The following is a 109,087-nucleotide window of genomic DNA, read 5'->3' as shown; positions in this document are numbered from 1 at the left end:
TTGCGTCCGTCGCCACCGGGGCAGGTCGCCTCTTGGACGAAGACCAGCCCATCGACATTCTCATCAACAATGCAGGCATCATGGCGCCGCCGAAGCGGCTGACGACAGAAGACGGCTTCGAGGCGCAATTTGGCACCAATCATCTGGCCCATTTTGCGCTGACCTTTCACCTGCTGCCGCTGCTGCGCAAGAGCGCCGCGCAACGCGTCGTTTCCGTCGCGAGCCTTGCTGCCCTGTTCGGTCGTATTCACTTCGGTGACCTTCAGGCGCAAAAGGGATATGACGACATGCGGACCTATGCCCAGTCCAAGCTGGCCAATTTGCTGTTCACCAACGAACTGGACCGCCGCAGCGCCGCCGGACGTTGGGGCATCACGGCGCTGGCCGCGCATCCGGGCCTCTCGCGCACCAGCCTGTTCAAGAAACAGAACGAGGACAAGGGGCTCGCCGATAGGCTGGGTGATTTGTTCTCGCCGTTCTTTTCGCAATCGGCCGCAGCGGGCGCGCTGCCGCTGGTGGCAGCAGCCATCGATCCGGACGCCGAGCCGGGCGACTATTATGGGCCGGGACGCTGGTTCGGCATGAATGGCGCGCCAAGGAAGGTGCGCCAGCCGCGTGCGGCGGGCGATCCCGGCGTCAGCTTGCGGCTTTGGGACGTGTCGGAAGCCCTGACCGGCCTGCGCTACCCCGATTAACGGAGAGCCGGGCTCGATCGGCGATCCCATATGAAAAAGGCGCACCTGGTCGAGAGGTGGGCCTTTTTGCAATGGGGGACCGCGTTTGCTAGCCGCGCCGCACCACTTCGGGGATCAAGCCCTTGGGCGCGTAGCGAAGGGCAATGGTGATGACCACGCCGAGCACGAAGACACGCATCTGCAGCGCTCGCGAGTCGATTTCCGGAATGGCGCCCCAGCCGATCGCGCTCGTGAGCTGGGACAGGTTGAGGAAGATCAACTGCGCCAGCGGATCGGAAATGACCCAGACGATATAGATCAGGAAGGCGCCCAGCACGACGCCCCAATTGTTGCCCGCACCGCCCACGATTACCATCACCCAGATCATGAAGGTGTGGTTGATCGGCTGATAGCCCGAGGGATCGAAGATCTGGGTAAAGGTGGCAAGGATGGCGCCACCGATGCCCATCAGGATCGAACCGAAGATGAACAATTCGAGCTGGCGGCCGGTCACATCCTTGCCCATCGAACCGGCCGAGATGTGGTTGTCGCGGATGGCGCGCATCATGCGGCCCCAGGGTCCGCCATAGGCGCGCTGCACCAGGATGAACGCGACCACGAGGAACAGCACGGCGATGCCCAGGAACATCAGGCGCGCATACATGAAGCTGTCCGGGATCGACATGCCGGTGGCCTGCAATTGCTGCGGCAGCGGGGTCGGCCAGGGCATGGGCGACACCGTCATGGTGCCGCGTGTCAGCCAGTCCATGTTCTTGATCAGCGCCCGCAGGATTTCCGAAATACCGATCGTGGCGATGGCAAGGTAATCGGTGCGCAGGCCCAGGCTGATCTTGCCGATATAAAACGCTATGACCGCCGAGACGAGGCCACCGAACAGCCACCCGAGAACGGGATGCAGGCCGAGCCCCCCGACAAAACCGGCAGTGGATTCGATATAGGCCGCAGCCGGATCGATCTGGGTGCGATAAATGACATAGCCCGCAAACCAGGCCAGCGCGATGATCGCGGTACGCCACTTTCCGGTGATGCCGATGCGATCAACCCGCCGGGCCAGTACCACCAGCGCAACGCCAACGAGAAAGGCTGCCAGCGCGCGGCCCAGCATCATTGGTCCTTCGCTCTGCCAGAAGGCCATGTTGACCGGATAGGAGAGGAAAACCGTCGAGGCGCCGCCCACCATGAGAAAGCCCATGATGGCAAAGTTGAAGAGGCCGCCATAGCCCCACTGGATGTTGAGGCCAAGGGCAATCAGGGCAAAGGCAGTCGCCTGGGTCAGGATCAGCAGGATGGATGCCGTGCCCTGGATGATTCCGACGGCCACGACGATGACGAACATGGCGGCAAAGAGCAGCATGCCGCGGCGGAGCGGGCTCGCCCAGCCAGTGGCCGGGGGCGTGGAAGCGGCGCTCATGACGAAGCTCCCTTGAAGATACCGGTGGGTCGCACCAAGAGGGTAATGACCAGGATCACGAAGGCCACGGTCAGTTTATATTCGGTGGGCACGAGGGCGAGATTGGCCGGCAGGGCCATGCCCTCGGGCAGGATGGCGTTGAGCGGGCGCAGCACGGCCGTCCAGTTGAACACTGCCAGGGTCTCTGCAAAGGCGATGAGGAAGCCGCCCACGATGGCGCCATAGGCATGGCCCAGCCCACCCACGATGGCTGCCGCGAAGATCGGCAGCACGATGTTGAAGGCCAGGTCCGGCATCAGCGCCACGTCCAGCGCCAGCATCGTGCCGGCCACGCAGGCCAGTGAGCCGGCGATGACCCAGGTCACACGGACCACAAGGGCCGTGTTGATGCCGGAAACCTGCGCCAGATCGGCATTGTCGGCCATGGCGCGCATGGCCTTGCCGAGGCGCGAGCGGGTGAGGAAAAAATGCAGCGCCACCACGATCAGCGCGGTGACAACGAACATGATCAGTTGCGGCTCGGTGATATTGATGGGGCGCGAGCCGCCGGCCCAGCTCATGTCGAGCCGGAAGATATCCTTGCTCTCCCCCGCCACGAAGATCGATTGCGTGCCGGAGCCGAAAATCAGACGGATCAGGCCCTGAATCATCAGCGTCACGCCGATGGAGGCGATGAGCAGGGTCACCGGCTTGGCGCCGCGGGCACGCAAGGGCGCATAAAAGCCCTTGTCGATGCCCAGCGCGATAAAGGCGGTCAGTACCATGGCGACGGGCATCACCACGAAGGCCATGGGTAGCGGCAGGATGATGCCCATCGCCGCCATGGCCGTGGCCAGCACGAAGGCGATGAAGGCGCCCATGGTCATCATGTCGCCATGGGCGAAATGGGCAAAGCGCAGGATGCCGAAGATCAGCGTGACGCCAATGGCGCCCAAGGCATAGATCGAGCCCAGCACCGTGCCGGAGATCAGCACGCGATTGATGAAGAAGATCAGTTCATCCATTGGCTCAACCTCCCAGGAAGCTCTTGGCGACCTCAGGGTCGGCGATCAGTTCGGGGCCCGTGCCGGTAAAGCGGTTCTGCCCCTGTGCGAGCACGAAACCCTTGCTGGCAAAGGCCAGGGCTTGGCGGGCGTTCTGCTCTACCATGAGGATGCCGACCCCCTCCTGGTTGACGCGCTGGATGGTCTCGAAAATCTCGATGACATAGCGCGGCGACAGGCCGGCCGAAGGCTCGTCCAGCATCAGCAGGCTTGGCCGGCTCATCAGCGCACGGCCCATGGCCACCATCTGACGCTGTCCGCCGGAGAGTTCGCCGGCCGGCTGCCGGCGCTTTTCGGCCAGGACCGGGAACATTTCGTAGACCCAGGTCATGGTCTCCGAATAATCGTCGGTGCGGGTAAAGGCGCCCATTTCGAGGTTTTCCTCGACGGTCATGGACGTGAAGACGTTCTTTTCCTGCGGCACGAAGGAAAGGCCCTTGGGCACCAGCTTGTCCGGCAGGGAATTGGCGATGTTCTCGCCTCCGAAATCAATGGTGCCGCCTGTGACCTTGAGCAGCCCGAAAATGGCCTTCAGCGTCGTCGACTTGCCGGCCCCATTTGGCCCGACGATGACGCCGATATCACTCTTTTCGATGGCGATGTTGACGCCGTTGAGAATGGGCGCGCCGCCATATCCACCGACGACGTGCTTGAGTTCGATCAGAGCCATGTCACGCGACCTCGGCTGGTGAGCCGAAATAGGCTTCGACAATTGCAGGATTGGCGCGAATCTCGGCCATTGGGCCTTCCGCGATCTTTTCGCCCTGCGCCATGACGATCACCGGATCGCAAAGCCGGCCGATCAGGTCCATGTCATGCTCGATGACGAAGAAGGTATAGCCGAGCTCGGAATTCATCCGCTCGATATTGCCAGCCAGATCATTGAGGAGGGTCTTGTTGACACCCGCCGCCACCTCGTCGAGCAGCACCACCTTGGCATCGACCATCATGGTGCGGCCCAGTTCCAGAAGCTTCTTCTGCCCGCCGGAGAGATTGCCCGCCAATTCGTCGCGGACATGGCCGAGCTTGAGGAAATCGATGACATCGAGGGCCTTCTTGCGCACCTCGGTTTCGCGGCTGCGCACGAGGCCGGGTCGGAACCAGTTGTCGATCAGGTGCTCGCCAGGCTGGTCACCGGGCACCATCATCAGGTTCTCGAGCGCGGTCATCTGGGAAAATTCATGCGCGATCTGGAAGGTACGCAGCATGCCGATGCGGAACAGCTCGTGCGGCTTCATGCCGGTCACGTCCTGCCCGTTGAACATCACCTGACCGCTATCGGGCACGATATTGCCGGCGACCATGTTGAAGAGTGTGGACTTGCCCGCGCCATTGGGCCCGATCAGCCCGGTGATCGAACCGCGGCGGACCGAGAGCGAACAGTCGTTGACGGCCAAAAGGCCGCCGAAGCGTTTTGAGACGTTGCGAACGTCAATGACCAAGTCGGACGTCAAGTGCGATGGGCCCCGGGTTCCTGAATTGCCAAGCAGCCCGGTTGAATCCGGGCAAATTTGCGGCATCTGTTCACAACGGGGCCGGGCGGTCAACGCATTGACGCTGACCGTTTGGACAAATTCTCGCCAGCGACGGCATTTTCGGGCTCAGAGATAGGCGAGAACCGCGTCGGCGGTGGATTTGTTGTTGGCGCAGGGCACGTCATAGAGCGTGGCGAGGCGGGTCAGCGCCTTGACGTCGACATCGTGCGGCTGGGCCGAGAGCGGGTCGATGAAAAAGATCAGGACGTCAAGCCGACCCTCGCAGATCATGGCGCCCAATTGCTGGTCGCCGCCCAGGGGACCACTCTTGAGCAAATGAACCGATAGACCCGTGGCGGCCATGATGCGGCTACCGGTCGTGCCCGTGCCCCAGAGTTCGTGCTGGGCCAGCTTGTCGCGGTGCGCCTCTGCCCAGCGGCAAAGGTCATCCTTTTTATCGTCATGTGCCACAAGGCCGATACGCGCCATCGCCATCCCTCTCATCTGCCCCTAAGGGCGAAAAGTCTCAGAATTCATCCCAGTCGGCCAGTGCGGCATTGCCGGCGCTGCGTGGCATGGGCACAGGCCTGGCCGGCCGCGATGCTGTTGGTGTGGGGACCGGGGCCTTGCCGTTTGCTGCCTGCCTGTCGGTGCGGAACACACGGATGATGCCGTCCAGATCGCTCGCCTGCGCCTCGGTCTGTTCGATGGCGGCATTGGTCTCTTCCACCAGCGCCGCATTGTGCTGGGTCATCTCGTCCATCTGCCGCACGGCGACGGTGACCTCCTCGAGCGCTTTGGACTGGTTGCGGTTTTCCTGGGCGATGGTGTCGATCAACCTTGCGCTCTCCTCAGCGCCAGCCAAGATTGCGAGCAGCGCCTCGGCGGCCTGGGCGACAAGCCGGCTGCCAGTGCGGACTTCCCCGGCGCTGGTGTCGATCAATGCCTTGATCTCCGATGACGCGTTGGCCGCGCTCTGGGCCAGGCGGCGCACTTCCACCGCGACCACCGCGAAGCCCTTGCCGGCTTCTCCGGCGCGCGCGGCTTCCACCGAGGCGTTGAGAGCCAGAAGATTGGTCTGGAAGGCAATGTCGTCGATCATGCCAATAATGCTGGAGATGCGAGCGGAAGAAGTTTCAATGGTCTCCATCGCGGCATTGGCCTGCTTCATCGCCTCGCCGCTCGTTGTGGCGGAGCTGGCCACTATCTGCGCCTTGGTATTGGCAGTGACGGCGCGCTGGGCGTTCTCGACGACGGCCGAAGACAATTGTTCGATGGCGGCAGCGGTCTGTTCGATCGTGGCGGCCTGGCGGGTGGTCCGGTCGGCCAGGTCATTGGCTCCGGCCAGGATTTCGCCGGTGGCGGTCTTGAGCGAGCCCGAGGTGGCTTTGAGCCGCCCAACGATGTCGGCCAGCCGCTCGGCGACAGCATTGGTATCAGCCTTGATCTGGGCGAATTCGGGATCGAGCTCTTCGGTGATGCGGCTCGTCAGGTTGCCATCGGCCACATCGCGCAATACCGCGCCGGTGACGCTGACGGCGCGCTCGATCTTGGCGCGGGAGGCGTCCTCGAGCTGGCGTGCATCGGCGCTGATCTTGTCGAAATAGGCGCTGACGCCGATATCGATGTCCAGCATAATGGCCTTAAGCAGGGCCACGAGCACGTCCGCCATCTGGTCGGCATCGGCCAGCACGGCCTCGCCCGCGCGCGGCACGGGGCGGCCGAACCGTCCTTTTTGGGGCTTCGTTGCCTCGGCCATCATGTCGTGGACGAGGCCGCGAACCAGCCCCTCCATGATCAGTCCATAGCCCCCGATATGCCAGCGCGGCTCGAGCCCGATCATGGCATGGCGAAGGCCGATCCGGGTGGACGAGGCGAAATAGTCGTCGTCGAGCTGCCCGGCGGCGATGGCCTGCCAATGCTGGACCTGTTTGCCCTGGGCGCGGGTCATATGGCCCTTGTTCTCGAAGAAGCGGGCGGCTGCGGGCACATCGGCCATCAGCGCGTAGAACCGCTCGAGCGCGGGTTCGAGATGGGCGTCGACAAGCGGTCGGGCCAATGCCAGGCGTTCGCGCGCCGACTGATCCAGCCCCAGAAAGGCCAGTCGGGTCTGCAACTGGTCTTGGTTGGATGTCGCCATGATGAGCCCTCGGATCCTGTTCGGCGGGCCCGGCTTCTGCCGTCCCTGTCCAAGGGCTATCGCGTCATGGTTAAGGCTTAGTAATCCACCAGCTTCTTGTCCGGGTCATAGGGCTGGTCCGCCACGACGCGGGTCACGGCCTGGCCGCACCGCATCTTCTTGCTCACCGCGTCATAGGCATAGGTGGGGCCGCCGTGCAATTGCCAACCCTCCGAAAGAGCCTTGGTCACCTTGTGGCAGAAGGCGCTGTCGTCCTCGCCGGTCAGAAAGCGGTAGATTTGCATGTTTTTCCCCCAGCCGGTTGATGATGCCGGCAATTGATTCTATCGCGTCTTATCGCTAATCGAGAAGCCATGCACAGCTTTCCTCAGCATTTGCTCGACGGCTATTCCAATTTCATGTCCGGGCGTTACGCCCGCGAACGGGACCGCTATCGGGAACTGGCCTCAGCGGGCCAGAAACCCACCACCCTGATGATCGCCTGCTGCGACAGCCGCGCAGCACCGGAGATGATCTTCGATTCGGGACCGGGCGAACTCTTCGTCCTGCGCAACGTGGCCAATCTGGTGCCGCCCTATCAGCCCGATGGCGGCCAGCACGGCACGTCGGCGGCGATCGAATTCGCCATCAAGGGCCTGGAGATCGCCAATATCGTGGTCATGGGTCATGGCCGCTGCGGCGGCATCCATGCCGCGCTCAATCCCGACAAGACCCCGCTCGATGACGGGGACTTCATCGGCAAGTGGTTGAGCATGCTGGGCGACCTGCCGACCCAGGTTGGCCTGAACAGCCTGATGACCGCCTCCGAGAGACAGACGGTGATGGAGCGTATCTCGATCCGCAATTCCATTCGCAACCTGCGCAGCTTCCCTTATGTCGCAGCGCTCGAAAACGAAGGCAAGCTCGCGCTGCATGGCGCCTGGTTCGACATATCGGGCGGCGAGCTCTGGGTCATGGACGACGAGGGCGATTTCATCCGCCCCTGACCGCAGCAACGCCCAAGAAACGACCATTGAAAGGGCCGCCCCCAGGGCGGCCTTTTTCTTTGATCTGCGCAAATAGCCATGGCCTTGCCCCAAACTTGCACTTGCGTGGTCACGATCGTGAGCACTTGAGCCATTCCAAATTCGGCAGCCATTGGTTCCAGCGCTCTGATCACGACTTTGCGAGTGCGTATTTTCAACGCTTTGGGCTTGCCCGGAAAATGTCCCGACATGGGTCCGCCAGCGCCAAGGTCGGGGCCTTCGAGGGCCACATTGACCGAGCAATCTTTGTATCACGGGTCGCCGGAGAGCGGTCCGTCAGTATCGCCTCCCGATACTGCCCCCTCCCAAAGTCAACATGGAGATAATTCCCATGAAGAATATCATCCTGACCTCCCTTTTTGCTCTCGGTCTTTCGAGCGCAGCCATGGCGCAGGCCGCCACCGATTTTGCTTCGGTGGATACCGATGCCAGCGGCGGCGTGTCCTATGCCGAAGCCGTGGTGGCCTGGCCCGATCTGACTGAAGAGGCCTTTGCTGCTGCCGATCTCGATGGCAATGGCGAACTCTCGGCGGAAGAGTATGACGCCCTGGCTGCTTCCGCTGCCCCGGCCATGTAAGGCCGAACCTGCCCGTTAGCGGGCAGTCCAGCCGGCCACCCCGAACGTCCCCGGGGTGGCCGCGGCTTTTAAAATAAGGGGGTGTGTTCACCCCAAACCTGGAGACCTATATGCGTAAGATCGCCTTGGGCCTGGCTGCCCTCACCTTTGCCGCTTCCGCCGCCATCGCCCAGACCCCGCTCACCTTTGCCGAGGTGGATACGGACGGCAATGGCGAACTCAGCTTCGAGGAATTGAGGGCTGTCTGGCCCGATCTCACCCAGGAAGATTTCGACCGTGCCGATGTCAATATGAGTGGGGGGCTCAGCCCCGACGAGCTCAATGCGCTGCAACCTTCGACGCTGCCTGTGCCTGACGCCGCCCCGACGGCCCCCGAAGGCACCGACATGCTGGCGCCCACGCCCAGCCAATAGCCTTTTCAAAGGGTCGCCCCATCGGCGGCCCTTTCGCTGTCAGTCGAGCCGGATGGCCGGTTCGCTCTTTTTGGCCTTGCGCAGCGTCACGATCAATCCGGCAATGACCAGCAGCGCGCCGGCTATCTCGACTGTCGTGATGAGCTCTCCCAGGACCAGATAGCCCGAGGCAAGGCCGGTAATGGGCACGAGCAGGGTGAACGGCGCGACCACCGACGCGGGATGCCGTCCCAGCAGCCAGCTCCAGATACCGCCGCCCAACAGCGTCGCCGGATAGGCGAGAAAGGCGACGAGCCCGGCATCGGACCAAGAAAAGCTTTCAAAGGCAGCCGATATTGCCGGCCAGCCTTCGGTTAGCAGCGACAGCGCAAAGAGCGGCAGAGGGGCGGCCAGCGAGCCCCAGACAGTGAAAGCAATGGCATTGACGCGGCCCGCCTTCTTGGTCAGCACATTGGCAAGGCCCCAGCTCAGCGCCGCCAGAAGCGTCAGCGACAGGGGCAACAATCCCGCGCCCTCGATGCGTTCGCTGGCGATGACGGCGATCCCGGCAAAGGCCACCAGCGCTCCCAGCACCTGGAAGCGGCTCGGGCGTTCGCCCAGGAACAGGAACGCCATCATCATGGTGAAGAAGGCCTGGGTCTGCAGCACGATGGAGGAAAGCCCCGCCGGCATGCCCCAGGCGATCGACAGATTGAGAAAGGCGTATAGGGCAAAGCCAAAGCAGAGCCCGAAGCCGACGACGATCCACCACGGGGCCTTTGGCGGGCGCACGAAGAACACCGCCGGGACAGCGGCTGCGGCGAAGCGCAGGGTCGCTGAAAGAACGGGTGGCAGAGCCTCCACGCTCAGCTTGATGACGACGAAATTGAAGCCCCAGATCGAAACGACTAGGAGGGCCAGCAGCACGTGGCGAAGCGGCATGTGCTGCGCCTTTCAATGGGTCAGACGAAACGGCGGCCCATGGGGCCGCCGCGTGGTCTCTATCAGGCTGCCTTGCGGCTGACAAAACCCTTTTCGATCAGCGTTTCGGCGATCTGGATGGTGTTGAGCGCCGCGCCCTTGCGCAGATTGTCCGAGACCACCCAGAGGGCAAGGCCATTTTCGACCGTATTGTCCTCGCGGATACGGCTGACATAGGTATCGTAGTCGCCCACGGTTTCCACCGGCGTGGCGTAGCCACCGGCCTCGCGCTTGTCGAGCACGGCAATGCCGTCTGCCTCGCGCAGTGCATCGCGTGCCTCATCGGCGCTGATGGGGTTCTCGAATTCGATATTGACCGCCTCGGAATGGCCCACAAAGACCGGGACGCGTACGGCGGTGCAGGTCACCTTGATCTTGGGATCGAGGATCTTCTTGGTTTCCGCCAGCACCTTCCACTCTTCCTTGGTGTAGCCGTCCTCCATGAACACATCGATATGGGGAATGACGTTGAAGGCGATCTGCTTGGAGAACTTCTGGGGGGTCGGGCTATCGTTGACGAAGATGCCCTTGGTCTGGTTCCACAGCTCGTCGACGCCTTCCTTGCCGGCGCCGCTGACCGATTGATATGTCGAGACGACGACGCGCTTGATCTTGGCAAGGTCGTGAAGCGGCTTGAGCGCCACGACGAGCTGGGCCGTGGAGCAATTGGGATTGGCGATGATGCCCATGCGCTTGGGGTCGGCGAGCCAGCGCTCGAGCACATGCCCGTTCACCTCCGGCACAACCAGCGGCACGTCCGCGTGATAGCGCCAGTAGCTCGAATTATCGATCACGATGGCGCCGGCTGCGGCGATCCGGGGCGCCCAGTCCCTGGAGATGGAGCCGCCGGCCGACATGATGGCAAAATCGACTGTCGAAAAATCGAAATGCTGCAGGTCCCTGGCCTTGAGCACCTTGTCGCCATAGGACAATTCCTTGCCGATCGAGCGAGACGAGGCCAGTGCAAAGACCTCGTCGGCCGGAAACTTGCGTTCGGCCAGAATGTTGAGAACTTCGCGGCCCACATTGCCTGTGGCTCCGACGACAGCGACGCGATAACCCATTTTGGAACTCCAGTCCCTAACCATGTCCGCCCCCGCGCATCCGATGGATGCGGCTTTTTGCTGGCGCCTCTCCCCAGCGGGAGACGGCCCGGGGACAAGCGTCAGGCGGTTTTGGTGGTTTTAGTCATGGCTGCAGCATCCCCGGCGGCGAGCCGGGTAATGGCGGTGGCGGCGATGTGGCCGGTGCAAACCATGGCGACAATTGCATCCTATGAAAGAGCAGGACTTCTCATACGCTGATATAGGAAAGAGTCAATGCGCTTGCTCCGCTCTGGCGAGACGGATAGGCCTGCCGGGACGAAGAGGAAAGCAGATGCCCGATTTTGACGTGATCATTCTGGGAGCCGGTGCGGCAGGCATGATGGCCGGCATCGAAGCTGCGCGCCGCGGCCGCAAGGTACTGGTGGTCGACCATGCGCGCGATCCGGGCGAGAAGATCCGTATCTCCGGCGGCGGGCGCTGCAATTTTACCAATGTGAATGCTACTCATGTCACAGGCCGTGATCGCTTCCTGAGCCAGAACCCACGCTTCGCGCTGTCGGCTCTGTCACGCTACACGCCAGACATGTTCATCGAGAAGGTAAAAAAGCACGGCATTACCTTTCATGAAAAGACGCTTGGGCAATTGTTCTGCGATGGTCCGGCCACGCAGATCGTCTCCATGCTCACCAATGAGCTGCGCCAGGCCGGCGCCGCCATCTGGACGGGCCGCAATGTCGGCTCCATCGAACGCGAAGGCGACAATTTCGACGTTATGATCGGTGATGGTCGCGTCACCGCATCGAGCCTGGTGGTCGCCACGGGCGGCAAGTCCATTCCCAAGATGGGCGCTACCGGGCTTGCATATGAGATTGCCCGCCAGTTTGGCCTGGGCGTCACCGAAACCCGCCCGGCCCTCGTGCCGCTGATGTTCGAGCCCGGAGCGCTGGAAAAGCTCAAGCCGCTGGCCGGCGTTTCCACCAATGCCGTGATCAGCCATGGCAAGACCCGGTTCGAGGAGGCGCTGCTCTTTACCCATCGCGGCCTGTCGGGGCCCTCGATCCTGCAGATTTCCTCCTATTGGCGGGAGGGCGATGCCATTGCCGTCGATCTCCTACCCAATCAGGATGCCCTCGAACTGCTGCGCAACGGGCGCAAGGCCAGCCCGAAGCTCCATATCCAGACCATTCTCGGGGACAAGCTGCCCAAGCGGCTGGCGCAATTGGTGGGCGACATCATCGACCAGCCCGGCATGATCGGGGATCTTTCCGACAAAAAGCTCCAGGCCGCGGCCGACGTGGTCAAGCACTGGACGCTCAAGCCTGTCGGCTCGGAAGGCTATCGGACGGCCGAGGTCACATTGGGCGGCATCGACACCAAGGGCCTCGATGCCAAGACCATGGCGGCAAGAACCGTTCCCGGGCTCTATTTCGTGGGCGAGGCGGTGGATGTCACCGGCTGGCTGGGGGGCTACAATTTCCAGTGGGCGTGGGCGTCGGGCTGGGCTGCCGGACAGGCGGCCTAGAATTTCCAGCCCAGGCGCAGGCCGACATTGGAAAGCCCGTCATTGGCTTGGCACCAGCCATTGTTGGATGTGTGCTCATAGGTGAGCGTGGCCGTGGCATTGTCGCCCAGATTGGCGCCGACACCCCAGCGTTCGTAGAAGTTGACCCGGCAGCCAAAATTCTTGCGGCCCGCCGCTGCCCCGGTCAGGGCCCCATCATTGATGGCAGCACCCAATCCCGCTTCAAGGTAGAACGGTGTGTCAAAGACAGGCAATTGCCAGGTCAGGTTGGCGTGGACCAGGCTGTCCCGGCCACCCAGGCTCACCGTAGCGCCCAGTTCGGGGCGTGGCGCGCCGACCCAGCGGAAAGCGTCGATATCTGGTGAGGTAAAAAGCACGTCAAAGCTCACGTCCTCGATGCGGCTGGTATCCCACTCGCTGACCAGAAAGGGCAGGGCGGCATGGTGGACGTCATGGGCATGCAGGCCGATGCGCAGCTCGTCGACCACGCCGGCCAGCGGATGGGGATCGAGCAGGTTCTGCGCCAGCGCGGGGGTTATCCCGGCCAGGCACACACACGCCACAGCAGCAAGCCTCATCATCATCGCAACTCCATACTGGCGCGCATAGGGCCATCGGTGCGCGTTTGTGTCAACGCGAACCGATAAAATTGGCTGCCAACCCTTGACCTCGGCGCCAATCATCGTGATTTACCGATAAATCACGCCGCAAGAAAGTCCACCCATGTCCGCTCCCTTTGCCCTGTCGCTCCAGGATCTCGCTCCCATTGCCGAAGGCACCTCGACGCCAGAAGCCATGGCCGAAACCGTGCTGCTGGCGCAGGAGGCGGATCGGCTGGGCTATGAGCGGCTCTGGTATGCCGAGCATCACGGCATGCCCTCCATCGCTTCCTCGGTACCTGAAATTCTGATCGGCAGTGCCGCTGCCGCCACCCGGGACCTGCGCGTCGGATCAGGCGGGGTGATGCTGCTCAACCATGCCCCGCTTCGCATCGCCGAGGCCTATCGCACACTCGAGGCGCTGCATCCGGGCCGTATCGATCTGGGGATCGGCCGGGCGCCGGGCGGCGACGGCTATGCCATGCGCGCCCTGCGCAGCGGCGGGGGTGAGGATTTTTCCGCCTATCTCGCCGAGCTGATGGCGTTCGATGAGGATGGCTTTCCGCCAGATCATCCTTTTTCGCGCGTTCCGGTGTCTCCCGGTGGCATCACGCTGCCGCCTAAATGGCTCCTCGGTTCCTCCGGCGCCAGCGCCGAGGCGGCCGGCAATCTGGGGTTCGGCTATGCCTTTGCCGCCCATTTCAGCCACACGCCGGCGGCGCCGGCCTTCGCTGCCTATCGCAAGGCGTTCCAGCCGACCGAGCATTTTCCCGAGCCGCGTACCATTCTCTGCCTTTCGGTCATCTGCGCCCCCACCGAAGAAGAGGCGCGCTATCTGGGCATTTCCCAGTCAGTCAACTGGGCCCGCTTCGTGACCGGTGAGCAAAGGCAGCTGAGTGCGCCGGAAAAGGCCAGCCAGCACGTGCTGACGCCCCAGCAACAGAAGGTCATCGATCACCAGTCGAGCCTCTGGCTGGTCGGCAGCCCCGAACAGATGGCCGAGACCATCAGCCAGCGGGCGCGCGAAGCGGAGGCGGACGAGGTAATGGTAACCACCACCATCCACTCCTACGCGCTGCGTCGCCGCTCCTATGCACTTCTGGCCGAAGCGCTGGGCGTGACGCCGCGCGGGGCGCAGGCGCATTAACTTCTCCTTGGGTCATTGGCTCTAGCATAGGGAGACCGGCAACAGGACCAAGTCGTAAATGAGCGCCGCGGCTTTCGTGCTGGCCATCAATCTTTTTGTCGCCGGCCTTTTCGCCACGGCCTTCGCGATCGTTGCCGTCTATCACCGCTCCTCCCGGGGAGCAGTGTGGCTCGCCCTGGGCTATGCAACCGGCATGATGTCGCCGCTGTTCGAGTTCTTCCTGCCGTTCCAGCAGGATCATCGGCTGGTCAGCATGGCCATCTTCACCAGCTTCCTCCTCGCTTTGGTGGCCTGCGTCATCGGGCTCGCCGACCATTACGAACGGCGCCGGCCGTTGGCCGTTCTTGGCCTCGTCGTGGTCCTCTCGATCCTGGTCAATATCGCCATTCTCGACATGCCGCGCCAAAGCCTGGTGCGCGGTTTTCTCTATCAAATGCCCTATACGCTGGTGCAGGCTATCGGCGTGGCAGTGTTGCTCGGGCACCGGCGCTGGCGCCCGCTGGACATAACGCTTCTGGCGTTGCTGGCCGTGTCAGGCCTGCATTTTCTCGGCAAGCCGGCCCTTGCCGCGCTTATCGGCTCGGGCAGCGCTCCGCAGGACTACCTCACCTCGACCTATGCGGCTTTGTCGCAATCGATCGGAGCCATTCTGCTGATCAGCAATGGTCTGGTCATGCTGCTCGTCATGGTGCGCGACATGATGGCCGATATGACTGCGCGCTCGGAGACCGACCCCCTCTCGCAGGTCCTCAACCGTCGGGGCTTCGTGGAGCATGGCGATGCGGCTCTGTTGCGTGCCGCGCGCGCCGGGGTACCGGCGGTCATGATCATGGCCGACATCGATCATTTCAAAGCGATCAACGATACCTATGGCCATGCGGTGGGTGACCGGGTAATCGCCGCCTTTGCCGCGATCCTGCGCGATATAGCCGAGCCGCGCAGCGTCATCGGCCGCATAGGGGGGGAGGAATTTGCCGTCTTCATCCCCGGGGCTAACCTCATGACCGGCAAGCTCTACGCCGAGACCGCGCGCAGCGCTTTTGCGGCGCTGTCTCCTCGCGCTTTCGATCTCGTGGAGCCCATTACTGCGGCCTTCGGACTTGCGGCTCTTCGACCCGGCGATACGCTAAGCGAGGTCATGCGCCGTGCCGACACCGCGCTCTACCAGGCCAAGGCGCTCGGCCGCAATCGGGTCGCCTTGTTTCGCGACGACAGCCCGCGCCCCTTCTTTATCGGACGACGTTCCGCCTAGTTCATGGTTTGCCGGGACACGAGATCGCAGGCGCCATCGGGTTCGATCCGCAGTGCCAGCTGCTGGCGATCGAGTTCGGCCAGCCATGCCGACCAGGAGCAGGGGCTCAAGGCCTCTTCCCCCTCGCTCGCCGCCTGGCGGGCAAAGCGAAGCTTGAGTTGAGACCGTTCCTCGCCAAATCGGTTTCGGATCCGCGCGATCGCGGGGCTGCCGTTACGGTCTGAAACCCAATTGCGAATGTCCTTATGCCGGACCAGCATGTGAGCCTGGGTCATCGTTTCCTCCTCGCGCTTTAACGCGCAACGATGGCTATTCGCTTCGGTTCCGAGGCTTAACACTCACTTTTATGGCAGCCAGTCTGTGACGAGGTTAAGCGTCTCCATCTCTCCAGCATCGAAATAATAGAGCCGGTCGGGCGGAGTTTCGAGCGCGTGCAGCCAAAGGGCCGGATCGACACCGGAAAGGCTCAGATGACGGGTAATCTCCGCCGTAATCGACTGCGCGTCGGCCATGGCGACGCCGGCAACGCTCAGCGCGTCGACGCTGTTGCCCCCAAGGGCCGCCGCATAGATCTGGTGCACGCCGATGGCGGCTTGCCGGCCAGCCATGCGCTGCACGCCGGAGGCAAAAATGATCGGGCATGACGAGGCGCAGAGCCCGCCATCCTCGACGCGCGTCGACAATTGCTTTTCCCGGATCAGCCGACCGATGGCAAGGGCGTCGTCGACAGCGCCTCCTGGAGAATCAAGCTGTACGGCTTCGACATATTCTCCGCGCGCCTCGATTTCGCTGGCAAAGCGCGCCGAGGCTCCGGGATCGATCGTACCGGTCAGCCGCAATATGCCGCCCGTGCCCAGCGTGATCTCCAGCGGGGATTCGAGCAGTTCGGGGCTGCTGGTGATGGGCGGGCGGGGCCGTCCATCACCATCGGAGGTCGTGGCCGGTGGGAGGATAGGCTGCGGCACCGCCGTCAGCGTCTGGGGCGCATTGGCGTTGAGTTCGCGATAATCGACATAGAGTACGCCGATCGTGCCGGCGAGCAGCGCAAAGAAGGCAAAACGGATAATCGCGCCGTCCTCGATCCGCTCGAGCCGCGCGCGGATCGTGCCGGCAAGGCCACTTCGCCCCGGCGCCACCGGGGCATCGGATTGGCCCGTCATGCCGGGCGCGGTCCGTCGCCGCGCTTGCGTTGCGCACTGTCGATGGGGGTGACGATGCCTTCCTCGACCGGTTCGGCATCGGGCGCCGGTGCCGGCGCTGCTGTAACCGTTCGGGTTGGCGTCTCCACGGCGCCAGGCATCGCCGTCGGATCCCCAGCGGCAGCCTCGGTCTCCATGCGCTTATAAAGCGCCACGGCGCGTAGCATTTCGGCGGCGGTGATCGTCTCGGCTTCCTCGAGCGTCTGGGCATCGCGGCGCATGGCGTCGTTCACCACCATCAGTGTGAGCACCAGCACCACGGGCAGCAGGTCAATCGAGATGGCCCCGGCCCAAGAGGGGATGAAATCGCTCCAATAGCGCAGCACCGCCTCGGCATTGGACAGCGGCACGAAACGACGCTGCTCGATCGTCGGCTGGGCAAGGATTTCGTCGGCCGCCAGGGTCAGTGCGGTCGATTGCGCGGCGACCGAAGCACGCACCGTTTCCATCACCTGGTCCTGCCGGTTGGCGAGGTCGGCGGAGCGGCCATCGGCCACCGGAGCGATGAAGCCGGCAGTCAGATCGGTGGCGGCGCGCCGGACCGAGGCGGCGACATCGGTCTGCTGCAGGGCGGCGATGATGGCGGAAAGCTGCACCGCCTCGGCCTGGAAGGCATCGGCCCGCGGCTCGATCGATCCGGGGGTGGAAACCAGTTCGCGCATCGTGGCCAGCCGCGCCGAGCCCTGTTCGAACAGCCCCGCGACCTCGGTGCGCGACCCGGTAATGGTCGCGGCCAATTGCGTCATCTGCGCACTCATCTGGCTGAGCAGCTGCACCACGCTGCCGGCCCCCTGCGTGCCGGTCAGCGCGCCGCTTTCGCGCTCATCCTGGGCAAGCGCGGAAAAGCGGGCGGCCGCCCGTTCCACGTCCGGCAAAAGGCTCTGCGTCGACAGGGCACGGGCGTGGGCATTGTCGAGATCTTCCGCATAGCCCTGCAGCGTCACGGCCATGTGCTGCTCGAGCGCCGCCGATCCGGCGAGCGCTGCCGCATTGAGCCAGGAGCTCATGGCGATGATCATGCAGCAGCCGATGGCCATGGTGAAGAAGAGGCCGATGCGCTGCACTCCGCTCACCACCAGCGGAATGAACCGCATCATGTAGGTCCAGAAGGCGTAGATCGCCACCGAGACAGCGACCGAATAGATGATGGCCGCAAAGAAAACGAAGCTGGCCGAACCGTCGAGCAGCCCGCGCACGCCCAGATAGGTATAGACACCTGAGGCCAGCGCCAGCACCGCCAGCGCGAAGCGGCTCATGGTTTCCACGGAGCGCACGGTCTCGTGCAGGCGAAGGGCATTCGGCTTGAGCTGCATCTGGGGTCCCGAAAGCGTTGCGGCCCGATCGGCCTTAAGCGGACGTTAACACGGGCAAGCCGGCAGGAAGTGGGCAGAATGGGTCAGGGTTAATCGGGCGGCGATGATTTCTGCGTGAAGGCGGCGCGCATGAGGCGCAAAGTCCACCTTTGGACGATTATCCTCTATAGGGTACATTTTTGAATGGAGGCGGACATGTCGGATCGGGTTCTGCTCACGGGGATTTCGGGCTATCTGGCTGGTCACATTGCGGTGCACTTGCTCAAGGCGGGTTACGCCGTACGCGGCAGCCTGCGCAGTCTGGACAAGGCCGACGCGGTCCGCGCGACGCTGGCGCGCGCCGGCGCCGATACCACGCCGCTCGATTTCGTTGCCCTCGATCTCACCAGCGATGCCGGCTGGGCGCAGGCCATGGAGGGCGTGCGCTACCTCCAGCACACCGCTTCCCCGTTCTTTCTCCAGATGCCCAAGGATCGCGCCGACATGGTGGGACCGGCCGTGGCGGGCACGGAGCGAGCGCTTGGGGCCGCGCTTGCCGGCGGCGTCGAACGGGTAGTCGTCACCTCCTCCATGGCTGCTATCGCCTATGGCCATGCCAAGGTGGAAAGCCCGGCCTTCACCGCCCAGGACTGGACTGACCTCCATGGCCGCCCGGTCAATGCCTATATCGAATCCAAGACCCGCGCCGAGCGCCGTGCTTGGGACATCATGGGCGCGGCCGGTCGCCAAGACGATCTCGCCTGCATCAACCCTGGCGCCATTTTCGGCCCGCTACTCGATGCCGATCCGGGCACGTCCGCCCTGCTGGTCAAGCGCCTCCTCGATGGCTCGGTGCCCGCTGCCCCGCGCATTCCCATCACTGGCATCGATGTGCGCGACGTGGCTGAGGCCCATGTGGCGGCGATGACCCATCCGGAGGCCGGAGGACACCGTTTTCCCATGGGCGCGGAAGTCACTTATTTCGGGGATGTGGCGCGGCTGCTGCGCGACCATTATCCGAACCACAAAGTGCCCCGCTTCGGGCTGCCCAACTGGGCGGTCCGTCTCTATGCCCTCTTCGACAGCGATGTGCGCGGCAATGTCGACGAGCTCGATTATGCCAAGCGCCTCGATTCCAGCCCGACCAAGGCGTTGCTCGGCCGCGATTTCATCCCGCTCGAGCGCTCGATCCTCGACACGGCCGAGAGTCTTGTCGCCCAAGGCCTGGTCTAGCCGCCGCCGCGCCCTTGAAAAGCCTTATGCCGCTTGCTATTTCGAGCATAGTGGGGCTGTAGCTCAGTTGGGAGAGCGCGTCGTTCGCAATGACGAGGCCAGCGGTTCGATCCCGCTCAGCTCCACCAAATAATTCCGCTTTTGGTTTCAGGCCTGGGCAGATCGGGCGGTCGCGGATCTGGTGCGCTGGGCGGCGGTGAAGTTGAGCACCATGGCCAGGCCCAGAAGCACCAAGAGACCAGCGGCCAGGATCAGTCCGTCGAACAGCGGGTCAGGCTGGCGCGGGGTCTTGACCACCTGGAGCAATATGCTGATCACCGTGCCCGAGGCGAAGACGGCAAGGCCCTGCCGGCCCATGGCGCGCAGCGGCGCTGCCCAGCGCGAGCCCGCCAGGCTCAGCATCAGCGGCATGTGTCCCAGCACATAGAACAGCGCGAGGGCATGAAGCAGGCGGGGCAAGGCCACGAACGTCTTATCGAACCAAGTGATGTAGAAGGGCGCGCCGGCATTGGCCATGGCCGCAAGCACCGCGCGCCCCGCCGCACCCAGTTCGGGGATTTTTACCCAGAGCAGCACGAGGACGACGAAGCCGGCCGCGAGCCCGTAAAGCCAGCCCTTGTAGGGAATGAAGGTGGTGCCGCGCTTCATCGCCATGCCCGAGAGCAGGCCGATCACGAACAGGACCTGCCAGGAAAAGGGATTGAAAAACCAGCCGCCGGCATTGGGAAAATTGGGCAGGTTGAGGCGGAATTGCCCGGCCAGCACCCAAAGCGCTACTGAGAGAGCCAGGGCAAGCCAGGGCCGGCGCAGGCCCACCAGGATGAATAGTGGGGTTGCCAGCAACAGCACCGTATAGAGCGGCAGTATGTTGAGATAGCCCAGCTGATGGGTGAGCAGCGGAATGCCGATCAGCGATTGCAGCGGATAGCGAATGACCGGCTCGACATTGTTCTTGAGCAGCACCACGGGCATGTCGAACCACAGCGCCGCGGCGGCGAAGATGGCCAGGCACAGCATGGTGATGGTGATGTGCACCAGATAAAGCTGCCGCGCCCGGGCCCAGATGCGCATGATCGCGCTCCAGAGGCTGCCGCCGCGGAAGGCGCCGGAATAGGCCAGTCCGGCGGCCATGCCCGACATGAAGACGAAGGCTTCGGCCGAGTCCGAAAAGCCGAAATTGCGGTTGGTGAGCGTTTCGTAGATCGTGCCCGGCACATGGTTGATGAAGATCATCACCAGGGCTAGGCCCCGAAACATGTCGAGCCGCGGATCGCGTCCGGCGAGACCTTCGGTGGGCCTGCTCAGGTCCGGAACCAGTGCGGCGCGCACGCCGCGCCAGCTGGCATGAGACGCCGAACGCGGCGCGGTGTCATGCAACGACATGGCTGGAGGCCCTCGACATGGCCGGAGCGGGCCGGCCTTCACGGGAAGAATTGGGGCATGACCAGGCGTTGAGGATCGCTTCCTGCTCGACGATCACGGGAGAGGGCGCGCGTTCCATTTGTGTGCGGAAGAGCAGCGGCAGGGCGCGCCGGCTCGGCCGGGACGTCCACCAGATCAGGAGCGGCGCGGCCAGGGCCGGCACGGTCGCGGGCGCCAGCCAGAGGGCGGCGCTTGGTGCCGCGGCGAGCGTGAAGCCCAGCGCCAGCCCGGCTATGGCCATGATCCACCAGCTGGCGCGCCAGGCATCGCGCAGCGGCACCAGGGTTTGTCCGCGCTGGGTCGGCGGCCAGCCACCATCGAGCCGCAGGAGCACCTGGGCGACCGAGCGGCTCTGCAGCAAGAGCATGGTGGGCGCCAGCAATGTCGACAGCACGATTTCCCCCAGCACTGAGAGCAAAGCCAGGGGCGTACCGCCGAAGCGGCGATTTTGCCCGTCGAAAAGCCCGCGAACGAGGATCATCAGCTTGGGCACGATCAGGATGGCGGCGACGCCCAGGCCCAATACCCAGACAGGGATCGGCGCGGGCCCCAAACCGGGCAGGGTCGAGGGCAAATTGGGCAGCAGGGCTCCGGCAAGGCTGGCTGCAAGCAGCAGCAGCCAGAGCGGCGAGGCCAGATAGGCCATGATGCCCTGGATGAAGGTGAAGCGGCTCCAGGCCTTGAGGCCGGGCGCAGCGAGCAGCCGTCCGTGCTGGAGATTGCCCTGGCACCAGCGGCGGTCGCGCTTGGCATATTCGATCAGGTTGTCCGGTGCTTCCTCATAGGAGCCCTTGAGGCCGGGATCGACCTCGACCTTCCAGCCCGCCCGCGACAGCAGCGCCGCCTCGACATAGTCGTGGCTGAGGATATGCCCGCCAAAGGGCGGTGTCCCGGAGAGCTCGGGCAGGCCGCAGCTGGCCGCGAAGGCGCGCATGCGCACCATGGCATTGTGCCCCCAATAGGGACCTTCGCCCCCCTGCATCAATGCGGCGCCCCGTGCAAAGGTGGGGGACAGATAGGCGGCGGCGAACTGGATCGAGCGGCCGAACAGGGTGCGCGCATGGATGATGTGCGGCACGGTCTGGAGCAGCCCCAGTTCTGGATCGGCCTCCAGCCGACGGGCCATGGCCACGATGGTCTGCCCTTCCATCAGGCTGTCGGCATCCAGGATCAGCGCGAATTCATAGGCGCCGCCCGAACGGCAGACGAAATCCTCGATATTGCCGGCCTTGCGGCCCAGATTGCGTTCGCGCCGACGATAGAACATGCGCCCCTCGCTCTGCGGCTCCTGCAAGAGGCGCTGGAACTGCACGACTTCCTCGGCAGCGATGTCCACGGCCTGGGTATCGGACAGCACGGCGAAGTGGAAATGCTCGGCCTGGCCGAGATCGACGAGGCTCCGGTTCATGGCCGCGACGCGCGAAAAAGTGGCCACGGGGTCCTCATTGTAGATCGGCACGAGGATCGCGGTGCGCGCGGTGAGGGGGCGGTCAGCGTGCGCGGGACGAGGATCGGGCGCCAGAACCCCGAGCACGGCCGCGAGGCTGCCCCAGACCAGCCAGAAGCCGGTGATGGCCACGAGGGCGCAACGCAGGAGGTCGAGAAGATTGAGCCCGGTTTCGCCGGTAAAGACAAGAAACAGCCAGGTCCCCGCCAGGCTGAGGCCGAGGGCGGTGACGAGGGCAAGGCAGCGAAGGAGGGCCGGCCGGACCATCAATGGGCGCCGGTCAGCGATCCGCAAAGGGCCAGAGCGTGGCGCGGATGGCCTGCATCAGCGAACGCCTGGGTTCCAATTGCTGCTTGGGCATGTGAAGCGGGGCATAGGGCAGCCCGGCCTCGATGGGGAAATCGGCAGCATGTTTCATGCGGCGGGCCTCCATTGATAGAGCCAGGTTTCAGTAAGCTTGCGGCCCAGGCCGACCAGATAGGCCTTGAGCTCGAGGGTGGCGCCATCCTCGGTTTCGACGTCCATGACCAGTCGCCAGGCGCCATTGGCATCGACGCGCGACAGCACGCTGTTGCGCATCACGCCGCCGCCAACGGTCGCCAGAACGTCGATCGGGGTTCCGGCCGGAAGGGTTTCGAGCTCGCCGCCCTTGAAGTCCACCACGAACTTGCGCAGGCTGGCTTCATTCTCGACGCCCGAGACACCGCCGACCCCGGCCCGGGTTTCGGCCACATGGGCCATGGGCGCACTGGCGTCGGGGTCCAGATCGCCCCAGATCACCCGATAGCGATATTCACGGTCTTCGCCGGCCTTCGCCGGTTCGGCGGGTATCCAGAACGCCACGATATTGTCGTCGGCTTCCAGCCTTGCAGGAATTTCGATCAACCGCACCATGCCCTGACCCCAGGGCTCGAGCGGCTCGATGCGCACCGAGGGGCGGCGCTCATAATGGGCGCCGGCATCCTGGTAGGTCTCGAAATCGCGGCCGCGCTGATAAAGGCCAAAGGCCTTGGGATTGGTTTCGGCCAGATAGGAATTGCCCAGCCAGGCACTGTTATTGAGCGCGCGCCAGAGCACTTCCCCACTTTCTCGCTCGACCAGAAGGCCGTTGCTGTCATGCACCTGCGGGCGATAATCGTCGAAGCCGCCGCGATTGGCCTCGGCATAGAGGAACATCGAGGTCAGCGGGGCAATCCCGATTTCCTTGATGTCGGTGCGGAAAAACAGCCGGGCGGTAACGTCCATGACGCTTTCCTGCTGCGCCTCGCCGGCCGGGGTGATCACGAAGCGATAGGCGCCCGTGACGCTGGGGCTTTCGAGCGCGGCATAGACCACGAGCGGGGCGTCTGCCGCGGTCGGCTTTTCGACGTAGAATTCGGAAAAGCGTGGAAATTCCTCGGGAATGTCGATCCAGGAATTGAGCAAGAGGCCGCGGGCGCTGGCGCCGTAGATGTTGTCACGGCCCAGGGCGCGGAAATAGCTGGCGCCCAGGAAGGACACCAGTTCGTCGAGCGCATCGGCCCTGTTGAGCGGATAGTTCACCCGCAGGCCGGCAATGCCGGGGAACGGCACGGCTGCAGCCGCTTCGCCGACGGTATTGTTGTGGTAGTCAAAATCGGCGGCGGCGAAATCGAGGCTCCGGGCTGTGCCCGCCTCGATTTCGAATACCTTGACCGGCTCGGTATAGAGCCAGCCCAGGTGGAAGGCCTGCAACCGATAGGCGCCGGGATTATCGGCCCACTTGCTGGCCTCCCCGCGATACTGGATCAGCCGGTAGGCGTCGTAATCGAGGTTCTGGAACGCTTGTGGAATCTCGACCGTTAGGGGCGCGTGCGGCTCGGCCGCCAGCAGCTTGAGACGCTCGCTGAAGCTGTCGAAATCGAAGGCAAAGCCATCGGCCTGCTGGGCCAGGATTGGCCGGCTCAGGGATGTCGTGGTCGCCAGAAAGAGGGTGAATCCAAGGCCTGCCAGGACCGTACGGCGATTGGGCAGGCTGTATTGCGGACGCGTCACATTGGTACCCGTGTACTGAAGTCGACCCGTTCTTGGCCAAACGGGCAACGTCGCCTAGATCAAAAAGTTGTTGCATGACAGGCATGCGCCCCACACATGGGGCGGTGCTATGAGTGTCATGTTTGTCGGCAATGAGGCGCTGTGCGCCTCCGCTCAGCGCGGCGCTGCTTCCATCCGGCCGGCGGCGCGGTCAAAACCCTGCGAAATCGCGTCGCGCATGGCGGCACGGGCGGCCACGGGATTGCGGCTGCTTATTGCCTCCGCGATGCGCCGGTGCACGCCCACCGTCACCGCCAGGGCGGCAGGATCGTTGACCGGGGAGGAGATGGTGAAGGCGGCGGTCAGCGCCATTTCCACCAGCGCGCTGATCGAGGCCATGAACGGATTGCCGGAGGCCTCGGCCAGCACCCGGTGGAACTGCAGGTCGAAGCGCGCAAAATCGGCCGGGGTCTCGGCCTGGGCCATATGCTCGACCCAGTCGAGCAATTGCTCCACCTGGTCGGGGCTGGCGCGTTCGGCAGCGAGGGCGGCCGCCTCGATCTCGATACCGATGCGCACTTCGGCGAGGCTGCGCAGGAAGGTGATGTCCGGCCCAAGCTCGAAATGCCAGGCCAGAACGTCCGCGTCAAAGAGGTTCCAGCGTTCGCGCGGCAGCACCCTGGTGCCGATGCGCGCCCGGGCTTCGATCAGGCCCTTGGCAGCCAGCGTCTTGAGCGCTTCGCGCAGCACCGTGCGCGACACGCCGAACCGTTCGAGCAATTCGCTGTCGGGTGGCAGGATCGAGCCTTGCGGATACTGCGAGGAAACGATGGCATAGCCCAGCTCCCACAGGACGTCCGAATGCAGGTTGCGCGCCGGACTGCGGCCCGAGAGCGTGGCAATCAGGTCGCCCGAATGGCGTGCGCGTCCACCGGACCTGTCCATCTCGCCGTCTCCTTCGTGTTTGCGGACGACCTTAAGCACAGGGGGATAAGTATGACAATAAGTGCAGCCTGCAGGAAGCTGGACAGCGGCAGGCCGGGCAAGCATGGTGCGCGCCGATTATGGCGCATGCAAGAAGGATGAAGCGAGAATGAGCAGCCCCGACACCATCGACAATGTTCTGTCCCAGGTCGATACCGGGCTCGATGCCAGCCTCGAGCGACTGTTCGCGCTGTTGCGCATCAAGTCGATCTCCACCGATCCTGCCTATGCCGCCGATTGCCGGAAGGCTGCCGACTGGATCGCCACCGAGCTCCAGGGCCTCGGCTTCGACGCCGCCGCGCGCCCCACGCCGGGCCATCCGGTGGTCGTGGCCCATGGCCCGCACCAGGCCGGCCCGCATGTCCTGTTCTATGCCCATTACGACGTGCAGCCCGTCGATCCGCTCCATCTCTGGCACACCGATCCGTTCGAGCCGCAGATCGTGGAAAAGGACGGTCGCAAGATCATCGTCGCCCGTGGCGCGTCCGACGACAAAGGCCAGATGCTGACGTTCATCGAGGCCTGCCGCGCCTGGAAGGCCGCCACCGGCGCCTTGCCCATTCGCGTCTCGCTGATGCTCGAAGGCGAGGAGGAATCGGGTGGCAAGAACCTGCCGCCCTTCATGAAGGAGAATGCCGACGAGCTGAAGGCCGACATCGCCCTGGTCTGCGACACCGACATGTGGGACCGCCAGACGCCCTCCATCACCACCATGCTCCGGGGTCTCGTCGCCGACGAGATCGAGATCATCGCCGCCGACAAGGACCTTCATTCGGGCATGTTCGGCAATGCGGCGCGCAATCCCAACCAGCTGCTCGCCGAGATCATCGCCAGTCTCCGCGCGCCCGATGGCTCGGTGACGCTGCCGGGCTTCTACGACGACGTGGCCGAGATTTCGCCTGAGCTCAAAGCCCAATGGGCCGGTCTCGGCTTTGACGAAAAGGCCTTTTTGGGCGCCGTCGATCTCTCCCAGCCCGCTGGCGAACAGTCCCGCTCGGTGCTCGAACAGCTCTGGGCGCGTCCGACCTGCGAGATCAATGGCATGATCGGGGGCTATACCGGGGATGGGTTCAAGACCGTCATTCCGGCTCGCGCCAGCGCCAAGATTTCCTTCCGCCTGGTGTCGGGTCAGGACCCGGCCAAGATCCGCGCCGCCTTCCGGGCCCATGTCGAAGCCATGTTGCCGCCCGACGTCAGCGTGAAGTTCACCCCCCATGGCGGTTCGCCCGCCATCACCGTCCCGGCCGATGGCGACTTCCTGCGCCAGGCCCTCTCGGGTCTCACCGACGAATGGGGCAAGCAGGCGGTCATCACCGGCTCGGGCGGCTCGATCCCCGTGGTCGGCGAGTTCAAGTCGATCCTGGGCCTCGACACGCTCCTCATCGGGTTTGCCCATGTGGACGACCAGATCCACTCGCCCAACGAGAAATACGACCTCGAAAGCTTCCACCGCGGCATCCGCAGCTGGGTCCGGGTCTTGGGTGCGCTGGCGCAATAGCGCCAATGCCACGAGATCGATCGGTGCCACCGTTCCTGTCCCTTTGGTCCAGGCGGTGTCACCACAAATGACGGAGAGCCAGGAGACCCTGGGCTAAACCAGCCATACGGCGATGATCGCGATCACCGCCGGCACGGTCTGGATGAACAGGATCTTCCGGCTCGAGGTCACCGCGCCCACGATGCCCGCCACGGCCACGCAGGCAAGGAAGAACATCTGGATCTGCCAGGCGAAAGCCGGGTCGGGCTGCAGCAGCCCCCAGATCAGGCCTGCCGCCAGAAACCCGTTATAGACGCCCTGGTTGATCGCCAGCACCTTGGTCTGTTGCGCAAAGTCCGGCGTCAGCCCGAAGGCCTTGTGCCCGCGCGGGCTATCCCACCACAGCACTTCGAGCAGCATGATATAGATGTGCAGGGCGGCCACGAGCCCCACCAATATCAGCGCGACACTTGCCATTTACGCCTCCACGGCCACGTCGAGCGCCAGTTCCACCATATCCACCAGCGAGGTCTGCCGGTCTTCGGCGCTGATTTCCTCATGGGTGATCAGGCAATCGGTCATGGTGCAGATCGTCAGTGCCTTGACCCCGAACCGCGCCGCCAGCGTATAGAGGGCCGCCGCCTCCATTTCGACGCCGATCACGCCATGCTGGGGCAGGGTATTATAGCCCTCGAGACCCGGCTCGCGGTGATAGAAGATGTCCGATGAGAGCATGTTGCCGGCGTGGAATTTGAGGCCCTTGGCATCGGCCTTGTCGGCAGCGGAGCGCAACAGGCCGAAATCGGCGATGGGCGCATAATTATAGGGTCCGAACCGGTCCTTGACGATGGCCGAATCCGTCGTTGCGCCCTGCGCCAGGATCACGTCGCGCACCTTTACCTTGGCATTGAGGCCGCCGCAGGTGCCGACGCGGATCAGTGTCTTGGCACCGAAGGCATTGATCAGTTCATGCACATAAATGCCCAGCGATGGCTGACCCATGCCCGAGGCCTGGACCGAAACCGGCTTGCCTTTCCAGGTGCCGGTATAGCCGAGGCAATTGCGCACCGAATTGACCAGTCTGGGCGCCTCGAAAAAGGTCTCCGCAATCCACTTGGCCCGCAGCGGGTCGCCCGGCAACAGAACGGCTTCGGCGTAATCACCTGGCTTGGCGTGGTTGTGCGGGGTGGTCATGGGCTTTTCCTCGATACTTGTTTTGGTCAAATGATTGCCACCCGGGCCGGGTAAACACAAGGATCGGTGCGACAAGCGCTTGACGCGGGGCCGCCCCGGCCTCATTTACCCCCGGCCAGCCAAGGAGAAACGCTTATGGTCGCAAAGATTTTTATCGATGGCGAAGCCGGTACCACGGGTCTGCAGATCCGCGACCGTCTGGCCGGTCGGCGCGACCTCGAAGTCATCTCCATCGACCATGACAAGCGCAAGGATCTCGATGAGCGCAAGCGCCTGCTCAATGCCGCCGATGTCGCCATCCTCTGCCTGCCGGACGAGGCGGCCAGGGAGAGCGTGCGGCTGATCGAGAACGACAGCACGCGCGTCATCGATGCCTCGACCGCTCACCGGGTCGACGAGAACTGGACCTATGGTTTTGCCGAAATGGATGCCGCCCAGACCGACGAAATCGCTCAGGCGCGCTATGTCTCCAATCCTGGCTGCTGGCCGCAGGGCCTGATTGCCGGTCTTCGCCCGCTGGTCGAGGCGCGCATCGTGCCCGGCGATTATCCGCTCTCCTATCATGGCATTTCCGGCTATTCCGGCGGTGGTCGGCAGATGATGGAAGACTACGAAGCGGCCGGCGCCGGCGCGAGCCAGTTCATGCCCTATGGGCTGACCTTCCAGCACAAGCACCTGCCCGAAATGCAGCTTTACGCCCATCTCAATCGCCCGCCGCTCTTCGAACCGGTGGTCGGCAATTTCGCCCAGGGCATGAATACGTCCCTGCCGCTCCATCTCGACATGGTCGCCGATATCCCCACCGGCCAGCAGCTTCATGCCGTGCTCGCCGATTTCTATGCCTCAATCCCCAACAGCTTCGTGCGCGTTGCTCCCTATGATCCGGCGCTGGGCAAGACCGCGTCCCTCGATCCCCAGGCGCATAACGGCACCAACACGTTGACTCTGCATGTCTTTGCCAATGACCAGACCAATCAAGCGGTGATCGCGGCGGTCTACGACAATCTGGGCAAGGGCGCCTCGGGCGCGGCCGTCCAGAACCTCAACATCATGCTCGGCGTCGATCCGCGCGAGAGCCTTGGGGGCTGAGGGGCCGCGGGACGCCGATCACAGTAGAGCTTGAGGAGCACAATGTGCGCACCATTCTCACCTCGATTGCACTGTTCTTTTTCTTGGGTTCATCTGCCCATGCTCAACGTCTCGAACTGACGGTCCAGGACGCATCCCCGGTTTACGACCCTCAGACGCGGACCACGATCCTCGAGATCGACCTCGATGAGGTCAGCCAAATTGCGTTTGCCGACTTCACCAGTCAGAATGTTGGCGCAAGGATAGCGATTTATATCGACGACGAAATCATTCTCGAGCCGAAAATCAACGAGCCGATATATGGCGGGAAAATTCAGCTGGCCTATAAATCGGATGGGGCACAGGAGGTCGCAAGTTCTCTTGTGGCAGGGAAAAGAATTATTTGGGTTTCTGAAATAGAGTAGAAATTTCCGTCTATTTTTATTCTATAAATAATGTTTTTATTTCAAGAGCCTGATGGTCAATTTCACAATTTCCTCTGAGGATTATTTGAGCGCGTTACGCCTGCATATGAGGCGGTACTGGGCGCGTAGTCGAACACCTAAATTGGCATTGTCAGGGCTGTTATTGGTGTGCGTTGTGGCTATGGTCGTCACGGCCTTTGATGCGCTGGTCACCAGCGCTGCAGCTGGCGCCATGATCGCATTGGCCTGCCTGCCGCTGTTGCAGTATTTTGTCCTGCTGCCTTATCAGGCGCGTCGGATCTATCGGCATCAGAAGTCCCTGCATTATCCAGTTCAGGCCGCTTGGAGCGATCGGGGCTATTCGGCTTCAAGCGGAGAGGTGTCAGGCACTACGAGCTGGAACGACTTTTATGGCTGGAGCGCCGACGCCAGGATAATACTCTTCATGCAGTCGCCGGTCTTCTTTCAGATGCTGCCGCGGCGCGCCCTGAGTGACGAACAGGCCGAGCGACTCTTTGCTGATCTTGAGCGATCCGGCCTGAAGCGGCTTTAGCATCGCGACGCGTACGAACACTGTACCGCGTGAACATTACAGGCAGGCCCGTTTGACAACGCTGCCGGGCAATCCAGGATTTCCTTGCCCTCACGGGCCATCGGTTCGATGGTCTCCAGATGAAAGACTCCCAAATCACGACGTCGGTGCAACCGCGGTCGATCCGCAGCGTCTCGCCAACCGTACGCTTCGGTACGGTTTGGCCTTGACCGAAAGCCCGTTTTCGCGCGATGACGCATGCAACAGCGAGGTCCCCAAACCCATGGATAAGTTCACCACTCTGACCGGTGTCGCGGCGCCCCTGCCGATCATCAATATCGACACCGACATGATCATCCCCAAGCAATACCTCAAGACCATCAAGCGCACGGGCCTGGGCACTGCCCTCTTTTCGGAAATGCGCTATAACGAGGATGGCTCGGAGAACCCTGACTTCGTGCTCAACAAGCCCGCCTACCGGCAGGCGCAGGTGATCATCGCCGGTGACAATTTCGGTTGTGGGTCCAGCCGTGAACACGCTCCCTGGGCGCTGCTCGATTTCGGCGTGCGCTGCGTGATCTCCACCAGCTTTGCCGACATTTTCTACAACAATTGCTTCAAGAACGGCATCCTGCCCATCGTGGTGTCGCCCGAGCAGCTCAAGCTTTTGCTCGACGATGCCGAGCGCGGGGCCAATGCCACGCTCTCGATCGATCTCGAGGCCCAGACCATTCGCGGTCCCGATGGCGGGGAACTGCATTTCGACATCGACCCGTCCCGCAAGCAGATCCTGCTCGAGGGCCTCGACGACATTGCCGGTACGCTCAAGTCCGACCCGTCCATCTCCGCCTTCGAGGGCAAGATGGCGGCCGAACGCCCCTGGCTCTGAGGTCATTAAAAATGGTTCAGCGCGTCTCGACCGGCTCCCCGTTTGAAGCCACCTTCGGCTATTCCCGCGCCGTGCGCCACGAGGACAGTGTCTATGTCTCGGGTACGACCGGCTATGATTATGCCTCCATGACCATGCCCGAGAGCGTGGGCGAGCAGGCGCGGAACGCGCTGGCCACCATCGACAAGGCCCTGCGCGAAGCCGGCTCCTCGCTCCAGGACACCGTCCGCGTCGTCTATTATGTCGGCGATCGCAGCCTCGTCGACGAGGTCGTCGCCGCTGTCGGTCCGGTGTTCAAGGACATCCGCCCTGCCGCCTCCATGCTGATCGTGCAGATGATCGAGGAGGGTATGAAGATCGAGATCGAAGTCACCGCCCGCATCGGCGCTGCCACCAGCCATTCCTGAACCCTTCGGGCGATGAACCGAAAGCAGATCGCGCTGGTCGCGCATGCGGCGCTCCTAATCGGGGCGCTGCTCTGGCTCGTGCCGGCGCTGACCAGCTGGGATCCGCGGGCAGGCTATCTCTTTGCGCTGACGTTCTACTGGCTGTTTTTCTGCCTGCCAGTCATCGGCTGGCATGCCCTGCCCGCCAACGAAGGCGGCCTCTTCTCCGAAAAACTGCCCTGGCGCGACTGGTGGCTGGTGCCGCTTCTCCTCGCCCAGGTCGGGATCGTGGCCGTCATCGCCTTTGCCCCCAATACCAATTTCCTTACCAGCGGCGGCATGTGGCTGGCCATCCTCCTGGCCGTCATCAACGGCCCGCTCGAGGAAATGGCCTGGCGCGGCGGCTTTATCGGCACGTTCCGCAATCGACCACGCCTCGGCTTCTGGCTGGGCTGGGTTCTCTTCACCGCCTGGCACGTGCCGCTGGCGTTGAGTGTCGGCGTCACCTTCGAGGGCGACTGGCCTGCCCTTCTCGGCGGCGCCGCCGTGCTGGGGCTGTTCTGGAACTGGATCGCCTGGCGCACCGGCTCGGTCTTTTATGTCAGCATGGCCCATGCCCTGACCAATATCTTCGCCTTCTGGCTGCTGCTCGACAGGAACGGATTCGTTTGAACCCGCCTTGCCTTGGCGGGTAAAATTCCGCTATGTGCGCGGCCAGGTGTACCCACCAGTACGGCGAGGAGTTTTCCCATCATGGCCACCCATTCCCTTTTCCTTCTGCCCGGCGACGGCATCGGCACCGAGATCATGGTCGAGGTGGAAAAGCTCATTGCCTGGACCAATGCCGAGGGGCTGACCGATTTCTCGACCGATACGGGCCTTGCCGGCGGCGCGGCTTACGATGCCCATGGCGTGGCCATCACCGACGAGGACGTCGCCAAGGCCAAGGCTGCCGATGCGGTGATCTTCGGGGCCGTGGGCGGACCCAAATGGGACAACGTGCCCTATGAGCACCGCCCGGAAGCCGCCCTGCTGCGGCTCCGCAAGGAACTGGCGGTGTTTGCCAATCTGCGGCCCGCCATCTGCTATCCGGCCCTGGCCGATGCCTCCTCGCTCAAGCGCGAACTGGTCGAGGGGCTCGACATCCTCATCGTGCGCGAGCTGACCGGCGGCGTCTATTTCGGTGAACCCAAGACCATTACCGATCTCGGCGATGGCCAGAAGCGCGCCATCGACACCCAGGTCTACGAAACCTACGAGATCGACCGCATCGCCCGCGTCGCCTTCGATCTGGCCCGCACGCGTTCGGGCAAGGTGCATTCGGCCGACAAGAAGAACGTCATGAAGTCCGGCGTGCTCTGGGACGAAGTGGTCAAGACTGTCGGCAAGGATTATTCCGATGTTGAGCTGCATCACATTCTGGCCGACAATGCCGCCATGCAGCTGGTGCGCACGCCCAAGCAGTTCGACGTCATGGTCACCGACAATCTCTTCGGCGACATCCTCTCGGACGTCGCGGCGATGCTGACCGGTTCGCTGGGCATGCTCCCCTCGGCCTCGCTGGGCGCACCCGATCCGGTCACCGGCAAGCGCAAGGCCTTCTACGAGCCCGTCCATGGCTCGGCCCCGGACATTGCCGGCCAAGGCATTGCCAATCCCATCGCCATGATCGCTTCGGTTGCCATGGCCCTGCGCTATTCGTTCAACATGATCGAGCTGGCCAACAAGCTCGAAGGCGCTATTTCCGCCGTGCTGAGCGACGGCCTGCGCACCGCCGACATTGCCCAGGACAATCGCAAGACCATCGGCACCGAAGAGATGGGCGCCGCGATCCTGGCCAAGCTCAAGCAGTAAGCCAGGCCCTGGCGCCATCCTGGCCATCGGGCATGTCCCGGTGATCCAAAACAAAAAAGCCCCGGTGTTTCCACCGGGGCTTTTCTCATTCCAGCTCTGCCGGACTTATTCAGCCGAGCCTTCGGCAACGGCTGCGGCCTTGGCAGCCTTTTCTTCAGCGCGTTCCTTGGCCTTTTCGCCGGGAACGGCCTTGTTCGGGTTGTTGCGGGCTTCGCGCTTGGCCAGGCCTGCAGCGTCGAGGAAACGCAGCACGCGATCGGTCGGCTGGGCGCCAACGCCGACCCAGTGCTGGGCGCGTTCGGTGTTCAGCACGACGCGGTTCTCGGCATCCTTGGCCAGCAGCGGGTTGAAGGTGCCGATCTTCTCGATGAAGCGGCCATCGCGCGGCGAACGGGCATCGGCGATGACGATGTGGTAGAAGGGACGCTTCTTGGTGCCGGCGCGGGCGAGGCGGATCTTGAGAGCCATTTTTCAGTCCTGTCAGTAAATCGTTGTGTTCGGTTATTTCTTCTTGCCCAGGCCGGGCAGGCCAGGGAAACGGGGCGCTCCGCCCAGACCGGGTAGCACCGGTCCGCCGGAGGATTTGAGAAGCGCGTTGACATCGCTGGGCAATGCCTTCTGCGCCGAAGGCAGGTCGGCCGAGGGCAGGCCCTTGAGCTGCTCGGGATCGATCCCGGCCTGGCGCGCCATCTGCTCGAGTTGCTTGGGGTCCATTTTGCTGAGGTCGGGCATGCCACCGAGCATGCCGCCCATCTTGCCGCCAAACATGCCGCCCAGCGCGCCCATGCCACCCTTGCCGACCTTTTTCATCATGTCGGCCATCTGGCGGTGCTGCTTGGCGAGCTTGTTGATCTCGCTGACCTCCACGCCGGCACCGGCAGCGATGCGCTTGCGGCGGCTGGCATTGAGCAGGTCGGGATTGGCGCGTTCGGCCTTGGTCATGGAATTGATGATGGCGACCTGGCGATCGAACACCTTCTCGTCGATGCTGGCGCCGGCCATGGCCTTCTTGAGCTGGCCTGCACCGGGCAGCATGCCCATGAGGCCGCCCATGCCGCCCATCTTCTTCATCTGCTGCAACTGGGCGCGCAGGTCGTCGAAGTCGAAGGAGCCCTTCTTGAGCTTCTTGGCCATCTTGGCCGCGTCTTCGGCCGTGACGTGTTCGGCCGCCTTTTCGACGAGGCTGACGATGTCGCCCATGCCCAGGATGCGGTCGGCGATGCGGCTGGGATGGAAATCTTCCAGCGCATCCATCTTTTCGCCGACACCGATCAGCTTGATCGGCTTGCCGGTCGCGGCGCGCATGGAGAGGGCCGCGCCGCCCCGGCCATCGCCGTCGACGCGGGTCATGACGATGCCGGTGACGTCCAGGCGTCCGTCGAAGGATCGCGCCACGTTGATGGCGTCCTGGCCGGTCAGCGCGTCCACCACCAGCAGGATTTCGTGCGGTCTGGCGATGTCCTTGATGCTGACGGTCTCTGCCATCAGCTCGTCGTCGATATGGGTGCGGCCGGCCGTGTCGAGGATGAGCACGTCATAGCCGCCCAGGCGGCCCTCGCGCTCGGCGCGGCGCGCGATTTCGACCGGGCTTTCCGAGGTGACGATCGGCAGGGTATCGACGCCCACCTGTTCGCCCAGGACGCGCAGCTGCTCCATGGCCGCCGGGCGGCGGGTATCGAGCGAAGCGAGCAGAACCTTTTTCTTCTGGCGGTCCTTGAGGCGCTTGGCGATCTTGGCGGTGGTGGTGGTCTTGCCCGAGCCCTGCAGGCCCACCATCAGGAGGGTGACGGGTGCGGGGGCATTGAGGTCGATGCTGACGGCGTCCGAACCCAGCACCTGGACCAGCTCGTCATTGACGATCTTGACCACCTGCTGGCCCGGCGTCACCGAGCGGGTGACTTCGGCGCCGACGGCGCGCTCGCGCACCTGCTCGACAAAGGCACGCACAACTTCGAGCGAGACGTCAGCCTCGATCAGCGCCCGGCGGATTTCGCGCATGGCCGCATCGACATCGGCAGCGTTGAGCGCGCCGCGTCCGCGAAGTCCATCGAAAATCTTGCCAAGCCGGTCTGAGAGGCTCTCGAACATCTGTTTTCCTTTTCGCTCACGGGGATCAGCCCCCGGAGAGATAAGTGTCAAAAGGCCAAATGCAAAACCCACCCGCGGGCGCAACGCGCTGGCGGATGTTGGCCTCCGGGATCGTCGAACCCCTGCGGGGTCCCGGTCGGCTGGTCAGGAGCAAAAGCCTGATGAACGGGGTGGCTTTAGGTCAAACGGGGCGGGGAGTCAAGAAAAAGAGGCAATTTCCTGTGCCTTGGCCGCCGCCCCGGTCGGAGGTCAATGACCGTGGCCGAAAAGCTTCATGACCCGGCTGCGCCAATCGCTCGGCATACGCATCGCCAAGGCCTTGAGAGCGGGCCGCAGGCGCATGTCCCAAAGATGGATGATCATCCAGCCTTTCGGCGTCACCGGCAGGGCATAGTCGCGCACGGTCACCGTCTGGGTGGCGAAAGTCAGCTTATAGGGCATGGCCGGCACACCGAGGTCACAGCCGACAATGCCCATTTCAGAGCAGGCTTCGAGGATTTCGCCCAGGTGCAGCTTGCCCGGGCTCTCCTCGGAATTGGAAAAGTCGCGGCTGGCGATGAAGGCGTAATAGCGCCCGGCATGCACAAAACCCCATTGTTCGGCGATTGGCTTGCCCTCATGGGTCAGCGAGAAAGCCGCCAGGGTCACGTCATTGCGCCCCACAAGGCTGCGGCAGAATTGGGGAAAGCCGCTGTCGCGGAAGGCCCTGGAGGTGAGGCCCTGGTCGCGCAGCCTCTCGGCGCGGCCGCTCAGCGTGCGGTCCACAAGTGCAAGACGCTCGGCCGGATCGGTGACGAGGCGGTGTTCGACATGCCCTTCCCGCTCGAGGCGGTTGCGCGCATTGCGCATGTTCTTGCGCGTCTTGGTGCGGATGGTCTGGAAATAGCTGGCGAAATCGGCAAATCCGTCCAGCGCCACGAAGGGCGCGCCCTGTTCGGCGCCGGTCGTCGCCTTGGTGGGGGGCAGTCCGCGATCGAGCGCGGAGCCGTCACGCACCTTGAGCAGGCTGACGAAGTCGCATGGTCCGCTGCCGATGGCTTTGGCGAGCATGGTGTCGATAGCTGCACGGGCGTCGACGCCGGGCGCCAGAAGTGCACCGGCATATTGCCCGAAGGCATTGCCAAGCGGCACCAGCACCGTGCGCGACAGCGTGCGGATGCGTTCGAGCGGCAGGATGCCGACAAGCCGCCGGCCCTGCTCGAGGGTCACGATGACCGGGTCAAAATCCTTGTTGCCGCGACTGGCCTCGAAATCGTAGATCGCCCGCGCCCAGCCCAGGCTCTGGAACAGGCCGGTATCGGAACTGGCAATTTCCAGAGACAGCCAGCGATCGGCCAGCGCGTCCAGGGCCTCGCGATTGGCGAGGACCCCGGCGCTCAGCGCAAATCCGGCTGCGGCCGCGGCGTCGAGACGGCGGTCGGCAAACTCGAGGGTGTCGGTCAGCATCATTTTTCGAAGCTGTGGGCTGGAATGTCGCGCACGCCTTCGGGCGCGGCCGGATCGACTTCGAAATCGACCGTATAGACCTTCTTTTTCTGCGGGTTGAGCGGGCTGAACTTGACCGCGCCGGCCAGACCCAGCTTGGCCATGTAGGAGAGGCCCGTCACCTGCTGGCTGAGCGACTTGGCGCCCAGCTTGTCGCGCAGCACGCCATTGGCATAGTTGACCGCGTAATGCTTGCGCAGGTCGTCGGTCCAGTGCTCGGTGGTAAAGCTGACATTGAGCATGCCGTGATTGACGACGCGATGCGGACCGTTGAGCGGCCAGTGCAGCATCTGCCCCGCTTCGAGGTCATAGACCTGGGCGAAGTCGTCGAACCAGGGCTCGAAGGGCATGTCGGTTTCGCGCAGCTTGCCCAGGATCAGCTTTTCCAGCGCCGGCTGGGAGATGAACGGGGCCTGGGCGGGATAGACGTAGACCTTCTTGGTGCCGCGCACCTGCCAGAGGCTCTGGCCGGGCACGTCCGAATGATACTTCACCGACACGTTGGGCGAGGAGATGAGAATGGTCAGGTTGCGCTTGTAGGACGCAAAGCCCGGCACGCGCTCCTCGAACTCGGCATAAAGGCTGTCGAGCAGTTCGCCATAGGCGGGATCGGTCTTGGCCGGGGCCGTCAGGTTCACCCAGATATTGCCCTGGCGCACGGTCTCGATGACCTCGGCGCCCGACAGGTTGCGGATCTGGCCTTCGCGGCGCTTGGGTGGGTTGCCCGGCGTCTTCTGCGAATAATTGACGTGATAGGCTTCGCGCGGGCTCTTCTCGATCAGCCGCGCCAGCGCTTCGTCGGTAAAGAGAGGTGAATTGGCCAGGCTATGGCTGAGGCGCAGGGACTGGTTGCCCCACAGCTTGGGATAATGCGGCTGCCAGTCGGTGATGATCTGGTCGGTCATCATGGGCATATTCATAGGTCGGACTCCGAAAGTGGCAAACGGACGACAATTCTTCGCCTGCCACACTAGCGAAATCGTGGTCTCCCGCATCTCAAAGCTGCTGGACTGGTTAAGATCGGACCCGGCTCAAGTGGTTAAAAATAAAAGAAAATTGTCTCTTTTTCGGGAATGCGGCCTGTGCCGGCCGGGCGGTCGAAACCGGACGCGCTGGAATTTTGCCGACACATCCGCCATATAGGGCGCAAAGGCTGCAAACCCGCAGCAATCCCGGAAGACGGCAGTGAGCGACGTCCCCTTTTTGAAGATGAACGGGCTGGGCAACCAGATCATCGTGGCCGACCTGCGCGGCACGGCGGCGCGCGTCAGCCCGCAGGCCGCCATTGCCATCAATGCCCGGCCCGAAACCCGCTTCGACCAGATCATGGCCATCCATGATCCGCGCACGCCCGGCACGGCCCATCACATCGAGATCATCAATTCGGACGGCACGCTGGCCCAGGCCTGCGGCAATGGCATGCGCTGCGTGGTCCAGGCGCTCTCGGCCGAAAAGGGTCGGCAGCGCTTCACCTTCGAGACCCTGGCCGGCATCATCTTCGGGGAGGAAGCCGAGGACGGCCAGATCAGTGTCGACATGGGTACGCCCAAATTCGCCTGGTACGACATACCCCTCAACGAGGAATTCGCCGATACCCGCCAGGTCGAACTGCAGATCGGGCCGATCGATGCGCCGGTGCTTCATTCTCCGTCGGTGGCCTCGATGGGCAATCCGCACGCCACCTTCTGGGTCAAGGACGATGTCTGGTCCTATGCGCTGGACCGCTTCGGCCCGCTGCTCGAAAACCATCCGCTCTTTCCCGAGCGGTGCAATATTTCCATCGCCAATGTCGTCAATGCCGAGCGCATCATCCTGCGCACCTGGGAACGCGGGGCCGGGCTGACCCAGGCCTGCGGCACGGCGGCCTGCGCGGCCCTGGTCAACGGCGCCCGGACGCGGCGCACCGGTCGCAAGGCCGTGGTCACGGTGCCCGGCGGGGACCTCGTCGTGGACTGGCTCGACAATGACCATGTGGTCCTGACCGGGCCGGCCGAGCGCGAATGGGCCGGGCGCCTCGATCCCGCGACGGGCGCCTGGACGCGCAGCGAGGCTGCCTGATGGCCATCGAAACGCTTACGTTCGGGTGCCGCCTCAACGCCTATGAAGGCGAGGTGATGAAGGCCGAAGCCGAAAAGGCCGGGCTCGACAACGCCATCATCATCAATACCTGCGCGGTGACCCAGGAGGCCGTGCGCCAGGCCAAGCAGGCGGTGCGCAAGGCACGGCGCGACAATCCGGAGGCGCGCATCATCGTCACCGGGTGCGCGGCACAGACCGAGGCGCGCGTCTTCGGCGACATGGACGAGGTCGATCTCGTCATCGGCAATGCCGACAAGCTCAAGGCCGAAAGCTACAAGCCCATGGTCTTCGGCACCCCGCTCAACGACAAGGTGCAGGTCAACGACATCATGAGCGTGCGGGAAACCGCCGGCCATCTCATCGAGGGCATGGATGGGCGCACCCGCGCCTTCGTGCAGGTGCAGAATGGCTGCGATCACCGCTGCACCTTCTGCATCATTCCCTTCGGTCGCGGCCCCTCGCGCTCGGTCCCGATGGGCCTCGTGGTCGAACAGGTGAAAAAGCTCGTCGCCAACGGCTATTCGGAAATCGTGCTCACCGGCGTCGACATCACCTCCTATGGTCCCGACCTGCCCGGCAGCCCCAGTCTGGGAACGCTGACCCAATCCATCCTGCGCCATGTGCCGGACCTGCCGCGGCTGAGGATCTCTTCCATCGATTCCATCGAGGCCGACCCGGCGCTCTACGAAGCGGTCACCGATGCCCGGCTGATGCCGCATCTGCATCTGTCGCTGCAATCGGGCGACGATCTCATTCTCAAGCGCATGAAGCGGCGCCATCTGCGCGAGGATGCGCTGGCGGTCGTGGACAAGCTGCGCACGCTGCGCCCCGACATGGTGTTCGGGGCCGACATCATTGCCGGCTTCCCCACCGAGACCGAGGCGATGTTCGACAATTCGGTCCGCTTCATCGCCGAGGCCGGCCTCACCTATATCCATGCCTTTCCCTATTCGCCGCGTCCGGGCACGCCGGCTGCGCGCATGCCGCAGGTGGGCAAGGCCATTGCCCGCCAGCGCGCTGCAATATTGCGAGAAGTGGGCGAGGCGCGGTTCCGGGCGCTGTGCGCCACCCGGCTTGGCCGCGTCGAAACCGTGCTGGTCGAGCGCGACGGGCTGGGCCGCACCGAACAATTCGTGCCGGTTCGCGTTGCCGGTACGACGGCTGGCGAACTGGTCACGGTGCGCGTCACCGGGCTGGGCGAAGACGGGCTGATCGGGGATGCTCTCCGCGCAGCGGCCTGACGATAGTTGACCTTGGTGGTTCGAGAGGATCACCGCGAGGTTTTCAAGAGTTCTGCGAAGGCGTTGCATCATGGCGCCACAGCGATCGAAAGATAGGGTATGACCGAAAAGAAACCCGGCTTCTTCCAGCGTCTCTTCGGCGTGCCGCCCCAGCCCCAGCCCGGCCCGGCGCCATCGCCTGCGCCGCCGGAAACCCGGCCGGAAGCGCCCGCAGAGCCGATCCCGCCCGTCCCCGAAACGGTACCGCCAACGCCCGAGCCGGCCGCTCCGCCCGAAGCACCGGGCCCGGCCGATCATCCGATCCCCCCCGGCCCGCCCGAAACGACGCCCGATTATATCGAGGAGATCGAGGACAAGGCCCATGCTGGGCTCGACAGCCAGCCGATCGTGCCGGCGCCGGCGACAGCTGCCCCGGTGGCGCCCCAGGGCTGGTTCTCCCGTCTTGCCTCCGGGCTCAAGCGCTCTTCGGACACGCTCACCACCTCGATCACGTCGGTCTTCACCAAGCGCAAGCTCGATGCGGCGACGCTCGATGAACTTGAGGACGTGCTGATCCAGGCCGATCTGGGCATCGATACGGCCATGGCCATCACCGAAACGCTGCGCCGGGATCGCTTCGACAAGGATGTGTCGGGCGAAGATGTCCGCGCCGTGCTGGCCGCCGAGGTCGAAAAGGTGCTGGGGCCGGTGGCGCGTCCGCTCGTCATCGATGCGGCCAGCAAGCCCTTCGTCATCCTGATGATCGGGGTCAACGGATCGGGCAAGACCACCACGATCGGCAAGCTGGCGCAGAAGTTTGCCCGCGAGGGGCGCTCGGTCATGCTGGCCGCCGGCGACACCTTCCGCGCGGCGGCCATCGAACAGCTGCAGGTCTGGGGCCAGCGCACGGGCGCGCCGGTCCTGGTCCGGCCCACCGGGGCCGACGCCTCGGGCTTGGCCTTCGATGCCGTCACCCAGGCCCGGGCAGAAGGGCGCGACGTGCTCATCATCGATACGGCCGGACGGTTGCAGAACCGCGACGAATTGATGAACGAGCTCGAAAAAGTCATTCGCGTGATCAAGAAGGTCGATCCGCAGGCGCCCCATGCCACGCTGCTGACGCTCGACGCCACCACGGGGCAGAATGCCATGAAGCAGGTGGAGATCTTCGGCCAGCGCGCCGGGGTCACCGGTCTGGTGATGACCAAGCTCGACGGCACCGCGCGCGGCGGCATCCTCGTCGCCATTGCCCGCAAATTCGGCCTGCCGGTGCATTTCATCGGTGTCGGCGAGGGGGTCGAGGACCTCGAGCCCTTCGAGGCGCGGGACTTCGCCCGTGCCATTGCCGGGCGCGATTAGCCGTCTTTGCCAGAGCGGGCGCTGTCTTTGCGCCGTCCAAAAAACACCATTCTTGTCCGCTATCGGCTTGCATGAAAGGGCCTGCGCGGCCACATTGGCCCGCACTGCCATGGAAAAACCGATGACCGAAAAGACTGCAGAACCAGAAGTCAACTGGGACGAACTCAAGCCGCAGATCATCAAGCTGGCGCTGGAACTGGGGCCGCTGGTCCTGTTCTTCATCATCAATGCGCGGGCCGACATCTTCGTGGCAACGGCCTGGTTCATGGGCGCCATGGCAGTGTCACTGCTGCTGAGCTGGCTGATCCTCAAGAAGGTGGCGGTGATGCCTCTGGTCACCGGCGTGGTCGTGCTGGTCTTTGGCGGACTCACCCTCTGGCTGCAGGACGATACCTTCATCAAGATGAAGCCGACCATCACCAATGTGATGTTTGCCTCGGTGCTGCTCGGGGGTCTGCTCTTTGGCCAGTCACTGCTGAAATATGTCTTCGGCGACGTCTACAAGCTCAAGCCCGAGGGCTGGTGGAAGCTGACCCTCAACTGGGGTCTGTTCTTCGTGCTCCTGGCCGTCATCAACGAAGTGGTCTGGCGCAATTTCTCGACCGATTTCTGGGTCGCGTTCAAGGTCTGGGGGATCATGCCGCTGACCGTCATCTTCTCGATGACGCAATTGCCCCTGCTCAACAAATATGCTCCCGAGCCCGAGGCTGCACGACCGCCTCCGGTTGTGGTGGAAAGCTGATCTCAGGCTTTTGGCGACCGTCGTCGGGCCTTGCGCTGCGCCGTCCTGGCAATGTTCTCGGCGATACGGGCCTTAACGATGCGGATCACCAGCGCATCCGGCAAGGGCGCATCGGGGGTGAATTGCAGCGTCCCCTTGGAGGTGCGCCATGGGGCGATCTCGTCTTCCATGCCGGTAAAGACCGAATTGCCCATGGGAAAGAGCGAGCAATGGGTCTTGAAGGCGCAATAGGAAACCAGCGGTCCCTCAAGGCCAATGCCCGGCATGGCATAGGTGATGATTTCTTCGGCCTCGGGCGCTGCCGCGCGGATCACGGCGCGCAGGTGCTGCATCGCCTCCCTGAACGCGGGCGCGAGCGCCTCGATATGGGCGTCGATCTGCGCAGTGGCGGTTTCGGCATCGGGCATGGCAGGGTCCCTCCCGGGCAGCGTCACCTTATTGTTCAGTTGCGCGGGCAAAAGGGAAGGCCTATCTCACAAGCAATACTGAACGGGGTGTGAAATGGCCGGTCCAGCGCCGCGCAGGCAATCGGTGGGTGTCAATGTCGGGGGCGTCATGGTCGGCGGCGGCGCGCCCGTCGTCGTGCAATCGATGACCAATACCGATACCGCCGACATCGACGCCACGGTCAGGCAGGTCATGCAGCTGGCCCGGGCCGGCTCGGAGATCGTGCGCATCACCGTCGATCGCGACGAGAGTGCGGCCGCAGTGCCCATCATTCGCGACCGCCTGGCCGTCATGGGCTATGACGTGCCGCTGGTGGGCGATTTCCACTATATCGGCCACAAGCTCCTCACCGATCATCCCGCCTGTGCCGAGGCACTGGCCAAATACCGGATCAATCCGGGCAATGTCGGCTTCAAGGCCAAGCGCGATACCCAGTTCGCAACGCTGATCGACATCGCCAACCGCTATGACAAGCCGGTCCGCATCGGGGTCAATTGGGGCTCGCTGGACGAAGAATTGCTCACCCGGCTGATGGACGACAATGCCGTCTCACCCAACCCGATCTCCGCTGCCGCCGTGCAGCGCGAGGCCATCATCCAGTCGGCGCTGCTGTCGGCGGCCCGCGCCGAGGAGCTGGGCATGCGGCGTGACCAGATCCTGCTCTCGACCAAGGTGTCCGACGTCCAGCACCTGATCGCGGTCTATCAGGACCTCGCCGCCCGCTGCGATTATGCGCTCCATCTCGGCCTCACCGAGGCGGGCATGGGATCGAAGGGCATTGTCGCCTCCTCGGCAGCGCTCGGCATCCTGCTGCAGCAGGGCATCGGCGATACGATCCGCATCTCGCTGACGCCCGAGCCGGGCGGCGATCGCACGACCGAGGTCAAGGTCGCGCAGGAATTGCTCCAGACCATGGGCTTCCGCCAGTTCCTGCCGGTGGTCGCGGCCTGTCCGGGATGCGGACGCACCACGTCCACGACCTTCCAGACCCTGGCCAAGGACATCCAGGACCATCTCAACATTTCGATGCCGGAATGGCGCGAGCGCTATCCGGGCGTTGAGACGTTGTCGGTCGCGGTCATGGGCTGCATCGTCAACGGGCCGGGCGAGAGCAAGCATGCCAATATCGGCATTTCCCTGCCGGGTACCGGCGAAACTCCGGCCGCGCCCGTTTTCGTCGATGGCGAAAAAGTCGCCACCCTGCGCGGTGCCGATGTCGCCGACCAGTTCAAGGTCATGGTCGCCGACTATATCGAAAAGAAGTTCGGCACCGGCAAGCAGGATGCGGCCGAATAAATGAACGAGCGCAATCAACGCCGCCTGTTCTGGCTGGCCATGCTGATCATCGTTTTGGGCGGGCTCAAGCTGATGGGCCAGATTTAGTGGCAACAGCGGGTCGTCCCGACCTTGGCGACGTCCTGGCGCTCGATCTCATCTGTCTGCGCGAGCCTGATGGTGGCCCACTCGATTGCGAACTCCATCGCGAGCGGCTGGCAGTCTCCCTGCCGAAATCGGAATGGGTGTGTCTGCGCCGGGACCACAAGCTCATTGCCTATGGCTATCTGTGGCCACAGGCAGACGGATCCTGGTTTGTCGGCGGCCTTGCCATTCATCCCCGCTATCGCACTGCGCCCGTGATTTCCGAGCTCGGGGCCGGCATGCGCGATCTGGTGCGCACGCTGGGCATCGGCACGTTGCGCAGCCATGTGCTGGTCAGCAACACGGCTTCGCTGCGGCTTCATCGCAGGCTGGGTTTTGCGGTCGAAATGCAAAACGAGCGCGCCGTCGCCTTTGTGGCGAACGGCGCCGACCTGCTGGGGCGCTTGCCTCTCAAGCCTATTCCGCCGCGTTCTGGCTGACGGTGATATCGAGTTCGCCGCCGATTTCGACGGTCTTGGCCTGCTTGTCGAAGACGCAGACAATGCTGCCCGCGCCGCCGCTCGGGAAGGCACCGGAGACAATGGCGAGGCCGAAGCTCTCGCTGCCGAAGGGATCGACCACTGCCTCTGGCTCGGTGAAGACACCTTCGGTGGCATCGAGGCAGGCCGTTTCGACCTCGGCGGCAAATTCGGCCCAGGCGTCGTCGGACGACGCCAGGGCGCTCGTGACGCCGGCGAGGCTGATGGCGAGCAGGATCAGGGGCTTAACCATGGTCTTTTCCTTTGTTTCAGCCCCCGAAGGCTAGCGAGGCAATCAGGCTTTTTCTTGCCATTCGGGCAATGGAAACACCCGGTCATAGGCCCAGTTGAAGACAAAGGCATAGACCATGTAGAAGGCCGCCAGCGCGATATCCATGACCAGGGCCTGCCAGATCGAGATCTGCAGATACCAGGCGATCGCCGGCAGCATGAGGGCCAGCAGGCCCAGCTCAAAGAAGAGCGCGTGGATGACGCGGATGGGCGTGGTCTTTTCCGTCCCGCCCCGGAGCCTGACCATCAGGTGGTCGAAACCGAGATTGTAGACATAGTTCCAGACCATCGCGACGGTGGCGCTGGCCACCACGATCACCGCGCTGTCGCCACCCGGCAAATGGAAGGCGAATGCGGCGAGCGGCGTCGCCAGGATGATGCCGATGACTTCAAAGGAAATGGCGTGACGGATACGGTCGGCTGTGTTGCGCATGGCAATCCCCAGATCACCGGGCCGTCCCGAACGCGATGCCCATGATGGGGGAGGCCGTCCTCACGCGGAGCGATATAGGCGAGGGCCGTGGCTGCGGCAAGGCCGGGAATGCATGCCCGATGGTCTATGGCTGCAGGACGAAGATTCCGGCGGTGACCTCGGGCCCGCCGCCCATGTCGGGTACGTCATAGGTGGCGATCCGGGTCATTTCCGCGCGCGGCAAATGCCGGCGGAAGGGATCGCCGACCAGGACCTTGGCACCACGTCGGGCATGCGCCTTGAGAACCGGCAGGGTCCGCGCCGCCACTGCCGCATCATAGAAAACGTCGCCGGCCAGGACGATCTCGGCCTCCGCCATCGCCTCGGCGGCAATGAGCGCAACGCCATTGGCCTTCGCATTGAGCCCCAGCGCAATCTGCCCGATCGCGTCGGGCTCGAAGGCCATTACCGCCGCTGCGCCCGCCCTGGCGGCGGCAATGCCGACCAGTCCCGAACCGGCGCCGAAATCGAGTACGGTTCTGCCGCTGACCGCTTGGGGATTGTCGCGCAGATAGAGCGCCAGCGCCGCCCCGCCCGCCCAGGCATAGGCCCAATAGGGGGGCTCGTCGCGCCCCGCTTCCGCGAGGAAAGCAATCAGCCCGCTGTGCGGATGGGGCTGGTAGAGCACGATATCGGGGCGGAAGGGCAGCGCCGTCAGCACAAGGCGGGCCCGGATGAAATCCTCTGCCGCGCTCACTCGGGCAACTGGCACGCATCCACCCATTGGCGACCGCACAGTTCGGCCAGCCGGTCGACGCTGAGCCGGACCGAGGCGTGGGTATCGCCGCCGGCGGGAATGACGATGTCATAGGCCTTGAGCGAGGTGTCGAGATAGATCGGCAACGGCGCGGGCAGGCCGAAAGGGCAGACCCCGCCCACCGCATGGCTGGTCAGCCGCAGCACGTCCTCGGCGCCCAGCATGCGCGGGCGGCCGCCAAAGGCCTGCTTGGACTTCTGGTTGTCGAGCCGGGCATCGCCGCGCGTCACCAGCAGCACGTCCTCGTCCCGCACGCGGATGCAGAGCGTCTTGGCGATCTGCCCCGGCGCGACGCCATGCACCTCGGCAGCAAGCGGCACCGTGGCGGTCGAGGCCTCGGTGACGATCACCGAAAGATCGGGCGCGCGCGCGGCGAGGTCGGCGGTGACGGAAGCAAGGCTCATGGCAAACTCACAGCAATTGGCTGGCGAGGCGGTTCTCGTAATCGGCCCGCATCTTGTGGTGGAGGGGAGCGGTCAGGGCCCGCCGCAGGAAATCGGCATCGATGCTGCGGGCTCCATCGAGCGCGATCAGCGCGCTCATGGTGATCCGCGCGCCGGAAAACGGAGTGAGATCGACGGCCATGCCCGCCTCGACCGCGCCGCCGGCCAGCACCCGGCAATAGGCACCGGGCCGCCCGGCCTTGTGGAAACGCTTGGCAAATCGGGGATCGCCCATGCGGGCCGCGAACACCGCGCAGGGCGTGCGGTGCGAGGTCACCTCGAGCAGGACCGTGCCGATGCCGAAGCGGTCGCCCACCGCCACGTCGCGCCCCACGACGCCCGAGATGGTGAGGTTCTCGCCGAAAAGGCCGGGCGTCACATCCACGCCCTCCTCGCCCCAGAAGGCATAATCGTCGGCAAAATAGAGATAGACCGCCTGGTCGACCCCGCCGTGATGCTTGCGGTTGAGCACGGCATCGTCGACGAGACCCAAAGGGGCGATCTCCACCGGGCCGGTGACGGGCCTTTTGTAGATACCCGAGCGGGTGGTGCGGCCGGGAACGGGCTGGGGCGTGCCGCGATTGACGCTGTCGAGACGGACCATGCTCATTTCTGCCGCGCCGCGAAATAGCGCGCCGTGGCGCGCAGGCCGTCGGCGCGGGGCCCGAAGGTGCGCAGGGCCAGAAGCGCCTCGTTGACGATGCCGTCGAGCATCTTGCGGGCAGCCTCGATGCCCAGCCGGCCCACCAGGGTCTGCTTGCCGGCCTCTGCATCCTTGCCGGTCGCCTTGCCCATGGATTCGGGGCTGGCCGTGACGTCGAGAATGTCGTCGGCCAGCTGGAAGGCCCGACCCGCCGCTTCGGCATAGGCGGTCAGCGCCGAGAGGGCCCGCGCATCAGCGCCGCCCAGGATCGCTCCCATGCGCACCGAGGCGCGGATCAGCGCGCCGGTCTTCATGGCCTGCATGGCGGCGATGTCGGTCTCCGAAAAGCCGCCCTTTTCGCCCTCGATATCGCGCATCTGCCCGCCGGCCATGCCACCGGCGCCGGAGCCTGCGGCCAGCTCGGCCACGAGGCGCACCCGCACCTGCGGATCGGCATGGCATTGGACATCGGCCAGGATGGAGAACGCATGGGTCAGCAGCGCATCGCCCGCCAGGATGGCGCTGGCCTCGTCGAAGGCCCTGTGCACCGTGGGCCGGCCGCGCCGCATGTCGTCATCGTCCATGGCCGGCAGGTCGTCATGGATCAGCGAATAACAATGGACCATTTCCACCGCGAGCCCGGTGCGCAGCGTGTCTTGCCGGGGCACCGAAAAGATCGCCGCCGCCTGGCGGACGAGCAGCGGCCGCAGCCTCTTGCCGCCCTCGAGGCTGCCATGGCGCATGGCGGCCACCAGCCGTTCGGCAGCCGGGCCCGGGCCCGACAGGCTCGCACCGGTCAGATAATCGGAAAGCCCGGCCTCCACGGCGCGGGCGCAATCGGCGCTGTCGGCGGAAAAGTCATACATGGCCTCGTTGCTAGCGTTTTGGGCTGGGGGCGGCAAGGGGTGGCGGTAGCGGCAGCGCCGTCGCTTGCCCTCGGCTCCCAAGTGCCGGTACACAGCCCCATGGCCCGACGTAAGACATTCTGGCGCGCCCTGCGCATCCCCCTCGGCATCCTGGCCGTGCTCGTTGCCATCCCGCTGGTGCTGACGCCGGTCTATCTGGTCGTCGCCCCGATCTCGGTCCCCATGCTGGTGCGGGGCGTCACCGGGCAACCGGTGGTGCGAGTCTGGCGCGATATCGACGATATCTCCGACCGGCTGAAAGCTGCGATCATCCTCTCCGAGGACGGACAATTCTGCCGCCATTGGGGCATCGACGTTACCGCCTTGCGTATCGAGGTCGACAATTACCTGGCTGGGCGCGAGACGCGCGGGGCCTCCACCATCACCATGCAGGTGGCGCGCAATCTGTTCCTGTGGAACGGGCAGAGCGCGCTGCGCAAGGCGCTCGAAGTGCCGCTTGCCGCCTATATCGACCTCGTCATGCCCAAAAAGCGCATCATGGAAATCTATCTCAACATCGCCGAATGGGGACCGGAGGGCGAGTTCGGCATTGCCGCCGGCAGCGCCCGGGCCTTCGGCCGCGAGCCGCAGAACCTCGACTGGCGGACGGCCAGCCTTTTGGCGGTTACCCTGCCCAATCCGATCCTGCGCAATCCGGCCCGCCCCAATGCCGGGCTCAACCGGCTGGCGGGGATCGTTGAAAACCGCGCCCGGGACTTCGGCCAGCGCGCCGCCTGTGTGGGGCAGGGCGGGCGGCTGGCGCTCTAGCCCTGCGCATCCGGCGCCGGATGCCGTATATCCCAATGTGAAGGGGTGTAAATATGGCCTTCCAGATTGCGACAATGCCACCGGCGCTGCCCTGCGCAAACTGGCACGGTTCGAGGGTAATGGCTTCATCCACACCGATATCGAGCAGGGTTGGATGCAACAAAACCCCTAGCCAAGCCCCCGCACTTGCTCTATAGAGCCCCCCAATCCCATCAGAGATACGTCTCTGGGCCGCTTCTGGCGGCGCAACGATATTGAATTCGGAGTACCGACCATGGCTGTGCCAAAACGCAAGACCTCGCCGATGAAGCGCGGTTTCCGTCGCTCGGCTGACGCGATTGCCAACCCGACCTATGTCGAAGACAAGGATTCGGGCGAGCTGCGCCGTCCGCATCACGTTGACCTCAAGACCGGCATGTATCGCGGTCGCCAGATCCTGGCAGTCAAGAAGTAAGCCAAAAGGCTGTTTGGCGCGGATGCGCTAATCTGATATTCGAGCGGCCGGCCCCCAACAGGGTCGGCCGTTTTGTTTTTCCGCCGCCATGAGAAGCGGCTTATTCAGGAGCAACAGGCAGATGAGCATGCGCGTCGAATCGGACACCATGGGCAATATCGAAGTGCCCACCGACAAGTATTACGGCGCGCAGACGGCTCGAAGCCTGATGAATTTCGACATTGGCGGCGAAAAGATGCCGGTCGAGATCGTACGCGCCTTCGGCATTCTCAAGAAGGCGGCTGCCCTGGCCAATACCAAGCTCGGCCTCATGGATGAAAAGACGCGCGACCTGATCGTGGCCGCAGCCGACGAGGTGATCGAGGGCAAGCTTGCCGATCATTTCCCGCTCGTGGTCTGGCAGACCGGCTCGGGCACGCAGTCCAACATGAATGTCAACGAGGTCATTTCCAACCGCGCCATCGAAATGGCCGGCGGCACCATGGGCTCCAAGAAGCCCGTCCATCCCAATGACCACGTCAATATGAGCCAGAGCTCGAACGACACCTATCCCACCGCCATGCATATCGCGGCGGTCGAGGCGGTCGAAAACTATCTGTATGAACGCGTCCGGCTGCTGCGCGATACGCTCGCGGCCAAGTCCGAAGAATTCATGGACGTGGTCAAGATCGGCCGCACCCACCTGCAGGACGCGACACCCCTGACGCTGGGCCAGGAGATTTCCGGCTGGGTGGCGCAGATCGATTACGCACTCGATGCCATTGAAAAGACCATGCCGCAGCTCAAGGAGCTGGCGCTGGGTGGCACCGCAGTGGGTACGGGCCTCAATGCCCATCCCGACTACGCCGTGGCCGTGGCGCGCGAGATCGCGGACCTCACCGGCCATGATTTTGTCACCGGCCCCAACAAGTTCGCGCTTCTGGCCGGGCACGATGCCTTCGTGGGCACGTCCGGCGCGCTCAAGCAGCTGGCGGTGGCGTTCATGAAGATCGCCAATGACGTGCGTTGGCTCGCTTCCGGCCCTCGCTCCGGCCTGGGCGAGATCACCATTCCTGAAAATGAGCCGGGCTCCTCGATCATGCCGGGCAAGGTCAACCCGACCCAGTCCGAGGCCATGACCATGGTCGTTGCCCAGGTGATGGGCAATGATGCGGCAATCGGCTTTGCGGCCAGCCAGGGCAATTTCGAGCTCAACGTCTTCAAGCCCGTCATCGCTTATAATTTCCTGCAGAGCGTGCGTCTGCTCGCCGACGCCGCCAAGAGCTTCAACGACAATTGCGCTATCGGCATCGAGCCGGACAAGAAGCGCATCAAGCATCTGGTCGACCAGTCGCTGATGCTGGTGACCGCGCTCAATCGCCGAATTGGCTATGACAATGCCGCCAAGATCGCCAAGACTGCGCACAAGAACGGATCGACCCTGCGCGAAACCGCGATCGAGCTGGGCCTGCTGACCGGCGAGGAATTCGACGCCGAAGTGAAGCCCGAGCAGATGGTCGGCCCGCTCAAGCTTAAAAAGTAATGTACCCCCTTGTAGCCTCCCCCTGAAAAGGGGAGGCCGGGGCAGGGTGCCTGCGACCTAGCCCCGGCGCGCTGCCTCGATGGCGGCAATGTCGATCTTTTTCATCGTCATCATCGCCTCGAAGGCCCGCTTGCCTTCCTCACCGCCGGCAGCCATGGCGTCCGACAGGGCGCGCGGGGTGATCTGCCAGGATATACCCCACTTGTCCTTGCACCAGCCGCACATGCTTTCGGCGCCGCCATTGCCGACCAGGGCGTTCCAGTAGCGATCGGTCTCTTCCTGATCTTCGGTGGCGATCTGGAAGGAAAAGGCCTCGCTGTGCTTGAAGGCAGGGCCGCCATTGAGCCCGATGCAGGGAATGCCCATGACGGTGAATTCCACCGTCAATACTGCGCCCGCCTGGGTAGAGGGATTGTCGCTGGGTGCGCGGTGCACCGAATGGACCTCGGTGTCGGGAAAGGTCTGGGCATAAAAGCGCGCCGCTTCCTCGGCCTGCGTGTCGTACCAGATGCAGATGGTGTTCTTGGCATTGGCCATGGCTGTCTCCTCTATGTCGCCGCCCCCATTGTCGCATCGCGTGCAACAGGGTGCATGCTACGACGTTCAGCCTTCGACCCGACAGACAGGCTCGGGAAAAATATCGCGCCCCGGCCAGCTTCCGCCTCCGGGCAAGCTCTGGCATGGTGCGCTCAGGCAAAGAGGCCCGTCATGAGCGAAACCGTCGTCCTGCCACCCCACCATGCCCCGCGCCGCCGCGGCACCTTCATTCCGCCGCTGCTGGTCTTCCCGTTCCTGATCTATAACCTCGTCGTCTTCCTGTTCTTTGGCGGCAATCCGGTCAATTGGGGCGCGGGTCTTTTCTCCATCCCCATGCCATCGGGCATGCCATGGGCCATCACGGCCGGCGACTTCCTGCTGGTTATCGGCATCGTGCTGTTGTTCTTCGAAGTGCTCAAGTCCACCCAGACCGCCCGAGCCTCCATCGTCGAGCACATGCTCTCCATGGTGCTCTTCGTGGTGTTCCTCATCGAGTTCCTGCTGGTGGGCGCCGCCTCCAGCTCGGTCTTCTTCCTGCTCATGGTGATGAGCCTGATCGATGTCGTGGCCGGCTTTACGGTCTCGATCACCAGTGCCAGTCGTGATGTGTCGATGAACTAGGCCAGCTTGGTCTTGCGATAGCCCATCGGCATGCGACGCTCGGCCATGCGGGCGCCGCGGCCATAGGCGAAGGCTGCGCTTCCCGGATCGGATGATCGGGTGCGTTGCGGGCTGAGCCGGTCGCGGGCGGCGATAAGCTGGCTGACGAAGGCGGCATCGGGCGCGCTGCGGGCCAGTGACGGGCGCGCAGAGGCCGGCGCGACCCTTTGCGGGAGGCCGATGCGTTCCGTCTCATTGTGATCCTGTTCGGACATCGACTGTACCATTTCCGGCCGCCCTGTCTCGGATCGGGACAGGTTTCTCGTTGCCTTGCCCATAAAGGTGCAAGCGCCATGCCAGATGATAACAGTCTGTTAACCTATTCGATCCCCGGGGAAGGGTTTCGCACAGGGTTTTGATCGTGTGTCCGCGCTCAGAAAGTGTCCTTGCCTTTGCGGATCGCGGCAAAGACCGCCGCCGGATCGGAGCCGTCAAGCCCATAGTGACGCGCCAGTTCCGGGGCATCGGCCCGCAGGAACGGATTGGCCTTTTTGTCTTCGCCGAGGCTGAACGGAATGGTCGGCTTGCCCGCCTTGCGCAGGGCTTCGACCGTAGCAGCCCGGGCCTGGAGCGCTGCATTGTCGGGGTCGATGGACAGCGCGAAACGGGCATTGCTCTGGGTATATTCGTGCCCGCAATAGACCAGCGTTTCGTCCGGCAGCGCCCGCAGGCGCTTGACGCCTTCCCACATCGGCCCGGGCGTTCCCTCGAACATCCGTCCGACGCCCAGCGAAAACAGGGCATCGGCCGAGAAAAGATGCCCGTTTGCGGCATCGTGGAAGACGATGTGACCCAGCGTATGGCCGGGGGTCTTGATGACGTCGAAGCGGCTTTCGCCCAAGCTCACCACGTCGCCGTCGCGGACCAGGACATCGAGCCCTTCAATCTTGTCGGCTTCCTCGGCCGGACCGGTCACTTTTGCGCCGAATGCCTCTTTGAGTTCGGCAATGGCCTCGACATGGTCGATATGGTGATGAGTGATCAAGATATCCGAGAGCGACCAGCCGCGCCGTGACAGGGCGGCGCGGATTGCGGCCGCCTCGGGGGCATCGATGGCGGCGGTTCGGCCGCTGGCCTCGTCGTGCACCAGATAGCCGAAATTGTCCTCGCGCGCGGAAAAGACGTCGACGATGAGAGCCATGGAGCAGATTCCTCTAATGATTTGAGGTGCAAGCTAGGGAGCGCGCTGGTGAAGCGCAACCCGGCGTTGGACAAGTTCTTCCCGCTTTGGCAAGGTCGGTCCATGACCAGCGACGTCCAGCGCCTTATCGGTTTCTACAAATCGCCTTTGGGGCGGATTTCACGCGCGCTTGTGCGCGAGCGGGTCATCGAGCTGGCGGGAGCGGTCGAGGGCCGACGGGTCTTGGGGCTCGGCTTTGCCACGCCCTATCTGCGCTTTGCGCTGGGCCGCGCGGAGCGGGTGCTCGCCTTCATGCCGGGGCGGCAGGGCGCGTCGTCGTGGCCGCGCGAGGGGCCCTCCTGCACGGTGCTCTGCGATCCTATGGAAATGCCGCTCACCGACGCGGCGATCGACCTCACTATCGCCATCCACGCGCTCGAGCATATTGCCGACGCCGAGGAATTGATGCGCGAACTCTGGCGGGTTACCGCGCCCAATGGCCATCTCATCCTGGTCGTCCCGCGCCGGCGCGGCATCTGGGCGCAGCGCGACAACACGCCGTTCGGACAGGGCAATCCCTATTCCGGCGGGCAATTGGAAAAATTGCTGCGTGACCATTCCTTCGTGCCCGAAGCCTGGCGTGACGCCCTGTTCCTGCCGCCCCTGCAATCTGGCCTCGTGCTGAAATCGCCACGCGTTTTCGAGCGGTTCGGCCGGCTTTTGGGCCCAGCCATGAGCGGGGTGATCTGCGTGCGGGCGCGCAAGGAAGCCTTCCCCGCCGTGCCGCGCCGCAAGCGCGCCGAACGCTATGTGCGCGTGCCGGGCCTAGCCCCGGCGACCGCGCGCACGTCCTGACCACGTCGGGGCAAAGAATCAGCCGCGCAGGCCGATCAGGGCTTCCACCACGGCTTCGCCGTCGCGGCTGTGCCATTCGGCAGGGCCCTGAAGCACCGCCAGTTCGCAGCCATCGGGGTCGAGGAGCAAGGTCGCTGGCAGGCCTACGGCCACAGCTTCGCGCTTTAAGCGCTCAAAGGCGGCAAAGGTGCTGTCGGCATAAAGCGGGAGATTGTCGAAGGCGCCTTCGTCGAGAAAGTCCTGTGCCTTTTCCTGCCCGCCCGCGCCGATATCGAGGTTGATCGGCAGCACCATGAAGCGATCGGAATTGTATTGGGTGGCGATGGCATCCAGAGCCGGCATTTCCTCGCGACAGGGTACGCACCAGCTGGCCCAGAAGTTCACCAGCAACGCCTTGCCGGAAAAATCGGCGATGGTCATGTCCGTGCCAGCGGCATCCTTGAAGGCCATATCGGCATATCCGCGTCCCTCGCCGGTGCCGTTGAGGGCGGCCAGCTCGCCGCGGGCGGCGGCATCTACGATCTGGGCCTGGGCGATTTGGGCCGGGCAAGAGGTCGCCTGGGCGGCATTGCCGAGATAAAACCACGCCGCTATAGCTACGCCCAAACCGCCAACCCCGATCGCGACAGGAAGCTGCCAGCTTCTGCGGTGATTTGGCTGGGGTGCTGGTGTGTCCGACATGGGTTCTCCGAAAGGCTTTGAGATGAGCAACAAGATGTGGGGCGGACGGTTCGCTTCCGGCCCCGACGCCATCATGGAAGAAATCAACGCCTCGATCGGCTTCGACCAGCGTCTGTTCCGCCAGGATATTGCCGGATCGAAGGCCCATGCGACAATGCTCGAGAAGACGGGCATTTTGACGCGAGACGATCGTGACGCCATCCTGGCCGGTCTAGACGAGGTGCTGGCCGAAATCGAGGGCGGCACGTTCAAATTCTCGCGGGCGCTGGAAGACATTCATATGAATGTCGAGTCACGCCTGCGCGAAAAGATCGGCGATGCCGCCGGGCGCCTGCACACGGCCCGCTCTCGCAACGACCAGGTGGCGACCGATTTCCGCCTCTATGTCCGCGACAGCATCGATCACCTGGTGACCCAGATCCAGACCTTGCAGCTGACCCTCGTTGCCAGAGCCGAAGAGGAAGCCGAAACCATCCTGCCTGGTTTCACTCATCTGCAGAATGCCCAGCCGGTCACCTTTGGTCATCACCTGCTTGCCTATGTCGAGATGCTGGGGCGCGATGCCGGGCGCCTGGCCGACGCCCGTCGGCGCCTAAACGAGAATCCGCTGGGCTCGGCGGCCCTGGCCGGCACCCCCTATCCGATCGATCGCGACATGACGGCCGCGGCTTTGGGCTTTGACCGGCCGACGGCCAATTCGCTCGATGCCGTTTCGGACCGCGATTTCATACTCGAAACGCTCGCTGCTGCCGCGATCTGCGCCATGCACCTGTCCCGCTTTGCCGAGGAAATGGTGATCTGGTCGAGCGCACAGTTCGGCTTCATCCGGCTTTCGGACAAGTTCACAACCGGCTCATCCATCATGCCGCAGAAGCGTAATCCCGATGCGGCCGAACTGGTGCGTGCCAAGATCGGCCGCATCCTGGGCGCGCTCAATTCGCTGCTCGTCGTCATGAAGGGCCTGCCGCTCGCCTATTCAAAGGACATGCAGGAAGACAAGGAGGTCGCCTTCGACGCGCTCGACGCGCTCTCGCTGTCCTTGGCTGCCATGACCGGCATGGTGGCCGACATGCAGCCCAACCGGCAGAAGATGCATGCGTCGGCCTCTGCAGGTTTCTCTACCGCCACCGATATTGCCGACTGGCTGGTGCGCGAGCTCAACATTCCCTTCCGGGATGCCCACCACATTACCGGGCAGGTCGTGGCTTTGGCCGAGCAGAAGAATTGCGGTCTCGAGGGCCTTACCATCGAGGATTTCAAGTTTATCGACCAGCGCATCGACAGCCGCATTCATAAGGTGCTTACCGTCGAAGCCTCGGTTGCGGCGCGCCAGTCCTATGGTGGTACGGCACCGGCCAATGTGCTCGCCCAGACGGCGCGCTGGAAAAGCCTTCTTACCGGCGAAAACCACCAGCCGCGTCCCTTGACCAAGAAGAAGGGCGGCCATGGCGATGGCGGAGTTGAGTAAGCCGGCCGAATAAGACACCATTCCCTTCTCCCCGTCCCGGGGGGAGGGAAGAATGGAGAGGCGAGTGTCCAGACGTCCCCGGCAAATGCGCCTTAGCGCCCGCCATGTTGCCTATCTCCAGCCTGCGGACATCAGCGAAGACATGCCGGCTCCGCCAGAGGGCCTGTATGCGGCGACCGACGCGGACCATCGCGCCAATATTGCCGCGCTCATGGAGCAGATCGAAGATCCTGGTGAAATCTGGTTCTTTGCCTATGGCTCGTTGATCTGGAAACCGGCCTGCGAATTTGTCGAGATGCGCAACGGCCTGGTGCGGGGCTGGCACCGGTCTTTCTGCCTGGGTTGGAACAATCGCTGGCGCGGCAGCGACGAAAATCCCGGTCTGATGCTGGCGCTCGACCGCGGTGGCTCCTGCAAAGGTGTCGCCTATCGCCTGCCCTCCGACCGTGTTGAGGACAATCTCGTCCGGTTGTTCGAGCGAGAAATGGCGTGGCTTCCCTCCGCTTTTCCCCCGCGCTGGGTCAATGTGCAGAGCGGCGATCACCGGATCAAGGCGCTGACCTTCTGCATCGACCGGCATTCGGGACGCTATGTGTCGGGTCTCAGCGAGGCCGAAATCGCCGACGTGCTGTCGCGGGCCGTGGGCTCGCGGGGGTCGATGGCCGAGTATCTCTTTGCCACTGTGGATCACCTCGAGCGCATGGGCATCCACGATCCCCATCTCTGGCGTTTGCAGCATCTGGTGGCAGAACGGATCGAAGCGGCTTATGAGGCAGATCGATAAGTCTGGCTTTTGTTTTTCTGGGCTTTGGCTTAGAGCCTAGCCAACATCCCAGACGGGTCTCTGGTTCAACCTCATGGTGAGCCTGTCGAACGATCAGATCGAACGTGCCGCAGCGCCACGACTGAATTCGACATGTTCAGGGTGAGGTCCAACAAGGGCCGCAACCAGGAAAACGCGCCTTGGTCCACCATTTCCAGCATCGTGACGGCACTCTTTTTGCCGAAGACGTCAATCTCAACGATCTCGCAAGCGAAGTCGGCACGCCGTTCTATGTCTATTCCAGCGCGACGCTGCGTCGGCATGTGCGCGTCGTGAAGGCAGCCTTCGAGGGGATTCCGACGCTGGTGGCCTATGCCATGAAGGCCAATTCCAACCAGGCGGTGCTCAAGCTCATGGCGTCTGAGGGCTGCGGGGCTGACGTCGTCTCCGGCGGTGAGCTTGAACGGGCTTTATCGGCCGGTATCCCCGCGGAAAAAATCGTCTTTTCTGGCGTCGGCAAGACCATTGCCGAAATGCGGCGCGGGCTTGAAGTCGGCATCAAGTGCTTCAACGTGGAAAGCGAGCCCGAGCTTGAGCGGCTCTCCATGGTCGCCGCCGATATGGGTGTTACGGCGCGGGTGTCGGTCCGTATCAACCCCGATGTCGACGCGCGCACCCACGCAAAGATCTCGACCGGCAAGAGCGAGAACAAGTTCGGCATTTCCTACAAGCGCGCGCTTGAGGTCTATCGGCGTATCGCCGCGCTACCCAATATCGAGGCGGTGGGCGTGGACATGCATATTGGCAGCCAGATCACCGATCTCGAGCCGTTCGGCAATGCCTTTACGCTGATGGCTGAACTGGTCGCGGCGCTGCGGGCCGATGGCCACAGGATCAGCCATGTCGATGTGGGCGGGGGGCTGGGCATTCCCTATCATCATGACCAGGAGGCGCCCCCGCATCCGGATGCCTATGCCGCCGTGGTGCGCGACAAGGTGGGGCAATTGGGCTGTTCGCTGGTGATCGAACCAGGTCGGCTGCTTGTGGGCAATGCCGGCATCCTCGTAACCAAGGTCGAATATGTGAAGGAGGGGACGAGCAATTTCATCATCGTGGACGCCGCGATGAACGATCTTATCCGTCCCACGCTCTATGAAGCCCACCACGACATCGAACTGGTGAACCAGTCCAACCTGCCGCCCATCACCGGCGATATTGTCGGTCCGGTCTGCGAAACCGGCGATTACCTGGCGCAAGGCCGCACCATTCCCGGGGTCAAGGAGGGAGACCTTCTGGCGGTGATCAGTGCTGGTGCCTATGGCGCGGTGATGGCCTCGACCTATAATTCCCGTCCGCTCATCCCCGAAATACTGGTGGATGGGTCACGCTGGCACGCCATCCGGCCGCGCAAGTCGGTTGAAGACCTCATCGCACTGGACAGCGTGCCCGACTGGCTCTGATTATTGTAGGGCCTGCCGGGACAACGGCACCACTTCAACCGGCTTTCCGACGAGGGCATCTTCAACCTTGGCAAGCAGATCGGCCAAGGTGAATGGCTTTGGAATGACGTCGTAGATCAATGCGTCGAGTCCATGGGCGCGTTCGCGCTGGTCAGCAAAGCCGGTCATCAGCAGGATGGTGAGTTCGGGATAGCGTGCCCCCACGTGCAGAGCCAGCGCGATGCCGTCCATGACCGGCATCTTGATGTCGGACAAGAGCAGGTCAAATCGGCCGTCCTCGGCATCTGCCGTTTCGGCGGCAAGGCCCCCATCCTCTTCGGCAATGACGTCGTGGCCCTTCATCGTCAGCGCGCTCACGACGAAGGCACGGACCGAAGGATCATCTTCAGCGACAAGGATGCGGGCCATGGACTTTTCCTAATGGTGTTCTTGGGTCGGGGCCGGCGCGGATGTGTGCTCGCTGGCCGCTTCATGACTGGCCGGGTCGGTGCGTTCGGCGTGAACGCCGCTGCTGCCGGCAAAACTCAGCCGCACCCGCGCCGCCTCACTTGGCGGCAACGACAGGCGGGTATCAAAGGTTGCACGTTCACCGGCCATCAGGTCCCCGGCCCGGGACGCTACGCTCCATTCATAGACGGGCTCACCCTGCGCATCGAGCAGGCTGACAAGGATTGGCGGCACCGGCATCGGCTTACTGTTAAGCCCGATTATTTGCGCCGAGACCATCAGCACTTCGCTGCCGCCAGAAAGGGTGCGCACGCTTTCCAGATTGGAAAAGTCCAGCCCTATGACGTTCACCGGGAGGCCGATGGCCTCGTAGATGCCGGCAAGGTCAGGATAGCGCTCGACCAGCTGCACGCGCCCCATATAGGCGCCTGCCAGCATGAGAACGAGCATGACCAGACCTGCGGCCCGTGATGCGCGTCGCAGGCGGGCGAGAGGCAGGCGGGAGATCATGGCGCTGTGCCGGCGGGTAAAGTCGGCCTGCCGCTTGCGCAGCGTGGCGGCGTCGGGCAAAGGGCGCGCAGTGGTTGGGCTTGCAGCGGCCAGACCAGCCTCTTCCTCCGATGGAATGTCAGGCCCAATGCTCGCCTTTTCGGCCTGCACGTCGCGTTCCTCGCTCAGCAAGGCTTCGTCCAGAGCATCTTCGTTGATGGCGGCAAAGAGCCGATCGGATTCGGCATCATGAGGGGTGCCCAGTGGAGCCTTTTCAGGCATAGGCGCCTGATCCCAGGCCCGATGGCATTGGGCGCATTGCACCTTGCGACCGGCCGAGCCTATGGCATCGTAGGTCACCTGGTACTTGGTCTGGCAATGCGGGCAGGTAATGATCATCAAGCGCTTGGTGCTGTCCGGTGCATGAGGGACCCTAGTCCCGGCGGGTTAAAACTCCTCAAACCCGGGCCTGATCAAAATTGTGCCGCTTTCCACGGTGCAAAGGCTAGCCCATGCCGCAGGACGGCATCACCGCTGCTATGATGCGGCCAAGGTGATTCGCCGCTTTTATGGTGCCGGACCAAATGGGGAGCAGACTTTTTGATCGAGTTTTCCGATGTCGGGCTGCGCTATGGCAATGGTCCGGAAATCCTCAAGGATCTGACTTTTGCCATTGACCCCGGCTCGTTCCATTTCCTGACCGGTCCTTCGGGATCGGGCAAGACCAGCCTGCTGCGCTTGCTCCTGCTCGCGCTCAAGCCCAGTCGCGGCCGCGTCACGATGTTCGGCGAGGACGTCGGCAATCTCGACCATGACCGCATGCTGCAGATGCGGCGCCATATCGGCATCGTGTTCCAGGAATTTCGTCTGCTCGACCATCTGACCACATTCGAGAACGTGGCGCTGCCGCTACGTGTCCTGGGCCAACCGGAGAGCGAATACCGTCCCAATGTCACCGAGCTTCTCGAATGGGTGGGGCTGGGCGAGCGCATGCATGCGCTGCCGACTTTGCTGTCCGGGGGTGAAAAGCAGCGTGCCGCAATCGCCCGCGCCGTCATCGCCCGGCCCAAAGTGCTGCTGGCGGACGAGCCCACCGGCAATGTCGATCCCGATCTGTCCAGCCGCCTCGTACATCTTTTCGCCGAACTCAATCGGACGCTCGGGACCACAATCATCCTGGCCACGCACGAATTGCCGCTGCTGGACCGGTTCTCCTATCCGCGCATGGTGCTCAACAAAGGGGAGCTGACCATCCATGATTAGACAGGTGCTTTCCCGTCTGATCCGCCGCACGGGTGCTGCACCCATCGTGCCCGAAAAGAGCGTGGCCGGCCGCACGTTGCTCCTGCTCGTCACCATCATGGCCTTTCTCTCGGCGGTCACTTTGGGCGGGGTCATGCTGGTGCAGAAATCGGCGATCGCATGGTCGGCCGATGTGGGCCGCGAACTGACCATCCAGATCCGTCCCGTCGAGGGGGAGGTAATGGACAGCAATCTGCGCACCGCCGTTTCGCTGGCCCAGTCGACGCCCGGCGTTGCGGGGGCAAGAGCCCTGACGCTCGAGGAAAGCCAGGCCCTGCTCGAGCCATGGCTGGGGGCGGGCCTTGATCTCTCCGCCATCGCTATTCCACGGCTGGTCGTGGTTCAGCTTGCCGACCCGCTGGAAGCCGATGTGGAGCAATTGCAGCGCAATCTGCAGGCCGTGCGCGGGGCAAGCCTTGATACTCATGCCGCCTGGCGTCAGCAACTCAATACCATGGCCGGGACGGTGGTGCTGTCGGGGCTGCTGGTGCTTAGTCTCATCGGTGTGGCGACCGTGCTGGCCATCGTGTTCGCAACGCGGGGTGCTATGGCCTCGAACCGCGAAATCGTCGACGTGCTGCATTTCATCGGGGCGTCGAACCGTTTCATCGCCGGAGAATTCCAAGGCCGGTTTCTCTCAATCGGAATGCAGGGCGGGCTTTTGGGTGCGGTTCTGGCTATGCTGTTCTTCGCGCTCATCGGCGCAGCGGCGGGCAATGTCTTGCCCAGCGAAGCCACCGCTCAGGTCGGCGTGCTTTTCGGGCGCTTCCTCCTGGGCTGGGACGGCATGGTGGGTATCGCGCTGGTCGTGCCTGTGATTGCGGTGTTGACCGCCGTCACCTCGCGGGTCACGGTCCGGCGTTATCTCACCGAGGCCTCGTGACCTTATCGGTGCCGGGTCGATAGCAAAGAGCGGAGCCCGGGGGCGCCAATGCCATTCAAGACTGCAGTTCAGGCCATTCGCACGGCGATTTTCTATGTAGTCTTCATTGGCCAGACCATCATTCTGGCCGTGATGGCCGGTATCGTCGGCATCATTGCCGGCCGCACCCCCTTTGGCTGGGCTATTGCCCGCTATTGGTGCTGGTCCAACATCATCCTGCTGCGCGTCCTGACCGGGGTGCGCACGCAGGTCGAAGGAGAACACAATATCCCCCCGGGAGGCTGCATCATTGCCTCCAAGCATCAGTCGGACTGGGACATCTTCGCGATCTTTCCCCATACCGGTCGGCCCGCCTATATCGCCAAAAAGGAATTGATGCGCATCCCGTTCTTCGGCTGGGCCGCCCGATCGCTCGACTGCATCGAGATCGACCGTCGGAAGGGCGCTACCGCCATTCCCGAAATGATCTCACAGGCCCGCGCCGCCATCGAGCGCGGCTGCCGTATCGTCATCTATCCCGAGGGGACGCGCCGGGCACCGCTGGCTCCGCCCGATTACCGGCAGGGCATCGTCCGCCTCTACAGCGAACTCAAGGTCCCCGTTGTGCCGGTCGCGCTGGATTCGGGGTTTTACTGGGGTCGCAACAGCCTGATCATCTGGCCCGGTACGGCGCAAGCGCGGTTTCTCCCACCGATTGAGCCGGGTCTGGCATCAGACGCCTTTCTGGAAGAGCTGCGTGCACGGATCGAAGCCGAGTCCGATGACCTGGCGCTTCGGGCGATTGAAGGGGGGCTCGATCGTCCTATCGATCCGACGCTGGCTGAACGAATCGCCGCGCTTCGGGCACGACGCAAAAACTAGATATTGCCCTGTACGTCTCTATGCGAGATACATCTAGTGGTGTTGGCAAATGTCAGTTGACTTTAAACCAAATCTGTTCCACATTTGTTCTGCACTGACATTGGGGAGAGTGCCATGACGGTGAAGACGAGATCGCGCGGAGCGGGCAAACGAAGCGGTTGGTCGATGGACTGGCAAGGCCGTTCGGGCGCCCATTATCGGTTGTTCGCCGAAGGCCTCGACAGCTTCGCCATGACGCCGGACGATCTCTATGTCATCGCCAAGGGCTCTCATGTCCTTTGGGTTGGGTCGGCCGATGATCTGGTGGCAGATCCGTCGAGCCGGGTTCGGTTCCGTCTTGCGCTCGATTGTGCCACCCAGGTCTATCGTCTCGATGCGCCGGTCAATCACCATGCCGCCAGCTGGGATCTGGAAGAAGCTATGCCCACATCCCTTGCGACCCTGCCGGCTCAGGCTGCCTGATCGGGCCCGACAATGGCCCGCACCAAGGTCATGAGGCTGCGGTCGCGTATGCCCAATTGCTCGAGGTGCCGGGCGGTGTTGATCACGTAATCGATGTTTGGTCCGGCGCTGCCATGGGCAGTGCGTACCATTTCGACCTGCTGGTCGACGCTCAACAGCCCGGCAAACTGCTCATGCCGTTCGTCCACGAGATAGGCCAGCGCCGAAACGCGGCGGCCATCGGCCAGGCTGACCGGCCGCATAGCATCGCGATAAACCGAGGTCACCATTTCCCGCGCGTGCAGATAGGCGCGCGTTGCGGCCCAGTTCTTAGGTGCGATTTCGAACGCTATGCCTCGGCACGATCCGCCACGCACCAAACCGAAGACCAGTCCGGGTCGTTCGGGGGTGCCCCGATAATGATGCGAAATGATGGACAGCGCGCGATGGGCCCCGTGCAAGAGGCCCGGCTGGGCACCGACGAACTCAAAGCCCGGATTCCAGATCAGCGAACCGTATCCAAAAACCCAAAAACTGTCGTTTGCGTCTGATTGCATGATCCCTGCCCAAATCAGCCCAAGCCTGCCCTATTGCGCGCGATCCGCAAAGCCCCTGCTCATCCCGATTTGGTCGCATTGCCGCGCCAGATTGAAAACCCGCTTCTGACGGCGGATGCAGAGCGATATGAAGGGGCCATGAAGAAGCGAATCATCATTCTTGGCGCAATCGTGCTTGTCGTCGTTCTGGGCTGGAGTGCGGCCTGGTATTTCATCGCCGGGCAGATCCGCCAGCAAGTTGACATCATGGCCCTGGCGGATGGCGAAACCGCGCCGCGGTTGACTTGCGAAACCTTATCGACGGGCGGCTTTCCGTTTCGCTTCGAGCTGGAATGCAGGGGCGCGACCCTGGTGTCGGGCGATATGCTGATCGCGCTGCCTGCTTGGCGCGCCAGCGCCATGGCCTACAGGCCCAATCATGTCCTTGCCTCGGCCAATGGCCCAGCGCAGATTTCGGACGCGTTCACAGGCATGCGGCAGGACATTTCCTGGACTGATCTCAATGCCAGCATGCGCCTCGAAAACTGGCGCATCGCGCGTCTTTCGATCGTGGGGGACGACCTCGCCTGGTCCGACAGCCTCTTTGGCACGAGCATGATCGCGTCCAGCCCACACGTTGAAGTGCATCTGCTGGACATTGCGGAGCGCCACAATCAAGAGGCCCGTCGGTCTGCGCTAGCGCTCTTTGCTCGTTTCGACGCGGTCGTGGCCCCCGCTATTGCCATCGAAGCCGCAAATGCGGAAATCGAGGCAGAGATCGATGGGCTACCTGACGACGTTCGCAATTGGGGTTTGGTGCCCTTCCTTCCCGACTGGCAGCAAGCCGGCGGATCACTCAATCTCGTGGCCATGAGAGCCAGCGACGCAACCTCCGATCTTAGCGCCAGTGGCCGGTTGGCGTTGGACGCGCAGGGTTATCCGGAAGGCGCGATCACTATCGATTCCATCGGTGTGGCTGAACGGATCGGCCCCCTGATCGAGGAGCCCTGGCGGACTCTGGTTCTGGGCGTGCCCGGGCCAAACGGACGGCATGCCAACCAGCTCAATTTTGCCGGTGGAAGCCTTTCCTCGGGCCTGGTGCCCATTGCCCAGCTCGAGCCGCTCTTCTAGATCCCGGGTTCAGGCGTCGTCGCCGCCGCCATGGTCGCGAACGATCAAAGGCTCGACGGGGGGCGGGGTGTCGTGCGGTCGACCAAAATCGGCTGCTGCGGTTTCCTGACCGGCATTGATGATGGAGCGCCTGATGGTGCGGGTGCGGGTAAACAGGGCTTCGAGCGCGGGCCCGTCGCCGGTGCGCACGGCCCGCTGCAGGCGCGACAGGTCCTCGTTGAACCGTCCCAGCATTTCGAGCACTGCATCGCGATTGGTCAGGAAGACGTCGCGCCACATGACCGGGTCGGAGGCAGCGATGCGTGTGAAATCGCGGAAACCGGATGCGGAAAACTTGATCACTTCCGACTTGGTATCGGCTTCGAGATCGGCCACCGTACCCACGATGTTATAGGCAATCAGGTGCGGCACGTGGCTGGTGATGGCAAGGACCATGTCGTGATGCGCAGCGTCCATGCATTCGACATCGCTGCCCATTGCGCGCCAGAAGGCGGCGAGCCTTTCGGTCTGGCTTGGGGAGATCTCGGGGCCGGGGGTGAGAACACACCAACGGCCGGCAAACAGTTCTGCAAAACCCGCAGACGGGCCGGAATGCTCCGTGCCCGCAAGGGGGTGGCCGGGAATGAATTCCACCCCTTCGGGGACATGAGGTCCCACGACCTTAAGCACATGCTCCTTGACTGAGCCGACATCAGACAGGATCGCGCCCTTGGCGAGCGCCGGGCCAATAGCTTCCGCAAGAGCGCCATAGGCACCCACGGGTGCGCAAAGAATAACCAGATCGGCGTCGCGCACCGCCTCAGATGCATCGAGTGTGTAGATGTCACCCAGACCCAGGCTGCGAGCTTCTTCGAGTGTGTCGTGGCGGCGGGTGGCGATCGAAATGACATCAACCAGGCCCTGCCGTCGCGCCGCCAAGGCGATAGACGATCCGATCAGGCCGATGCCGATCAGGGCAAGCTTGCGGAAATGGACACTCATGAGCGCTGCTCCAGGGAGCTCAGGATTTCCACCACGGCGCGCATGGCCTCCTCGGTGCCGATCGAGATGCGCAGGCCGTTATGGATGCCATAGGAGGCACCGATTTCGCGTACGATATAGCCTCCGTCCGCCAGCGACGCGAAGGCCTGTGCCGCGGCCTGATCGGTTTCGAACAGCACCATGACGAAATTGGCCTGACTGGGGATGGCCCGCATGGCATTGCCCGAAAGCCGCTCGGTGAGCCAGTCGCGCCAGCGCGCATTATGCTCCTTGAGACGCTGGGTGAATTCGACGTCGCGGACCGCCGCAGCGCCGGCCAGCTGAGCAGGCAGGTTGACATTGAAGGGTCCGCGGATGCGATGGACGGCGTCGATCACGTGATCGGGTCCCACCATCCAGCCGATGCGCGCCGCGGCCAAGCCCATCTTGGAAAAGGTTCGCACCATCACGACATTGTCGTATTGGCGCACGAGATCCAGTCCTACGGAATAATCGGCAGCGGTGACATATTCGGCATAGGCGCTGTCGACCACGAGCAGGATGTCGGGCCGCAATCCAGCGTGAAGACGACGCACTTCAGCGTCGGAAAGATAGGTCCCGGTGGGATTGTTGGGATTGGCCAGCCAGACGACTTTTGTGCGCGGGGTGACAGCTGCCAGCAAGGCGTCGACATCGGCATGATAGTCGCGTTCATCGACCATAACGATGCGCGCGCCTGCGGCCCGCGTCACGATGGGATAGACCGAGAAGCCATAGCGGTTCATCACCGCTTCATCGCCTTCGCCAAGATAGATCTGCGCCAGAAGATGCAGCAGGTCGTCCGAGCCGTTGCCGCAGACGATGCTTGCCGGGTCGATGCCATGAACCTCGCCAAGCGCCTCGCGCAACAGACGGGACGAGCCTTCGGGATAGATCTCCAGCTGCTGGGCCGCGCTGGCAAAGGCTTCGACAGCCTTGGGGCTGGCGCCGAGGGGGGATTCATTGGCGGAGAGCTTGACGGCCTTGCTGCCCGGCTTACCGGACTTTCCCGGCATGTAGGCTGCAATTTCGAGAATGCCGGGTTGCGGCGTCGGGCGGGTGAAACTGGACATGGCGGACTTCAACTGGGCAGGGGAGAGCCGCGCGGACCATAGTGAATGCGCCGGTCAAAGGCAAAACTTCTATTGGGTGGGAGCACGTGGATCCCGCCTTGCCTGCGTACAGGGCTCACGCCAGCTTATCGACCTTGGTGCCTTGGCCGGGAGGGGGGGCGCTCAATGCAGTCTGCATCAGCGTCTCGAGCAGTTCGGTCTGCATCTCGTGGGATTTCTTCACGATCGCGACCTGCAGGGAATTGCTCGTCGCGGCAGTGCGCGCGGCCAGCATCTGCATGGAGAGATCGATATCCAAGATCGTGATCCTTGATCGTACGGGCGTAATCCTAAGTTTCGTCCGTAAACAAAGGCTTGCGTTTCGATCTGGTATTTATGGTCAAAGGCTCAGCGGCCGGCGAACAGGCGCACGCCGGGTCGGCGCAGGAGCGGTGCCAGAACCAGGCCGGCGATGAAGCCGCCAATATGGGCCCACCACGCCACACCATCGTCGGCACCTACCAGCACGTAGAAAAATTGCGAGGCGATCCAGAAGCCCAGCATCCAGAAAGCCGGGACGGGCAGGGGGATAAACCAGACAATGCGGGCGAGTACGAAAACGCGCGCATGTGGGTAGAGCAGGACGTAGGCACCCATGACGCCCGCCACTGCCCCTGATGCACCAATGAGCGGGCCATTGCCGGAAAGGTTGAACAGGAGATGCAGGCCCGCCGCGGCGGCGGCGCAGGTGAGGTAGAATACAAAGTATTTTATGTGCCCCAAGGCATCTTCGATGTTGTCGCCGAACACCCAGAGAAACAGCATATTGGTCAAAAGATGCAGCCAATCGGCATGAAGAAATGCATAGGTAACCAGCGTCGCCCAGTCCGGAAGCCAGGGCAGTGGCTGCGGATAAAGGTCGCGCACGACGATGGGAATCATGCCGAAATTGATCGCCGCCTGGTCGAACCCGCTGGGCGGCAGGCTCGATTGGATGAGGAAGACGAGAATGGTCAGGCCGATCAGCCCATAATTGACGATGGGAAAATCGACATGACGAATGGGATTGCTATCGTGCAGCGGCAGGAACAGGGGCCGTCTCCGGGATGGGCAGGCGATCAGTCGGGTTTGGCGACGTCTCCGAAATTGCCCGGTACCCAAAGAACATCGGAAACCCCATTGTCGTTTGCCGTTCGGCACAGGACGAAGAGCAAGTCCGACAGCCTGTTGAGATAGCGCAGGGTTTCCGCACTGGTTTCGGGCTCGGCTTCGAGAAGCGCAGAAACAAGCCTTTCGGCACGGCGCACAATCGTGCGGGCGATGTGAAGGGCGGTGGACAGCGGGGTGCCGCCGGGAAGGATAAAGCTATTGAGCGGGGCGAGGTCGGCGTTGAAGCGATCGATCTGGCTTTCGAGCCAGTCGGTCTGTACTGCCCGGATACGCAGGCTTGGGTATTCCGCGTCAGCGGCATCGCGGCCGGGCGTTGCGAGGTCCGATCCCACATCGAAGAGATCGTTCTGGATGCGCAGCAGCACCGCATCGATTTCAGGGAGCGCAGCCGCAGCCAGGCGGGCCTGGCCAACAAAGGCGTTGGCTTCCTCGACGGTGCCATAGCTTTCGATCCGCAGATCATGCTTGGTGCGACGCGGACCGCGAACGAGCCCGGTCGTGCCCTGGTCGCCGGTGCGGGTATAGATCTTGTTGAGCTTGACCATGATGCGTTCAGACCGGCCGATTGCCGCCGAAGAGGAACAGGGCGCCCAAGAGCAGTGCCAGTGCTACGGCCTGGCCGATGACGCGCAGGCGCATCAGGCGCTGGCTGGTATTGCCTGGCCCGCCCTTGAGCATGTTCCAAAGGCCCATGCCCAGCACGATGACGACGAAAAGCAGCGCCAGGGCGATGCCGATATTGAGAAGCGTTTCCATATCTGCCTCAACGGGGTGATGACGACGCGGTTGCCCCATTGATATAGGCATCGAGGCCGGCTGCCACTGCGTCATAAATGGCACGGATGCGATGGGACGTGAACAATTCCCTGTGCGTGGTCAGCCAGACCGGCAACGGCTTTATCTGCATGTCGATCGGAAGGACGACCAGGCCCTCGGTCCGGCGGGCGAGATTGAGCTGTCCAAAACCGATGCCGAGACCAGCACGGATGAGTTCCCACAGATGGGCCTGATCATCCGACCTCAGGATGAAATTATCCCGGGACAGATCGAAACCCAGAGTTTGGGCATGGCGGATCATGGCGTCCGAGCGATCAAAGCCGATAAGGTCGTGGGTCCACAGATCCGAAATGCCCTGCGGCATGCCCCGCCGCTCGAGGTAGCTCTGGTGGGCAATTGCGACAAGCGGAATATTGCCAAGAAACCGGGTCACCAGTTCCAGTTGGGTCGGCCTGAACATGCGAATGGCGATGTCGGCTTCCCGCATCAGCAGGTTTTCGGCCGAATCGGAAGGGATGATTTCGATGGCGATCTGGGGGTAAAGCCTCCGGATATCAGTAAGGATGAGTGGCAACGTATAGTTTGACATCATCACGCTTGCCGTGATGCGCACAGTCCCCACTTCCTCGTGCTGTGCGCCTTCGGCAAGAATTGTCGCCTCGGCCAGGCTTGAGCGCGCCTTCTTCACCGGCTCATAAAGCCGCAGCGCGGCAGCATTGGGCTTCAGCCCCGTCAGGCTGCGTTCGAATAGAGCGAGTCCGAGATCGGCCTCAAGGGTTTCAATATGCCGGCCGATCGTGGGCTGACTCAAACCGATTGTTCGTGCTGCGCCAGATAGTGAGCCCTGCTCGACCACTGCCGCGAAACTCCGCCAAAGGGCCCAATGTGGCTCTCTATTCATTTATGAATGTCTGGCCCCTGAAATCTGCCAATAGGTATTGAAGAGCGTATCGATCATCTTCCTCGTGAACAAGTTCAGGAGGTTTCGATGGGCGATGCCAGAGTCACAATTCTGGGGTGCAATGGTCATCTCGGGCACGCTGCCATGATTGCATTTCGCGATGCAGGCTGGGATGTCACGGGTCTGGGACGAGCCAATAGAAAACCGGTCGCGGGGACGCGCTTTGTGGCTGGCAATGCCGATGATGTCGATGTGGTCAGGGCGGCAACGGCGCACGCCGATGTCGTGGTCAATGGCCTGCACCTGCGATACGATCTTTGGGGCGATGGTCGGGCGGAAGGGCAGCTGCAAACGGTCCTCGATGCCTTGGTCGGCAGCGGCAAGACAGTGCTCTATCCTGGCACGATCTACAATTATCGCGCCAGTGACAGGATCATCCCGCCTACGCTTCGGCAAAGCGCCGAAACAGAACGTGGCGCTATCCGCATCCGCCTTGAGACGATGCTCGCGGATGCCGCTCGAGACGACATTCAGGCGATCATCCTGCGGGCGGGGGATTTCTTCGGGTCTGGGACCACGATGGGGTGGTTCGGCGAGGCCATCCTCATGAACCACGCCAAGGGGCGCCTCTATCACCTGGGTGAGCTCGGCCTGCACCATGCCTGGGCCTATCTGCCTGACCTGGCCCGGGCCATGGTTCGCCTCGCCGAGGCGCGCAGGACCTTTGCAAACTTCGAGACCTTTCATTTCGCCGGGCATTTTGTCACCCATGGCGAAATCATGACGGCCATCGCGCGGCACGTTGGTCAAAAGGGCAGGATCGGTCCGTTTCCGTGGTGGATGCTGCGGCTCATGGGTGTCGTCAACCCGGTTCTGCGCGATCTCTGCGACATGCGCTATCTCTGGACCCATGAAATGGCGCTGGTCGATCCCCGGCTGGACGCGCTCTTGGGCGACGGATTTGCCACCGATCTGGAGACGGCCGTGGCGATAACGGTGAGCGATATCATCGAGGCCCGACGGGCCGCCTAGAACCCGACGGCGCGGCGGACATCCTCGGGTGTCCAGCCCTTGGCCCTATAGTCGCGCAGGCTGACCGAGCCACGCGACTTGGAGAGTTTTTCTCCGGCGTCATCCTTTAAAAGACGGTGGAAATGATAGAGGGGCGTGGGCAGGCCGAGCAGCATTTGCAGCAGTACGTGAATGTCCGTCGCCGCCTCGAGATCCCGGCCGCGCGTCACATGACTAATCCCTTGGGCGGCATCGTCCACCACTACGCTCAGGTGATAAGATGTGGGAACATCCTTGCGCTGGACCACTACGTCGCCCCACCACTCGGGCCGGGCATAGCGGATTTGCGGCCGGTCGAGGATGCTGGGTCCAATCCGGGTATAAGTCAGCATGCCCGTGCGGCGCTGCGCCGCCTCAGTGTCGAGCCGGAACTGCACCGGATCGCCGCGTTCCAGACGTTCGATCCGCTCGGCATTGGAGAGATGGCGGCAAGTGCCCGGATAGAGCGGTGCACCGTCAGGATCGGTGGCCGTGGCTGTTTCGCTGATCTGGGTGCGGGTGCAGAAGCACGGATAGAGCAGGTCCGCCGACCGCAGGCTGTTTGCCGCGTCCGCGTAAAGCTCGAACCTGTCGGACTGGAGCAGAACCGGCTCCGGCCAAGTTAGCCCCAACCAATGCAGGTCCTCCACGATGGCCTCGGTAAAACCGGGTTTACACCGGGCCAGGTCGATGTCCTCTATGCGCAAACTGGCGGTGCCTCCAAGTTTATAGGCAGCATCCCAGGTGACCAGCGCGGATAGCGCGTGTCCCAGGTGAAGATAGCCATTGGGGCTTGGAGCGAAACGGAGACGAGGCGGGGACATGGCTGTTTCTGGGGTTGGAACTTGAGTGCACATAGCATTCTGACAGGTGAAACGACACCGCGGATCGATGATCCGGATGGCGTCGCCTGGCATCTGGATGCCTTGACCCGGCAGGCTCCTGCCCTGCAGGCGGTGTGGTCCGAAGTGGGGCAGGTGCAGCCACGGATCAATCCCAAGCATTTTGCCGGCATGGCCAAGGTGATCTGCGGGCAGCAATTGTCGGTCCAGAGCGCGGCTGCGATCTGGTCCCGCTTCGAGGCTCTGCCGGGAGCCCTGGAGCCGCAGACCTATCTGTTGCTCAGCGAAGAGCGCGTACGCGGCGCGGGTTTTTCCCGTGGTAAGTTCCTGTCCTTAAGGGCTGTTGCCGAAGCCGTGGTCGCGGGCGAGTTGAACTTTAGCGAAGTGGACGGCTTGCCCGCCGAGCAGGCCATTGCAAGGCTCGTGGCGCTCAAGGGCGTCGGACCCTGGACGGCCGAGGTCTACCTGTTGTTCTGCGCGGGGCATCCCGACATCTTCCCTGCTGGCGATTTGGCCCTGCTCAAGGCGGTTCACCAAGGGCTCGGCCTTGACGCCCGGCCCACCATCAAGGAGATGATCGGCATCGCTCAGCATTGGTCGCCGCATCGTTCGGCAGCGGCCCTGTTGTTCTGGCGATATTTCGCGGCGCTGAAGAACAGGGAATCCAGCCTCCTATGACCAAGCTTTCCGGACCCATGCTCGCCCCCGCCAATGGCGGCCAAGCCGATGCCGCGGTGGTGCTGCTGCACGGTTACGGCAGCGACGGGCATGACCTGATCGCGCTTGCGCCCCATTGGCAAGGCCTTCTCCCGGGCGCCCTCTTCGTAGCGCCGAATGCGCCCCAGAGCCTGGGCATGGGTGGATTTCAGTGGTTTGCCATCGACTGGTCCGGCGACCGGGTTGCCAGCCGTCAGACCGGTGTGGTCGAGGCGCGCTCGATCGTGGTCGACTTCCTGCATGACCTTTGGAGCCAGACCGGCATCCTGCCCAATCGCACCCTGCTGTCCGGCTTCAGCCAGGGTGCGATGATGGCGCTTCACGCCGGAGCGTCCCTGCCCAGGGCCGAGCAATTGATGGGCGTGATCGCGTTTTCCAGCGCCTTTGTACCGCCCGAGGGACTGCTGGGGCCCGATCTGGCTCGGCCGCCCATCTGCCTGGTTCATGGTGACCGCGACGATGTGGTCGATCCGAACCTCAGCGCCCAGGCCAGGGACGAACTGTCCGAGGCGGGGTTTGATGTGTCCTACTACAGTAGCCCGGGCGTGGGGCACGGGATCGCGCCAGACGGACTCGCCTTTGCGACCGACTTCATTAGCGGCCTCATCCAAAAATAAGGCTCTTCTGCCCGCTTCACACGCTCGACACAAAGGGCTTAGTATAAAGGGGCTATGGACTTACGCGATTCCCGTTTCGGGAGACTCAAGTGACCATACATGTGTCGCCTGAGACCTGTCCCGCCTTGGTGCTGAACGCCGATTTTCGGCCGCTCAGCTATTATCCGCTCTCGTTGTGGTCTTGGCAGGATGCAATAAAGGCGGTTTGCCTGGATCGCGTGAACATCGTTTCAAATTACGAGACGGTGATCCGTTCCCCCAGCTTCGAGATGCGGCTGCCCAGCGTGGTGGCGCTCAAGGATTATGTCAAACCGGCGCGACATCCTGCCTTCACCCGCTTCAACGTCTTCCTGCGGGACAAATTTCAGTGCCAGTATTGCGGGTCACCGCATGACCTGACCTTCGACCATGTCATTCCCCGCTCCAAAGGTGGTCTGACGACTTGGGAAAACGTGGTGGCGGCCTGTGCGCCCTGCAATCTGCGCAAGGCCAATCGGTTGCCCAGCGAGATCAAGATGTTCCCGCACCAGGCGCCGTATGCTCCCACCGTCTATGATCTGCACAATAATGGGCGGAGCTTCCCGCCTAACCATCTGCACCAGAGCTGGCTCGACTATCTCTATTGGGACATCGAACTGGAGCCCTAGTCGTGTCTGGGTTCAAAATCCCGCAAGGACGGTGTCCAGCTTGGCCAGAAAGCCTTTCCAGCCTGCGTGAGCGCCGCCGAAAGCCTGCTTCTGCTCGGGCTTGAAACCCGATTGCTCGACACGCAGATGCGTGCCGGTATCGGTGGGCGTCAATGTGAAAGTGACGATACTCGTCAGGGCATAGGCGGGATCGTCGCTGGCAAAGTTCCACGTATAGGAGAGCGTTCTTTCGGGTTCGATGGCGATGACCTCGCAATCGAGAACGCCGCCCCAGTCGCCGCGCAACTGGAAGGCGTGGCCGAGGCTGGGGACAAAGTCGTTCTGCATCAGCCAGTCGGCGATCAGGTGCGGCTGGGTGAGAGCGAGCCAGAGTTTTTCAGGTGCATGGGCGAAATCGCGCTCGATCTTAACACTACGCAATCGGGTATCGTTCATTTGGTTTTTCCGGCTGCATTGAGGGCGATGGCGGCGCGGATCAGGCCGATAAAGGCGGTTTCGTCGAAGCCCTCTCCTTCCCGGAAATCAATGGCGCGACGTACATTGCCTTCGAGGCTCGAATTGAAAAGGCCGGCAGGATCTTCGAGCGACGCCCCCTTGGGAAATGTGGTTTTGATTGCTGCCTTATAGGCCTCGCCCGTGCAGATGATGCCCTGAAGCGACCAGACCGGCTGGTTCCATTTGAACTCTTCGACGATGGCGGCATCGGCTGACAGGATCAGCTTCCGGATATGGGCCAGGGTTTCGCCGCGCCAGCCGCTGAGTTCGGCAATCCGCTGGTCGATCATGGCAGGAGCGCCTGACTGGTCGAGATGGGCGGTGGCCTTGGGCATCGCGCTGCCTCCTATAGCTTTTCGCCGGGCAGGACAGCGGCCTGCTGCACCCAAAGGGCAAGTTGGGTTTCGTAGGCGTCGCCTTCACGGATATTGATGTGGCGCACGGCGGGATATTTGGATTTGCCCGGTGGCACCGGATTCAGCGAAGCGCCCTGGAAGAAGGTGATCTTAACGTATTGATTGAAGCAGTGGACGTTGAGGAACCAGACGTCCTGCTGCATGCCGTAAAAGGGCGAATTCCATTTGACGGCTTTGACCACGCCCGGCACCTCGCGAGAGACGATGGCATCGATCTGCTGCCCGACGGCGCTTTTCCAGCCGGGCATGGCAGCGATGTAGGCGTTGATCGGCTCTTGTCCATAGCCCTTGGCAATCTGGGGATTGCCACCAGACAAGAGAACTGACGTCTGTACGTTCATTGGTCCATCCGTTTTAGCAGGTCGTCGAGATCGTCCATGCGCTGCTCCCAGAAATTGCTCATATCCTCGGCCCAGTTTTTAAGTGGGGCGAGAGCGGCAAGATCGGCGCGATAGCGGTTCTGCCGACCAGAGGATCGATCGATCACGAGACCGGCCTGCTTGAGAACGGCTAGATGCTTGGAGACGACGGGCTGGGACACCCCAGAGCCAAGCGTCAGCGCGCTTACGCTGTGTTCCCCCTCACGGCAAAGGCGCTCGAACAGCGCGCGGCGCGTGGGGTCGGCAAGGGCGCGAAACAAAGGATCAGGCGAAAGATGCATGTGAAACCCATAGCTGTCCGGCTATGGGTAATTAATAGCCAGGCAGCTATGGGTTAGTCAAGCTCTGGTCATTCGTTGCGAAAGCGCCAGATGCTGAAGCAGGATGATGGTCTTGGCATCGAGGATGCGGCCATCACCAATCATGCTAAGGGCTTCGGTCAGGGCCAGTTCAACAATCTCGATCTCCTCGCCTTCCTCCACAAGGCCCCCGCCGGCATCGCGGAGGGTTCCGGCATCATATCGGCCGATGAAGAGGGCAACTTTTTCCGTGAGGGAGCCTGGGCTGGCATAGCAATCGCAAACATGAAGGAGCGAATGCGGGGCATGCCCTGTTTCTTCCAGCGCTTCCCGGGCTGCCGCGACCTCAGCGCTTTCGCCATCAAGAAGGCCGGCGCAGACTTCCAACAGATCAGGATCGTCACCGTTGAGATAAACGGGCAGCCGGAATTGACGCACCAACAGGACAGTGTCCCGGTCCGGATCGAACAAAAGGAGAGCTGCCGCGCTCCCGTGGTCGTAGACCTCGCGTTCCAACCTTTGGATCTGGCCATCACGACGCCGATAATCCAGGCTGAAATTGGTGAGGTTGCCCCATTTTTTGACGAGCAGGGTGCGGGAAACAATGGTGATACGGTCGCTCATTACCATGCTTTAGCCGTGGCGACGTCCAAACGAAAGAGTCTGTCGATGCAGAGGTAAAACGCAGTCCGAACAGGCTGTTCGCTATGCGAACAAAGTGCGCAATGCGCCGAAAGTTTACCTTTGTGGCCGCTTGGGGGCTTTGATTTGGTAAGCATTGGGCGCTAGAAACCTCGAACCATTCCAAACTGGGCGTATGCCCAAGGCCCCGGAACGTCCCATGACCGTCAGAGCCCGACCCACTTCACCACATTTGCAGATCTATCGCTGGACCATCACCATGGCCATGTCGATCGTTCATCGTGCGACCGGCATTGCCAATTATGCCGGCATGGCGCTGTTCGTGATCTGGCTGGTGGCGGCCGCCGCAGGGCAGGACGCGCTGACCTCGGTCAATTACATCTACGGCAGCTGGTTTGGCCAGATCGTGCTGTTCGGCTTCACCTGGAGCCTGGTGCATCACATGCTGGGTGGCCTTCGTCACTGGGTTTGGGACTTCGCCGTCATGATGGAGCCCGGCCAGCGCGAGGCGATGGCCTGGGCCACACTCGCTGGTTCTGTGCTCATCACCATCCTCATTTGGACTGTATTCGTGTGGGTTGCCTGAAATGGGTGAGACAGGAATGAACAAAGACGCAATCGCCAATCCGCGCAGCCGCTACGGCAATGGCCCGGCCTCGACCCGGCATTTCATCACGCAGCGTGTCACCGGTCTCGTCAATATCGCGTTCCTCGGACTGCTGCTGTTTCTGGTTGTCCGTCTGGCCGGCCAGGATCGGACCGACCTCGTGTCCATTGTCGGCAATGTCTGGATCGGGGTGCCGCTCATGGTGCTGATCGCCATCGTTGCCGTGCATATGCGCAACGGCATGCGCGACACGCTCGAAGATTACGTGCACGGCCGCATGTTCAGCCTCACGATGATGCTCAACACATTGTTCTGTCTCTTCGTCGCACTGGCCGGTATCGCCGCCGTCGGCAAAATCGTTTTCTGGGGTTAAGCGTCATGAGCACTTACGAACTGATCGACCACGAATTCGACGTGGTGGTGGTGGGTGCTGGCGGCGCGGGCCTTCGCGCCACGCTGGGCATGGCCGAGCAGGGCTTCAACACGGCCTGTATCACCAAAGTGTTTCCCACCCGTTCACATACCGTGGCGGCGCAGGGCGGCATTGCGGCAAGCCTTCAGAACATGGGCCCTGACAGCTGGCAATGGCACATGTACGACACCGTCAAGGGGTCGGACTGGCTTGGCGACAACGACGCCATGGAATATCTGGCGCGTGAGGCTCCCGCTGCCATTTATGAGCTCGAGCACTACGGCGTGCCGTTCAGCCGCACGCAGGATGGCAAGATCTACCAGCGCCCTTTCGGCGGCCACATGACCGAATTCGGCGATGGTCCGCCGGTGCAGCGCACCTGTGCGGCAGCTGACCGCACTGGCCACGCGATTCTCCACACGCTTTACGGCCAGTCGGTCAAGAACGACGCCCAGTTCTTCATCGAGTATTTCGCGCTCGACCTGATTATGGGCGAGAATGGCGAATGCCAGGGCGTGATCGCCTGGAAGCTCGATGACGGCACGCTGCATCGCTTCCGCGCCAAGATGGTGGTGCTGGCGACGGGCGGCTATGGTCGCTCCTATTTCTCGGCCACCTCGGCCCACACCTGTACCGGCGACGGCAACGGCATGGTGGCGCGGGCCGGCCTGCCGCTGCAGGACATGGAATTCGTGCAGTTCCATCCCACCGGCATCTATGGCGCCGGCGTGCTCATCACTGAAGGCGCGCGCGGCGAGGGCGGGTATCTTACCAATTCGGAAGGCGAGCGCTTCATGGAGCGCTATGCACCCAATGCCAAGGATCTGGCGTCTCGCGACGTCGTCAGTCGCTGCATGACGCTTGAAATACGCGAGGGCAGGGGCGTGGGTCCGAAGAAGGACCACATCTATCTCCACCTCGATCATCTTGATCCCAAGGTGCTGCATGAGCGCCTGCCCGGCATTACCGAGAGCGCCAAGATCTTTGCCGGCGTCGACCTGACGCGCGAGCCGATCCCGGTGCTGCCGACAGTGCACTACAATATGGGCGGCATTCCTGCGAACTATCACGGCGAGGTGCTGAACCCGACTACCGAAGATCCCAACCGGATCGTGCCAGGACTGATGGCCGTGGGCGAGGCGGCCTGTGCGTCCGTGCATGGGGCGAACCGGCTCGGCTCGAATTCGCTGACCGACCTCGTCGTCTTCGGTCGCGCCGCCGCACTGCGTGCCGGCAAGGTGCTGGACAAGGCAGCCCCAGTGCCTGGCATCAATAGGGCGCAGGATGAAAAAATCCTGGCGCGCTTCGATCGCCTGCGCAATGCCAATGGCAGCCAGCCGACGGCCAAGCTGCGCGACGAGATGCAGCGCACCATGCAGGCCGACGCGGCCGTGTTCCGCACCTCCGAATCGCTCAAGAACGGCGCGGACGCCATGGGCGAAATCTACCGGCGCCTGCCGGATGTGAAGGTTTCGGACCGCTCGCTGATCTGGAATTCCGACCTGGTGGAAACGCTGGAACTCGAAAATCTCATGACCTGCGCCATCGCCACGGTCGTCTCGGCGGAAGCACGCCACGAAAGCCGCGGCGCCCATGCGCATGAAGATTTCCCCAACCGCGATGACGTCGAATGGCGCAAGCACACTCTGGCCCATGTCAATGTCGACAACGGTGACGTGCGGCTGGGCTATCGCCCGGTTATCACCGATCCGCTGACCCCCCAGGACCAGGGCGGCATCGATCTCAAGAAGATCGCGCCCAAGGCGCGCGTTTACTGATGCGTCGCGCTTTCGCCCTGCTGGCCCTTCTGACGCTTTCGGTCCCCGTCCTCGCGGGCCCTCCGAGTGCAGCGCAAAACGAAGAATTCTATCGGGTCTGCGTCGGCATTTCGCAGGATGAAGCGCTGTGCGCGTGCAAGGCCGACGCAGCGATGAGCCTGATCGACGAGCGGTTCATGGGCGTAGTGATCGCCTCGATGAAAGGTGGCTCGCCGGCCGCTGCGGACTATCAGGCCTACAATGCCTATGTGGCGAAATCGAACCAGATCTGTAAGCCGAATTATTGAGACCACCAGGTGCCTGCTTTGCGGCAATGACCTGGAGATGAGACGAAATTCCTGAGCCGGCCCCGGCTTGTTGAGAAGGAAAGAGCGAAAATGGCCGAACTGACGCTGCGCAAGGCCGATCAGCCACAAAAGGGCAAGACCTGGCCCAAGCCTGCCGGGGCGACGCGCCTGCGCGAATTCCATATCTACCGCTATGATCCCGATACCGCAGACAATCCGCGCATCGACACCTATTTCGTCGACCTGGACAATTGCGGTCCGATGATTTTGGACGCGCTGCTGTTCATCAAGAACAATATCGATCCGACGCTGACGCTGCGACGCTCCTGCCGTGAAGGCATTTGCGGATCGTGCTCGATGAACATCAACGGGCTGAATACCCTGGCCTGCACCAAGGGCATGGATGACTCCTCGGGGGCGATCAAGATTTATCCCCTGCCGCATATGCCCGTGGTCAAAGATCTTGTCCCGGACCTCTCCAACTTTTACGCGCAGCATCGCGCCATTGAGCCCTGGCTCAAGACGACATCGCCCACGCCTGAAAAGGAATGGACGCAGTCGATCGAAAACCGCGCCAAGCTCGATGGGCTCTATGAGTGCATCCTGTGCGCCTGCTGCTCGACGTCCTGCCCGTCCTATTGGTGGAACGGCGAAAAGTATCTTGGCCCGGCAGCGTTGCTGCAGGCCTATCGCTGGCTGATCGATAGTCGCGATGAAACGACGGCCGAGCGCCTGGAGAACCTGGAAGATCCGTTCAAGCTCTATCGCTGCCACACGATCATGAATTGTGCACAGGTCTGCCCGAAGGGTCTCAATCCGGCAAAGGCCATCGCCCAGATCAAGAAGATGATGGTGGAGCGCAAGGCGGCCTGACGTCAGGCCTGCCGCTCCAGCAGGTCACTTCTGCCAAGCAAAGAAAAAAACGGCGGGTCTGTCCCCGCCGTTTTTCATTTCTATCCAACTCGTTCAGCGTTCGCTGGCCCGCAGGTCGATCGTGCCAGCCTCAAAGGCAGCGCGGCAATCGGTGGCATCGGCCATGCGGTCGCCATCGAGCAAGGTATAGGCCGTGCCCGGACCTTCGAAGCGCGGATCATCGCATTGGTCATCATGCGCATAAGAAGATGAATCATCGCCGAAATCGATTCCCGACGCGTCGTAGGGGGCGCCAAGCGCATATTCTGGCATAAAGACCGGCTTGATCGAGACCAGTCCCTGCTCCTCGAGCGTACGGCAATCGGTGGCGTCGGCGGACACATCTTCATAGGAGAGCTTCTTGGCCATGGCTTCGCCGGTAAAACGCCAGTCGTCGCATTCCCCGTCATTGGCCCATGACGATGTGTCGTCGCCGTAATCGAACGCTGTAGTCGGTTGATCGGCAAGGGCGGATTTCAGGCTGACCGTGCCGGCCAGGAATGCCGCACGGCAATCGCTGGCATCGGCCATCCGATTGTCGTCGCTGGGCTTGGGATTGGCGCCCGGGCCAACAAAGTCTGGATCATCGCATTCGCCATCATTTGGCCAGGCACCGCTATCGTCGCCGAAGTCGATGCGGCTTGCGATCATATCTAGCCAGGCGGCTGCAGGTCCGTTTTCCGTCGGCGAGGTCGTTTCCTCGCCGCCTGCCACGTCGCCGGCATCGTCAGCCAGCCAGATTTCGCCGTCGGCAAAGGCATTTCGGCAATCCGTTGCGTCGCGCAGGACATTTTCCTCGTCGAGCGGTGTCGCCATTCCCGGTCCCGCGAAACGAGGATCGTCGCATTCCTGGTCATTGGCCCATTCGGAGCTGTCGTCGCCGAAGTCGATTTCAGCGGCTGGATCTGCGGCGGGGTCGACGAGGGTGATATCGCCGGCCTCGAATGCCGCTCGGCAATCGGTCGCGTCACGCCCGATATCGACGTCTTCGAGTTCGACGGCCATGGCGCTGCCCTCGAAGCGGGGATCGTCGCATTCGCCATCATTGGCCCATTCGGAACTATCGTCGCCGAAATCGATCTCGCTCTGGTCCTGCGCCAGGCTGGGAAAGGCCAGTCCGGTCATGAGGGTCAATGCCAGCGCAGCGCAGCTCAGACGCTTGTTCTTGATGATCATGGATTGTCCCTCCGACTGTCGGCTGCAGGTTCGTCCGGGTCGAGCCGTGCTTTACTTAATATGCGAGGACTCGACCACGATTGCCTGCCAAAGCTTTATAGCCTGATTGGGGCACGCTGGCATCAGCCAGACGCAATCATGCTTTCCGGGTACGATTTTCGATGCGGGCAAAGAGCGAGGAGCCCAGAAGGACGAGGCCCGTGCCGATGGCGTGGAAGAAGGTAAAGTCCTCGCCCAGTACAAAGACTGCCAGGATGATGGTGACAATCGGTCCGAATGAAGCCGTGGACGAGGTGGCCCGGGCGCCGATGCGGGCAATGCCGGCATTGAGCAGGAAGGAGGGTAGCACGGTGCCAAAAATGCCCAGCATCAGTCCCAGGAACCAGACGTAGGGACTGAACTCGATATAGGTGTCCACACCATCCACAAATAGGCTCTGGCCGATCGCCAGAACGGCGGCCGTGGACATGCCGACACAGGTGAACAGACCGGCGCCGATAATGAGCATCTGGCGACGAGCCAGGTGCTGGTAGAACGCAAAAGTCACGGCCGAGCCCAGGACAAGGCTCGTGCCGATCAGCAGTCCCTCTGGTTGGACGGCGAGGTTCCAGGCGAAGATTACCAGCAGGCCCGAATAGGTAATGCCCATGGGCGGAACGAGGCGCCAGTTCATGGCGTCGCCAAAGAACCAGACGCCAAAGAGCAAAACGAAGAAGGGATAGGTAAAAAGGACCAACCGCTCATATTGCGCCGAGACGAAGGCCAGTCCGGCGAAGTCGAGATAGCTGGAAAGGTAGTAGCCAAGGATACCGACGGCCATGGAGGCCAGGAGCCGCGTCGGCGTCAGCAGGCTGCGCGCTTGCGGATTACGGCGCAGCAGGCTGAGCAGGATCACCAGGTAGACCGGCAGCGCTACCAGCATGCGCAGGGCAAGCGTCGCCTCGGTGGACACGCCCTCGGCGAAAGCCAGTTTAATGAAGATGCCCTTGGTCGAAAATAATGCGGCCCCACCGACGGCGAGGCCATAACCGACCATGTCGATGGCCGAGGCGGAGTCTGAACTTTGGGGCGGGTGCATGAACCGAGATCCTTCGGCTCAGCAATAGACGCTCGATCCCGCCGGCAAAAGCCGGAATGGCGCCGATCCGTCCAGCCCTATCCGCGGGGATGGGCCTTGGCGTAGGAATCGAGCAGGCGTTCGGTATCAACGGCGGTGTAGATCTGGGTCGTGGAAAGGCTGGCATGCCCCAGCAATTCCTGGATGGAACGCAGATCGCCGCCCTGCCCCAAAAGATGGGTCGCGAAGGAGTGTCGCAGGGCATGAGGCGTTGCGGAGGGCGGCAGCCCGAGCGCTGAGCGCAGCTGCGCCATGCGCAACTGGATGAGCCGGGGAGACAGGACCCCGCCGCGAACGCCGCGAAACAAGGGTTCTTCCGGCCAAAGTTTGAACGGCGCAAGGCCAAGATAAGTCTCGATCGCGGCGCGCACGGGAGCAATCAGCGGCACCATGCGCGTCCGTCCACCCTTGCCCGTCACCCGCAGGATGTCGGTTTCGAGGTCGGAGCGGGTGAGGGCCAGGGCTTCGGATATACGCAGCCCGGCGCCATAGCAGAGCGAAATGACGGCCATGTCCCGAGCTGCGACCCATGGCCTCTCCTCCATTTCCTGCGTCGTGGCGATCGTCTGGCGCGCCTCGAGAACGGTCAGGGCCTTGGGCAGGGATCGTGGGATTTTCGGGGTGCGAATGACATTGAGCGCCTCGGTGCTCAACGTGCCTTCGCGTTCGAGAAAGCCGAAGAAACTCTTCATGGCAGAGAGCACGCGGGCCAGCGAGCGGGACCCCAGGCTCTCGCTGCGTCTTTGGGCCATGAAGGCGCGGATATCTGCACCACGCAATTCCCGAAGCGACTTCAAGGTGACCGGCCCACCCATATGTCCCGCCAGAAAACTCATGAACTGGCTGATGTCGCGGCTATAGGCCTCGATCGTCCGGGGCGCGAGCCGCTTTACAGCCCCCATCTCCCGCGACCAGGCGGAAAGGCGTTCACGCACGAAGTCATCGGTGGCAAATGCACTGTCGGTCATGCCGCCATCCTGATCCAGCATGGTAAAATTCGGCGTAAGAGGCATGGTAAACCCCACCTTAACCCCTGCCGTTGGACAAGTTGTTCACTGGAGGTGTTTGTCATGCGTATTGCTGTCCGGGGACTTGCCCTTATTGCCCTCATGTCAGTCCCTACATCTGCAGCGGACTGGACCTGGTCGGGCGATTTCGCGCAAAGCGTCACCTTTGACCAACCTGACACCTATAGCTACAGCACCGAAAGCGTGAAACTGCGCGCGGGCCTCGGGGCGATATTCATCCAGGGCGATGAATATGTGTTCAATGGCGACCGCACGCTCAGCCAGCTCATCTGGCAGAGCAAGGCGCCGGTGATGCGGGGCAGCATCGACATCGCGCTCGGCAATGGCCTTAGTATCAGTGCGGGTGGCAGTGTTGCCGGCCATGGCATGAGCTATATGGAAGACTACGACTGGCTGGTCTCAACGAACAATTTCGACGATTGGACGGATCGCTCGCAACATCCCGATACGCGGCTCGACCATTACCTGTCCGGCGAATTTGCCCTTGGATATGATCTCGCGCGACTGCCCGATGCCAATGTCCGGCTGCATGGTGGCTTCAAATATACCGACGTGTCCTGGTCCTCGTTCGGGGGATCCTACATCTACAGTCAAAACGGGTTTCGTAACGATATCGGCAGTTTCCCCGATGGTGAGCCGGCCATTGCCTATCGCCAGCGCCTGCCGGAGGTGTTTGTCGGGGTCGATGGCGAGGAGCGCTATGGCGATTTCCGGGTCGGCGGGCTTTTGCGAGGGGGCCTGACCGTCAACGGGACATCGACGGACAATCACTGGATGCGTAACCTGCGGGTGGAGGATCGGTTCAATCTTTCGCCCACCGTCACCCTCGGGGTGGATGCCGGCATGAAACTGGGACGAATGGCCGAGTTGTTCGTAGCAGCCCGCTACGATCATCATTTCCAGATGCGCGGTCAGGCTGACTATATCAACACCAATACCGGCCTCGCTTATCTCAGCGGAAGCGACCTGGCCGGCGCCGCCCTTCGGTCGCTGGATCTCACCGTTGGGCTGAAGGGGCAGTTCTAGGCCCCATCCATACAGGAATCACTTGCGCCGGTTCGCATCCGATGCGAACAGAACAAGCACAAATGTTCGAATCCGGCGACATCGTTGCAGTGATGGTCGGGGTAGCCGTCGAGGGCCCCTATTCCTATCGTGTGCCCGAGGGCATGGCCCTGGCACGCGGCTCGATCGTCGCAGTGCCCCTGGGGCCGCGCCTTGTCCTTGGCGTGGTCTGGGGGGAGCCTCGGGACAATGTGGCCCACAATAGGCTGCGTGATGTGGCTCATGCCTATGACGTGCCACCACTTTCTGAAGAATTGCTCCGACTCGTGGATTGGGTTGGGCGCTATACGCTCGCCGCGCCAGGACAAGTTTTGCGCGGCGTGTTGCGTTCGCCCGAGGCGCTGGAGCCGCCCAAACCGGTGATTGCCTATCGGCGCACCCGCCATGAGCCCGAAAAGCTCACGCCCGCCCGCCTGCGCGTGCTCGATTGCCTGATGGACGACATGGCCTGGCCAAAGCCTGCCTTGCTGGGCGCCTCGGGAGTGTCGAGCTCGGTTCTGGATGGGCTGGAGAAAACCGGGGCCGTGGAAAAAGTCGAGATGCCGGCGCCGCCAGTCGTGCTGCCGCCCGACCCCGATGCTAATCCGTCCAGTCTTAATCCCGAGCAGCAAACTGCGCTCGACCAGATCCTGGCATTGAGCGCCCATGATTTCGGGGTGGCCCTCCTGGACGGGGTCACCGGAGGCGGCAAGACCGAAGTGTTCTTCGAGGCCGTAGCCGACACCCTGCGTGCCGGTCGGCAGGCTCTGGTGCTTCTGCCCGAAATTGCTCTCACCAGTACGTTCATCGACCGCTTCACCAAACGATTTGGAGGCCGGCCGGCGGAATGGCACTCGGACATGACCCCGGTGCAGCGCGCCAAGGTCTGGCGTGGCGTGCTGGACGGCACGGTGCGGGCTGTCGTCGGTGCGCGCTCGGCACTGTTCCTGCCCTTCCGCGAACTGGGCCTGCTGGTGCTCGATGAAGAGCATGACGGTGCCTATAAGCAATCCGAGGGTTTTACCTATCATGCTCGCGACATGGCTATCGTGCGGGCGCATCTCAGCACGGCGCGGGTGGTGCTCTCCTCGGCCACGCCCTCGGTCGAATCGCGCAACAATGCGAATGTCGGGCGCTATGTCCATGTTCGGCTCGAAAGCCGATTTGCCGAGGCAGCAATGCCCGACATCTCCGCTATCGACATGCGGACAGATGGGCCGGAAAAAGGCGAATGGATCGCGCCCGTCCTGGCGCGTGAAGTCTTTGCAGCGCTTGACCGGGGCGAGCAGGCTCTGCTGTTCCTCAATCGTCGTGGCTATGCGCCGCTGACGCTGTGCCGATCTTGCGGGCACCAATATCAGTGCCCCGATTGCTCGGCCTGGATGGTCGAGCACCGGTTTCGCGGCGTGCTCATGTGTCATCATTGCGGCCATGAAGTGCGCACCCCCAAGGTCTGCGGCGAATGCGGCGAGGCCGATGCGCTGGTAGCGGTCGGTCCGGGAATCGAACGGGTGGCCGAGGAGGCCGCTGCCCGCTTTCCCGATGCGCGGCGGGTCCTTCTTTCCACCGACATGGGCAGCCACAGCCAGTTACGAGACCGTTTTGCCGAGGTGGAGCGCGGCGAATACGATCTCATCATCGGCACGCAATTGGTGTCCAAGGGGCACCACTTCGAAAAGCTCTCGGTGGTCGGCGTGCTCGATGCCGATCTGGGGCTGGCTCATGGAGACCCCAGGGCCGCCGAAAAGACCTTCCAGATCCTGACGCAGGTTGCCGGGCGGGCGGGTCGGGCCTCGCGACATGGCAAGGCGTTCCTCCAGACCTATCATCCCGACCATCCAGTGATGAAGGCGATGGTGGGAGGAGACAGGGAGGCATTCTATGCGCAGGAATTGCTGGCGCGCGAGGCCGGTGGCATGCCGCCTTTCGGGCGGTTGGCAGCGCTGATCGTCTCGGCCAATGCGCAGCAAGACGCCATGGGCTTTGCCCGCAAACTGCTCGCCGCGGCGCCGATGGCCGACGGCGTTCGACTTTACGGCCCGGCTGATGCGCCGGTGGCGATGATCCGCGGCCGTCACCGGGTGCGGCTGCTGGCGCAATCGGGCAAGGATTTCGATCTGTCGGGTTATGTCCGGTTCTGGCTATCGAGCGCCGAAAAGCCCCGAGGTGATCTCAAGGTGCAGATCGACATCGATCCGGTCAGTTTCATGTGAAAGCTGCGAGGTCTCGCGCTGCGTGCAAGACATCCTTTACCTTTGATAACCAGTTTGGGGTCAGCCACGGAGTGATGACCGAGGTTAGCGGCGGGCGGTGTGCTTACCAGCCATCCCAGCCGCCCGCTGCGCCCCAAACGGTCAGAAGACCGGTCGCGATCAGAAAGATCACCCGCAATAATGTGAACACACACCTTAAGCCTTCGTAACGACGCGGGCTGGTTTGGCGCGTCTGTATGTTCGCGGGGGCGTGGGGGCAAAAACGTTGGCGCATATGCTGCTGTGCACCGCCATTCGAGCTCAGCTCTCATGGCCTCCCCGCCTCAAATCATGCCACCGGCATGATTTGCCCCGAAGGGGCGGCGGGGAGTGCGACAAATTCGCCGCATTTGAATCGCGTCGCCAAGCCTTGCATGGCTGAGTTTTCATGTGTTAGAGCACCCCCAACTTTGAGGGGTCCGGCTCGAGCCCCGTTTCCGAGCACGTCCAAGCATGTAAAACCCGCCCGGGTTCCGGTAACGGAGCCAAGAGAGGGACGGATAAATAGAGGGTGAAGCGGCATTGGCAGCGCAGAATTCAGTGCTTACCCAAATCGCGCGGCCATATGCGTCGGCGCTGTTCGATCTCGCCAGGAGCGAGAACCAGCTGGCTCAGGTGGAAACCGGGCTTTCCGACATTTCGCGGCTGATCGGTGAGAGCGAGGACTTCTCGCGGTATCTCCGCTCGCCCGTCATTCCAGGCGACGTCAAGGCCTCGGCCCTCGATGCCGTGCTGGGCAAGGCAAAGGTCAATCCGCTGGTGGGCAATTTCCTGCGCATCGTGGCCCGCAATGGGCGCCTTTTCGCGCTGGACCAGATCATCGTAGTGTTCCGCGAGCTGGCTGCAGCCGATCGCGGTGAGACCACTGCCGACGTGACATCGGCCGCACCGTTGACCGGTGAGCAGGCTCAGGCTCTGGCCGAGGCGCTCAAGGCCAAGCTCGGCAAGGCGGTCACGCTCAACCAATTCGTCGATCCCTCGCTGATCGGTGGCCTTCAGGTGAAGGTCGGCAGTCAGATGATCGATTCTTCTCTCAAGACAAAACTCGCCGCGATGAAAATCGCCATGAAAGAGGTCGGATAAATGGACATCAAAGCCGCGGAAATCTCTGCGATCCTCAAGGACCAGATCAAGAATTTCGGCCAGGAAGCCCAGGTTTCCGAAGTGGGTCAGGTGCTGTCCGTCGGTGACGGTATCGCCCGCGTTTTCGGCCTCGACAATGTGCAGGCCGGCGAGCTCGTCGAGTTCCCCGGCGGCATCAAAGGCATGGCGCTGAACCTCGAAGCCGACAATGTCGGTGTCGTGATCTTCGGCAATGACCGTGCGATCAAGGAAGGCGACGTCGTCAAGCGTACCGGTGCCATCGTGGATACTCCGGTCGGCCCCGGCCTGCTCGGTCGCGTTGTCGACGGCCTCGGCAACCCGATCGACGGCAAGGGTCCCATCGAGCACACCGAGCGTCGCCGCGTCGACGTCAAGGCGCCCGGCATCCTGCCGCGCAAGTCCGTGCACGAGCCGATGTCCACCGGCCTCAAGGCCATCGACGCGCTGATCCCGATCGGCCGCGGCCAGCGCGAGCTGGTCATCGGTGATCGCCAGACCGGCAAGTCCGCCATCATCCTGGACACCTTCCTCAACCAGAAGCCGGCACACGACGCCAATGCGTCCGACACCGACAAGCTGTTCTGCATCTACGTCGCCGTGGGTCAGAAGCGCTCGACCGTGGCGCAGTTCGTCAAGCAGCTCGAAGAATCGGGCGCGCTGCCCTATTCCATCGTCATCGCTGCGACTGCCTCCGATCCCGCTCCTCTCCAGTACATCGCGCCGTTCACCGGCTGCGCCATCGGCGAATGGTTCCGCGACAATGGCAAGCATGCCGTGATCGCCTATGACGATCTGACCAAGCAGGCCGTTGCCTATCGCCAGATGTCGCTGCTGCTGCGTCGCCCGCCGGGCCGCGAAGCCTATCCGGGCGACGTGTTCTACCTGCATTCCCGTCTGCTCGAGCGCGCTGCGAAGATGAACGAGGCCCATGGTCTTGGCTCGCTGACCGCGCTGCCGGTTATCGAAACCCAGGCGAACGACGTGTCGGCCTATATCCCGACCAACGTGATCTCCATCACCGACGGCCAGATCTTCCTGGAAACCAACCTGTTCTTCCAGGGTATCCGCCCGGCCGTGAACGTTGGTCTTTCGGTTTCCCGCGTTGGTGGGTCGGCCCAGATCAAGGCGATGAAGCAAGTTGCCGGTTCGCTCAAGGGTGAGCTTTCCCAGTATCGCGAAATGGCGGCCTTCGCCCAGTTCGGCTCCGACCTCGACGCCTCGACACAGCGCCTGCTCAATCGTGGCGCGCGCCTGACCGAGCTGCTCAAGCAGCCCCAGTTCAGCCCGCTCAAGACCGAAGAGCAGGTCGCCGTGATCTTCGCAGGCGCCAATGGCTATCTGGACAGCGTTGCTGTGAACAAGGTGCAGGACTTTGAAAAGCACGTGCTTTCGAACCTGCGCGGCAAGTACGCCGATCTGCTGTCGACCATCGCAAAAGAGAAAGCTCTGAGCGACGACACCCGTGCCAAGCTGAAGTCGGCTCTGGACGAGATCAAGAAGACCTACGCGGCTTAAAGCCTGAAGGAGACGACAGGCCATGCCGTCGCTAAAGGATCTTAAGAACCGGATCGACTCGGTCAAATCGACCCAGAAGATCACCAAGGCCATGCAGATGGTGGCGGCGGCCAAGCTCCGTCGTGCCCAGGATGCGGCCGAAGCTGCGCGTCCCTATGCCGAGCGCATGGGCAAGGTGCTGGCAAGCCTGGCCGCCGTCTATGACGGTCAGACCGACGCGCCCGTTCTCCTGGCCGGTAACGGCAAGGACCAGGTCCATCTGCTGGTCGTTGCGACCGGCGAGCGTGGTCTGGCCGGCGGCTTCAATTCCTCGATCGCGCGTCTGGCGCGCGATCATGCCAACAAGCTTCTGGCGCAGGGCAAGACGGTCAAGTTCCTGACCGTCGGCCGCAAGGGACACGATATTCTCAAGCGGCAGTTCGCCGATAAGATCGTCGAGACGATCAGCTATCGCGACGTCAAGAATATCGGCTTTGCCCAGGCCAGCGACGTGAGCCAGAAGGTGCAGGCCATGTTTGCGGCGGGCGAATTCGACGTCGCAACGCTGTTTTTCGCCAAGTTCAATTCGGTCGTCAGCCAGGTGCCCCAGGCGCTGCAGATCATCCCCGCCAAGATCGAGAAGGTCGAAGGCGAGGGCGCGGTCGTCAGCAACTCGGCCGTGATCTACGAATATGAGCCAAACGAAGAAGCGATCGTGGAAGACCTCTTGCCGCGCAATGTGAGCGTGCAGATTTTCCGCGCCATGCTCGAGAACTCCGCCTCGTTCTACGGTGCGCAGATGTCCGCAATGGACAATGCGACCCGCAATGCCGGGGAAATGATCGGAAAGCTGCAGCTGAGCTATAACCGCCAGCGCCAGGCCCAGATCACCAAAGAACTCATTGAAATCATCTCGGGCGCCGAAGCGCTCTAACCGCACAGCGAGGACGAACAAATGGCAGACAAAAAGGCCGGTCGCGTATCGCAGGTCATCGGTGCCGTCGTTGACGTCGTGTTCGACGATCACCTGCCCGCCATCCTGAACGCGCTTGAAACCACCAATAACGGCCAGCGCCTGGTGCTCGAAGTTGCTCAGCACCTGGGTGAAAACGCCGTGCGCGCCATCGCCATGGACACGACCGAAGGTCTGGTTCGCGGCGCGGAAGTGATCGATCTGGGCGCCGCGATCTCGGTTCCGGTCGGTGAAGCGACCCTGGGCCGCATCATGAACGTCATCGGCGAGCCGATCGACGATGCCGGCCCAATCGTCGGTGAGACGATCCGCGAAATCCATCAGGAGGCTCCCGCCTTCGCCGAACAGAACCCCGAATCCCAGGTTCTTGTTACCGGCATCAAGGTTGTCGACCTGATCGCTCCCTATGCCCGTGGTGGCAAGATCGGCCTGATGGGCGGCGCCGGCGTCGGCAAGACCGTTCTCATCCAGGAACTGATCAACAACGTCGCCAAGGCCCATGGTGGTTATTCGGTGTTTGCCGGCGTGGGTGAACGCACCCGCGAGGGCAACGACCTCTATTACGAAATGATCGAATCGGGCGTGAACAAGAACCCGGTCGAGCACAATGGCTCGGCTGCCGGTTCCAAGTGTGCGCTGGTGTTCGGCCAGATGAACGAGCCCCCCGGTGCCCGTGCCCGCGTGGCGCTGACCGGCCTGACCATCGCCGAGGATTTCCGCGACAAGGGACAGGATGTGCTGTTCTTCGTGGACAACATCTTCCGCTTCACCCAGGCCGGTGCCGAAATGTCGGCTCTCTTGGGCCGTATCCCCTCGGCCGTGGGTTACCAGCCGACGCTGGCTACCGACATGGGCGCGATGCAGGAACGCATCACCACGACCAACAAGGGCTCGATCACGTCCGTGCAGGCCGTGTACGTTCCGGCCGACGACTTGACCGATCCGGCGCCAGCGACCTCGTTCGCCCACTTCGACGCCGTGACGGTTCTCAACCGCGCGATTTCGGAAAAGGGCATCTACCCCGCCGTTGACCCGCTGGCTTCGAACTCGCGCATTCTTGACGCCAACATCGTTGGCCAGGAGCATTACGAAGTCGCCCGTCGCGTTCAGGAAGTGCTGCAGAAGTACAAGGCCCTGCAGGACATCATTGCCATCCTGGGCATGGACGAGCTTTCCGAAGAGGACAAGCTGACCGTGGCCCGCGCCCGCAAGGTCGAGCGCTTCATGAGCCAGCCCTTCGACGTGGCCGAAGTCTTCACCGGCTCGCCGGGCGTGTTCGTGCAGCTTGCCGACACCATCAAGGGCTTCAAGGGCCTCGTCGCCGGCGAGTACGACCACCTGCCGGAAGCTGCCTTCTACATGGTCGGCACGATCGAAGACGCTGTCGCCAAGGCGCAGAAGCTGGCTGCACAGGCCGCCTAATCCGGTCGGGTCGCAACAGCGGCCCGTCCTTCGCGATCGGGGTCCGGATGAGCGTTCGGACCCTTTTTTGGACGACAAAAGCCGCGCGGTCACCCAAGAAAGTGAAACCACTTTGGCTGACCACGCTCTAGAGGACCAAGACAATGGCTGAAGGCCTCAAGATCGAGATCGTGTCACCCGAGCGGCTGGTGCTGTCGGAAGTGGTGCAATCGGTGACCGTGCCCGGCACGGAAGGCTATTTCACGGTGATGGCTGATCATGCCCCGTTCATGACGACGCTGCGTTCCGGCTTCATTACCGTGACCACGAGCACGGGCACGGCCAATATCTATTTCGTCAAGGGTGGCTTCGCCGATGTGTCCCCGGAAGGGCTCACCATTCTGGCCGAGCAGTCCGTGCCCTTCTCCGAATTCGACCATGCCGACCTGCAGACGCAGATCAAGGCAGCCCAGGACGAACTGGGTAGAGCCGAAACCCCTGAAGACAAGTCCTATGCCCAGGAGTTCGTCAGCGGCCTGCTCAACCTTGCCATCGAAGCACAGCAGCTCAACGGCACGCATATCCATTAAAAATCTGCACACGCCCGAGATATCAAGGCCGCCCTATCGGGCGGCCTTTTTGCATGGAAAACGGGCAAATAGCCCATCTTTTATGCAAGATATTGATATTGCTTGATTTTCGCTCTATCTCAACGTCTGATTAAGACTTGGCGTTCAGTCTGTGACTGGGGAAGAGGTGTGATCCGGTCGGGGCGACCGGAAACAGGGGGCTTCAACATGTCCGCATTTCTGGGCAATCTGCGCCTGACATTTGCCATTTCGGCTCTAACGATCGGTGCCATCGCGATATCGATCGTCGCGGTTCTCGTGGGGCTGTTCGTCAGCCTGAGCGGCTCCGTCGAACGAGACAGCCAACTGGCCATAACGAGTGGTACGCGCATTGCGGCGCAGATCCTGCAGGTCAACCTTCCCAGTCTCGAAGTCGGGTTTGACGATACTGGCGGCGTCGCAACATTGCAGGCGCGTTCCATGCCACGCTTTCGCAACCACGATGTCATCGACACGGTCGCCAATGTCTCGGGCACTGAGGTCAGCGTCTACCTCTACGACCCTGAAACCAGCGCTGATTTCACCGTGGGCAGTACCAGCCTGATCAATATTTCCGACGAGCGTCTCATGGACCAGCCTCTGGTTTCCGGTGATGCAGCGTTCGAGCACTTGGTCGCCAATCAGCCCTATATCGGTGAGGCCACTTTTGCCGATACGCGCTATCTGTTGCGCTATCAGCCGATTGCCACAGCCGATGGCAATGTGATCGGCGCGCTGATGGTCGCCGTCGACCGAGCGCCGATCGAGGCTGTACTTTATCAGTCCATGGCGGTCTTGGCCGCTGTCAGTGCGCTTGTTCTGGTTTTGATGGCGCTGGCTGCGCTGATGATCTCGCGCCTGCTTGCGCGCCCGATCCCCAGCTTGGCTCGGACGATGGACGAGATCGCTGCGGGAGCGCTCGATCTGGACGTGCCCTATACTGGTCGCCGCAATGAAATCGGCGCTATGGCCCGCGCTGTTGAAGTGTTCCGGGCCAATTCCGCCGAAAAGCTTGCCCTCGACGTCCAGGCTCGCCAGCATATGGCGGAGGCTGCGGACCATACCGGCCAGTTGCAGGCGATTTCCCGCGCGCAGATCGTTGCCGAGTTCCATCTCGATGGTACCCTGATCACGGCCAATGACAACTTCCTCAGCCTGCTTGGCTATCGTCTTGAAGACGTGCTGGGCCGGCCGAACGCAGACTTCCTCTTCGACGCCGATCCCGGGAGCCAGAGCTATCGCCAGTTCTGGACGGATCTTGCGGCCGGAGCGTTCAAGAGCGGGGAATATCGCCGTCGCACCCGAAATGGCCAGGAAGTGTGGATCCAGAGCACGTTCACGCCCATATTCGATACCTCGGGTACACCCTATAAGGTGGTTCAGTTCGCCTTGGACGTCACCGCGCGCAAACAATCGGTCGCTGCTATCGGCGCCGGGCTCAAGCAATTGGCCGCTGGGGATCTGACAGGGCGCATCGACGAAAATTTTCCGCCCGAGTTCGAGGACCTTCGTCTGGCCCTCAACAGCACCGTAGACCGCTTTGCCGATGTCGTGGGCCAATTGCGCTCGACCACACGCTCCTTGCGTACCGCCAGCGGTGAATTGCTTTCTGGCGCCAATGATCTTTCAGACCGCACGACGCGCCAGGCAGCCACGATCGAAGAAACTTCGGCCGCCATGGATCAATTGGCGGGCACGGTGTCGGGAAATGCCGGCATGGCCGAACAGGCTGCACGCAAGGCGGAAAGCGTCTCGGTGGTCGCTGCGGACAGTAGCGCTGTAATGGTTCAAGCCACGGGCGCCATGGAGCGCATTACCCAGTCTTCTGCCAAGATCTCCAACATTATCGGTCTCATTGACGATATCGCCTTCCAGACCAATCTCCTGGCACTCAATGCTTCCGTCGAGGCCGCGCGCGCTGGCGATGCGGGCAAGGGTTTTGCCGTTGTGGCGGTTGAGGTGCGGCGGCTGGCTCAGAGCGCAGCCAGCGCTTCAGCCGATGTCAAAGCCCTGGTACATGACAGTGGTCTCGAAGTTCATAACGGCGCCCAGCTTGTCGAGGCAGCAGGCGAAAAGCTCAGGGCCATGCAGGCCGAGGTCGACGAGAACTCGGCGCTGGTGCGTACTATCGCCCGGGCCAGCCGCGAACAGGCCGCTTCCATCGAGGAAATCACTGCGGCGGTCCGTCAGCTCGATCAGATGACCCAGCACAATGCATCGCTGGTCGAAGAAACCAACGCGGTCATAGAACAGACTGAAGGGCAGACCCAGGCGCTCGATCGGCTGGTCGACATTTTTCAGGTCGAGCGCAAAAGCCTGGACGGTCAAGGGCGACGCGAGGCGGCCTAACGCAGGGCTGCGTCGACAAGAGCGGATGAATGTAATTCGGTGGTGTCGTAGCAGGGCAGGGGACTGACGCTGTCGTCGATCAGCATGCCGATCTCGGTGCAACCCAGGATGACTGCCTGGGCACCCCGCGCCGCCAGGCGCTCGATTGCGGCGATGTAGATGCGGCGGGAATCGTCACAGACGATCCCCTTGCACAATTGCTCGTAGATGATGCCGTTCAGATTGGTCCGGTCGACGTCGGGAACCAATACGGTGAGGCCGCTTGCGGCCAGACGGTCGCGGTAGAACCCCATTTCCATCGTGAAACTGGTGCCCAGCAGGCCCACACACTCGTAGCCGTCGCCCAACAAGGCGGCGGCGGTCGGATCGGCGATGTGAATGAACGGGATTGATATCTGGGCCGTCAGCTGTTCGGCGACCATATGCATCGTGTTCGTGGCCAACCCCAATATGTCCGCACCAGCCTGTTCGAGGCCCTTGGCCGCTTGCCCCAAAAGGGCGCCTGCCTCATCCCACCGACCCGCTTTCTGCATTTCGGCGATCGGCGCAAAATCCACCGAGTGAATGATGAGCTCGGCCGAATGCAGGCCACCCAGGCGCGCTGCCACGCCCTGATTGATGGCGCGGTAATAATGCGCGGTTGATTCCCAGCTCATGCCGCCCAGAAGGCCGATTGTCCTCAGGCGTGTTTCAGACATGAGTAAAGCGCCTCGGAATGTCGGCGAAGGCGGCTACGACCTTTTCATAGGCCTCGCGCTTGAACGGCACGATCAGGGATGGCGCACGGGACAGGCGCTCCCAGCGCCAGGTGTCGAACTCGGGCGGAAACTTTCCGCCGCCCGGGGAGAGCACGTTGATCTCGCTGTCGCGGCCAGTGAACGCAAAGGCGAACCAGCGCTGCCGCTGCCCGCGGTACTTGCCTTTGAGCGCGATCCCAAGAGCATCGTCGGGGAGATCGTAGTGGATCCATTCGGGTGCCTCTGCGAGCAAGCTCACCGAGCTGATATTGGTTTCCTCGTGCAATTCCCGGAGAGCCGCACGCAGCGGATCTTCTCCCTTGTCGATGCCGCCTTGCGGCATCTGCCAAGGCGCCTGCAACGCGCTTTCGTTTTCCCACTGCACGTCCTGCTTGCGACGCCCCAGAAAGACGTTGCCTTCGGCATTAAAGACGGCCACCCCCACGCAGTCGCGATAGGGCAAGGCTTCACGGTCGGGCCGGCTGGTCATCAGGCTGGTATCTCTATTTCATCAGGGCGCTGGCGGGCACCAACGCTATTCCCTTGGCATCGAGTTCGCGGGCCCAGTCGGACACGGTTTGAACCGATATCGGCAAGGCACTCACAATACCAATAGCACTTCCCGATTCCATGGCCTGCGCTTCAAGGCTGGCAAGCGCTGCGAGAATGGATGCGCGCGCTGGATTGACGTCGACCATCAGGTTGGCCCGGGCGAAGGGGACATTGTTGGTGCCGGCAAACTGGGCGGCCACGGATCGATTGGACCCGCCGTCGTCCATATAGCCCAATCCGCGCGCACCGATTTCTTCCATCACAGGCGCCATGTCCGTGCCCGATGCGGTGAACCGGGCGCCCATATTGTTGATCACGCCGAAATAGCCGCCGAAACGGGCCATCAGCCAGAAAAGTTTGTCGAGATTGGCACGCGGGGATTCGCCGGTGAGGATCGTGTGCGGGCCGGGATCGTTCTGCGGATAGTCAAACGGCTCCATCGGCAATTCCAGCATAACCTCGTGGCCGGCCAAGCGGGCGGCGGCCACGGTGGTCTCGAGGGAGCGACCATAGGGGGCAAATGCCAGCGTCACGTCGTCGGGCAGCGTGCCGATGGCGTCGAGCGATCCCTGCTCGTTGATGCCGAGGCCGGTGAAGACCAAGGCAACGCGCGGTGTCGATTCCGAAACTGTCGAGGCTGGACGGCGATAGGCGACGAACGGGGTCAGTCCCGTGCTCGACATGCGTGGGATGGTGCCGTTGGCCGTCTCTTCGCTGAGATCGGCAAGGACGCCGTCGCGCAATGGAGAGGCGCTGGCGGGCGTGTCTGATGAAGCCGCTGCGTCCACGGCATGAACGCCATCTACAGGGCTTTGATGGGGGTCGGCGGTGATGGTGGCGGGGCCGGATGCAACATCGTGAGCCACCGCATTGCTGTCCCTGGTGGTCGAAATTGCGGTTTCGAGGGCGGGCCTGCCACCTTCGGGATCATCCACGAGCACGATGCGCAGGACGACCCCGCCAACGATCAGGGCAATGACAAGGAACAGCAGTCGACCGAGTGGAAAATGGAACTGGCCCTTGCGCTCCCCCGCCTTGCGTCGACGTCCGTTCAGCGGGGTGGAAAGGTCATTGGCCATGAAAGTTCCGCTCGTGCCCCAGGGGCCTGTGTGGCTGGACCGCGGGCCGAATCAAACGGCCTGCGGTCCAGCGTATCATGCTTGCGCCGGCCTATTCCGCCTGGGGCGGATAGGCAGGGTCTGTCTCCTCGCCGTTGATGAGACGGATGGCGTATTGCAGTTGCGCATCTTCTTCCTTCTCCTGCGGCACATAGACCGAGGAGCCGACGGTGGATTCTTCCTGACCCTCGATAGTGATGTGTCCTTCGAGACCGGCTTCGCCGATGATCTCGTCACGACCCTGGAACTCCTCGGGCACGACCTGGCGGACTTCGATGTCCGGAGTGATGCCAAGCGCCTGGATCGACCGATTGTTCGGCGTGTAGTAACGCGCGGTCGTCAAGCGCATAGCGCCATCCGGGCCGAGAGAGATGATGGATTGCACCGAGCCCTTGCCGAAGGAGCGGGTGCCGACCACGGTGGCCCGCTTGTGGTCCTGAAGCGCCCCGGCGACGATTTCGGAGGCCGAGGCAGACCCGCCATTGATCAGAACGACCATGGGGATCTCGGATAGCTTTTCGTCGAGCTCGTCGGGCATGGCGTCGTAGCGGGCGCTTTCGCCCTGCGTCCGGCCACGGGTGAGAACCACCGCGCCGCGATTGAGGAAGGCATCGGCGACATAGACCGACTGGTCGACCAAGCCACCAGGATTGTTGCGCAGATCGAGAATGATGCCCTTGGGCGGGACGTCGTCCCGCTCGGCATAGATGTCCTCGATGGCGCGCTCGATGCCCACAAAGGCCTGCTCGGAGAAGCGTGAGAGGCGCAGCAGCGCGACATCGCCCTCCATGGACCAGCGCACGGCGCGCATGGAGATAACCCCGCGCGTCAGCTCGAACTCGAGCGGATCGGCCACGCCCTCGCGGATGACGGTAATGGTCACCTGCGTGCCCACGGGCCCGCGCATCTTGTCCACGGCCTCGTCCTGGGTCATGCCCTGAACCTGCTGGCCGTCGATCTGCACGATCAGGTCATTGGCAAGAATACCTGCCCGAGCCGCAGGGGTATCGTCGATCGGGGAGACCACCTTGATCAGCTGGTCTTCCATCATGATTTCCACGCCCAGGCCGCCGAACTGGCCGGAAATGTCCTCCCGCGTCTCGGTGTAATCGGTGGGCGGCAGATAGCCGGAATGGGGGTCGAGCGAGGTCAGCATGCCCTGGATGGCGGCGCGGATGAGCTCCTTTTCATCGGGCGGATCGACATATTCGGAGCGGATGCGGTCGAAGATTTCGCCGAACAGATTGAGATCGGCATAGATTTCCAGCGGGTCGCGCGATGCTGCGGCCTTCTCCGCCTCGGTGGGCTCGGGCTCCTCGCCCGAGGGGCTGGGAGCCACAGGCGTTTCGTCGGTAGGCGCCTGGTCCAGGGGTGTTTCCTCGACGGGGACAGGTGCCGGGGCCTGGTCCTGGGCGATAAGCACCGAAGCCGGCACCAAGAGGGCCGCACCCAAAGCGGCGGCACCAAGAATTGGGAAACGCATGGAGTGATTATCCCGTCTGTTCGTTGTCTGCCCACCATCCGGAAGGATCGATAGGCTCGTTGTTTTGTCGAAGCTCAATATAAAGGGTTGGCTGGGTGTTTCCAGCGCTCGTGGTCACGGTCCGTCCACTTGTGCGTGATCCCATTGTGCCGATCGGTGTGCCCATCTGCACGAATTGACCGATATCGGCGGTTATGGTCTCTAGCCCTGCCAGCAGTGCGGTATAGCCGTCCCCGGTATTGAGAATGACGATCTGGCCATAATTGAGGTAAGGGCCCCTGTAGAGCACCCAGCCATCGGCCGGCGCCAGCACCTGTGCCTCGGCGCGGGTGAGGATGGACTGTCCCTGCGAGATACCGCCCCGCCCGTCATTGGCACCATAGGCCATGGCGATATTGCCATTGGCCGGTTGGGTGAGATAGCCGCGGGCCAGGGAGAAAGGGATTGCCGGCTGGTTGCGGGCCGTGTCGGCAAAGGCCATCTGGATGGCTTCGGGCGACAATTGGGGCACGTCCGGATCTGCGGCCGGAGCGGTTTCGGCGCCGGCTGCGGCCCGTTCCGACAGGGCGGTCACCAGTTCGCGCAAGGTGGCCGCACGCTCGGCCAGGGCCAGGGCCTCGGCTTCTTCAGTGGTGAGGTCGGTGTTCAGTTGCGCAATGCCCTGCCGGCGGGCGGCGATCAGGGTCGCGATGCGCAATTGCTCTTCTTCGAGCACCTGATGGTTGGCCTTGAGGGTCTCTTCCTCGGCGAGGGCGGCAGCCTTGATGTCGGTGAGAGCCTTGAGATCGAGTGCCACGGCATCGGCGCGCTCGCGCAGTTGCGGGACGATTGAGGCGATGAGCATGGCGCCACGCGCCGAGCCCAGGGCGTCGTCCGGATCGACCACCAAAGCAGGCGGCGGGTTGAGGGAAATGCGCTGCAAGGCCGCGAGAACATTGGCGATTTCGGCGTCGGCGCCATCGAGCCGGCCTCGCACTTCGAGCTCCCGTACGATGAGGTCGGAAAGCCTGTCCTCGATATCGGTGATCTCGATTTCGGCCAGCTTCACCCGCTGTCCGGCGGCGATAAGGGCGGCATTCTGCTGGGCGGCATCGCCTTCCATGGCAGCGATCTCGGCCCGCATCTCCTCGATGCGCTCCCGGCTGAGCGTCAGGGTTGCCTCAAGCTGTTCGAGCTCTGCGGCGCTGGTTTGCGTCTCGGGTTCGGCCGGGGAAGCCGAAGGATCGAGGGGCAGGCCGGGGCGCAATTCGGTCTCGGCCGGCGCTTCCTCTACAGGCTCGGTCTGGGCATGAGTCATGGGGCTGGCGAGGCCCAGCAGCAGCAGGCTCGTCAGCGCTAGTCTGGTCATGCTTGCCGCTGGCAAGGGCATGGGCTCTCCCCGAATCAGTGGGCGCACATTAGCAAGCCGCAGGCAAAGAGCCGGTTAACATTGCTTAACCATGATGGGTCTGCGGGTAACAGACTGTTGACGTTGAGCCTGGCATCGGGGGCTAATCGCCACGATGGTAGGGATGACCGGCTAAAATCGTGGTGGCGCGGTATAATTGCTCGGCCAGCATGATGCGCACGAGCTGGTGCGGCCAGACCATGGGCGAGAAACTGACGACGAGATCGGCGTCCTTCACCAGATCGGGATCAATGCCGTCGGCGCCACCGATGACGAAGCCGACTGCGGAACGACCATCGTCGCGCCAGCGGCCGAGCTGGTTGGCAAAGCTCTCCGACGTCACGGCCTTGCCGCGCTCGTCGAGGGCGACAACCATGCCATCGGGCAGGGCGGCACGAATGGCCCGGGCCTCCTCCGCCCTGCGCGCGGCGGCCGAGCTGGCGCGAGATTCAGAGAGCTCGACGACATCGAACCCGGTCAGCGCGAGAGGCTTGCCCGAAAAGCTGGCCCGCTCAAGATAACGGGCCACAAGCTCGCGCTCTGGCCCGTTCTTCATTCGGCCGACGGCCGCGATGGATAGACGCATCTTCTAGTGCTGATCGGCGGCGAAGTCGGCCTGCCACATCTTTTCGATATTGTAGAATTCGCGCACTTCGGGGCGGAAGACATGCAGGATCACGTCGCCGGCATCGACCAGGACCCAATCGGCATGGGGAAGACCTTCGACCCGCGGCTTGCCATGGCCGTGATCGCGCAGGGCGGTGATGACCTGATCGGCAACGGCGGCGACATGGCGATGCGAACGACCCGAGGTCACGACCATGTGGTCGGCCAGCGAGGACTTGCCGGTGATGTCGACGGCCACGGTTTCCTCGGCCTTGGCATCTTCAAGGGTGTCGAGAATGAGCTCGATGAGCGGCTTCTGAGCAGCGCCGGTGGCAGCGGGGGAAGCGGGCGTGGTGTTTTCGGGCAGCGCGGCCATCAGAAACGGCCTTCCGCCCATGCGCGGGCATGGGTCATGCGTAAGTCAAGCATCCTTGGTTGTTGATCGGAATATAGCGGCGTCGTGAAAACGGCAAGCCGTCTGTTCCTGTTCCGGTGACAATGATCACACTTGGCGCTGAATATGCGCTTTATGGACCCATTTCGCAAGATCAGGCGGCGATCACGCTTAATTTGGGTCCTTCGCCGCCCGGATGGCTGAAGAGGAAAGGCTCGATTGCCGGCCCTGCAGATAGATCCAGGCCGGGGGGGCGCAGAGCGGAAGAATGGCAGCATCAGCCTCATCGATCTGGGCATAGTCGAGCATGGTGGCGGCGCGGGACGCGAGAGCGCGCCGGGCCGCGCCAGGACGGACATAAACCGCGATGGGGACGCGGGCGGCGATGTCGCGCCAGCGCTGCCAGCGGTGGAAATTGGCCAGGCTATCGGCCCCCATGATCCAGACGAACCGCCGGCCGGGCAGGGTGCTGGTCAGAAAATCGATGGTTTGCCAGGAATAGGTGAAGCCCTTCGCCGCCTCGAACCCGGTGACGCGGATACGTGGATGGGCAATGCGGGCGCGGGCGGCTTGGACGCGGGTGTCGAGCGGAGGCAGGCCGGCATTGTTCTTGAGCGGATTGCCCGGGGTGACGAGCACCCAGAGCGCGTCGAGCTCGAGGCGGCGCAGGGTTTCCTCCATGACGAGCAAATGCCCGTCATGAATGGGATTGAAGGACCCGCCGAAGAGCCCGATGCGCATGCCGGGGGCAGATGGGGGAATTTCGGTGATGCCGGGTATGCGGAGAGGCGGGCGCAGGGTCATGAGCGCCTCTCCCTCAGCGAGAGGGGCCGGCGCGCAGCGCCAGGCAATGGGGCCTTTGCAGCCGGGGGTGGAAGCCGGAAGGCCCCCTCACCCCGGCCCTCTCCACCCAGGGAGAGGGGGCGATGAAGCGCAGGGTTTGGCAGTGGCGTCAGGAGAACCCTCACCCATCTTCCGGGCGAGGTTGGGTGGGGGCCGGCCGAGGACGGTAAACCCATCAAGGCCTTGTCTGCCCGTTGCCGCGGACGCGGTATTTGAAGCTGGTGAGCTGTTCGACGCCGACGGGGCCGCGGGCGTGCATCTTACCGGTGGCAATGCCGATTTCGCCGCCGAAGCCGAATTCGCCGCCATCGGCGAACTGGGTGGAGGCGTTGTGGACGAGGATGGCGCTGTCGATGCCGTTGAAGAATTTTTCGACGGCTTCGGCATCCTCGGCGATGATGGCTTCTGTGTGGTGGGAGGAATAGTGCTCGATATGGGCAATGGCCTGTTCGAGACTGTCGACGATCTTCACCGAGATGATGGCGTCTTCATATTCGGTCTTCCAATCTTCCTCATTGGCCGCGACGGCTCCGGGGATCATGGAGAGGACGGTTTCGTCGCCCCGGATTTCGCAACCCTTGGCCACGAGTGCGGCGATGATGGGCTGGAGATGAGTGCCGACCACATCCTTGTGGACGAGCAGGGTTTCGGCGGCGCCGCAAATGCCGGTGCGGCGCATCTTGGCGTTGAGGGTGACCGAGACGGCTTTGTCGAGATCGGCGGATTTGTCGATATAGACATGCACGAGCCCTTCGAGATGGGCAAAGACCGGCACACGGGCTTCGGACTGGACGCGGGAGACCAGCGACTTGCCGCCGCGCGGGACGATGACGTCGATATTGCCGTCGAGACCCTTGAGCATCTCGCCCACTGCCTCGCGGTCGGTAGTGGGGACGAGCTGGACGCATTCGACCGGCAGGCCGGCCAGATGCAGGCCATCGAGCAGGCAATCGACCAGAGCGGTCGAGGAATGGAAGCTGTCCGATCCGCCGCGCAGGACGACGGCATTGCCCGACTTGATGCAGAGCGCGCCGGCATCGGCAGTGACATTGGGGCGGGATTCGAAAATGACGCCGATGACGCCGAGCGGGGTGCGGACACGCTCGATATGGAGACCATTGGGCCGGTCCCATTCTGAGATGATCGTGCCGACCGGATCGGGCAGTTCGGCAATGGTCTTCACCGCCTCGATAATGCCGTCGATGCGGGCGTCGTTGAGCAGGAGACGGTCCAGAAAAGCGCCGGAAATACCTTTTTCCTTCGCCGCAGCCATGTCGAGTTCGTTGGCGGCGAGGATTTTCTTGCGATGCGCATTGATGGCGCCGGCGGCAGTGAGGAGGGCCGTGCGCTTCTGTTCCGCCGTGGCGATCTTGAGGGCGCTGGCGCCGATGCGGGCATTGCGGCCGATCCCGGCCATGATCTCCGCGATAGAAGGCGTGGATTGAACGGCGCTCATGCGGTGGTTTCCTCTATACTGCCCGTCAGGACCATATTGTCACGATGCACCATTTCGGCGCGGTTCCCGGCGCCGAGCAATTCGACGATGGCATGGCTGCGCTTGCCCATGACGAGGCGCGCGTCCTCGCTGTCGAGACCGCTGAGGCCGCGCGCGATTTCCCGGCCTTCGGGATCGAGCACGGCAATGGTGTCGCCGCGCTCGAAAGCGCCGGTGATGCGGGTGACGCCGATGGGCAGGAGCGAGCGGCCTTTCTTCAGCGCCCCGGCAGCGCCGGCATCGACCTGAACCGAACCCGAGACCTGCAAGGTGCCCATGATCCAGCGCTTGCGCGATTGGGCGCGGCTGGTGGCTGCGTGGAACAATGTGTGGAGCCCGCCTGCGCCGAGCCTTTGCAGCGGATGGCCTTCGGTGCCCTTGGCGATGATCATGGCGGTGCCGGCCAGCGTTGCGATCTTGCCGGCTTCGACCTTGGTGGTCATGCCGCCACGCGAAAGGTGGCTGGCCGCGCCGCCGGCCATGGCCTCGATGGCCGGCGTGATGCGCTCGACCACGGGAATATGGGCGGCGTCGGGGTCCCGGGCCGGTGGCGCGGTATAGAGCCCGTCGATGTCGGAAAGCAGGACAAGCAGGTCCGCCTCGATCATGGTGGCGACGCGGGCCGAGAGGCGGTCATTGTCGCCATAGCGGATCTCGGCGGTGGCGACGCTGTCATTCTCGTTGATGATGGGAATGGCACCCAGCCCCAGAAGCGTCTGGATGGTGGTGCGGGCATTGAGGAAATAGCGGCGTTCCTCGGTGATATTGGGGGTAATGAGGATCTGCCCGGTGACGATATCGTGCTGGCCCAGCGCCTCGGCCCAGGCCTGGCTGAGCGCGATCTGCCCGGCGCTGGCGGCGGCCTGGCTTTGCTCGAGCGTCAGAACGGGAGCGGACAGGCCCAGCAGCCCCCGGCCCAGCGCAATGGCGCCGGAGGATACGATGACGATCTCGCGGCCTTCGGCCTTGAGCGCGGCGATGTCGGCGGCCAGCTCGGCCAACCAGGCGGCCCGCAGCTTGCCGGCCTTGTCGACGAGCAGGGCCGAGCCGATCTTGATGGTAATGCGCCGATAGGGGGCGAGGGGGTTCATCTATCCAGTTCCGCCGAGAAACACGGGGACATTCGCGCGAAAGCGGGAACCTGCAGTCGCAATCGGGCGATCGCCAAACAGGGGTCGCGGCTTTCGCCTCTATAAGCGTCTTGCTCGACCCGGTAGCGCGCCGCCAGAGGACAGCGGATCACGGCGTCCATTTTTCTTCCGTGGGCTTGGCGTCGAGGGCGGCGGCTTCGGCCTTGTCGGCGTCGAGGATGTGCAGCACGTCCCATAGAACCTGCTCGACGCCCTGGCCGGTGGCGCCCGAGATCAGGCGAACCTCGGCCTTGCTGGCTTTCTTCAGTGCCTTGACCTTGTCCTTGATCTCCTCCTCGGTGAGGGCATCGATCTTGTTGAGGACGACGATTTCCTGCTTTTCGGCCAGCACATCGGCATAGGCAGCCAGTTCGTGGCGGACCGCCTTATAGACATGGACCACGTCTTCATTGGTGCCGTCGATCAGGTGGATGAGCACGTTGCAGCGCTCGATATGGCCCAGGAACCGGTCGCCGATGCCCACGCCTTCGCTGGCGCCCTCGATGAGGCCGGGAATGTCGGCCAGCACGAATTCCCGCTCGCCGATGCGCACCACGCCCAGATTGGGGTGGAGCGTGGTGAAGGGGTAATCGGCGATCTTGGGCTTGGCGGCGGTGACGGCGGCGAGAAAGGTCGACTTGCCGGCATTGGGCTGACCGACGAGGCCGGCATCGGCGATGAGCTTGAGGCGCAGCCAGATGCCCTTTTCGACGCCCTCCTGGCCGGGATTGGCGCGGCGGGGGGCCTGGTTGGACGAGGTCTTGAAATAGGCATTGCCGAAGCCGCCATTGCCGCCCTTGAGCAGCACGACGCGCTGGCCGATCTCGGTGAAATCGGCGATCAGGGTTTCCTGGTCTTCCTCGAAGATCTGGGTGCCCTTGGGCACGCGCAGGATGACATCCTCGGCATTGGCGCCATGGCGGTTCTTGCCCATGCCATGGGTGCCCGTATCGGCGCGGAAATGCTGCTGGTAGCGGAAATCGATCAGCGTATTGAGGCCTTCGGCGCAGACGGCGACGATGTCGCCGCCGCGTCCGCCATTGCCGCCGTCAGGGCCGCCGAACTCGATGAATTTTTCCCGGTGGAAGCTGACGGCACCGCCGCCGCCCGAACCGGACTTGATATAGACCTTGGCCTGGTCGAGAAATTTCATTGGTGTCGAGCCTTCCAGCGTCTAATGCGTCGCATCTTGGGGTCGCGCGGCTTCTCCGGCATGGTCCCGGAAGCGTTCGCGCGTCAGTTTGGTGTCGATATGCTCCACCTCGGCGTTGCGCGCAAGGCAGAGCAGGCTGGAACGGCCCGTCACGGTAAAGCCCAGCCGGTTCTGGATCGCCAGAGAGGCGGCGTTGAAGTGGAATACGCCGGAGCGCACCACGTCCACATCGGTGCCGGCAAAGAGCCAGTCGAGACTGGCGCGGACCGCCTCGCTCATGATGCCCTGTCCCCAGAACGGCCGACCCAGCCAATAGCCGATGATGGGACCGTCCGGGCCGGGATGAAAGCCCACCTGGCCGGTATAGACCCCTGCATGTTCGATGGCGAAATTGACCTCGTCGGGCGGCGTGGACGCCCGCCGCGTGCCCAGCCAGGTCCGGGCATCGTCGAGCGTATAGGGATGGGGCACGCGGGCCAGGTTTCCCGCCACGCCGAAATCGTTGAGATAGAGCGCGATGGCCTCGGCGTCGCCCAGCTGGGGCGGGCGCAGGATGAGACGGGGCGTGCGGATCGTTTGGGTCAGGCGCATTTGAGGCTCCCACGCGCCAGCCAGTCGCTGCGCGTCAACTGCGTAACCACGTGGGGCACATTGTGTTGCAGCGCCTGGGAAAAACGCATGTCGCGACCGCATTCGACAAAGCCCAGCTTGGCCTGGACGCGCAGCGAGGGCTTGTTGTCGGCCTGGGCGGAGCAGCGGATCTGCTGTTGCGGGCCGCGGGCAAAATGCCAGTTGATCATGGCCGAGGCCGCTTCGGTCAGATAGCCGCGGCCCCAATGCGGACGGGCGATCCAGAAGCCGAGTTCGTCGGCGAGCGAGAGGCAGCCGATCAGCCCCTTGCCCGGCACCTCGATGATGAAAAGGGCCTGTTCGGAATGACCCACCGGGGCCTGGCGCAGCCAGTCGCTGGCCATGGACAGCGTATAGGGCCAGGGCAGGTGCGTCAGCCAGCGGGCGACGGCGAATTCGCTGACCCCCAGGGCATAGCAGGGGGCGTCGTCGGGCCGGGCCGGACGCAGGAGGAGGCGGGCAGTGCGCAGCTCGGTCATCTGGTTAAATCCAGCGACATGAGGACCATGTCCTGGCCCTCGAGATTGCCGTCGGTCTCGATGATCTTGCCGGTCTCGACAAAGCCGAGTTTCCTGAGCACATTGCGCGATGCCATATTGGTCGTGCGGGCGCGGGAGCCCAGCGCAGTCGCGCCGGCGGATCGGGCCGCCGCGATCAGGGCCTGGGCGGCTTCGGTGGCATAGCCATGGCCCCAATAGGGTTCGCCCAGCCAATAGCCCAGTTCGGCGGGCTCGTCGCCCAGGAGATGCAGGCCGACGACACCGATCAGCGCGCCATCAAGGATCAGCCCGTAGCAGGCCTCCTCGTCGCTGGGCACGATCTGTTCGATGAAGAAGCGCGCATCCTCCAGGCCGTAGGGGAAGGGGAGGCGGGCTATCCATTTGTGCACATTGGCATTGTTGCAGAGTTCGGCGATGGCGGCAGCATGCGCCATTTTGGGCGCGGTCAGGACCAGACGCGCAGTGGACAGCGTGGCGGGCAGACGATGCTTGAAGGCGGTCATGGCTCAAAGCTCTACAAAGACGAAAAGGGGAACCGGTCGGACCGGTTCCCCTTTGCTTTGCTTGTGTCTCTTGCCAAACAGCGCCGGGGAACGAGGTCTCCGGCGGGTTGGTCAGGCCTGCCGGATTATTCGGCGGCCTCTGCCGGGATGACAGACACGTGTACTTTGGAGTTCGCGCGGGTGCGGAACGCCACATTGCCGTCGATCAGGGCATAGATGGTGTGGTCCTTGCCCAGGCCGACGCCGGTGCCCACAGCCCACTTGGTGCCGCGCTGACGAATGATGATGTTGCCGGCGACGACGGTTTCGCCACCGAACTTCTTCACGCCAAGACGACGGCCAGCAGTATCACGACCGTTGCGGGATGAACCGCCTGCTTTCTTATGTGCCAATTGTCTAGCTCCTTATTCCTTATCGGCCTTGTCGGCCTTCTTGGCCGGGGCCTTCTTTGCCGGCTTTTCAGCGGCATTGTCTTCGGTGGCGGCGGCCTTCTTGGCGGCCGGCTTCTTGGCCGGTGCCTCGGCAGCTGCGTCAGCCTCGGTCTTCTTGGTCGCCTTCTTGGCCGGAGCCTTTTCGGTGACGGCCTCGGTGGTTTCGGCCTTGGCCGCAGCCTTGATGGTCGGCTTGGCGCCGCCCGTCAGGATCTCGGTGATGCGGACCGTGGACAAAAGCTGACGGTGACCGTTGCGGCGACGCGAATTGTGGCGGCGACGCTTCTTGAAGATGATGACGGTCTTCTGCTTGCGGGTCTCGACCAGCTCGGCGGCAACCAGAGCGCCTTCCACCAGCGGAGCGCCGATGGTGTCGCCAACCATGAGGACTTCGTCAAAGGTGACGATGTCGCCGGCTTCAGCGTCGAGCTTTTCGATCTTGATGACGTCGTTGGCAGCAACCTTGTACTGCTTCCCGCCCGTCTTGATAACGGCAAAAGTCATGTTTCAGCCCACTGGTTCTGCCAGCAGGTCCCTATCTGTCGCGCTCTGCGGCGCCGCGGCCTCATGCCAATTCCGCGGGCTTTACGAAGGATGCCGGACACAAGTCCGGCGGCAGCCTCGAGCAGCGTTTTCAAACAAAACCAGCGCACCGGACGGACCGGTGCGCATGGATCGGGCGCTTATCGGCAAAAAGCCTCTTTGAGTCAAGCGCCGTCGCGGGAAACGACGGCGCTCGACAGTGCTCAGCCCTGGCCGTTCGGATACCAGTTGCGCAGCCGAAGCTCGACGCCGTCCTCGATTGCGGCGTCGAGAACGGACAGGTCGCTGTCACCGTAATGGTAGGGATAGACGATGGCGGGCTTGAAGGTGTTGATCGCCTCGGCGGCCTGCTCGGGCGTCATTGTATAGGGCAGGTTCATGGGCAGGAAGGCCACGTCGATGTCGGTCAGGGCCAGCATGTCCTCGGTGGGCTCGGTATCGCCGGCAACATAGACCTGGGTGTCGCCGAAGGTGAGGATATAGCCATTGCCGACGCCTTCGGGATGGTATTGCATCCGGTCAGGCGTGGTGTTGTGGGCGGCTATGGCGCGAACGGGAATGTCGATGAGAACCGCATCCTCGCCGTTGGCGACGGCGCTGGCATTGGCCTTGAGGGCCTCGGGCAATTGGTCGAACACTTCCTGATTGGTCAGAAAGGGCAGGTCGGCGCCGATGGCTTCGAGCGTGGGCAGATCGAAATGGTCGCCATGGCCATGGGTAATCAGGATGGCGGTGGGCGCGGGCAGGCCGGCATAAAGTTCGGCGCCGCCCACCGGGTCGACATAGATGACCTTGTCGCCCCATTCGAGCACGAGGCTGGCATGGTCGACAGGATGGATGACGAGATCGCCGGCACTGGTCGGGATCGTGTCGGGCATGGCGGCGTCTCCGGCGGCTTGCTGGGCATTGGCAATCGAGGTGCCGGCAATGCCGACAAGCGGCAGAGCGGCCATTCCGGCCAGTATGGTGCGGCGGTGGACCATGTTCAATCTCCCTGGAAAATTGCTGCAAACACGGCTTGAACGCGCGGGACCTTCTCTCCGATCAATGTGCACGGCTTTGTGAAGAGGGTCAGCCCAGCGCGCCCTGCGCTTCCTTGAGCAAGGCATCTCGATGATGAAGGCGCCAATGGGTGAGGCTCCAACCCGGCGCATCGGGCAGAATAATGCATATGGGCAGGTAGACCCGGGCGACGATCTTAGCTGTTGCTGCGCAGACAGTGCATGTCCCGCTTCTATATTCATTGCCCTCGAAGGCATCGAGGGCAATGTAGTCGTCATCCGCGAGCCCGCTGATAAGCGTGCCGGAAGCATGGGCGCCAGCATCAGGGATCAGCGCTGGATAGGGACGACCGGGATAGGTGACGACGCGATGGTGGGGGAGCGAGGCAGGGGAGAAAGCCAGCGGCGCAACGGGGCGGCCAAGCACGGCCTCGAGAATTCCTTGGTCCTGCAAAGTGCCATAGGCAAAGAGCGGATCGGCCATTGTGAGAATTCCTTGCCGGGAGGCGCACGGGGGAGTTGCAGAGGTGTGCATGCTATGCCATAAGCCGCCCCGTATCGACCAGCCGCGTCCGGTCCGGACGCTTTCGATCTCGCGGAGAGATGGCAGAGCGGTTGAATGCACCGCACTCGAAATGCGGCATAGGGGCAACTCTATCGGGGGTTCGAATCCCTCTCTCTCCGCCACTTCATCCTGCTCTTGGCGCCAATCCCGTTCACACCAGGCTCTGACTTGAAGGGCCCGTCGATGACGGCTCGGCCATTATCGTTGCTTTGTTCGTGGCGGGCCGGATGTCGCTGATCGATGGCCCGAGATCGGACCGGGCGCCATTGCTTCCCACGATCGCGATCCTGCGATGAGAACAGGACGCCGGCTCGAGGCCGCTTCTTGCGCGGTGGGTGCATGTCGTGACGGGTCTGCCGGCAGGGATATGTGGTCAGGATAAGCGCGCCCTGCGGGCGGCACCAATACGGCGGCTGCAAGATGTCGATCATCGGGGGTGCGGCGCAGACAAGGTGTCCGGGATAGTGCATGGACCATGCAGTCGCCGTGGCCTGCATAAGGGGCGCTCTATAGAATGGCCTCTATTTACTAAGGGTGCGCCTTCAGGCGCCGCATCGCCGGAGC

General features: G+C 62.9%; 124 protein-coding genes and 2 tRNA genes (1 of these 126 cut by a window edge). 54 read left to right on the top strand and 72 right to left on the bottom strand.

All coding sequences use genetic code 11. From position 1 onward, the window contains the following. Positions 1–695 carry the 3' portion of an SDR family oxidoreductase gene (locus VE26_RS13825; RefSeq protein ID WP_046105768.1) on the top strand. Its footprint begins 226 nt before the window's first position, so 695 of the gene's 921 nt are visible here — the last part of the coding sequence; its start codon lies beyond the left edge, outside the window; it ends in the stop codon at positions 693–695. A gap of 88 nt (positions 696–783) precedes the next feature. Here the strand turns inward: VE26_RS13825 and VE26_RS13820 are convergent, their stop codons facing one another. The 7 genes from VE26_RS13820 to VE26_RS13790 form a co-directional block, all read right to left on the bottom strand. Then, positions 784–2,106, bottom strand: coding sequence for a branched-chain amino acid ABC transporter permease (locus tag VE26_RS13820; RefSeq protein WP_046105767.1), 1,323 nt, complete (start codon positions 2,104–2,106; stop codon positions 784–786). Next, positions 2,103–3,110 carry a branched-chain amino acid ABC transporter permease gene (locus tag VE26_RS13815; protein WP_046105766.1) on the bottom strand — a complete coding sequence of 336 codons (1,008 nt, stop codon included), beginning with the start codon at positions 3,108–3,110 and terminating at the stop codon, positions 2,103–2,105. The genes VE26_RS13820 and VE26_RS13815 overlap by 4 nt, the downstream gene beginning before the upstream one ends. A 4-nt stretch (positions 3,111–3,114) precedes the next feature. Then, entirely contained in the window at positions 3,115–3,819 is a 705-nt protein-coding gene (locus VE26_RS13810; protein WP_046105765.1) for an ABC transporter ATP-binding protein, read from the bottom strand. Between the two features lies 1 nt (position 3,820). Beyond that, the gene (locus tag VE26_RS13805; protein ID WP_244465707.1) at positions 3,821–4,591 is read right to left on the bottom strand and encodes an ABC transporter ATP-binding protein; all 771 of its coding nucleotides are present in this window, start codon (positions 4,589–4,591) and stop codon (positions 3,821–3,823) included. A gap of 159 nt (positions 4,592–4,750) precedes the next feature. Next, positions 4,751–5,119, bottom strand: coding sequence for a methylglyoxal synthase (locus VE26_RS13800; RefSeq protein WP_200897252.1), 369 nt, complete (start codon positions 5,117–5,119; stop codon positions 4,751–4,753). Positions 5,120–5,150: 31 nt separating this feature from the next. Beyond that, the gene (locus VE26_RS13795) at positions 5,151–6,764 is read right to left on the bottom strand and encodes a methyl-accepting chemotaxis protein (RefSeq protein ID WP_046105762.1); all 1,614 of its coding nucleotides are present in this window, start codon (positions 6,762–6,764) and stop codon (positions 5,151–5,153) included. A 77-nt stretch (positions 6,765–6,841) separates the two neighbouring features. Continuing rightward, positions 6,842–7,048: a DUF1737 domain-containing protein gene (locus VE26_RS13790; RefSeq protein ID WP_046105761.1), complete on the bottom strand. Its 207-nt coding sequence runs from the start codon at positions 7,046–7,048 to the stop codon at positions 6,842–6,844. A 69-nt stretch (positions 7,049–7,117) separates the two neighbouring features. Here VE26_RS13790 and VE26_RS13785 point away from each other — a divergent pair, with 69 nt between their 5' ends. From VE26_RS13785 to VE26_RS13775, 3 genes are all read left to right on the top strand, one after another. Next, positions 7,118–7,750, top strand: a complete 633-nt coding sequence (locus VE26_RS13785; protein WP_046105760.1) for a carbonic anhydrase — start codon at positions 7,118–7,120, stop codon at positions 7,748–7,750. Positions 7,751–8,120: 370 nt separating this feature from the next. Then, positions 8,121–8,366, top strand: a complete 246-nt coding sequence (locus tag VE26_RS13780; protein WP_046105759.1) for an EF-hand domain-containing protein — start codon at positions 8,121–8,123, stop codon at positions 8,364–8,366. A gap of 110 nt (positions 8,367–8,476) precedes the next feature. Next, positions 8,477–8,779 (top strand): EF-hand domain-containing protein, encoded by a 303-nt coding sequence (locus VE26_RS13775; protein WP_046106371.1) that lies wholly within the window; start codon positions 8,477–8,479, stop codon positions 8,777–8,779. Between the two features lie 39 nt (positions 8,780–8,818). Here VE26_RS13775 and VE26_RS13770 read toward each other — a convergent pair whose 3' ends face one another. Continuing rightward, positions 8,819–9,700: an EamA family transporter gene (locus tag VE26_RS13770; RefSeq protein ID WP_046105758.1), complete on the bottom strand. Its 882-nt coding sequence runs from the start codon at positions 9,698–9,700 to the stop codon at positions 8,819–8,821. A gap of 62 nt (positions 9,701–9,762) precedes the next feature. Continuing rightward, a complete protein-coding gene (locus VE26_RS13765; RefSeq protein WP_046105757.1) occupies positions 9,763–10,803 on the bottom strand; it encodes an aspartate-semialdehyde dehydrogenase in 1,041 nt (346 codons plus the stop codon). A gap of 313 nt (positions 10,804–11,116) precedes the next feature. On the opposite strand from VE26_RS13765, the gene VE26_RS13760 reads away from it, so the two are divergent. Continuing rightward, positions 11,117–12,307 (top strand): BaiN/RdsA family NAD(P)/FAD-dependent oxidoreductase, encoded by a 1,191-nt coding sequence (locus VE26_RS13760; protein ID WP_046105756.1) that lies wholly within the window; start codon positions 11,117–11,119, stop codon positions 12,305–12,307. On the opposite strand, the gene VE26_RS17235 is transcribed toward VE26_RS13760, so the two are convergent. Further along, on the bottom strand, positions 12,304–12,891 hold the full coding sequence (locus tag VE26_RS17235; protein ID WP_160297853.1) for an acyloxyacyl hydrolase: 588 nt from the start codon (positions 12,889–12,891) through the stop codon (positions 12,304–12,306). The two genes, VE26_RS13760 and VE26_RS17235, sit on opposite strands and share 4 nt — an antisense overlap. A 139-nt stretch (positions 12,892–13,030) precedes the next feature. Between VE26_RS17235 and VE26_RS13750 the strand changes: the two genes are divergently transcribed. Both VE26_RS13750 and VE26_RS13745 read left to right on the top strand, forming a co-directional pair. Continuing rightward, the gene (locus tag VE26_RS13750; protein ID WP_046105755.1) at positions 13,031–14,053 is read left to right on the top strand and encodes an LLM class flavin-dependent oxidoreductase; all 1,023 of its coding nucleotides are present in this window, start codon (positions 13,031–13,033) and stop codon (positions 14,051–14,053) included. A 58-nt stretch (positions 14,054–14,111) separates the two neighbouring features. Continuing rightward, on the top strand, positions 14,112–15,305 hold the full coding sequence (locus VE26_RS13745) for a GGDEF domain-containing protein (protein WP_046105754.1): 1,194 nt from the start codon (positions 14,112–14,114) through the stop codon (positions 15,303–15,305). On the opposite strand, the gene VE26_RS13740 is transcribed toward VE26_RS13745, so the two are convergent. From VE26_RS13740 to VE26_RS13730, 3 genes are all read right to left on the bottom strand, one after another. Continuing rightward, entirely contained in the window at positions 15,302–15,580 is a 279-nt protein-coding gene (locus VE26_RS13740; RefSeq protein ID WP_046105753.1) for a hypothetical protein, read from the bottom strand. The two genes, VE26_RS13745 and VE26_RS13740, sit on opposite strands and share 4 nt — an antisense overlap. A 69-nt stretch (positions 15,581–15,649) precedes the next feature. Next, positions 15,650–16,465, bottom strand: a complete 816-nt coding sequence (locus VE26_RS13735) for a COG3904 family protein (protein WP_046105752.1) — start codon at positions 16,463–16,465, stop codon at positions 15,650–15,652. Beyond that, a complete protein-coding gene (locus VE26_RS13730) occupies positions 16,462–17,817 on the bottom strand; it encodes a hypothetical protein (RefSeq protein ID WP_046105751.1) in 1,356 nt (451 codons plus the stop codon). Before VE26_RS13730 ends, VE26_RS13735 begins: the two co-directional genes overlap by 4 nt. Positions 17,818–18,012: 195 nt before the next feature. On the opposite strand from VE26_RS13730, the gene VE26_RS13725 reads away from it, so the two are divergent. After that, entirely contained in the window at positions 18,013–19,029 is a 1,017-nt protein-coding gene (locus VE26_RS13725; RefSeq protein ID WP_046106369.1) for an NAD-dependent epimerase/dehydratase family protein, read from the top strand. A 52-nt stretch (positions 19,030–19,081) separates the two neighbouring features. Then, positions 19,082–19,157 (top strand) — tRNA-Ala (locus VE26_RS13720). Between the two features lie 19 nt (positions 19,158–19,176). Here the strand turns inward: VE26_RS13720 and VE26_RS13715 are convergent. The 5 genes from VE26_RS13715 to VE26_RS13700 form a co-directional block, all read right to left on the bottom strand. Next, positions 19,177–20,412: an OpgC family protein gene (locus VE26_RS13715; RefSeq protein WP_084620481.1), complete on the bottom strand. Its 1,236-nt coding sequence runs from the start codon at positions 20,410–20,412 to the stop codon at positions 19,177–19,179. Next, complete coding sequence (mdoH, locus tag VE26_RS13710) at positions 20,399–22,165, bottom strand: glucans biosynthesis glucosyltransferase MdoH (RefSeq protein ID WP_046105750.1); 1,767 nt, start codon at positions 22,163–22,165, stop codon at positions 20,399–20,401. Before mdoH ends, VE26_RS13715 begins: the two co-directional genes overlap by 14 nt. Before the next feature lie 13 nt (positions 22,166–22,178). After that, positions 22,179–22,316 (bottom strand): hypothetical protein, encoded by a 138-nt coding sequence (locus VE26_RS18115; protein WP_160297852.1) that lies wholly within the window; start codon positions 22,314–22,316, stop codon positions 22,179–22,181. Next, on the bottom strand, positions 22,313–23,911 hold the full coding sequence (locus VE26_RS13705) for an OpgD/OpgG family glucan biosynthesis protein (protein WP_046105749.1): 1,599 nt from the start codon (positions 23,909–23,911) through the stop codon (positions 22,313–22,315). The genes VE26_RS18115 and VE26_RS13705 overlap by 4 nt, the downstream gene beginning before the upstream one ends. Before the next feature lie 153 nt (positions 23,912–24,064). Next, on the bottom strand, positions 24,065–24,835 hold the full coding sequence (locus VE26_RS13700) for a FadR/GntR family transcriptional regulator (protein WP_046106367.1): 771 nt from the start codon (positions 24,833–24,835) through the stop codon (positions 24,065–24,067). Positions 24,836–24,983: 148 nt separating this feature from the next. Between VE26_RS13700 and VE26_RS13695 the strand changes: the two genes are divergently transcribed. Continuing rightward, complete coding sequence (locus VE26_RS13695) at positions 24,984–26,372, top strand: M20/M25/M40 family metallo-hydrolase (RefSeq protein WP_046106366.1); 1,389 nt, start codon at positions 24,984–24,986, stop codon at positions 26,370–26,372. A 93-nt stretch (positions 26,373–26,465) separates the two neighbouring features. Here the strand turns inward: VE26_RS13695 and VE26_RS13690 are convergent, their stop codons facing one another. Continuing rightward, entirely contained in the window at positions 26,466–26,828 is a 363-nt protein-coding gene (locus VE26_RS13690) for a DUF1304 domain-containing protein (protein ID WP_046105748.1), read from the bottom strand. Next, a complete protein-coding gene (gene deoD, locus VE26_RS13685) occupies positions 26,829–27,545 on the bottom strand; it encodes a purine-nucleoside phosphorylase (protein ID WP_046106365.1) in 717 nt (238 codons plus the stop codon). 135 nt (positions 27,546–27,680) lie between these two features. Between deoD and argC the strand changes: the two genes are divergently transcribed. The 7 genes from argC (at position 27,681) to leuB (ending at position 32,699) form a co-directional block, all read left to right on the top strand. After that, positions 27,681–28,634, top strand: coding sequence for an N-acetyl-gamma-glutamyl-phosphate reductase (gene argC, locus VE26_RS13680; protein ID WP_046105747.1), 954 nt, complete (start codon positions 27,681–27,683; stop codon positions 28,632–28,634). 44 nt (positions 28,635–28,678) lie between these two features. Beyond that, positions 28,679–29,038, top strand: coding sequence for a SecDF P1 head subdomain-containing protein (locus VE26_RS13675; protein WP_046105746.1), 360 nt, complete (start codon positions 28,679–28,681; stop codon positions 29,036–29,038). Between the two features lie 52 nt (positions 29,039–29,090). After that, the gene (locus VE26_RS13670) at positions 29,091–29,591 is read left to right on the top strand and encodes a YcxB family protein (protein ID WP_084620477.1); all 501 of its coding nucleotides are present in this window, start codon (positions 29,091–29,093) and stop codon (positions 29,589–29,591) included. Positions 29,592–29,853: 262 nt separating this feature from the next. Beyond that, positions 29,854–30,459, top strand: coding sequence for a 3-isopropylmalate dehydratase small subunit (gene leuD, locus VE26_RS13665; RefSeq protein WP_046105744.1), 606 nt, complete (start codon positions 29,854–29,856; stop codon positions 30,457–30,459). 11 nt (positions 30,460–30,470) lie between these two features. Continuing rightward, positions 30,471–30,866 carry a RidA family protein gene (locus VE26_RS13660; protein ID WP_046105743.1) on the top strand — a complete coding sequence of 132 codons (396 nt, stop codon included), beginning with the start codon at positions 30,471–30,473 and terminating at the stop codon, positions 30,864–30,866. A 12-nt stretch (positions 30,867–30,878) separates the two neighbouring features. Further along, positions 30,879–31,517 carry a CPBP family intramembrane glutamic endopeptidase gene (locus VE26_RS13655; RefSeq protein WP_046105742.1) on the top strand — a complete coding sequence of 213 codons (639 nt, stop codon included), beginning with the start codon at positions 30,879–30,881 and terminating at the stop codon, positions 31,515–31,517. Positions 31,518–31,598: 81 nt separating this feature from the next. Beyond that, on the top strand, positions 31,599–32,699 hold the full coding sequence (gene leuB, locus VE26_RS13650) for a 3-isopropylmalate dehydrogenase (RefSeq protein WP_046105741.1): 1,101 nt from the start codon (positions 31,599–31,601) through the stop codon (positions 32,697–32,699). 105 nt (positions 32,700–32,804) lie between these two features. Here the strand turns inward: leuB and rpsP are convergent, their stop codons facing one another. The 4 genes from rpsP to VE26_RS13630 all read right to left on the bottom strand — a co-directional run bounded on the left by rpsP (position 32,805) and on the right by VE26_RS13630 (position 37,192). Further along, positions 32,805–33,167: a 30S ribosomal protein S16 gene (gene rpsP / locus VE26_RS13645; RefSeq protein WP_046105740.1), complete on the bottom strand. Its 363-nt coding sequence runs from the start codon at positions 33,165–33,167 to the stop codon at positions 32,805–32,807. 33 nt (positions 33,168–33,200) lie between these two features. After that, positions 33,201–34,787 carry a signal recognition particle protein gene (ffh, locus tag VE26_RS13640; protein ID WP_046105739.1) on the bottom strand — a complete coding sequence of 529 codons (1,587 nt, stop codon included), beginning with the start codon at positions 34,785–34,787 and terminating at the stop codon, positions 33,201–33,203. 249 nt (positions 34,788–35,036) lie between these two features. Beyond that, positions 35,037–36,233 (bottom strand): GNAT family N-acetyltransferase, encoded by a 1,197-nt coding sequence (locus tag VE26_RS13635; RefSeq protein WP_160297851.1) that lies wholly within the window; start codon positions 36,231–36,233, stop codon positions 35,037–35,039. After that, a complete protein-coding gene (locus VE26_RS13630; protein ID WP_052715924.1) occupies positions 36,233–37,192 on the bottom strand; it encodes a hypothetical protein in 960 nt (319 codons plus the stop codon). The genes VE26_RS13635 and VE26_RS13630 overlap by 1 nt, the downstream gene beginning before the upstream one ends. A 289-nt stretch (positions 37,193–37,481) precedes the next feature. On the opposite strand from VE26_RS13630, the gene dapF reads away from it, so the two are divergent. The 4 genes from dapF to VE26_RS13610 all read left to right on the top strand — a co-directional run bounded on the left by dapF (position 37,482) and on the right by VE26_RS13610 (position 41,672). Beyond that, positions 37,482–38,330 carry a diaminopimelate epimerase gene (dapF, locus tag VE26_RS13625; RefSeq protein ID WP_046105737.1) on the top strand — a complete coding sequence of 283 codons (849 nt, stop codon included), beginning with the start codon at positions 37,482–37,484 and terminating at the stop codon, positions 38,328–38,330. Continuing rightward, a complete protein-coding gene (gene mtaB, locus VE26_RS13620; protein ID WP_046106363.1) occupies positions 38,330–39,592 on the top strand; it encodes a tRNA (N(6)-L-threonylcarbamoyladenosine(37)-C(2))-methylthiotransferase MtaB in 1,263 nt (420 codons plus the stop codon). Before dapF ends, mtaB begins: the two co-directional genes overlap by 1 nt. Before the next feature lie 99 nt (positions 39,593–39,691). Beyond that, the gene (gene ftsY, locus VE26_RS13615; protein ID WP_046105736.1) at positions 39,692–40,930 is read left to right on the top strand and encodes a signal recognition particle-docking protein FtsY; all 1,239 of its coding nucleotides are present in this window, start codon (positions 39,692–39,694) and stop codon (positions 40,928–40,930) included. A 109-nt stretch (positions 40,931–41,039) separates the two neighbouring features. Then, the gene (locus VE26_RS13610) at positions 41,040–41,672 is read left to right on the top strand and encodes a septation protein A (RefSeq protein ID WP_046105735.1); all 633 of its coding nucleotides are present in this window, start codon (positions 41,040–41,042) and stop codon (positions 41,670–41,672) included. A 2-nt stretch (positions 41,673–41,674) separates the two neighbouring features. On the opposite strand, the gene VE26_RS13605 is transcribed toward VE26_RS13610, so the two are convergent. Further along, positions 41,675–42,079: an iron chaperone gene (locus VE26_RS13605; protein ID WP_046106362.1), complete on the bottom strand. Its 405-nt coding sequence runs from the start codon at positions 42,077–42,079 to the stop codon at positions 41,675–41,677. 94 nt (positions 42,080–42,173) lie between these two features. Here VE26_RS13605 and ispG point away from each other — a divergent pair, with 94 nt between their 5' ends. Both ispG and VE26_RS13595 read left to right on the top strand, forming a co-directional pair. Beyond that, positions 42,174–43,415: a flavodoxin-dependent (E)-4-hydroxy-3-methylbut-2-enyl-diphosphate synthase gene (gene ispG / locus VE26_RS13600; RefSeq protein ID WP_046105734.1), complete on the top strand. Its 1,242-nt coding sequence runs from the start codon at positions 42,174–42,176 to the stop codon at positions 43,413–43,415. 86 nt (positions 43,416–43,501) lie between these two features. Beyond that, positions 43,502–43,978 carry a GNAT family N-acetyltransferase gene (locus VE26_RS13595; protein ID WP_052715922.1) on the top strand — a complete coding sequence of 159 codons (477 nt, stop codon included), beginning with the start codon at positions 43,502–43,504 and terminating at the stop codon, positions 43,976–43,978. Here VE26_RS13595 and VE26_RS13590 read toward each other — a convergent pair. The 6 genes from VE26_RS13590 to VE26_RS13565 all read right to left on the bottom strand — a co-directional run bounded on the left by VE26_RS13590 (position 43,956) and on the right by VE26_RS13565 (position 47,489). Further along, positions 43,956–44,270 carry a hypothetical protein gene (locus VE26_RS13590; protein WP_046105733.1) on the bottom strand — a complete coding sequence of 105 codons (315 nt, stop codon included), beginning with the start codon at positions 44,268–44,270 and terminating at the stop codon, positions 43,956–43,958. The two genes, VE26_RS13595 and VE26_RS13590, sit on opposite strands and share 23 nt — an antisense overlap. Positions 44,271–44,312: 42 nt before the next feature. After that, on the bottom strand, positions 44,313–44,741 hold the full coding sequence (locus tag VE26_RS13585) for a PACE efflux transporter (protein WP_046105732.1): 429 nt from the start codon (positions 44,739–44,741) through the stop codon (positions 44,313–44,315). Between the two features lie 124 nt (positions 44,742–44,865). Further along, the gene (locus tag VE26_RS13580; protein ID WP_244465706.1) at positions 44,866–45,492 is read right to left on the bottom strand and encodes a class I SAM-dependent methyltransferase; all 627 of its coding nucleotides are present in this window, start codon (positions 45,490–45,492) and stop codon (positions 44,866–44,868) included. Continuing rightward, on the bottom strand, positions 45,474–45,941 hold the full coding sequence (locus VE26_RS13575; protein WP_046105730.1) for a YbaK/EbsC family protein: 468 nt from the start codon (positions 45,939–45,941) through the stop codon (positions 45,474–45,476). Before VE26_RS13575 ends, VE26_RS13580 begins: the two co-directional genes overlap by 19 nt. 7 nt (positions 45,942–45,948) lie before the next feature. Continuing rightward, positions 45,949–46,590, bottom strand: coding sequence for an MOSC domain-containing protein (locus VE26_RS13570; protein ID WP_046105729.1), 642 nt, complete (start codon positions 46,588–46,590; stop codon positions 45,949–45,951). Then, complete coding sequence (locus tag VE26_RS13565) at positions 46,587–47,489, bottom strand: polyprenyl synthetase family protein (protein ID WP_046105728.1); 903 nt, start codon at positions 47,487–47,489, stop codon at positions 46,587–46,589. The genes VE26_RS13570 and VE26_RS13565 overlap by 4 nt, the downstream gene beginning before the upstream one ends. Before the next feature lie 99 nt (positions 47,490–47,588). On the opposite strand from VE26_RS13565, the gene VE26_RS13560 reads away from it, so the two are divergent. The 3 genes from VE26_RS13560 to fumC all read left to right on the top strand — a co-directional run bounded on the left by VE26_RS13560 (position 47,589) and on the right by fumC (position 50,272). Further along, positions 47,589–48,296: a transglycosylase domain-containing protein gene (locus VE26_RS13560; RefSeq protein WP_046105727.1), complete on the top strand. Its 708-nt coding sequence runs from the start codon at positions 47,589–47,591 to the stop codon at positions 48,294–48,296. Positions 48,297–48,570: 274 nt separating this feature from the next. Beyond that, positions 48,571–48,750 carry a 50S ribosomal protein L32 gene (rpmF, locus tag VE26_RS13555; RefSeq protein WP_046105726.1) on the top strand — a complete coding sequence of 60 codons (180 nt, stop codon included), beginning with the start codon at positions 48,571–48,573 and terminating at the stop codon, positions 48,748–48,750. Positions 48,751–48,871: 121 nt separating this feature from the next. Further along, entirely contained in the window at positions 48,872–50,272 is a 1,401-nt protein-coding gene (fumC, locus tag VE26_RS13550; protein WP_046105725.1) for a class II fumarate hydratase, read from the top strand. 57 nt (positions 50,273–50,329) lie between these two features. Here fumC and VE26_RS13545 read toward each other — a convergent pair whose 3' ends face one another. After that, positions 50,330–50,809: a VOC family protein gene (locus tag VE26_RS13545; protein ID WP_046105724.1), complete on the bottom strand. Its 480-nt coding sequence runs from the start codon at positions 50,807–50,809 to the stop codon at positions 50,330–50,332. 171 nt (positions 50,810–50,980) lie between these two features. Between VE26_RS13545 and VE26_RS13540 the strand changes: the two genes are divergently transcribed. Next, positions 50,981–51,430: a hypothetical protein gene (locus tag VE26_RS13540; protein ID WP_244465705.1), complete on the top strand. Its 450-nt coding sequence runs from the start codon at positions 50,981–50,983 to the stop codon at positions 51,428–51,430. On the opposite strand, the gene VE26_RS13535 is transcribed toward VE26_RS13540, so the two are convergent. Next, positions 51,427–51,696 carry a hypothetical protein gene (locus VE26_RS13535; protein WP_152658853.1) on the bottom strand — a complete coding sequence of 90 codons (270 nt, stop codon included), beginning with the start codon at positions 51,694–51,696 and terminating at the stop codon, positions 51,427–51,429. The two genes, VE26_RS13540 and VE26_RS13535, sit on opposite strands and share 4 nt — an antisense overlap. Positions 51,697–51,842: 146 nt before the next feature. Continuing rightward, entirely contained in the window at positions 51,843–52,610 is a 768-nt protein-coding gene (gene gloB / locus VE26_RS13530) for a hydroxyacylglutathione hydrolase (RefSeq protein ID WP_046105722.1), read from the bottom strand. A gap of 102 nt (positions 52,611–52,712) precedes the next feature. On the opposite strand from gloB, the gene VE26_RS13525 reads away from it, so the two are divergent. After that, the gene (locus tag VE26_RS13525) at positions 52,713–53,444 is read left to right on the top strand and encodes a class I SAM-dependent methyltransferase (protein WP_046105721.1); all 732 of its coding nucleotides are present in this window, start codon (positions 52,713–52,715) and stop codon (positions 53,442–53,444) included. 18 nt (positions 53,445–53,462) lie between these two features. On the opposite strand, the gene VE26_RS13520 is transcribed toward VE26_RS13525, so the two are convergent. Beyond that, positions 53,463–54,125: a TlpA family protein disulfide reductase gene (locus tag VE26_RS13520; RefSeq protein ID WP_046105720.1), complete on the bottom strand. Its 663-nt coding sequence runs from the start codon at positions 54,123–54,125 to the stop codon at positions 53,463–53,465. Between the two features lie 22 nt (positions 54,126–54,147). Between VE26_RS13520 and argH the strand changes: the two genes are divergently transcribed. The 3 genes from argH to lysA all read left to right on the top strand — a co-directional run bounded on the left by argH (position 54,148) and on the right by lysA (position 57,816). Next, the gene (gene argH, locus VE26_RS13515) at positions 54,148–55,593 is read left to right on the top strand and encodes an argininosuccinate lyase (protein ID WP_084620471.1); all 1,446 of its coding nucleotides are present in this window, start codon (positions 54,148–54,150) and stop codon (positions 55,591–55,593) included. A gap of 64 nt (positions 55,594–55,657) precedes the next feature. Then, positions 55,658–56,377, top strand: a complete 720-nt coding sequence (locus VE26_RS13510) for a gamma-glutamylcyclotransferase (RefSeq protein ID WP_160297850.1) — start codon at positions 55,658–55,660, stop codon at positions 56,375–56,377. 179 nt (positions 56,378–56,556) lie between these two features. Then, entirely contained in the window at positions 56,557–57,816 is a 1,260-nt protein-coding gene (gene lysA, locus VE26_RS13505) for a diaminopimelate decarboxylase (RefSeq protein ID WP_046105718.1), read from the top strand. Here the strand turns inward: lysA and VE26_RS13500 are convergent, their stop codons facing one another. Both VE26_RS13500 and VE26_RS13495 read right to left on the bottom strand, forming a co-directional pair. Next, complete coding sequence (locus tag VE26_RS13500; RefSeq protein ID WP_046105717.1) at positions 57,817–58,224, bottom strand: response regulator; 408 nt, start codon at positions 58,222–58,224, stop codon at positions 57,817–57,819. It abuts the gene before it with no gap. Between the two features lie 9 nt (positions 58,225–58,233). Next, a complete protein-coding gene (locus tag VE26_RS13495; RefSeq protein ID WP_046105716.1) occupies positions 58,234–59,151 on the bottom strand; it encodes a DUF3426 domain-containing protein in 918 nt (305 codons plus the stop codon). Between the two features lie 201 nt (positions 59,152–59,352). Between VE26_RS13495 and ftsE the strand changes: the two genes are divergently transcribed. The 4 genes from ftsE (at position 59,353) to VE26_RS13475 (ending at position 62,260) form a co-directional block, all read left to right on the top strand. Continuing rightward, positions 59,353–60,015, top strand: a complete 663-nt coding sequence (gene ftsE, locus VE26_RS13490) for a cell division ATP-binding protein FtsE (RefSeq protein ID WP_046105715.1) — start codon at positions 59,353–59,355, stop codon at positions 60,013–60,015. Beyond that, complete coding sequence (locus tag VE26_RS13485) at positions 60,008–60,937, top strand: cell division protein FtsX (protein WP_046105714.1); 930 nt, start codon at positions 60,008–60,010, stop codon at positions 60,935–60,937. Before ftsE ends, VE26_RS13485 begins: the two co-directional genes overlap by 8 nt. Positions 60,938–60,985: 48 nt before the next feature. After that, the gene (locus tag VE26_RS13480) at positions 60,986–61,798 is read left to right on the top strand and encodes a lysophospholipid acyltransferase family protein (RefSeq protein ID WP_046105713.1); all 813 of its coding nucleotides are present in this window, start codon (positions 60,986–60,988) and stop codon (positions 61,796–61,798) included. A 114-nt stretch (positions 61,799–61,912) separates the two neighbouring features. Then, entirely contained in the window at positions 61,913–62,260 is a 348-nt protein-coding gene (locus VE26_RS13475) for a hypothetical protein (RefSeq protein WP_152658852.1), read from the top strand. Here the strand turns inward: VE26_RS13475 and VE26_RS13470 are convergent. Beyond that, positions 62,248–62,796 (bottom strand): gamma-glutamylcyclotransferase, encoded by a 549-nt coding sequence (locus tag VE26_RS13470; RefSeq protein WP_046105711.1) that lies wholly within the window; start codon positions 62,794–62,796, stop codon positions 62,248–62,250. The genes VE26_RS13475 and VE26_RS13470 overlap by 13 nt on opposite strands. A 138-nt stretch (positions 62,797–62,934) precedes the next feature. On the opposite strand from VE26_RS13470, the gene VE26_RS13465 reads away from it, so the two are divergent. After that, positions 62,935–63,906: a DUF2125 domain-containing protein gene (locus VE26_RS13465; RefSeq protein WP_152658851.1), complete on the top strand. Its 972-nt coding sequence runs from the start codon at positions 62,935–62,937 to the stop codon at positions 63,904–63,906. 9 nt (positions 63,907–63,915) lie between these two features. Here the strand turns inward: VE26_RS13465 and VE26_RS13460 are convergent, their stop codons facing one another. From VE26_RS13460 to VE26_RS13430, 7 genes are all read right to left on the bottom strand, one after another. Beyond that, positions 63,916–64,887, bottom strand: a complete 972-nt coding sequence (locus VE26_RS13460; protein WP_046105709.1) for a prephenate/arogenate dehydrogenase family protein — start codon at positions 64,885–64,887, stop codon at positions 63,916–63,918. After that, positions 64,884–65,978 carry a histidinol-phosphate transaminase gene (hisC, locus tag VE26_RS13455; protein ID WP_046106358.1) on the bottom strand — a complete coding sequence of 365 codons (1,095 nt, stop codon included), beginning with the start codon at positions 65,976–65,978 and terminating at the stop codon, positions 64,884–64,886. Before hisC ends, VE26_RS13460 begins: the two co-directional genes overlap by 4 nt. A gap of 115 nt (positions 65,979–66,093) precedes the next feature. Next, complete coding sequence (locus VE26_RS13450; RefSeq protein WP_046105708.1) at positions 66,094–66,276, bottom strand: hypothetical protein; 183 nt, start codon at positions 66,274–66,276, stop codon at positions 66,094–66,096. 89 nt (positions 66,277–66,365) lie between these two features. Beyond that, positions 66,366–67,118: a rhomboid family intramembrane serine protease gene (locus tag VE26_RS13445; RefSeq protein WP_200897251.1), complete on the bottom strand. Its 753-nt coding sequence runs from the start codon at positions 67,116–67,118 to the stop codon at positions 66,366–66,368. Then, positions 67,076–67,672: a cob(I)yrinic acid a,c-diamide adenosyltransferase gene (locus VE26_RS13440; RefSeq protein WP_046105707.1), complete on the bottom strand. Its 597-nt coding sequence runs from the start codon at positions 67,670–67,672 to the stop codon at positions 67,076–67,078. Before VE26_RS13440 ends, VE26_RS13445 begins: the two co-directional genes overlap by 43 nt. Positions 67,673–67,679: 7 nt before the next feature. Further along, on the bottom strand, positions 67,680–67,883 hold the full coding sequence (locus tag VE26_RS13435; RefSeq protein WP_046105706.1) for a twin transmembrane helix small protein: 204 nt from the start codon (positions 67,881–67,883) through the stop codon (positions 67,680–67,682). Between the two features lie 7 nt (positions 67,884–67,890). Further along, the gene (locus VE26_RS13430) at positions 67,891–68,805 is read right to left on the bottom strand and encodes a LysR family transcriptional regulator (RefSeq protein ID WP_046105705.1); all 915 of its coding nucleotides are present in this window, start codon (positions 68,803–68,805) and stop codon (positions 67,891–67,893) included. An 87-nt stretch (positions 68,806–68,892) separates the two neighbouring features. On the opposite strand from VE26_RS13430, the gene VE26_RS13425 reads away from it, so the two are divergent. After that, on the top strand, positions 68,893–69,837 hold the full coding sequence (locus tag VE26_RS13425) for an NAD-dependent epimerase/dehydratase family protein (RefSeq protein ID WP_152658850.1): 945 nt from the start codon (positions 68,893–68,895) through the stop codon (positions 69,835–69,837). On the opposite strand, the gene gluQRS is transcribed toward VE26_RS13425, so the two are convergent. Then, a complete protein-coding gene (gluQRS, locus tag VE26_RS13420) occupies positions 69,834–70,679 on the bottom strand; it encodes a tRNA glutamyl-Q(34) synthetase GluQRS (protein WP_046105703.1) in 846 nt (281 codons plus the stop codon). The two genes, VE26_RS13425 and gluQRS, sit on opposite strands and share 4 nt — an antisense overlap. Before the next feature lie 21 nt (positions 70,680–70,700). Here gluQRS and VE26_RS13415 point away from each other — a divergent pair, with 21 nt between their 5' ends. The 3 genes from VE26_RS13415 to VE26_RS13405 all read left to right on the top strand — a co-directional run bounded on the left by VE26_RS13415 (position 70,701) and on the right by VE26_RS13405 (position 72,678). Continuing rightward, positions 70,701–71,375, top strand: coding sequence for a DNA-3-methyladenine glycosylase family protein (locus VE26_RS13415; RefSeq protein ID WP_244465704.1), 675 nt, complete (start codon positions 70,701–70,703; stop codon positions 71,373–71,375). Continuing rightward, positions 71,372–72,031: an alpha/beta hydrolase gene (locus VE26_RS13410; RefSeq protein WP_046105702.1), complete on the top strand. Its 660-nt coding sequence runs from the start codon at positions 71,372–71,374 to the stop codon at positions 72,029–72,031. Before VE26_RS13415 ends, VE26_RS13410 begins: the two co-directional genes overlap by 4 nt. 89 nt (positions 72,032–72,120) lie before the next feature. Beyond that, the gene (locus VE26_RS13405) at positions 72,121–72,678 is read left to right on the top strand and encodes an HNH endonuclease (RefSeq protein WP_046105701.1); all 558 of its coding nucleotides are present in this window, start codon (positions 72,121–72,123) and stop codon (positions 72,676–72,678) included. Positions 72,679–72,690: 12 nt separating this feature from the next. On the opposite strand, the gene VE26_RS13400 is transcribed toward VE26_RS13405, so the two are convergent. From VE26_RS13400 to VE26_RS13380, 5 genes are read right to left on the bottom strand one after another with little or no spacing between them, the layout of a single operon-like run. Continuing rightward, the gene (locus tag VE26_RS13400) at positions 72,691–73,113 is read right to left on the bottom strand and encodes an SRPBCC family protein (protein ID WP_046105700.1); all 423 of its coding nucleotides are present in this window, start codon (positions 73,111–73,113) and stop codon (positions 72,691–72,693) included. Continuing rightward, positions 73,110–73,508: a DUF1801 domain-containing protein gene (locus tag VE26_RS13395; protein WP_046105699.1), complete on the bottom strand. Its 399-nt coding sequence runs from the start codon at positions 73,506–73,508 to the stop codon at positions 73,110–73,112. The genes VE26_RS13400 and VE26_RS13395 overlap by 4 nt, the downstream gene beginning before the upstream one ends. Positions 73,509–73,519: 11 nt before the next feature. Continuing rightward, positions 73,520–73,930, bottom strand: a complete 411-nt coding sequence (locus tag VE26_RS13390) for a DUF1801 domain-containing protein (protein WP_046105698.1) — start codon at positions 73,928–73,930, stop codon at positions 73,520–73,522. After that, positions 73,927–74,250 (bottom strand): ArsR/SmtB family transcription factor, encoded by a 324-nt coding sequence (locus tag VE26_RS13385; protein ID WP_046105697.1) that lies wholly within the window; start codon positions 74,248–74,250, stop codon positions 73,927–73,929. The genes VE26_RS13390 and VE26_RS13385 overlap by 4 nt, the downstream gene beginning before the upstream one ends. A gap of 57 nt (positions 74,251–74,307) precedes the next feature. Next, positions 74,308–74,892, bottom strand: a complete 585-nt coding sequence (locus VE26_RS13380; protein ID WP_046105696.1) for an NUDIX domain-containing protein — start codon at positions 74,890–74,892, stop codon at positions 74,308–74,310. A gap of 217 nt (positions 74,893–75,109) precedes the next feature. Between VE26_RS13380 and sdhC the strand changes: the two genes are divergently transcribed. From sdhC to VE26_RS13355, 5 genes are all read left to right on the top strand, one after another. Further along, the gene (sdhC, locus tag VE26_RS13375) at positions 75,110–75,496 is read left to right on the top strand and encodes a succinate dehydrogenase, cytochrome b556 subunit (RefSeq protein ID WP_046106355.1); all 387 of its coding nucleotides are present in this window, start codon (positions 75,110–75,112) and stop codon (positions 75,494–75,496) included. A 16-nt stretch (positions 75,497–75,512) separates the two neighbouring features. Next, the gene (gene sdhD, locus VE26_RS13370; RefSeq protein ID WP_046105695.1) at positions 75,513–75,890 is read left to right on the top strand and encodes a succinate dehydrogenase, hydrophobic membrane anchor protein; all 378 of its coding nucleotides are present in this window, start codon (positions 75,513–75,515) and stop codon (positions 75,888–75,890) included. 5 nt (positions 75,891–75,895) lie between these two features. After that, positions 75,896–77,707 carry a succinate dehydrogenase flavoprotein subunit gene (gene sdhA, locus VE26_RS13365; protein ID WP_046105694.1) on the top strand — a complete coding sequence of 604 codons (1,812 nt, stop codon included), beginning with the start codon at positions 75,896–75,898 and terminating at the stop codon, positions 77,705–77,707. After that, entirely contained in the window at positions 77,707–77,994 is a 288-nt protein-coding gene (locus tag VE26_RS13360) for a hypothetical protein (protein WP_046105693.1), read from the top strand. The genes sdhA and VE26_RS13360 overlap by 1 nt, the downstream gene beginning before the upstream one ends. Positions 77,995–78,084: 90 nt before the next feature. Continuing rightward, positions 78,085–78,867 (top strand): succinate dehydrogenase iron-sulfur subunit, encoded by a 783-nt coding sequence (locus VE26_RS13355; RefSeq protein WP_046105692.1) that lies wholly within the window; start codon positions 78,085–78,087, stop codon positions 78,865–78,867. 93 nt (positions 78,868–78,960) lie between these two features. Here VE26_RS13355 and VE26_RS18265 read toward each other — a convergent pair whose 3' ends face one another. The 3 genes from VE26_RS18265 to VE26_RS13340 all read right to left on the bottom strand — a co-directional run bounded on the left by VE26_RS18265 (position 78,961) and on the right by VE26_RS13340 (position 82,212). Continuing rightward, entirely contained in the window at positions 78,961–80,082 is a 1,122-nt protein-coding gene (locus tag VE26_RS18265; RefSeq protein ID WP_052715918.1) for a hypothetical protein, read from the bottom strand. A 136-nt stretch (positions 80,083–80,218) separates the two neighbouring features. Then, on the bottom strand, positions 80,219–81,160 hold the full coding sequence (locus tag VE26_RS13345) for a DMT family transporter (RefSeq protein ID WP_046105691.1): 942 nt from the start codon (positions 81,158–81,160) through the stop codon (positions 80,219–80,221). A 77-nt stretch (positions 81,161–81,237) separates the two neighbouring features. Continuing rightward, positions 81,238–82,212: a tyrosine recombinase XerC gene (locus VE26_RS13340; protein WP_244465703.1), complete on the bottom strand. Its 975-nt coding sequence runs from the start codon at positions 82,210–82,212 to the stop codon at positions 81,238–81,240. Between the two features lie 57 nt (positions 82,213–82,269). Here VE26_RS13340 and VE26_RS13335 point away from each other — a divergent pair, with 57 nt between their 5' ends. The 8 genes from VE26_RS13335 to VE26_RS17225 all read left to right on the top strand — a co-directional run bounded on the left by VE26_RS13335 (position 82,270) and on the right by VE26_RS17225 (position 93,452). Next, positions 82,270–83,253, top strand: a complete 984-nt coding sequence (locus tag VE26_RS13335; RefSeq protein WP_084620461.1) for an omptin family outer membrane protease — start codon at positions 82,270–82,272, stop codon at positions 83,251–83,253. Between the two features lie 62 nt (positions 83,254–83,315). Next, positions 83,316–85,484: a primosomal protein N' gene (locus VE26_RS13330; protein ID WP_152658849.1), complete on the top strand. Its 2,169-nt coding sequence runs from the start codon at positions 83,316–83,318 to the stop codon at positions 85,482–85,484. 561 nt (positions 85,485–86,045) lie between these two features. Further along, entirely contained in the window at positions 86,046–86,606 is a 561-nt protein-coding gene (locus tag VE26_RS13325) for a F0F1 ATP synthase subunit delta (RefSeq protein WP_046105689.1), read from the top strand. Then, the gene (atpA, locus tag VE26_RS13320; RefSeq protein WP_046105688.1) at positions 86,607–88,142 is read left to right on the top strand and encodes a F0F1 ATP synthase subunit alpha; all 1,536 of its coding nucleotides are present in this window, start codon (positions 86,607–86,609) and stop codon (positions 88,140–88,142) included. A 22-nt stretch (positions 88,143–88,164) separates the two neighbouring features. Continuing rightward, a complete protein-coding gene (locus VE26_RS13315; protein ID WP_046105687.1) occupies positions 88,165–89,055 on the top strand; it encodes a F0F1 ATP synthase subunit gamma in 891 nt (296 codons plus the stop codon). A gap of 21 nt (positions 89,056–89,076) precedes the next feature. After that, positions 89,077–90,516, top strand: a complete 1,440-nt coding sequence (gene atpD / locus VE26_RS13310) for a F0F1 ATP synthase subunit beta (protein ID WP_046105686.1) — start codon at positions 89,077–89,079, stop codon at positions 90,514–90,516. Positions 90,517–90,659: 143 nt separating this feature from the next. Next, positions 90,660–91,085, top strand: a complete 426-nt coding sequence (locus tag VE26_RS13305; protein WP_046105685.1) for a F0F1 ATP synthase subunit epsilon — start codon at positions 90,660–90,662, stop codon at positions 91,083–91,085. A 207-nt stretch (positions 91,086–91,292) separates the two neighbouring features. Beyond that, the gene (locus VE26_RS17225) at positions 91,293–93,452 is read left to right on the top strand and encodes a methyl-accepting chemotaxis protein (RefSeq protein ID WP_052715915.1); all 2,160 of its coding nucleotides are present in this window, start codon (positions 91,293–91,295) and stop codon (positions 93,450–93,452) included. Here the strand turns inward: VE26_RS17225 and VE26_RS13295 are convergent. The 18 genes from VE26_RS13295 to VE26_RS17220 all read right to left on the bottom strand — a co-directional run bounded on the left by VE26_RS13295 (position 93,449) and on the right by VE26_RS17220 (position 108,442). After that, a complete protein-coding gene (locus tag VE26_RS13295; RefSeq protein WP_280136892.1) occupies positions 93,449–94,150 on the bottom strand; it encodes an aspartate/glutamate racemase family protein in 702 nt (233 codons plus the stop codon). The two genes, VE26_RS17225 and VE26_RS13295, sit on opposite strands and share 4 nt — an antisense overlap. Next, positions 94,143–94,679 carry an RNA pyrophosphohydrolase gene (locus tag VE26_RS13290; RefSeq protein WP_046105684.1) on the bottom strand — a complete coding sequence of 179 codons (537 nt, stop codon included), beginning with the start codon at positions 94,677–94,679 and terminating at the stop codon, positions 94,143–94,145. Before VE26_RS13290 ends, VE26_RS13295 begins: the two co-directional genes overlap by 8 nt. A 13-nt stretch (positions 94,680–94,692) precedes the next feature. Then, on the bottom strand, positions 94,693–95,820 hold the full coding sequence (locus VE26_RS13285) for a divergent polysaccharide deacetylase family protein (protein WP_046105683.1): 1,128 nt from the start codon (positions 95,818–95,820) through the stop codon (positions 94,693–94,695). Between the two features lie 91 nt (positions 95,821–95,911). Beyond that, positions 95,912–97,342 (bottom strand): S41 family peptidase, encoded by a 1,431-nt coding sequence (locus VE26_RS13280; RefSeq protein WP_084620458.1) that lies wholly within the window; start codon positions 97,340–97,342, stop codon positions 95,912–95,914. A 7-nt stretch (positions 97,343–97,349) separates the two neighbouring features. Beyond that, positions 97,350–98,711 (bottom strand): murein hydrolase activator EnvC family protein, encoded by a 1,362-nt coding sequence (locus tag VE26_RS13275; RefSeq protein ID WP_084620455.1) that lies wholly within the window; start codon positions 98,709–98,711, stop codon positions 97,350–97,352. 121 nt (positions 98,712–98,832) lie between these two features. Then, positions 98,833–99,315 carry a 23S rRNA (pseudouridine(1915)-N(3))-methyltransferase RlmH gene (gene rlmH / locus VE26_RS13270; RefSeq protein ID WP_046105682.1) on the bottom strand — a complete coding sequence of 161 codons (483 nt, stop codon included), beginning with the start codon at positions 99,313–99,315 and terminating at the stop codon, positions 98,833–98,835. Positions 99,316–99,318: 3 nt separating this feature from the next. Continuing rightward, complete coding sequence (gene rsfS / locus VE26_RS13265; protein WP_046105681.1) at positions 99,319–99,711, bottom strand: ribosome silencing factor; 393 nt, start codon at positions 99,709–99,711, stop codon at positions 99,319–99,321. 189 nt (positions 99,712–99,900) lie between these two features. Further along, complete coding sequence (locus VE26_RS13260; protein WP_046105680.1) at positions 99,901–100,533, bottom strand: nicotinate-nucleotide adenylyltransferase; 633 nt, start codon at positions 100,531–100,533, stop codon at positions 99,901–99,903. Positions 100,534–100,747: 214 nt separating this feature from the next. Next, complete coding sequence (locus VE26_RS13255; protein ID WP_046105679.1) at positions 100,748–102,028, bottom strand: glutamate-5-semialdehyde dehydrogenase; 1,281 nt, start codon at positions 102,026–102,028, stop codon at positions 100,748–100,750. Further along, positions 102,025–103,158 carry a glutamate 5-kinase gene (gene proB, locus VE26_RS13250; RefSeq protein ID WP_046105678.1) on the bottom strand — a complete coding sequence of 378 codons (1,134 nt, stop codon included), beginning with the start codon at positions 103,156–103,158 and terminating at the stop codon, positions 102,025–102,027. The genes VE26_RS13255 and proB overlap by 4 nt, the downstream gene beginning before the upstream one ends. A 148-nt stretch (positions 103,159–103,306) precedes the next feature. Further along, the gene (gene obgE, locus VE26_RS13245) at positions 103,307–104,350 is read right to left on the bottom strand and encodes a GTPase ObgE (protein ID WP_046105677.1); all 1,044 of its coding nucleotides are present in this window, start codon (positions 104,348–104,350) and stop codon (positions 103,307–103,309) included. A gap of 21 nt (positions 104,351–104,371) precedes the next feature. Beyond that, positions 104,372–104,941 (bottom strand): GNAT family N-acetyltransferase, encoded by a 570-nt coding sequence (locus VE26_RS13240; protein ID WP_046105676.1) that lies wholly within the window; start codon positions 104,939–104,941, stop codon positions 104,372–104,374. Continuing rightward, complete coding sequence (locus VE26_RS13235) at positions 104,932–105,459, bottom strand: GNAT family N-acetyltransferase (protein WP_046105675.1); 528 nt, start codon at positions 105,457–105,459, stop codon at positions 104,932–104,934. The genes VE26_RS13240 and VE26_RS13235 overlap by 10 nt, the downstream gene beginning before the upstream one ends. After that, entirely contained in the window at positions 105,456–105,983 is a 528-nt protein-coding gene (locus tag VE26_RS13230) for a GNAT family N-acetyltransferase (protein WP_046105674.1), read from the bottom strand. Before VE26_RS13230 ends, VE26_RS13235 begins: the two co-directional genes overlap by 4 nt. A 125-nt stretch (positions 105,984–106,108) precedes the next feature. After that, complete coding sequence (gene rpmA / locus VE26_RS13225) at positions 106,109–106,375, bottom strand: 50S ribosomal protein L27 (protein WP_046105673.1); 267 nt, start codon at positions 106,373–106,375, stop codon at positions 106,109–106,111. Between the two features lie 12 nt (positions 106,376–106,387). Then, on the bottom strand, positions 106,388–106,918 hold the full coding sequence (gene rplU / locus VE26_RS13220) for a 50S ribosomal protein L21 (protein ID WP_046105672.1): 531 nt from the start codon (positions 106,916–106,918) through the stop codon (positions 106,388–106,390). A 242-nt stretch (positions 106,919–107,160) separates the two neighbouring features. Beyond that, positions 107,161–107,940: an MBL fold metallo-hydrolase gene (locus tag VE26_RS13215; protein ID WP_052715912.1), complete on the bottom strand. Its 780-nt coding sequence runs from the start codon at positions 107,938–107,940 to the stop codon at positions 107,161–107,163. Positions 107,941–108,028: 88 nt separating this feature from the next. Then, positions 108,029–108,442 carry a gamma-glutamylcyclotransferase family protein gene (locus VE26_RS17220; protein ID WP_052715911.1) on the bottom strand — a complete coding sequence of 138 codons (414 nt, stop codon included), beginning with the start codon at positions 108,440–108,442 and terminating at the stop codon, positions 108,029–108,031. Between the two features lie 113 nt (positions 108,443–108,555). Here VE26_RS17220 and VE26_RS13205 point away from each other — a divergent pair. Then, positions 108,556–108,645 (top strand) — tRNA-Ser (locus VE26_RS13205). Positions 108,646–109,087 lie beyond the last annotated feature (442 nt).

This window comes from Devosia chinhatensis, from assembly GCF_000969445.1.
Classification (GTDB): Bacteria; Pseudomonadota; Alphaproteobacteria; order Rhizobiales; family Devosiaceae; genus Devosia; species Devosia chinhatensis.
This window is presented reverse-complemented; position numbering and strand designations above follow the sequence as displayed.

Bases quoted from the DNA above. Each gene is read 5' to 3' on its own strand.
- VE26_RS13570 (WP_046105729.1), bottom strand. From the start codon at position 46,590: ATGAGCATGGTCCGTCTCGACAGCGTCAATCGCGGCACGCCCCAGCCC.
- VE26_RS13800 (WP_200897252.1), bottom strand. From the start codon at position 5,119: ATGGCGATGGCGCGTATCGGCCTTGTGGCACATGACGATAAAAAGGAT.
- VE26_RS13695 (WP_046106366.1), top strand. From the start codon at position 24,984: ATGAGCAGCCCCGACACCATCGACAATGTTCTGTCCCAGGTCGATACC.
- VE26_RS13480 (WP_046105713.1), top strand. From the start codon at position 60,986: ATGCCATTCAAGACTGCAGTTCAGGCCATTCGCACGGCGATTTTCTAT.
- VE26_RS13435 (WP_046105706.1), bottom strand. From the start codon at position 67,883: ATGGAAACGCTTCTCAATATCGGCATCGCCCTGGCGCTGCTTTTCGTC.
- VE26_RS13430 (WP_046105705.1), bottom strand. From the start codon at position 68,805: ATGAATAGAGAGCCACATTGGGCCCTTTGGCGGAGTTTCGCGGCAGTG.
- VE26_RS13605 (WP_046106362.1), bottom strand. From the start codon at position 42,079: ATGCCCGATGCCGAAACCGCCACTGCGCAGATCGACGCCCATATCGAG.
- VE26_RS13735 (WP_046105752.1), bottom strand. From the start codon at position 16,465: ATGACGGGCCAATCCGATGCCCCGGTGGCGCCGGGGCGAAGTGGCCTT.
- VE26_RS13770 (WP_046105758.1), bottom strand. From the start codon at position 9,700: ATGCCGCTTCGCCACGTGCTGCTGGCCCTCCTAGTCGTTTCGATCTGG.
- VE26_RS13360 (WP_046105693.1), top strand. From the start codon at position 77,707: ATGCGTCGCGCTTTCGCCCTGCTGGCCCTTCTGACGCTTTCGGTCCCC.
- rplU (WP_046105672.1), bottom strand. From the start codon at position 106,918: ATGACTTTTGCCGTTATCAAGACGGGCGGGAAGCAGTACAAGGTTGCT.
- sdhA (WP_046105694.1), top strand. From the start codon at position 75,896: ATGAGCACTTACGAACTGATCGACCACGAATTCGACGTGGTGGTGGTG.
- VE26_RS13395 (WP_046105699.1), bottom strand. From the start codon at position 73,508: ATGCCCAAGGCCACCGCCCATCTCGACCAGTCAGGCGCTCCTGCCATG.
- gloB (WP_046105722.1), bottom strand. From the start codon at position 52,610: ATGGCTCTCATCGTCGACGTCTTTTCCGCGCGCGAGGACAATTTCGGC.
- VE26_RS13780 (WP_046105759.1), top strand. From the start codon at position 8,121: ATGAAGAATATCATCCTGACCTCCCTTTTTGCTCTCGGTCTTTCGAGC.
- mtaB (WP_046106363.1), top strand. From the start codon at position 38,330: ATGGCCATCGAAACGCTTACGTTCGGGTGCCGCCTCAACGCCTATGAA.
- VE26_RS13635 (WP_160297851.1), bottom strand. From the start codon at position 36,233: ATGCTGACCGACACCCTCGAGTTTGCCGACCGCCGTCTCGACGCCGCG.
- leuD (WP_046105744.1), top strand. From the start codon at position 29,854: ATGGATAAGTTCACCACTCTGACCGGTGTCGCGGCGCCCCTGCCGATC.
- VE26_RS13410 (WP_046105702.1), top strand. From the start codon at position 71,372: ATGACCAAGCTTTCCGGACCCATGCTCGCCCCCGCCAATGGCGGCCAA.
- sdhC (WP_046106355.1), top strand. From the start codon at position 75,110: ATGACCGTCAGAGCCCGACCCACTTCACCACATTTGCAGATCTATCGC.
- VE26_RS13440 (WP_046105707.1), bottom strand. From the start codon at position 67,672: ATGGTCAAGCTCAACAAGATCTATACCCGCACCGGCGACCAGGGCACG.
- VE26_RS13745 (WP_046105754.1), top strand. From the start codon at position 14,112: ATGAGCGCCGCGGCTTTCGTGCTGGCCATCAATCTTTTTGTCGCCGGC.
- VE26_RS13280 (WP_084620458.1), bottom strand. From the start codon at position 97,342: ATGCGTTTCCCAATTCTTGGTGCCGCCGCTTTGGGTGCGGCCCTCTTG.
- VE26_RS13470 (WP_046105711.1), bottom strand. From the start codon at position 62,796: ATGCAATCAGACGCAAACGACAGTTTTTGGGTTTTTGGATACGGTTCG.
- VE26_RS17225 (WP_052715915.1), top strand. From the start codon at position 91,293: ATGTCCGCATTTCTGGGCAATCTGCGCCTGACATTTGCCATTTCGGCT.
- VE26_RS13260 (WP_046105680.1), bottom strand. From the start codon at position 100,533: ATGACCCTGCGCCCGCCTCTCCGCATACCCGGCATCACCGAAATTCCC.
- VE26_RS13540 (WP_244465705.1), top strand. From the start codon at position 50,981: ATGAGCGAAACCGTCGTCCTGCCACCCCACCATGCCCCGCGCCGCCGC.
- VE26_RS13730 (WP_046105751.1), bottom strand. From the start codon at position 17,817: ATGCAGCTCAAGCCGAATGCCCTTCGCCTGCACGAGACCGTGCGCTCC.
- VE26_RS13520 (WP_046105720.1), bottom strand. From the start codon at position 54,125: ATGTCGGACACACCAGCACCCCAGCCAAATCACCGCAGAAGCTGGCAG.
- VE26_RS13575 (WP_046105730.1), bottom strand. From the start codon at position 45,941: ATGAGCCTTGCTTCCGTCACCGCCGACCTCGCCGCGCGCGCGCCCGAT.
- VE26_RS13535 (WP_152658853.1), bottom strand. From the start codon at position 51,696: ATGGTACAGTCGATGTCCGAACAGGATCACAATGAGACGGAACGCATC.
- VE26_RS13725 (WP_046106369.1), top strand. From the start codon at position 18,013: ATGTCGGATCGGGTTCTGCTCACGGGGATTTCGGGCTATCTGGCTGGT.
- sdhD (WP_046105695.1), top strand. From the start codon at position 75,513: ATGAACAAAGACGCAATCGCCAATCCGCGCAGCCGCTACGGCAATGGC.
- atpA (WP_046105688.1), top strand. From the start codon at position 86,607: ATGGACATCAAAGCCGCGGAAATCTCTGCGATCCTCAAGGACCAGATC.
- VE26_RS13215 (WP_052715912.1), bottom strand. From the start codon at position 107,940: ATGGTCCACCGCCGCACCATACTGGCCGGAATGGCCGCTCTGCCGCTT.
- argH (WP_084620471.1), top strand. From the start codon at position 54,148: ATGAGCAACAAGATGTGGGGCGGACGGTTCGCTTCCGGCCCCGACGCC.
- VE26_RS13670 (WP_084620477.1), top strand. From the start codon at position 29,091: ATGGTCAATTTCACAATTTCCTCTGAGGATTATTTGAGCGCGTTACGC.
- VE26_RS13590 (WP_046105733.1), bottom strand. From the start codon at position 44,270: ATGGTTAAGCCCCTGATCCTGCTCGCCATCAGCCTCGCCGGCGTCACG.
- VE26_RS13545 (WP_046105724.1), bottom strand. From the start codon at position 50,809: ATGGCCAATGCCAAGAACACCATCTGCATCTGGTACGACACGCAGGCC.
- VE26_RS13385 (WP_046105697.1), bottom strand. From the start codon at position 74,250: ATGCATCTTTCGCCTGATCCTTTGTTTCGCGCCCTTGCCGACCCCACG.
- VE26_RS13820 (WP_046105767.1), bottom strand. From the start codon at position 2,106: ATGAGCGCCGCTTCCACGCCCCCGGCCACTGGCTGGGCGAGCCCGCTC.
- dapF (WP_046105737.1), top strand. From the start codon at position 37,482: ATGAACGGGCTGGGCAACCAGATCATCGTGGCCGACCTGCGCGGCACG.
- ffh (WP_046105739.1), bottom strand. From the start codon at position 34,787: ATGTTCGAGAGCCTCTCAGACCGGCTTGGCAAGATTTTCGATGGACTT.
- rsfS (WP_046105681.1), bottom strand. From the start codon at position 99,711: ATGGCCGCGCTGCCCGAAAACACCACGCCCGCTTCCCCCGCTGCCACC.
- atpD (WP_046105686.1), top strand. From the start codon at position 89,077: ATGGCAGACAAAAAGGCCGGTCGCGTATCGCAGGTCATCGGTGCCGTC.
- deoD (WP_046106365.1), bottom strand. From the start codon at position 27,545: ATGACCACCCCGCACAACCACGCCAAGCCAGGTGATTACGCCGAAGCC.
- VE26_RS13565 (WP_046105728.1), bottom strand. From the start codon at position 47,489: ATGTATGACTTTTCCGCCGACAGCGCCGATTGCGCCCGCGCCGTGGAG.
- VE26_RS17235 (WP_160297853.1), bottom strand. From the start codon at position 12,891: ATGATGATGAGGCTTGCTGCTGTGGCGTGTGTGTGCCTGGCCGGGATA.
- VE26_RS13740 (WP_046105753.1), bottom strand. From the start codon at position 15,580: ATGACCCAGGCTCACATGCTGGTCCGGCATAAGGACATTCGCAATTGG.
- VE26_RS13660 (WP_046105743.1), top strand. From the start codon at position 30,471: ATGGTTCAGCGCGTCTCGACCGGCTCCCCGTTTGAAGCCACCTTCGGC.
- ftsY (WP_046105736.1), top strand. From the start codon at position 39,692: ATGACCGAAAAGAAACCCGGCTTCTTCCAGCGTCTCTTCGGCGTGCCG.
- argC (WP_046105747.1), top strand. From the start codon at position 27,681: ATGGTCGCAAAGATTTTTATCGATGGCGAAGCCGGTACCACGGGTCTG.
- VE26_RS18115 (WP_160297852.1), bottom strand. From the start codon at position 22,316: ATGAAACATGCTGCCGATTTCCCCATCGAGGCCGGGCTGCCCTATGCC.
- VE26_RS13630 (WP_052715924.1), bottom strand. From the start codon at position 37,192: ATGAATATGCCCATGATGACCGACCAGATCATCACCGACTGGCAGCCG.
- VE26_RS13750 (WP_046105755.1), top strand. From the start codon at position 13,031: ATGTCCGCTCCCTTTGCCCTGTCGCTCCAGGATCTCGCTCCCATTGCC.
- VE26_RS13290 (WP_046105684.1), bottom strand. From the start codon at position 94,679: ATGACCAGCCGGCCCGACCGTGAAGCCTTGCCCTATCGCGACTGCGTG.
- VE26_RS13790 (WP_046105761.1), bottom strand. From the start codon at position 7,048: ATGCAAATCTACCGCTTTCTGACCGGCGAGGACGACAGCGCCTTCTGC.
- VE26_RS13560 (WP_046105727.1), top strand. From the start codon at position 47,589: ATGGCCCGACGTAAGACATTCTGGCGCGCCCTGCGCATCCCCCTCGGC.
- VE26_RS13760 (WP_046105756.1), top strand. From the start codon at position 11,117: ATGCCCGATTTTGACGTGATCATTCTGGGAGCCGGTGCGGCAGGCATG.
- VE26_RS13240 (WP_046105676.1), bottom strand. From the start codon at position 104,941: ATGCGCCTGACCCAAACGATCCGCACGCCCCGTCTCATCCTGCGCCCG.
- rpsP (WP_046105740.1), bottom strand. From the start codon at position 33,167: ATGGCTCTCAAGATCCGCCTCGCCCGCGCCGGCACCAAGAAGCGTCCC.
- proB (WP_046105678.1), bottom strand. From the start codon at position 103,158: ATGAACCCCCTCGCCCCCTATCGGCGCATTACCATCAAGATCGGCTCG.
- VE26_RS13765 (WP_046105757.1), bottom strand. From the start codon at position 10,803: ATGGGTTATCGCGTCGCTGTCGTCGGAGCCACAGGCAATGTGGGCCGC.
- obgE (WP_046105677.1), bottom strand. From the start codon at position 104,350: ATGAAATTTCTCGACCAGGCCAAGGTCTATATCAAGTCCGGTTCGGGC.
- VE26_RS13305 (WP_046105685.1), top strand. From the start codon at position 90,660: ATGGCTGAAGGCCTCAAGATCGAGATCGTGTCACCCGAGCGGCTGGTG.
- VE26_RS18265 (WP_052715918.1), bottom strand. From the start codon at position 80,082: ATGATCATCAAGAACAAGCGTCTGAGCTGCGCTGCGCTGGCATTGACC.
- VE26_RS13475 (WP_152658852.1), top strand. From the start codon at position 61,913: ATGACGGTGAAGACGAGATCGCGCGGAGCGGGCAAACGAAGCGGTTGG.
- gluQRS (WP_046105703.1), bottom strand. From the start codon at position 70,679: ATGTCCCCGCCTCGTCTCCGTTTCGCTCCAAGCCCCAATGGCTATCTT.
- VE26_RS13610 (WP_046105735.1), top strand. From the start codon at position 41,040: ATGGAAAAACCGATGACCGAAAAGACTGCAGAACCAGAAGTCAACTGG.
- VE26_RS17220 (WP_052715911.1), bottom strand. From the start codon at position 108,442: ATGGCCGATCCGCTCTTTGCCTATGGCACTTTGCAGGACCAAGGAATT.
- VE26_RS13700 (WP_046106367.1), bottom strand. From the start codon at position 24,835: ATGGACAGGTCCGGTGGACGCGCACGCCATTCGGGCGACCTGATTGCC.
- VE26_RS13485 (WP_046105714.1), top strand. From the start codon at position 60,008: ATGATTAGACAGGTGCTTTCCCGTCTGATCCGCCGCACGGGTGCTGCA.
- VE26_RS13230 (WP_046105674.1), bottom strand. From the start codon at position 105,983: ATGACCGCCTTCAAGCATCGTCTGCCCGCCACGCTGTCCACTGCGCGT.
- VE26_RS13425 (WP_152658850.1), top strand. From the start codon at position 68,893: ATGGGCGATGCCAGAGTCACAATTCTGGGGTGCAATGGTCATCTCGGG.
- VE26_RS13355 (WP_046105692.1), top strand. From the start codon at position 78,085: ATGGCCGAACTGACGCTGCGCAAGGCCGATCAGCCACAAAAGGGCAAG.
- mdoH (WP_046105750.1), bottom strand. From the start codon at position 22,165: ATGGTCCGGCCGGCCCTCCTTCGCTGCCTTGCCCTCGTCACCGCCCTC.
- leuB (WP_046105741.1), top strand. From the start codon at position 31,599: ATGGCCACCCATTCCCTTTTCCTTCTGCCCGGCGACGGCATCGGCACC.
- VE26_RS13275 (WP_084620455.1), bottom strand. From the start codon at position 98,711: ATGCCCTTGCCAGCGGCAAGCATGACCAGACTAGCGCTGACGAGCCTG.
- VE26_RS13585 (WP_046105732.1), bottom strand. From the start codon at position 44,741: ATGCGCAACACAGCCGACCGTATCCGTCACGCCATTTCCTTTGAAGTC.
- VE26_RS13285 (WP_046105683.1), bottom strand. From the start codon at position 95,820: ATGGCCAATGACCTTTCCACCCCGCTGAACGGACGTCGACGCAAGGCG.
- VE26_RS13335 (WP_084620461.1), top strand. From the start codon at position 82,270: ATGCGTATTGCTGTCCGGGGACTTGCCCTTATTGCCCTCATGTCAGTC.
- VE26_RS13785 (WP_046105760.1), top strand. From the start codon at position 7,118: ATGCACAGCTTTCCTCAGCATTTGCTCGACGGCTATTCCAATTTCATG.
- VE26_RS13315 (WP_046105687.1), top strand. From the start codon at position 88,165: ATGCCGTCGCTAAAGGATCTTAAGAACCGGATCGACTCGGTCAAATCG.
- hisC (WP_046106358.1), bottom strand. From the start codon at position 65,978: ATGTCCAGTTTCACCCGCCCGACGCCGCAACCCGGCATTCTCGAAATT.
- VE26_RS13255 (WP_046105679.1), bottom strand. From the start codon at position 102,028: ATGAGCGCCGTTCAATCCACGCCTTCTATCGCGGAGATCATGGCCGGG.
- rlmH (WP_046105682.1), bottom strand. From the start codon at position 99,315: ATGCGTCTATCCATCGCGGCCGTCGGCCGAATGAAGAACGGGCCAGAG.
- VE26_RS13810 (WP_046105765.1), bottom strand. From the start codon at position 3,819: ATGGCTCTGATCGAACTCAAGCACGTCGTCGGTGGATATGGCGGCGCG.
- VE26_RS13715 (WP_084620481.1), bottom strand. From the start codon at position 20,412: ATGTCGTTGCATGACACCGCGCCGCGTTCGGCGTCTCATGCCAGCTGG.
- VE26_RS13235 (WP_046105675.1), bottom strand. From the start codon at position 105,459: ATGACCGAGCTGCGCACTGCCCGCCTCCTCCTGCGTCCGGCCCGGCCC.
- VE26_RS13775 (WP_046106371.1), top strand. From the start codon at position 8,477: ATGCGTAAGATCGCCTTGGGCCTGGCTGCCCTCACCTTTGCCGCTTCC.
- VE26_RS13295 (WP_280136892.1), bottom strand. From the start codon at position 94,150: ATGTCTGAAACACGCCTGAGGACAATCGGCCTTCTGGGCGGCATGAGC.
- VE26_RS13330 (WP_152658849.1), top strand. From the start codon at position 83,316: ATGTTCGAATCCGGCGACATCGTTGCAGTGATGGTCGGGGTAGCCGTC.
- VE26_RS13815 (WP_046105766.1), bottom strand. From the start codon at position 3,110: ATGGATGAACTGATCTTCTTCATCAATCGCGTGCTGATCTCCGGCACG.
- VE26_RS13465 (WP_152658851.1), top strand. From the start codon at position 62,935: ATGAAGAAGCGAATCATCATTCTTGGCGCAATCGTGCTTGTCGTCGTT.
- VE26_RS13525 (WP_046105721.1), top strand. From the start codon at position 52,713: ATGACCAGCGACGTCCAGCGCCTTATCGGTTTCTACAAATCGCCTTTG.
- VE26_RS13795 (WP_046105762.1), bottom strand. From the start codon at position 6,764: ATGGCGACATCCAACCAAGACCAGTTGCAGACCCGACTGGCCTTTCTG.
- VE26_RS13495 (WP_046105716.1), bottom strand. From the start codon at position 59,151: ATGATCATTACCTGCCCGCATTGCCAGACCAAGTACCAGGTGACCTAC.
- VE26_RS13380 (WP_046105696.1), bottom strand. From the start codon at position 74,892: ATGAGCGACCGTATCACCATTGTTTCCCGCACCCTGCTCGTCAAAAAA.
- rpmF (WP_046105726.1), top strand. From the start codon at position 48,571: ATGGCTGTGCCAAAACGCAAGACCTCGCCGATGAAGCGCGGTTTCCGT.
- ispG (WP_046105734.1), top strand. From the start codon at position 42,174: ATGGCCGGTCCAGCGCCGCGCAGGCAATCGGTGGGTGTCAATGTCGGG.
- VE26_RS13500 (WP_046105717.1), bottom strand. From the start codon at position 58,224: ATGGCCCGCATCCTTGTCGCTGAAGATGATCCTTCGGTCCGTGCCTTC.
- VE26_RS13655 (WP_046105742.1), top strand. From the start codon at position 30,879: ATGAACCGAAAGCAGATCGCGCTGGTCGCGCATGCGGCGCTCCTAATC.
- VE26_RS13345 (WP_046105691.1), bottom strand. From the start codon at position 81,160: ATGCACCCGCCCCAAAGTTCAGACTCCGCCTCGGCCATCGACATGGTC.
- VE26_RS13390 (WP_046105698.1), bottom strand. From the start codon at position 73,930: ATGAACGTACAGACGTCAGTTCTCTTGTCTGGTGGCAATCCCCAGATT.
- VE26_RS13690 (WP_046105748.1), bottom strand. From the start codon at position 26,828: ATGGCAAGTGTCGCGCTGATATTGGTGGGGCTCGTGGCCGCCCTGCAC.
- VE26_RS13400 (WP_046105700.1), bottom strand. From the start codon at position 73,113: ATGAACGATACCCGATTGCGTAGTGTTAAGATCGAGCGCGATTTCGCC.
- fumC (WP_046105725.1), top strand. From the start codon at position 48,872: ATGAGCATGCGCGTCGAATCGGACACCATGGGCAATATCGAAGTGCCC.
- VE26_RS13460 (WP_046105709.1), bottom strand. From the start codon at position 64,887: ATGAGTGTCCATTTCCGCAAGCTTGCCCTGATCGGCATCGGCCTGATC.
- VE26_RS13340 (WP_244465703.1), bottom strand. From the start codon at position 82,212: ATGCCTCTTACGCCGAATTTTACCATGCTGGATCAGGATGGCGGCATG.